At 62.4% G+C, this 100,993-nt stretch carries 77 protein-coding genes and 2 pseudogenes (1 of these 79 cut by a window edge); 47 read left to right on the forward strand and 32 right to left on the reverse strand.

The window, feature by feature from the left end; genetic code table 11:
- Window positions 1-282 carry the 5' portion of a DUF4192 domain-containing protein gene (locus ACP7AX_RS06125; protein WP_426225753.1) on the reverse strand. It extends 744 nt beyond the left edge of the window, so the window shows 282 of its 1,026 coding nt (coding positions 1-282); the start codon lies at window positions 280-282; its stop codon lies beyond the left edge, outside the window.
- Between the two features lie 434 nt (window positions 283-716).
- Between ACP7AX_RS06125 and ACP7AX_RS06130 the strand changes: the two genes are divergently transcribed.
- The 4 genes from ACP7AX_RS06130 to ACP7AX_RS06145 all read left to right on the forward strand — a co-directional run bounded on the left by ACP7AX_RS06130 (window position 717) and on the right by ACP7AX_RS06145 (window position 3,919).
- A complete protein-coding gene (locus ACP7AX_RS06130; protein ID WP_426225754.1) occupies window positions 717-1,259 on the forward strand; it encodes a hypothetical protein in 543 nt (180 codons plus the stop codon).
- The gene (locus ACP7AX_RS06135) at window positions 1,256-2,284 is read left to right on the forward strand and encodes a DUF6545 domain-containing protein (protein WP_426225755.1); all 1,029 of its coding nucleotides are present in this window, start codon (window positions 1,256-1,258) and stop codon (window positions 2,282-2,284) included. Before ACP7AX_RS06130 ends, ACP7AX_RS06135 begins: the two co-directional genes overlap by 4 nt.
- Before the next feature lie 170 nt (window positions 2,285-2,454).
- Entirely contained in the window at window positions 2,455-2,730 is a 276-nt protein-coding gene (locus ACP7AX_RS06140; protein ID WP_426225756.1) for a hypothetical protein, read from the forward strand.
- Entirely contained in the window at window positions 2,708-3,919 is a 1,212-nt protein-coding gene (locus ACP7AX_RS06145) for an alpha/beta hydrolase family protein (protein ID WP_426225757.1), read from the forward strand. The genes ACP7AX_RS06140 and ACP7AX_RS06145 overlap by 23 nt, the downstream gene beginning before the upstream one ends.
- 235 nt (window positions 3,920-4,154) lie before the next feature.
- Here the strand turns inward: ACP7AX_RS06145 and ACP7AX_RS06150 are convergent, their stop codons facing one another.
- On the reverse strand, window positions 4,155-4,640 hold the full coding sequence (locus tag ACP7AX_RS06150) for a LacI family DNA-binding transcriptional regulator (protein WP_426225758.1): 486 nt from the start codon (window positions 4,638-4,640) through the stop codon (window positions 4,155-4,157).
- Between the two features lie 189 nt (window positions 4,641-4,829).
- On the opposite strand from ACP7AX_RS06150, the gene ACP7AX_RS06155 reads away from it, so the two are divergent.
- Entirely contained in the window at window positions 4,830-9,605 is a 4,776-nt protein-coding gene (locus ACP7AX_RS06155; RefSeq protein ID WP_426225759.1) for a hypothetical protein, read from the forward strand.
- Window positions 9,606-9,707: 102 nt separating this feature from the next.
- Here ACP7AX_RS06155 and ACP7AX_RS06160 read toward each other — a convergent pair.
- The 7 genes and pseudogenes from ACP7AX_RS06160 to ACP7AX_RS06190 form a co-directional block, all read right to left on the reverse strand.
- A pseudogene (locus ACP7AX_RS06160) lies at window positions 9,708-10,394 on the reverse strand (IS3 family transposase); the annotation flags it as partial.
- 154 nt (window positions 10,395-10,548) lie between these two features.
- A complete protein-coding gene (locus ACP7AX_RS06165) occupies window positions 10,549-10,875 on the reverse strand; it encodes a helix-turn-helix domain-containing protein (RefSeq protein ID WP_426225760.1) in 327 nt (108 codons plus the stop codon).
- Window positions 10,876-11,509: 634 nt separating this feature from the next.
- On the reverse strand, window positions 11,510-12,331 hold the full coding sequence (locus tag ACP7AX_RS06170; RefSeq protein ID WP_426225761.1) for a carbohydrate ABC transporter permease: 822 nt from the start codon (window positions 12,329-12,331) through the stop codon (window positions 11,510-11,512).
- On the reverse strand, window positions 12,328-13,299 hold the full coding sequence (locus tag ACP7AX_RS06175) for a carbohydrate ABC transporter permease (protein WP_426225762.1): 972 nt from the start codon (window positions 13,297-13,299) through the stop codon (window positions 12,328-12,330). The genes ACP7AX_RS06170 and ACP7AX_RS06175 overlap by 4 nt, the downstream gene beginning before the upstream one ends.
- A gap of 239 nt (window positions 13,300-13,538) precedes the next feature.
- Window positions 13,539-14,618, reverse strand: a complete 1,080-nt coding sequence (locus ACP7AX_RS06180; RefSeq protein WP_426225763.1) for a LacI family DNA-binding transcriptional regulator — start codon at window positions 14,616-14,618, stop codon at window positions 13,539-13,541.
- A 134-nt stretch (window positions 14,619-14,752) separates the two neighbouring features.
- The gene (locus ACP7AX_RS06185; protein ID WP_426225764.1) at window positions 14,753-16,018 is read right to left on the reverse strand and encodes an ABC transporter substrate-binding protein; all 1,266 of its coding nucleotides are present in this window, start codon (window positions 16,016-16,018) and stop codon (window positions 14,753-14,755) included.
- Between the two features lie 34 nt (window positions 16,019-16,052).
- Window positions 16,053-16,925: an alpha/beta hydrolase gene (locus ACP7AX_RS06190; RefSeq protein ID WP_426225765.1), complete on the reverse strand. Its 873-nt coding sequence runs from the start codon at window positions 16,923-16,925 to the stop codon at window positions 16,053-16,055.
- 308 nt (window positions 16,926-17,233) lie between these two features.
- On the opposite strand from ACP7AX_RS06190, the gene ACP7AX_RS06195 reads away from it, so the two are divergent.
- The 3 genes from ACP7AX_RS06195 to ACP7AX_RS06205 are packed head-to-tail and all read left to right on the forward strand — an operon-like array spanning window position 17,234 to window position 20,764.
- Complete coding sequence (locus ACP7AX_RS06195) at window positions 17,234-18,511, forward strand: hypothetical protein (RefSeq protein WP_426225766.1); 1,278 nt, start codon at window positions 17,234-17,236, stop codon at window positions 18,509-18,511.
- A gap of 43 nt (window positions 18,512-18,554) precedes the next feature.
- Entirely contained in the window at window positions 18,555-19,130 is a 576-nt protein-coding gene (locus tag ACP7AX_RS06200; RefSeq protein WP_426225767.1) for an NAD(P)-dependent oxidoreductase, read from the forward strand.
- Window positions 19,127-20,764, forward strand: coding sequence for a family 43 glycosylhydrolase (locus ACP7AX_RS06205; RefSeq protein ID WP_426225768.1), 1,638 nt, complete (start codon window positions 19,127-19,129; stop codon window positions 20,762-20,764). The genes ACP7AX_RS06200 and ACP7AX_RS06205 overlap by 4 nt, the downstream gene beginning before the upstream one ends.
- 1,019 nt (window positions 20,765-21,783) lie before the next feature.
- Here the strand turns inward: ACP7AX_RS06205 and ACP7AX_RS06210 are convergent.
- The 4 genes from ACP7AX_RS06210 to ACP7AX_RS06225 all read right to left on the reverse strand — a co-directional run bounded on the left by ACP7AX_RS06210 (window position 21,784) and on the right by ACP7AX_RS06225 (window position 26,127).
- A complete protein-coding gene (locus ACP7AX_RS06210) occupies window positions 21,784-22,800 on the reverse strand; it encodes a LacI family DNA-binding transcriptional regulator (RefSeq protein ID WP_426225769.1) in 1,017 nt (338 codons plus the stop codon).
- A 19-nt stretch (window positions 22,801-22,819) separates the two neighbouring features.
- A complete protein-coding gene (locus ACP7AX_RS06215) occupies window positions 22,820-23,722 on the reverse strand; it encodes a carbohydrate ABC transporter permease (protein WP_426225770.1) in 903 nt (300 codons plus the stop codon).
- Between the two features lies 1 nt (window position 23,723).
- The gene (locus ACP7AX_RS06220; RefSeq protein ID WP_426225836.1) at window positions 23,724-24,689 is read right to left on the reverse strand and encodes a carbohydrate ABC transporter permease; all 966 of its coding nucleotides are present in this window, start codon (window positions 24,687-24,689) and stop codon (window positions 23,724-23,726) included.
- A gap of 115 nt (window positions 24,690-24,804) precedes the next feature.
- Window positions 24,805-26,127, reverse strand: coding sequence for an ABC transporter substrate-binding protein (locus ACP7AX_RS06225; protein WP_426225771.1), 1,323 nt, complete (start codon window positions 26,125-26,127; stop codon window positions 24,805-24,807).
- Window positions 26,128-26,317: 190 nt separating this feature from the next.
- On the opposite strand from ACP7AX_RS06225, the gene ACP7AX_RS06230 reads away from it, so the two are divergent.
- The 4 genes from ACP7AX_RS06230 (at window position 26,318) to galE (ending at window position 31,400) form a co-directional block, all read left to right on the forward strand.
- Complete coding sequence (locus tag ACP7AX_RS06230) at window positions 26,318-28,375, forward strand: beta-galactosidase (RefSeq protein ID WP_426225772.1); 2,058 nt, start codon at window positions 26,318-26,320, stop codon at window positions 28,373-28,375.
- A gap of 6 nt (window positions 28,376-28,381) precedes the next feature.
- On the forward strand, window positions 28,382-28,594 hold the full coding sequence (locus ACP7AX_RS06235) for a hypothetical protein (protein WP_426225773.1): 213 nt from the start codon (window positions 28,382-28,384) through the stop codon (window positions 28,592-28,594).
- A gap of 87 nt (window positions 28,595-28,681) precedes the next feature.
- Window positions 28,682-30,322 carry a glycoside hydrolase family 53 protein gene (locus ACP7AX_RS06240; protein ID WP_426225774.1) on the forward strand — a complete coding sequence of 547 codons (1,641 nt, stop codon included), beginning with the start codon at window positions 28,682-28,684 and terminating at the stop codon, window positions 30,320-30,322.
- Between the two features lie 94 nt (window positions 30,323-30,416).
- Entirely contained in the window at window positions 30,417-31,400 is a 984-nt protein-coding gene (gene galE, locus ACP7AX_RS06245; protein WP_426225775.1) for a UDP-glucose 4-epimerase GalE, read from the forward strand.
- Window positions 31,401-31,452: 52 nt separating this feature from the next.
- Here galE and ACP7AX_RS06250 read toward each other — a convergent pair whose 3' ends face one another.
- The 4 genes from ACP7AX_RS06250 to ACP7AX_RS06265 all read right to left on the reverse strand — a co-directional run bounded on the left by ACP7AX_RS06250 (window position 31,453) and on the right by ACP7AX_RS06265 (window position 36,299).
- Window positions 31,453-32,487 (reverse strand): Gfo/Idh/MocA family oxidoreductase, encoded by a 1,035-nt coding sequence (locus tag ACP7AX_RS06250; RefSeq protein ID WP_426225776.1) that lies wholly within the window; start codon window positions 32,485-32,487, stop codon window positions 31,453-31,455.
- Window positions 32,488-32,649: 162 nt separating this feature from the next.
- The gene (locus ACP7AX_RS06255) at window positions 32,650-33,669 is read right to left on the reverse strand and encodes a sugar phosphate isomerase/epimerase family protein (RefSeq protein WP_426225777.1); all 1,020 of its coding nucleotides are present in this window, start codon (window positions 33,667-33,669) and stop codon (window positions 32,650-32,652) included.
- Window positions 33,666-34,844: a Gfo/Idh/MocA family protein gene (locus ACP7AX_RS06260; RefSeq protein ID WP_426225778.1), complete on the reverse strand. Its 1,179-nt coding sequence runs from the start codon at window positions 34,842-34,844 to the stop codon at window positions 33,666-33,668. The genes ACP7AX_RS06255 and ACP7AX_RS06260 overlap by 4 nt, the downstream gene beginning before the upstream one ends.
- Window positions 34,845-35,246: 402 nt before the next feature.
- A complete protein-coding gene (locus ACP7AX_RS06265) occupies window positions 35,247-36,299 on the reverse strand; it encodes a LacI family DNA-binding transcriptional regulator (protein WP_426225779.1) in 1,053 nt (350 codons plus the stop codon).
- 134 nt (window positions 36,300-36,433) lie between these two features.
- Between ACP7AX_RS06265 and ACP7AX_RS06270 the strand changes: the two genes are divergently transcribed.
- From ACP7AX_RS06270 to ACP7AX_RS06315, 10 genes are all read left to right on the forward strand, one after another.
- On the forward strand, window positions 36,434-37,438 hold the full coding sequence (locus ACP7AX_RS06270; RefSeq protein WP_426225780.1) for a sugar ABC transporter substrate-binding protein: 1,005 nt from the start codon (window positions 36,434-36,436) through the stop codon (window positions 37,436-37,438).
- Complete coding sequence (locus tag ACP7AX_RS06275; protein ID WP_426225781.1) at window positions 37,428-38,972, forward strand: sugar ABC transporter ATP-binding protein; 1,545 nt, start codon at window positions 37,428-37,430, stop codon at window positions 38,970-38,972. Before ACP7AX_RS06270 ends, ACP7AX_RS06275 begins: the two co-directional genes overlap by 11 nt.
- Complete coding sequence (locus ACP7AX_RS06280; RefSeq protein WP_426225782.1) at window positions 38,969-39,976, forward strand: ABC transporter permease; 1,008 nt, start codon at window positions 38,969-38,971, stop codon at window positions 39,974-39,976. The genes ACP7AX_RS06275 and ACP7AX_RS06280 overlap by 4 nt, the downstream gene beginning before the upstream one ends.
- Before the next feature lie 192 nt (window positions 39,977-40,168).
- A complete protein-coding gene (locus ACP7AX_RS06285) occupies window positions 40,169-40,573 on the forward strand; it encodes a tautomerase family protein (RefSeq protein ID WP_426225783.1) in 405 nt (134 codons plus the stop codon).
- 167 nt (window positions 40,574-40,740) lie between these two features.
- Entirely contained in the window at window positions 40,741-41,742 is a 1,002-nt protein-coding gene (gene iolC, locus ACP7AX_RS06290) for a 5-dehydro-2-deoxygluconokinase (RefSeq protein WP_426225784.1), read from the forward strand.
- Window positions 41,739-42,674, forward strand: a complete 936-nt coding sequence (locus ACP7AX_RS06295; protein ID WP_426225785.1) for a Cgl0159 family (beta/alpha)8-fold protein — start codon at window positions 41,739-41,741, stop codon at window positions 42,672-42,674. The genes iolC and ACP7AX_RS06295 overlap by 4 nt, the downstream gene beginning before the upstream one ends.
- Window positions 42,675-42,696: 22 nt before the next feature.
- Window positions 42,697-44,625: a 3D-(3,5/4)-trihydroxycyclohexane-1,2-dione acylhydrolase (decyclizing) gene (gene iolD, locus ACP7AX_RS06300; RefSeq protein WP_426225837.1), complete on the forward strand. Its 1,929-nt coding sequence runs from the start codon at window positions 42,697-42,699 to the stop codon at window positions 44,623-44,625.
- A 62-nt stretch (window positions 44,626-44,687) separates the two neighbouring features.
- On the forward strand, window positions 44,688-46,217 hold the full coding sequence (locus ACP7AX_RS06305; RefSeq protein WP_426225786.1) for a CoA-acylating methylmalonate-semialdehyde dehydrogenase: 1,530 nt from the start codon (window positions 44,688-44,690) through the stop codon (window positions 46,215-46,217).
- Window positions 46,218-46,244: 27 nt separating this feature from the next.
- Window positions 46,245-47,258, forward strand: a complete 1,014-nt coding sequence (locus ACP7AX_RS06310) for a Gfo/Idh/MocA family protein (protein ID WP_426225787.1) — start codon at window positions 46,245-46,247, stop codon at window positions 47,256-47,258.
- Window positions 47,259-47,330: 72 nt separating this feature from the next.
- On the forward strand, window positions 47,331-48,206 hold the full coding sequence (locus ACP7AX_RS06315; protein WP_426225788.1) for a sugar phosphate isomerase/epimerase family protein: 876 nt from the start codon (window positions 47,331-47,333) through the stop codon (window positions 48,204-48,206).
- Between the two features lie 246 nt (window positions 48,207-48,452).
- On the opposite strand, the gene iolB is transcribed toward ACP7AX_RS06315, so the two are convergent.
- Window positions 48,453-49,346, reverse strand: coding sequence for a 5-deoxy-glucuronate isomerase (gene iolB / locus ACP7AX_RS06320; RefSeq protein ID WP_426225789.1), 894 nt, complete (start codon window positions 49,344-49,346; stop codon window positions 48,453-48,455).
- 17 nt (window positions 49,347-49,363) lie between these two features.
- A pseudogene (locus ACP7AX_RS06325) lies at window positions 49,364-49,803 on the reverse strand (GntR family transcriptional regulator).
- A gap of 456 nt (window positions 49,804-50,259) precedes the next feature.
- Here ACP7AX_RS06325 and ACP7AX_RS06330 point away from each other — a divergent pair.
- Both ACP7AX_RS06330 and ACP7AX_RS06335 read left to right on the forward strand, forming a co-directional pair.
- Window positions 50,260-51,681, forward strand: coding sequence for a sugar porter family MFS transporter (locus tag ACP7AX_RS06330; RefSeq protein ID WP_426225790.1), 1,422 nt, complete (start codon window positions 50,260-50,262; stop codon window positions 51,679-51,681).
- A gap of 179 nt (window positions 51,682-51,860) precedes the next feature.
- Window positions 51,861-52,073 carry a hypothetical protein gene (locus ACP7AX_RS06335; protein WP_426225791.1) on the forward strand — a complete coding sequence of 71 codons (213 nt, stop codon included), beginning with the start codon at window positions 51,861-51,863 and terminating at the stop codon, window positions 52,071-52,073.
- An 861-nt stretch (window positions 52,074-52,934) separates the two neighbouring features.
- Here ACP7AX_RS06335 and ACP7AX_RS06340 read toward each other — a convergent pair.
- Window positions 52,935-53,984, reverse strand: coding sequence for a LacI family DNA-binding transcriptional regulator (locus ACP7AX_RS06340; protein ID WP_426225792.1), 1,050 nt, complete (start codon window positions 53,982-53,984; stop codon window positions 52,935-52,937).
- A 39-nt stretch (window positions 53,985-54,023) separates the two neighbouring features.
- The gene (locus ACP7AX_RS06345; protein WP_426225793.1) at window positions 54,024-54,647 is read right to left on the reverse strand and encodes a DUF624 domain-containing protein; all 624 of its coding nucleotides are present in this window, start codon (window positions 54,645-54,647) and stop codon (window positions 54,024-54,026) included.
- Between the two features lie 155 nt (window positions 54,648-54,802).
- Between ACP7AX_RS06345 and ACP7AX_RS06350 the strand changes: the two genes are divergently transcribed.
- The 13 genes from ACP7AX_RS06350 (at window position 54,803) to ACP7AX_RS06410 (ending at window position 73,908) form a co-directional block, all read left to right on the forward strand.
- Entirely contained in the window at window positions 54,803-56,080 is a 1,278-nt protein-coding gene (locus ACP7AX_RS06350; protein ID WP_426225794.1) for an extracellular solute-binding protein, read from the forward strand.
- A complete protein-coding gene (locus ACP7AX_RS06355; RefSeq protein WP_426225795.1) occupies window positions 56,077-57,033 on the forward strand; it encodes a carbohydrate ABC transporter permease in 957 nt (318 codons plus the stop codon). Before ACP7AX_RS06350 ends, ACP7AX_RS06355 begins: the two co-directional genes overlap by 4 nt.
- A complete protein-coding gene (locus ACP7AX_RS06360; RefSeq protein WP_426225796.1) occupies window positions 57,026-57,895 on the forward strand; it encodes a carbohydrate ABC transporter permease in 870 nt (289 codons plus the stop codon). The genes ACP7AX_RS06355 and ACP7AX_RS06360 overlap by 8 nt, the downstream gene beginning before the upstream one ends.
- Before the next feature lie 25 nt (window positions 57,896-57,920).
- Window positions 57,921-58,769 (forward strand): sugar phosphate isomerase/epimerase family protein, encoded by an 849-nt coding sequence (locus ACP7AX_RS06365; protein WP_426225797.1) that lies wholly within the window; start codon window positions 57,921-57,923, stop codon window positions 58,767-58,769.
- Window positions 58,766-59,815, forward strand: a complete 1,050-nt coding sequence (locus ACP7AX_RS06370; RefSeq protein ID WP_426225798.1) for a hydroxyacid dehydrogenase — start codon at window positions 58,766-58,768, stop codon at window positions 59,813-59,815. The genes ACP7AX_RS06365 and ACP7AX_RS06370 overlap by 4 nt, the downstream gene beginning before the upstream one ends.
- Window positions 59,816-59,818: 3 nt before the next feature.
- Window positions 59,819-61,909 (forward strand): glycoside hydrolase family 36 protein, encoded by a 2,091-nt coding sequence (locus ACP7AX_RS06375; RefSeq protein ID WP_426225799.1) that lies wholly within the window; start codon window positions 59,819-59,821, stop codon window positions 61,907-61,909.
- Window positions 61,910-61,979: 70 nt separating this feature from the next.
- On the forward strand, window positions 61,980-63,245 hold the full coding sequence (manA, locus tag ACP7AX_RS06380; protein WP_426225800.1) for a mannose-6-phosphate isomerase, class I: 1,266 nt from the start codon (window positions 61,980-61,982) through the stop codon (window positions 63,243-63,245).
- Complete coding sequence (locus ACP7AX_RS06385; RefSeq protein WP_426225801.1) at window positions 63,242-64,138, forward strand: N-acetylglucosamine kinase; 897 nt, start codon at window positions 63,242-63,244, stop codon at window positions 64,136-64,138. Before manA ends, ACP7AX_RS06385 begins: the two co-directional genes overlap by 4 nt.
- Window positions 64,139-64,228: 90 nt before the next feature.
- Entirely contained in the window at window positions 64,229-66,148 is a 1,920-nt protein-coding gene (locus ACP7AX_RS06390; RefSeq protein ID WP_426225802.1) for a glycoside hydrolase family 127 protein, read from the forward strand.
- Between the two features lie 131 nt (window positions 66,149-66,279).
- Entirely contained in the window at window positions 66,280-67,302 is a 1,023-nt protein-coding gene (locus tag ACP7AX_RS06395) for an ABC transporter permease (RefSeq protein ID WP_426225803.1), read from the forward strand.
- Window positions 67,299-68,267 (forward strand): carbohydrate ABC transporter permease, encoded by a 969-nt coding sequence (locus ACP7AX_RS06400; protein ID WP_426225804.1) that lies wholly within the window; start codon window positions 67,299-67,301, stop codon window positions 68,265-68,267. The genes ACP7AX_RS06395 and ACP7AX_RS06400 overlap by 4 nt, the downstream gene beginning before the upstream one ends.
- Window positions 68,268-68,317: 50 nt before the next feature.
- Entirely contained in the window at window positions 68,318-69,946 is a 1,629-nt protein-coding gene (locus ACP7AX_RS06405; protein WP_426225805.1) for a hypothetical protein, read from the forward strand.
- A gap of 56 nt (window positions 69,947-70,002) precedes the next feature.
- Window positions 70,003-73,908 (forward strand): hypothetical protein, encoded by a 3,906-nt coding sequence (locus tag ACP7AX_RS06410; RefSeq protein ID WP_426225806.1) that lies wholly within the window; start codon window positions 70,003-70,005, stop codon window positions 73,906-73,908.
- Between the two features lie 157 nt (window positions 73,909-74,065).
- Here ACP7AX_RS06410 and ACP7AX_RS06415 read toward each other — a convergent pair whose 3' ends face one another.
- Window positions 74,066-77,773 (reverse strand): heparinase II/III domain-containing protein, encoded by a 3,708-nt coding sequence (locus ACP7AX_RS06415; RefSeq protein ID WP_426225807.1) that lies wholly within the window; start codon window positions 77,771-77,773, stop codon window positions 74,066-74,068.
- A gap of 829 nt (window positions 77,774-78,602) precedes the next feature.
- On the opposite strand from ACP7AX_RS06415, the gene ACP7AX_RS06420 reads away from it, so the two are divergent.
- The 9 genes from ACP7AX_RS06420 to ACP7AX_RS06460 all read left to right on the forward strand — a co-directional run bounded on the left by ACP7AX_RS06420 (window position 78,603) and on the right by ACP7AX_RS06460 (window position 87,394).
- Window positions 78,603-79,580, forward strand: coding sequence for a LacI family DNA-binding transcriptional regulator (locus tag ACP7AX_RS06420; RefSeq protein WP_426225808.1), 978 nt, complete (start codon window positions 78,603-78,605; stop codon window positions 79,578-79,580).
- A gap of 40 nt (window positions 79,581-79,620) precedes the next feature.
- Complete coding sequence (locus ACP7AX_RS06425) at window positions 79,621-80,502, forward strand: transporter substrate-binding domain-containing protein (protein ID WP_426225809.1); 882 nt, start codon at window positions 79,621-79,623, stop codon at window positions 80,500-80,502.
- A gap of 85 nt (window positions 80,503-80,587) precedes the next feature.
- Entirely contained in the window at window positions 80,588-81,235 is a 648-nt protein-coding gene (locus ACP7AX_RS06430) for an amino acid ABC transporter permease (RefSeq protein WP_426225810.1), read from the forward strand.
- Window positions 81,235-82,167, forward strand: a complete 933-nt coding sequence (locus ACP7AX_RS06435) for an amino acid ABC transporter permease (RefSeq protein ID WP_426225811.1) — start codon at window positions 81,235-81,237, stop codon at window positions 82,165-82,167. Before ACP7AX_RS06430 ends, ACP7AX_RS06435 begins: the two co-directional genes overlap by 1 nt.
- Entirely contained in the window at window positions 82,164-82,907 is a 744-nt protein-coding gene (locus tag ACP7AX_RS06440; protein WP_426225812.1) for an amino acid ABC transporter ATP-binding protein, read from the forward strand. The genes ACP7AX_RS06435 and ACP7AX_RS06440 overlap by 4 nt, the downstream gene beginning before the upstream one ends.
- A 104-nt stretch (window positions 82,908-83,011) precedes the next feature.
- Window positions 83,012-84,229, forward strand: a complete 1,218-nt coding sequence (manD, locus tag ACP7AX_RS06445) for a D-mannonate dehydratase ManD (protein ID WP_426225813.1) — start codon at window positions 83,012-83,014, stop codon at window positions 84,227-84,229.
- A gap of 3 nt (window positions 84,230-84,232) precedes the next feature.
- Entirely contained in the window at window positions 84,233-85,747 is a 1,515-nt protein-coding gene (locus tag ACP7AX_RS06450) for a mannitol dehydrogenase family protein (RefSeq protein WP_426225814.1), read from the forward strand.
- Window positions 85,748-85,763: 16 nt separating this feature from the next.
- Entirely contained in the window at window positions 85,764-86,438 is a 675-nt protein-coding gene (locus ACP7AX_RS06455) for a bifunctional 4-hydroxy-2-oxoglutarate aldolase/2-dehydro-3-deoxy-phosphogluconate aldolase (RefSeq protein ID WP_426225815.1), read from the forward strand.
- Window positions 86,435-87,394 (forward strand): sugar kinase, encoded by a 960-nt coding sequence (locus tag ACP7AX_RS06460; protein ID WP_426225816.1) that lies wholly within the window; start codon window positions 86,435-86,437, stop codon window positions 87,392-87,394. The genes ACP7AX_RS06455 and ACP7AX_RS06460 overlap by 4 nt, the downstream gene beginning before the upstream one ends.
- Window positions 87,395-87,560: 166 nt before the next feature.
- Here ACP7AX_RS06460 and ACP7AX_RS06465 read toward each other — a convergent pair whose 3' ends face one another.
- From ACP7AX_RS06465 to ACP7AX_RS06475, 3 genes are all read right to left on the reverse strand, one after another.
- Window positions 87,561-90,092, reverse strand: coding sequence for a family 78 glycoside hydrolase catalytic domain (locus ACP7AX_RS06465; RefSeq protein ID WP_426225817.1), 2,532 nt, complete (start codon window positions 90,090-90,092; stop codon window positions 87,561-87,563).
- The gene (locus tag ACP7AX_RS06470; protein WP_426225818.1) at window positions 90,089-91,399 is read right to left on the reverse strand and encodes an MFS transporter; all 1,311 of its coding nucleotides are present in this window, start codon (window positions 91,397-91,399) and stop codon (window positions 90,089-90,091) included. The genes ACP7AX_RS06465 and ACP7AX_RS06470 overlap by 4 nt, the downstream gene beginning before the upstream one ends.
- An 87-nt stretch (window positions 91,400-91,486) precedes the next feature.
- A complete protein-coding gene (locus ACP7AX_RS06475) occupies window positions 91,487-92,107 on the reverse strand; it encodes a TetR/AcrR family transcriptional regulator (protein ID WP_426225819.1) in 621 nt (206 codons plus the stop codon).
- Between the two features lie 656 nt (window positions 92,108-92,763).
- On the opposite strand from ACP7AX_RS06475, the gene ACP7AX_RS06480 reads away from it, so the two are divergent.
- Entirely contained in the window at window positions 92,764-94,299 is a 1,536-nt protein-coding gene (locus ACP7AX_RS06480) for a family 43 glycosylhydrolase (RefSeq protein WP_426225820.1), read from the forward strand.
- Here ACP7AX_RS06480 and ACP7AX_RS06485 read toward each other — a convergent pair.
- The 7 genes from ACP7AX_RS06485 to ACP7AX_RS06515 all read right to left on the reverse strand — a co-directional run.
- The gene (locus tag ACP7AX_RS06485; RefSeq protein WP_426225821.1) at window positions 94,257-95,483 is read right to left on the reverse strand and encodes a hypothetical protein; all 1,227 of its coding nucleotides are present in this window, start codon (window positions 95,481-95,483) and stop codon (window positions 94,257-94,259) included. The two genes, ACP7AX_RS06480 and ACP7AX_RS06485, sit on opposite strands and share 43 nt — an antisense overlap.
- Window positions 95,480-96,394 carry a LysR family transcriptional regulator gene (locus tag ACP7AX_RS06490; RefSeq protein WP_426225822.1) on the reverse strand — a complete coding sequence of 305 codons (915 nt, stop codon included), beginning with the start codon at window positions 96,392-96,394 and terminating at the stop codon, window positions 95,480-95,482. Before ACP7AX_RS06490 ends, ACP7AX_RS06485 begins: the two co-directional genes overlap by 4 nt.
- A gap of 103 nt (window positions 96,395-96,497) precedes the next feature.
- On the reverse strand, window positions 96,498-96,938 hold the full coding sequence (locus ACP7AX_RS06495) for a universal stress protein (RefSeq protein ID WP_426225823.1): 441 nt from the start codon (window positions 96,936-96,938) through the stop codon (window positions 96,498-96,500).
- 34 nt (window positions 96,939-96,972) lie between these two features.
- Window positions 96,973-97,806, reverse strand: a complete 834-nt coding sequence (locus ACP7AX_RS06500; RefSeq protein ID WP_426225824.1) for an NAD-dependent epimerase/dehydratase family protein — start codon at window positions 97,804-97,806, stop codon at window positions 96,973-96,975.
- A 47-nt stretch (window positions 97,807-97,853) separates the two neighbouring features.
- A complete protein-coding gene (locus ACP7AX_RS06505) occupies window positions 97,854-99,083 on the reverse strand; it encodes an enolase C-terminal domain-like protein (RefSeq protein ID WP_426225825.1) in 1,230 nt (409 codons plus the stop codon).
- A gap of 127 nt (window positions 99,084-99,210) precedes the next feature.
- The gene (locus ACP7AX_RS06510; RefSeq protein ID WP_426225826.1) at window positions 99,211-100,608 is read right to left on the reverse strand and encodes an enolase C-terminal domain-like protein; all 1,398 of its coding nucleotides are present in this window, start codon (window positions 100,606-100,608) and stop codon (window positions 99,211-99,213) included.
- Between the two features lie 82 nt (window positions 100,609-100,690).
- On the reverse strand, window positions 100,691-100,993 hold a 303-nt coding region (locus tag ACP7AX_RS06515), incomplete at its 5' end, for an ABC transporter permease subunit (protein ID WP_426225827.1).

The following is a 100,993-nucleotide window of genomic DNA, read 5'->3' on the forward strand; positions in this document are numbered from 1 at the left end:
AGCGATGGTTGCCTCGTGAGGCCTACTGTCACCGATCTGGGTCTCTGATGTGTAAACGGCGAAGAGCACGCTCGCCGCCTCGGCATCATGGGCCAAGTAGCCGGCAACCATACGGGCATAGCTGATTTCAGCGCCTGGCTTTGGCAGGTCTACGCGGAGTGTGGCCCCAACGCGGTTGTCAGCCAGAGTGATGCACACCAAGCTTTCCTGGGGCCAAAACCCCAGGGTGTGCCCGACGAAGCTGAGGACGTCGGCAGGGGTCTTGATGCTCAGCGGTTCCATTTTTTCTTCTCCTTTATCGCCCGGCCTGCACAGGGTGTGCCGATCGGATTCGTCCGTCTTCTGATCGATGATCAAGCGCTGGCAATGAGGACCGGGGTCAGGTTGGCGAACCGAGTAGGGTCCGCAGCTTGTGTGATACAGCGGCAGCGAAGCCGAATCGATTTTGGATCAGTATCGGCGCAACTGCTTAGTTGCTGGGCCCCGCCAGCGGTGGTGGGGATCGGAATGACAAAGAGCAAAGAATCTTCTGGTCATTCATGGGTAAATTCAGCCGGCACAGCGTGACCCGGGCGAAGTCATATCGTGCCGCGGAGGACTTTAGGCCTCGCCGATAGACGGGCGCAGACAGCTACTGATATGCCCGGAGCGGAGGATTTCTCCTGCTCTGGACATGTCCAGAGCAGGAGCGTTCAATGGAGTTCTGAGGGAATTAATTGGCAGCGTCGGTCGAAGGTTGGCGCAATTCATCCCAGACGGTGATGTTCATGGTGGATCGGTCATTCGTTACCGGATCAGCTTCCGCGGAACACGCCGCAGTCGCTTTCAAGGCGTTGCGGCTCCCGTCCCACCTGACTCTTGAGTGTTTAGTCCAGGTTGTGGAGGGCTTTCGAAACTGCCGCATCGAGATCGAAGTCTCGGGAGCGCTGAACGGTGGGTCCGTTTGCGGGCTATGGCTTTCGACAGCGACGACCGAAATCATCCTGCATGCTGCAACGCCTTCAGTGCTTCACCGTCAACAATTCGTCCTCCACGAGCTTGGTCACATGGTTCTGCGCCATGACGAGTTGGTCCTTCCGGCCGACTATGCCAGCGTCCTCTTTCCCAACCTTCCAGGTGAGTTGGTTTCCCGCGTGCTGTCCCGAAGCAGCTTTGTGGACCATATCGAGGCGGCGGCAGAAACCCTCGCCGATCTCTTTGCGTCTGCAATTCGGGACAGTGCCATCGAACCGCGTTCGTTCGAAAAGATATTCGGATGATCCAGTTCCTTGCTGCCACCCTAATGTGGGGCCTCGTGCTTTGCCTTCTGCCGGGCATACAGCGTCGGGCTGACCAAAGCATTGTCGTAGCAGCGGTTACGATCGCGGCAGCCCTCACTCTGAACGTTGACCGGGTCTACTCTGCAGGAGATGCGCTACTCGGTGGTCGAAATGTCTTGGATCTGGGCGCAAACATTCTCATGGTCGTTGGCATCTATTTCCTGTCCCGGGCTATTCTGCGGGCGGCGGATCCCGACGATATCCCGTCGGGGCACGACCGCTTGGGCATCGCCGTTTTGGGACTTGTAATTGCTGGCCTCATCGTCTGTTTCAGCCTGATCGAGGCGCCATATTCTTCGACGACATTCATGAAGGACTTTGGAGATCAGTGGTCGGCGGCCACATACTCCGCCCTTCAGTTTGTTTACATCGGAGCCGTGGTCAGTGTTACCGGCTACACATGTTTCAGATTCCGCGGCGATATGTCCAGACCCTACTTCCGCGTGGCTTTCACGCTCATCGGCGTAGGCTGCTCGTTAGCAGTGGTCCTAGTCTTGGCCGTTTTGGGAATGGATGTTCTCCACCTTCAGGGCGACTTGGCAGGGATGTATGCACTATCAGTGGTTTATGACGGGGCGTTCATCGGAGCAATGGCCTTTCTCTGTGTAGGACTGGCACTGCCACCAATGGCTCGTCGACTCCAGCGGATCAAGGATTCGAAGGCCGAAGCCAGCCTGGTCAGTGGCCTCACGGAGGTCTGGGAGAGGATGACCGAGTCAATGCCGGAAATTCGGCTCGTGTCCGCCGTGCCTGCCGATCGGCAGAAGTCAGCCAGATGGCGTCTCCACAGGATGCTGGTGGAAGTGCAGGATGCCCTTCTTATGGATCCGGGCCTTTCGAAGACACTGGATGAGGGGGACCGCCGGCTTCTCGAACGAGTCGAGCGGTACTTGGCAGCAGGTCCTGGGGGCAGGGCTGATCGAGCTGACCCTCGACCTACTCGAAAGGGGGAGCGCACCTCTTGAGAGATCCAGACGCAGACCTTCCGGAAACGCCTCAGGCGAGGCTCGCCAGAAAACTTAACCTCCTCCTTGACCTGTTCCAAGCTCAGGGAACGGAGACCCTTACCTATCGAGAAATCAGCCAGCACATGGAGCGCCGAGGAACACCTCTGTCCCGCTCTCGATGGGCTTACATGCGCAGCGGAGACAGCTCCCTGGCGACAGACGACGCCCTGCTAAGGAATCTGGCTGAATTCTTCGGTGTCGACTCGGAATACCTGTTGGATGACGCCGCCGAAGTTCCCGGCCTGGTTGATGCTCAACTGAAGCTGTTGCGTACTATGCGGGAGGCCCGGGTTCGGAACTTTGCGGCAAGGCAATTGCAGGATATATCCCCAGAAACCCTCGTGCGGCTTCGAAAGGCAATTGACGAACGTCAGGTGGGTGATGACGACGGCAACAGTTCGTAGGGTCACCCTGGCGCTTGCCACGACGGCGATTGCCGGGGGAGTAGCGGCTTTCGTTGCTGCCGCTTACTTTGCCCGGCAGGTGGTTGTTCCCAAGAGAACACGCAAGGAGGACCTCCCGATCCGAAGGGTCTTCCGAGACGCTGATGGTTCGTCGCTGATCGAGTTGCCCGCGTCGCCGCAAACGACGGCTCCGGGCCGCTACAGTCTCTGGTTCGCCGGTGGCGCTGGCCATGCCTGTATTGGTTCGGTGACAGCAGAGGATCCGGAGGCTGGCACGGTTACGCGGTTGGTCGAACGAGTCGACGCCGGTGATCTGACGGCTGCACGGGCTGGAATATGGAGCGGTTACGTATTCTCGAGCCCCGACCAGCTGGGGCTGCCGTACTCGGACGTTTCCATCCCAGTTGAGAATGGCGTCGCTCCGGCATGGAAATTTGAGTCTCCTCGTACGCAGAAGGCTTCAGACATCTGGGCCATCCATATCCACGGCATGGGAGGAACAAAAGCGGGCGCTCTCCGCGGTGTCCCAGTCGCCTGTCGGTTGGGCTTCACATCTCTCGTTGTCTCATTTCGGAACGATGGTGAGGCTCCTGCGTCTCCTGACGGGCGCTACATGCTGGGCCAAACCGAATGGCTGGACGTCGAGGCTGCGGTGAAGTTCGCCGTGGCGGAGGGGGCCCGTCGAATTGTTCTCTTCGGGTGGTCACTGGGCGGATCGATTGGTCTCCGCCTTGCCGATTTGTCGGACTACGCGGGCTCAATCTCGGGGCTCGTTCTCGATGCACCAGTCATTGACTGGACCAGGACACTTAGGTCAAACGCCAGGGCAAGCGGCCTGCCAAGCGCGATCGCATCGCTGGGGTTGCTATTCCTCCACCGCAAAGCATTCCTGTGGGTTACAGGACTTGCAGAACCGATCGACTATAAATCTCTGGACTGGGTGGGACGTGCTTCTGAACTCACGAAGCCGGTACTCTTGCTGCATGGAGAGGGGGACCGGTCCACACCGTTCGAGGTCTCGCAACTTGCTGCCAACCTTCGCCGCGACCTGATTCAGTTGGTCCCTTTCCATGTCGAGGGACACTCGCAGGAGTGGAACGTGGACACGGAGGCATGGGAGGCCGCAGTCGTGGAGTGGGTTCTGGGGCGCACACGATCAGGCCGTCATAGTGGTCCTGGATCGGGTTGACATACTCAACAAGATCAGAACACCCCCGCCCCATCAGAACCGGCCGGTGGATCGAATCTTAGGAAGAGTTCCCGCTGATGAGCGTTAGGGCCGAATCGCCTCGGTGACCTGAGACGCTCCTTTGGAGCGGGGCGGTCTCGTTCACTGCCGGATCGTCGGGCTACATGCCATTACGGCTGCCTGGCGGCGGCATTCGGTGCGGTGAGTTTCTTCCGTGAGGTGTACTCAGCCATACCTAGGTTGGAAGGGCAACGGAATAGCCCTCAGACAGGGCTAGGAGGATGCGGCCGCGACCATCATCGAACCGCACCCACATGGCTGAACCGTCCGTCAGGGAGCCGTCTGCAAGGCCACAGCCAACGTACCTGCCGCCCAGCGATACCTGGACATGCTGGCCAGGGTCTATCCGCTGCCATATGCACCGCGGTGCCGGCTCCTGGTCATCGATCGGCGGGCCGGGTGTGCTGACAACGGAGTCCGGGAGGGGAGCACTTGGCCTCGAGGAATGAGAGTCCGGAGTTCGACGGCGCGCAGCCGGCTTGCCCAGCCTCAGTGAGGCTGCCTGTTCATTGCGAACAAACCGAAGTTCGCCGATCGCGCCCAGCACACGTTCTCTCGTATGGGCGGCCACTGCGGCTGGGCGGTTCAGTACATTCGAGACGGTAGAGATCGACACACCTGCGGCGATTGCGACGTCCTGAATTGATGCGGGATTGCCCACGGCGGTGCCTCTCTGACGAACAGTTTGCAAGCGAATTACGACAAGCGTAGTCGTTTATGCGACACTATGGAACTAGTTTCAGAAATTTTCTAAATGCACTTGAGTGTGAGACCCAAGCCACACTAGGCTCGGTCCGAATCGCCTTCCGGAACTCACCGGAACGCCCTTAGTCACAAGGTGGTCTGCGCAATGTTGCGTTCTAGAGGATCTTCATACTCGCTGGAAAAACTAGTTTCGAAACGGAGGGCGGCCGGTGCCAGCGCACTGTCCCTGGCTGTCCTGGCCTCGGGCCTGTCGTTGGGGACCGCGGCTGCATTCGCCGTGGACCCGGTGGGCCCCGCCGTTGCTAGCCCGTACACCGACGCAGTAGATCTGGGCAACGCAGCATCGGAAGCTGCCCATGCCTTCACAGCCGGACCGTCCCAGGTCATCACCGGTGCCGGCGGTCAAGACGCCCGGGTCGCACTCCCGCAGTCTCCCCAAAAGAGCTTCACCGGTGAACTGACGTTCACGGTCAGGGTCCATCCCGCTAAACAGAACTACTTCACACTTAAGACCTGGGGCGAGGATGCATCCCCGTACAAGACCGTCCTTCTGATCAACGGCGAACAGGTCAGTTACAAGAATGGCGGTGATTGGGAGGCCAATAACGTCGGCGTCCTTGGCGGATTGAAAAACCGCTTCCAGTTCAATACTTCGATGCTTCCGCTGAACATGACCCATGGCCAGTCGTCTGTGCAGATCACCATACGGACGTACGCAGGCGTCACTGGACTGGCGGACAAGGCCTCCCGTCCCTATTACTCGGCCTACAGCCACACCTCACCCACTGTGGCATTGGCCGCTGAAGACGACACGAACTACACGCCCACTGCCAAGGCCGCGGCGGGAAGGACAGACGCCGAGGAACAGGCCTTCATCGACAAGTACCACAACAAACTGGTCGACACATTCAACGCCCAGACCGCAAGAGCAGACGCCAACCCGGCCGTCCCCATGTCCATTGAACGTTACAAGGAAGACCTGCGGTTCTACGCGGAGGCTCTGCATGAGAATTGGTCGCCTGCCCAGACGAAGGAACAAAAGAACGCTGCCTTAAAGCGGATCTTCAGTTCTATCGATGCCTTCGCCAAGGAATACTACGGCGACATCCGCAAGCTCTCCAGCGGTGGCCATCAGTCTGACTGGGGCGGCTACTACTCGATCATTGGAGAGATTCTCTACATCTCCGAGGACCTCATTAACGATCCTGAGATTCTCGGTTACGAGGCGTTCAGGGAGTATCTGTCCCAGCCCCTGCCGACGAACACCGTGGACGGCGAGTTCTCTATCTCTGGAGTTGACTCCGCTGGCGGCGAGCTCAGCCGCGGCGAAGCCTGGGAGCGGATGCTCAAGGCCAGTTTCGATTTCTCCCGCTCCCGGCTGTCCTACATTTACAACCAGGTGCTTTATACGTACCAGGGTGCCTGGCAATCGGCAGAAGGCCTGCGGGTTCTCGGCTCCGGACACTACGAGGGCAAGCAACGCGCACACCGGATCGCCTTGGAAGCACTTGGGGGCGCCCCGTTCCTCGGCGAGGAAGTCCTGACAGATGCCTCGGGCCGGGAACTGGACCTTTACCACTCCCTGTTCAACCACGACAACACCGCCGAATTCACCAAGGACGCATATGACGTCGTGTTCCGTGGCCTCGCCCAGAGCAAGACGGACGACGCCGGGGCGGTGGTCCGGCGCGAACCTTATGGTGAGCATTACACCGGCATCACGGCCGAGGGGCTGTCCCGCGAGAATGGCTACGTCTATGCCTACGGCGAGAGCGTGAACTACCTGCCCAATTGGTTCCGCCGCACGCTGGGCCACGAGGGCGATCAGGATCTCAACGACTCAATCCTCAAACTGACGCTGAAAACCATTGGGGCCCGCGCGAACATGCGATACAGCGAGGAAGACGCTGCCGGCAATCGCGCAATGTACGGCGAGCAGGTCATTGATGACCGGACCGCAGCGTTCCCGGGGCGGATGGCATACGCAGTCGAGGATGGAAAGGGCGTCTCCATGCTGTTCGCCAGCCTGGAGAAGCACATGGCCGCGAACGAAGCCCGCTATGCCGGCGATGAGTGGACTGCGAGCTGGGACAACGCCCGGAAAGCCGTCGGCGCGGTCCAGCAACAGGTAGCGGACAACCAGTACTTCCCCACCTTCGACGCCTCCGAAATGGCCAATTACAAATACGACCTCAAACTGCCCGAAACGTGGAAGTACGTCACCGCGGACCGTGGCAAAGTGTCGCGATTCGGCGCGACGCCCGCAGGCTACGTGTTGCCGCACACAGACCTGGACCGCTACACGGACGACGAACTGGCCGGTCTGGGCGTTTCCCGGGCCGGGCAGGACACGGAATTCGGTTGGGTCGATGTGGATAACGGTGTAGTTTCTGCGCGCGACGGCGACAAGCACTTCTTCTTCAACCTCACCAACCGCAACCGCGGGTTCGCCGGCTCCGGCAAGGTGCATGTTCGCACCGACGACTACGACCAGACTGCCCAGATCGCCACAGACGGCGTGCTGGATTACCAGCGCGCCACCTTCCGGGCTCCGGATGCAGAGGACCAGATCGTCTTTGACCGCTACCTCACCGCCGATGACAGGCCGCTGGCTATCTCCGGAGAGCTCCTGCCGGTCAGCTATCAGCCCGGCGTCGGCGAGGTCTCCCGTGACAACTTCAACGAGGACAACCCGTACGCGGGCTACCCCAAACTGATCACCTCCCAGTACGGTGAGTACCTCGTGGCTGTTAACACCACCCGCGACGAGTTCCAGAACAAACAGGACTACTCGGTCTCCGTTCCAGGGGCGGGCTCGTCGGTGTTGGATCTGGTCTCGGGCGAGCAACTGCCCGTCATCGGGGGCAAAGTAACAGTACGGGCGCAGTCCGGCGTCATGCTCAAGCTGGCCTCGTCCGAGCCTTCAGCGCTGATCGGTCTGGTCGACGCGGTAGTCGCCACGTCGTCGCACAACACCGTGGGCTTGGATTGGGACCTGGTGCGGGGCGCGGACAGCTACCGGGTCTCGCGTTCCACGAGCGAAAACGGAACGTATACCGAGGTAGGCAGCGCAATACAGGCCACGTCCTTCTTGGACTCTACGGCTGAACCGGCCAAGGAGTATTTCTACAGAGTGACTCCGGTAGGGGCAGATTCTGCTGGAACCGCATCCGCTGCCGTCAGGGCTGCGACGCTTAGCGCCGCCGCCTCGGAGAGGGGCAACACGGGCTGGCGTTCCGACCTGGTGGGCGCCAGCGCCACCGGAAACGTGTCGATCAGCGGAAACAAAGTGACGTTCACCGGGATCGCCACTGGGGGTTTCGCGAAAGCGAACGACAATGTCATCTACACCCGCTTCCAGCCCGACAGCCTGGCTTTGGGTACCAGGCTCATGGCAGGCGACACCGTCATTACCGCCAGGCTGGACGCCGCCAAACCGGGCAACGGTGCCATCATCCGGGACAGTACAAGTGCTCTGGGTCGCTACATCTACGTCGGGGTAGCTGGTGACGGTTCCTTGGAACTGAAGACCCGCACGTTGGACACGCGTTCCGACATTGGCCAAGGCAAAGCCGGCGACAACGCCGGCGGCGGATCGCAGCGCAGCCCGTTGGGCGCGAAGCTGGCCGCCACAAGCGCCGCGGACACTCCCTTCGTGAAAATCACCCGGGACGCCGAAACACACAGGTTTACCGCTTCGGTGTCAGCGGACGGCGAAAGTTGGACGCGGGTGGCCGAAGAGACCATACCGATGGCAGATGCTGCCTTCGCTGGCGTGGCAGCCACCGCCGACGCACAGGTCACCAAGGTGAAGGTCAAGGAGGGCCCCGACGGTGCCGTCCCGTCGTCGTCCAGGGTTGCCGACGTCGCCCAGATCCACTGGAACAAGCCCAAAGACGCCATCGCCTTCGATGTTTATAAGTCCGATAATCCGGAGCTCGCCGGGACGGATCCGCGTGAGACAACGGGCTGGGTCAAGGTCCTCGATAATAAGTACGCCGCCGGAATCGACGATAAGGTCCGAACCGACAACGTGCTTTACGCCGTCGTATCGAGGAAAGTGGACGGCTCGACCCAATTCTCCGGCACCTACGCTGCAGCTTTCGGCGAAACCCTGGACCAGGTGGTTTCCCGCGCCAAAGGGCTGGCTGAGGCGGACTATAACCGCGGAAGCTGGTTCGTCCTGCAGGAAGCCATCACCAACGCCGAGATTGGCGTCACCGAGGGCAGCACCGACCTGACTACACACCGAGCCGGGCTATATGCGGCCTTGGACGGGCTGACGGGGAAATCAGATTTGTCCAAAGTCCCTGTCCTTGAGCGGGCTGCTATCACCACCTCGCATGTGGGACACGCTGGCTCGGGCGCCCTGAACGAGATCGGCAAGAAGGTCTACGATGGGTCCATCCAAACCACAATTTCCCTTGCCAGCGGAAACGCACTGTGCTGGGTTGACGCTGATTTTGGCTCCAACCCGCTGCTGGCTGCCAGAATCCGTGCCTATCCGCAGACCGCACGGGCGGATACCATTGCACGGATGAACGGCGCCCAGCTGCAGGGGTCCAACGACAAGGCAAGCTGGGAGCCCGTCGGTACCTGGAACAACGTGACCAAGGCTGGCTGGTACGAAATCCCCGCAGCGCCCAAGTCTTACCGCTATTACCGGTACACCGGTGTCACTGCTTCGTCCTGCAGTGTCACTGAGATTGAACTTTACGAGGTCCTGCTGGACAAGTCCCTCGCAACCGTCCTGCTGGACCGCGTAGCCGCGCTGGACAGCTCGTTGTACACGCCTGCCACGTGGGCGGCGGTATCCGAAACAAAGGCGGTGACAGAAGCTGCCCTCAACGGCCAGCAGCCGGCACTTGATGAGGCCACTGCCAAATTGGCCAGCGCACTCAAGGCTCTAGCTCTGGCCTAAGCAGAGGTCTTTACGCGACAGTAATTGAGGCAGGAAGTAAAGGAAGGGCCCCGGTGTTCAGAGTGAACTGGTCCCCAGAAGTTGGACTGGCCAAATAAAATCCTAAGCCGCGAGGGCCTGGGCCCGGTATTGCACCGGGCTCAGGCCCTCAAGCTTTGTCGAGATTCTTTTGGTGTTGTACCAGCGGATGTACTCATGCAGTGCCGCTGCCAGTGCGTCGGTGTTGATGAACCGGACCCGATGGAAGAGTTCTTCCTTGAGGTGTCCGAAGAAGTTCTCTATCACGGCGTTGTCGTAGCAGTTGCCCTTGCGGGACATCGACTGGACCGCGCCGGCGCCCTGCAGCAGATTCCGCCATGAGACGTGCTGGTACTGGAATCCCTGGTCAGAATGCACGAGCGGCTGCTGGCCTTGCTCCAGACAGGCAAGGGCCTGGCGCAGCGAAGTGTTGGTGAGCTCCAGGTTCGGTGACATTCCAATGGAGAAAGAGATGACCTGCCGGTCGAAGAGGCCCACGATCGGCGAGAGGTAGAGCTTCCGGTCGCCAACGCTGAATTCAGTCACATCCGTTACCCACTTCCGGTTCGGGGCATCAGCCTCGAACTCCCGGTTGAGCACGTTCGGGGCAATCCGGCCCTGCCCGCCCTGGTAGGAGTTGTAACGCTTCTTCCGCCGGACTTTGCAGACGAGCCCCAGGGAACGCATCAGCTTCAGCACGGTCTTCTTCGCGACCGTCCACCCGTGCTTGACCATCTCGATGTGGATGCGCCGATGCCCGTACCGGCCATGATTCTTCTTGAAACCGCAGCCTTGATCGCCTCTTGGGGATCGGGAGCCTGGAGGCGGGCCTGGTGATAGAAGATTGTGGACCTGGCAAGACCTCCGGCCTGCAGCAGAACCGGAAGCGGGAAGTCAGCCTTGAGGACAATGAGGGCCTGGACCTTCACCGTCGTTCCTGCGCCCTCAAGGCCCGCAATTTTCCCAGGTAAGCGGCTTCCGCCCGCAACCGCTCGTTCTCCCGCCGCAATCGCTCCAGTTCGGGTATCTCCGCGGGCTGCGCGGCCGGTGGCGCCTGGGGCCTGCCTTTAGGCTTCGGGCCCAACCCGTCTGCGCCCTCGCGACGGTAGACAGGTGCCCACGTCTTCAGTAACCCGGGAGAGGACAAGCCCACCTCCGCCGCAAGATCAGGGGCAGTCTCACCCGCGATGAACCGTTCGACCAATGCGAGCTTGAATTCGAACGAGTACGCATGCTTTGTTGGCTTGGCCACCAGCGCTCCTCGACCATGGATCTTCCACCGCCGATAGAGAAGCTTTACCGGCGCGCGAGAGACGCCCAGCAAGCCGGCTGTCGCCGTATCTGCAATGCCCTTCTCGAACCACGCTACAGCGGCTCGTGCTGATCCTCTGACAACGAACTACGTGCATGGCTAAAACTGCTCCCCGGAAGTCGGAACTGAATTTCTCAGTCCAGCTTTCGGGGAGCAGTTCATGATCACCGGGGTCCTTCTTCTTGACCCTTCCAAGTGTGCTTCGTCCAAAGACGGTAGCGGCCGCGTCGGTTAGCACCTCAAATCGAACAAACATGCATGGTTCGTCCTGGCGCAACGTCGCATAAGCCATTGCCGCTCCTGCAGGGCATTGATGAGCTGGCCATTGGTAACCCTGCGGACCAGTTGTACCTTGTCCAACGCGGCGAGCAGTTGGAGGCTGAGAGCTTCGACCAAGCCTGGGATCGCTTGCATGTTGGTAGGGTCTGGACACCTCCGGCGCAGAAGGACCTAACGCTGGGCAGGGCATGACGTGTCCGGCCCGGGGGAGTTACCGGGACACAGCAGAACACCACGGTCAGGACCGGGGTGTTCCTATCCTTCAGCGGCGGCGGCGCCGCCGCGGCGTTTGGTCTTAGCCCTTCAGGCCGCCGGCAAAGCCCTGGATGATGTATTTCTGGAGGAGGAAGTAAATGACGAGAATTGGAGCCAGGCCAATGATCAGGCCAGCGAAAACAAGCTGCCAGCGTGACTCGTACTGGCCCAGGAAGCTGTATAGCGCTACCGGGATGGTCTGCTGCTTGCTGCCAGAGAGGTAGAGCAGCGGTGTAAGAAAGTCGTTCCAGATACCGATCGCGTTCAGGATGATCACGGTCCCGGTGACAGGCCGTGCGAGCGGGAAGACCACGGACCAGAAGGTACGGAACGGGCTGGCGCCGTCGATCCTTGCGGCCTCCTCAAAGTCGGTAGGCATGGTCCGCAGGAACGACGTGTAGAGAAACACGGAGAACGGCACAATGTGTCCCGTGTAGTAGATCACCAGCGCCCAGACACTGTTGAGGAGTCCTAGATCGCGCATGGTGGAGTACAACGGAAACAGTGCCAGCTGGACCGGCAGAAGCAGTCCGGCCATAAAAAGGACAAAGACCAGCTTGGACCAGGTCCTGGTGATGCGGGCCAGGGGATAGGCAGCCATGGCGGCCATGAAGACGATCAGCACCAGGGACAGCAAGGTGATGGTGGCAGTGTAGAACATTGCAGGGCCGAGTCCCGCCTCGGTCCAGGCAGCGGAAAAGTTCTCGAAGGTGGGGCTCGTAACGGGTTGCAGCGGTGAGCCCAGGTCGCCTTCTTTCTTCAGCGCCAGGTTGACGAGGATGTAGAGAGGGATCATGACTGTCAGTGCTACCAGGATCATGCCGGCTTCGCGGACGCCCGTGCGCCAGGTGTAGCGGTTCATCGGTTTTCCTGCCTTGCGAGAAGTTTGTATTGGATACCGGAGACGAATGCTACGGCTATGGTCAGGATGACGGCCATGGCGATGCTGTACGAGTATTGGCCGAACTCGGAACCCGTCTTGTAAATCTGACCGGAGAGCGTGACTGTGGCGTTGCCCGGGCCGCCGCCGGTCATGACCTGAATCTGGTCGAACAGCTTGAGGCCACCAATGATTGAGAGCATGAGGTTCACGGTGATGGCCGGTGCCAGAAGGGGGCGGGTGATGGCGAAGAACTGGCGCACGGAGCCGGCGCCGTCCACGGCAGAGGCTTCATAGATCTCCTCAGGAATGCCCTGCAATCCGGCGAGGAAGATCACCATGGAGTAACCGGAGAATTGCCAGACGATGGTCATCACGATTGCCCACGGTGCCAGAGCGGGATTCCCCAGCCAGTCCTGATGCAGCCACGCGATCCCGAGCGAATCGGCGGTGGAGTTGATTGGTCCATCCGGAGCGAACATAAATTTCCATACGTATGCGGTCACCACGGGTGTGAGTACGGCAGGTGTGAAGAGGATGACCCGCAGGATGTTCCGGGACTTGATCAGCCTGTGGACGCCCAAAGCCAGCAGCAGGCCGATGCCGTTCTGCAGTATCGTGACGGCCAGCGCGAAGAACAGCGTGTTGACCAAGCTGCTTGCTGCGGCTTCGTCAGCAAAGATCTTGGCGTAGTTATCGAAGCCAATGAATTTGAGGACAGGGCGGAGGCCGTTCCAGTCTGTGAAGGAGTATGCGAGCCCACGGGCCGATGGCACGAGGACGGCGAACGTGTAGAACGCCAGCGCCGGCAGGATGAACCACCACGGTGCCGCGGCTCCAGCTCTGGTCAGGCCATTCTTACGCTTCCGCAGCCGGCCGTTCCGGCGCCTGGTCGCTTTGTCTTTGACCGTGGGTTCGAGATCGGTGGCAGGCACCACTTGGAGCGTCATGGGGTCCCTCTTGGGCAGCGCGCCCGGGCGGGCAGATGGTCGGATGTGGTGGTGGTCATTGTGAGGAGTCTTCCGATCACTTCGTCGTGGTTGCTGTGATCGCCACGTCTCTTGGCGATGGTTACTTCTGGGCCCGGTTGAACGAATACCGGACGGGCAATGCGCTGCGCAAGCTGCAATAAACTAGTTTCATGAACCCTAAGGCTCAACAGCGCCGAATGCAACAGGCAATGGGGGAACTAGCTGATTCGTGCCTCTGCTGAGGATTCCCGGATCTGCAGTTCCACAGGGAGGACCTTGTGAAGGTCGCTGCCTGCGGCCACGGCCAGCTCACCGGCCAGTTTGCCGATCTGCCGGTAGGGTGCGCGGACGGTCGTGAGGGAAGGCGTGAGGTCCTCCATAAAGGGGACGTCGTCAAAACCGACGACTGAAACGTCGTCGGGGATGCTCACTCCGCGTTTGCGGAGGGCTCGGATAGCACCAACCGCAGCCTCATCTCGGACGCCGACGACGGCGCTGAACTTCGTCCCGGCGGCAAGGATGTTGTCCATCCTTTCTTGGGCCTCCCTGACGTTAAAGGCATCGGGGATGATGAGATCCTCGGCTACTTCGATTCCAGCCTCGTGCAGAGCGTCCCGGTATCCGCGCAGCCGGTCCTCAGCAGTCGTATGGTTTGTTGCGGCGCCGTGGAAGATAATCCTGCGGTGGCCCAGGTGGATCAGGTGACGAGTGGATGACAGGGTTCCGCCGTAGTTGTCGTAGTACACGCTGGCGACGTCCGGGAGCGCGGGGTCTTCCGGTCTGCCGCAAAGTACGAGCTGGGCACCAACCGACGCCAATAGTTCCGAATAGCGGTGAAGCCGGTCCGTGAAGGATGCGTCGGTGGGCGTTGCGCCCACCAGCAGAACCGCGGCGGCTCGCTGCTCGCACATTTGGATGAGGAGCTCCAGTTCTCTGTCCGGGTCACCATGAGTGGTGAGCATCGTGACGCGGTTCCCACTGGCCGACGTCGACTCTTCAACGCCCGTCGCGATTTCGGCGAAGGTAGGGCCCACCATGTTGTTCACCAGGAAAGCGATAGCGCGGCTTCCGCGCCCGGTCATCGAACGCGCCAGCCCGTTCACGACGTAGTTGAGTTCAGCCATGGAGGCAAGTACCCGTTCCCGGGTCTCGGGCCGGACACTGGGGTTCTCTGAGATCACCCGGGATACGGTGGCAGGCGAGACCCGGGCGTGCAAGGCCACATCGCGGAGGTTGGTGGTGCTGAAGCGTGCCGGCCCCCGTGTGCCTTCACGGTGCCCGGTGGTGCTATTGGTCATGATTGATCTTCTCCGCGGTGTTGGTTGGTCCTGAGCCGAGCATATCCCGACGCAGGCACGGGTATGCCCGGGCGGGCAGGAAGCTGTGGTCCCCGGCCGTGCCCGGATGGCATGGCTGGTGACCGGTGATGGACCTACTTGGTGTCGTAGGCCGCCTGCAGCGACTCAGCCAGCTCGGCCGCGGTCTTCGCTCCGCCAAAGACTTCCTGGATACCGGACAGAAAGTTGCTCTGGACCTTCGGGTTGGGCCACAGCACGTTCGGGAAGACCGAGGTTTTGTCCTCGTTCTGGAACTGCGTGATGCTGGTAATATCAGCACCGGCCGTTGCCGTAACTTGGCTGCCGTCCATGTGGAACGGTACGGAGCCGACTTTCTCCGCGTACAGGTCAGCGCTTGTATTGGTGGTCAGGTGGTCCAGGAACTTCTTGGCCATCTCGGGATTCTTCGCCTTGGAGTTGATGGCGTAGGTTCCTCCATATGCCACCGGCATCTGGGTGGCGCTGGCGGTGTCGGTTGCCGGCAGGGCCTTAAAGGTCAGCTTTGCATCCGGCGCGGATTTTTGGATGCCGTTGATCGCACTGTTGACCATGACCACTCCCAGGGCCTCGCCCTTGGCTACCTGCTGCAATGAAGAGTCATAGCTGGTGCCAACGGGGGAGGGGCTGAAGCAGCCGCGGTCCTGCATTTCCTTGGTCTTTTCGATGGCATCGACCCACGCGGTCTCCGCGAACTTTGAGGCACCGCTCTTGAGTTTCTCGTCAATGTCTGGAGTGGGTCCGTAGACCAGTGTGGAGGCGAGCGCGTAGGGAACCATCTGGCCCACGAACTTGTCTGCCATGCCCATGGCGTAGGCGAACTTGCCCTGTGCTTTGGCATCATCGCAGAACTGCAGTACTTCCGGGAAAGTGGTAGGGGCCACCAACTTTGTCGCCATCATGGTTGTGTCGTTATAGATGGCGCCAATGCCATTGACGAGGATCGCGGCCATGTAGCGCTTGCCGTCAACATCGTTGATCATGTTGGAGGATTCCGGCTGCTTGCCTGCCCAGGCTTCATTGCTGAGGTCGGTGAGGTAACCGTCCGGCGCGAGGGCACCGGTGGACAGAGCGCTCTGACCGGAAAACACATACAGCACATCAGCAGCGGTTCCGGCCGCGAGCTGCGTACGGACGATGGCTGCAGGGTCTTTGTCATAGTTGACGTTGACTTCCACCCCCGGATTGGCCTTCTTGAATTCGTCGATCACGGCATCCAGGCCGGACTTTTCGCTGGCGTTTCCGCTGATGACCAGAGTCTTGTTGTCCGACGCGTTGCTTCCGGAGTCTGTGCCGCAGGCGGTGAGTCCCATCGCGAGGGCCAACGTGGCGGATGCGAGGCTGAGGTAGTTCGTGCTCTTCATTTCTCTCCTTGTAACTGCACCGGAAATCCCTGTGCTAGTTGATGTTGACGACGACGGCTTTGATGCAGTCGGCGAAAAATTTCGACGCTGTCTTCCTGAACGCGTCAGGGGCGTCCCGCCTTACGAAGTGGGATGCACCACGAATGACTTCCACGGTTGCTCCGTGACCGAGGGCCAGGTGCTGATGGACTGGAGTGAAGCCGACGCGGTTTGTGCCGGTCACGATCAGCACGGGGATCCCGGAGCATTTGAGTCCGTCGAGTACCGCCGGCCAAGGTACTGACGGAATGACATTGCCGTTGCGAACCAACTGTTCGTCCGCTTCGGTTTGCGCCTGGCAACAGTCCTGGATCTCGGCGTCGTCCCAGTCGGGCCATTGAGCCTTCTTGCGGTCAATACGTTTCGCGTGGACGAGTGCTTTAGCCGCCACAAGGGTGGTGTAAGCAGCCTCAGCGACACTGCGGGCCTGGAGGCGCGTAACCGGCAAACGCCAGAACGGGTCCTCAAGGAGCACCCCCGCCACCTGCCACGCTCTTCCGTTTGCGGGTGGAGTGGCTTCGCCGTGCGTGACGAGGGCCGCCGCCGCGGCAGCGGCAATTCCACCTCCGGCGCTGTGGCCGTAAAGGAGCACTGGAAGGTGCCTGATTTGGCGGCGGACTTCAGCAAGATTCAGGACTGCCACCAAATCTGTCACCATCACGTCTCCGGGATGCTTAGTGAGTTGCTCCAGTGTCCAACGAGGCGATCCACCATGCCCCCGCAGGTCCACGGCCAGTACCGCTAAGCCCTGGGATGCCCACGCAGGGAACATGGTCCGAAGGCACGCTGCCGATTCCATGAGGCCGTGCACGGCAACGACAACCCCGGTGGGCACCCCGGCGGGCATTTCCAAACGGAACGACAACATTGTGGTCCTTCTGACTACGCTTCTTCGGCGGATGAACCCGGCGCGTGAAACCTGCCTTGGCGGTTCTCGACCGAGTTAGCCGTGACGCCCTCTAGTTGGGATAACTTGACGTGCGTCACTAATGGAACTAGTTTCATACATGTAAATCCAAATAGCAAGCCGCTAGTGAAACGAGTTTCACCGGTGCAGTCTTCCCGAAGATAGACCTCGGCAAGGCCGAACGACGGCCAGGGGAGGCTACCCAGGCACCTTGGCACCACCGCCACTGAAAAGCCCGCGATGAGGCGGGGTATAGACATTGAGGGACCATGACACAAACATCAGTTGCCCGGGAGCCCCTTGAGGCGTGCCTATGGCTGACGCCGAAGGTTTTCGACGATCTCACTTCTCCGCGATCGGGCGTAACCGCCTTCTTTGACCACCATAGGGACTGGCTCTCCGGGCGGGAGGTGACACTGGTGTTTTGTGCCGGGAACGGAGACCACATCTTGAACTACGCAGGGCTGAACTCTTGGGAAGAGACGTTCGACTGGGCACGCTACAACTGTTACGCGTCAGATCCGGGCGGCCCCGACGCTATCGCGCGTTCGCACAACCTTGACTGGCTTACCCGCGTCCGGGAAGGCGGTGAACGATCCTTTAATCCCTACTCGGCCGGTCCGATGATGATCCTGTCCGAGCAGAAGCTGGACTACACACTTTTGGCCGGCATTTACGCCGCCATCCGCGCTGAGGCAGCATCCCGCGGTATCAGTGTCCGGTTGCTGGAGTATCTGGAACCAGGCCCGGAATTCTGTCGCAGTGAGTGGAAAACGGGTCGTCATCCCGAGGTCTCGGCAGCTGCGGCAGATGCGGGCGGCCACATGATTTCCGGGGTCATTGACGTCACCCTCCCACTGCACGAGGACCCAGCCGCATACGCGGCGTATCCGGAAGGCATAACGTCAGGTCTGCCGGCAGGTGATTTCGTTGCCGCCCAGTCGGCAGCATTCGTAGCGGATTTCGGGCTCGACGGCGTAATGCTCGGCAACCAGTTCGGTCTCGTCGGCTTCTGGCATCCCGATAACGCGCCCGAACTGACTCCTGAGCGCGCAGCGGGCATCGATCGGTTTTTTGCGCGGATGCGCGCAGAACTTGGAACGAAACAGCTGTACTGGATGGATACCTACTGGTCTGTTGAGGTGGAGAAAGCCGCATGGGGCATGTCCGACGCCGCCTATGCCGCCCTGGACGCCATCATGGTCTCCACGTTCGCGGTTCTCGTCGAGCGTACCGAGATCATCCCGAACCTGCACTCCAAGTCGGCGCTTGGGGGACCCAGCGGCGGGCCAAGAATTCTAATGGGCGTTGACTTTGTGGACCCGTGGTATTGGTACCGCACACATCTGGATGACCGCCGCACCTATCTGTACCAGCGGGAAGTCATCTCCAAGGAGGGCAACTGCATTGACGGCATCTCCTTCTTCGCAAACGACACCTTCGGCCACTTCGTCCCACACGGCCCACTTAGCGAGACACTGGCCGCCGTCCGTGCTGTTGAAGCAAGCTCCACGATCCAAAATGCCCATTCGGGGACGGCGAAGTGACAGGACAGGCCACCTCCGACAAGTTTTCGGAAGATGTCCAGGCATGACAATCGTTCACGCTGGCCAAGGGACCTTGACGGCCCCGGGGGTCAGCACCGCCGGCCAGGGTCCGGCGTCGACTTTCCGCAGGCCCAAGGCGCTGCTGGCCATGTCGCCGCCGCAGCTCGCCGATATGGTGTTCGGTGAAGGTTGGCAGGGCCTTCGTGAGTGCGTGGAACTGGTGGAGGACACTGTGGTCACAGACCTGGAAATCGTCGACGCGGGGATCCTGGAAAGGCTGGAAGTCTTGGTTACGGGGTGGGGAAGCCCGGTTCTAAGCAAGCTGCCGGACGGGGCCACTGTGATCAACACTTCCCGAGGCGAGCTCATCGACCAAGAAGCGCTTCTCACGGAGCTCAGGACCGGCCGGATAAGGGCCATCCTGGACGTGACAGTGCCGGACTTGCTACCTACCGGCCATGAACTTTTCCACCTGCCCAACGTACTCTTGACCCCGCGCATAGCTGGATCCATGGGCGGAGAGCTGGCTCGTCTTGGCCAACATGTGCTCGCTGAACTTCTCCGCTACCGGCGCGACCGGAGCTTCGCGTATCCCGAGGCCAACCGCAGCACGTCATGAGCAATTACATCGTCAACCCCGTCCTCCCGGGATTCTTCCCGGATCCATCAATTGTCCGGGTAGGGGAGTGGTACTACATCGCCAACAGCTCCTTCGAGTGGTTTCCCGCAATCCCTATCCACCGCTCCCGCGATCTGATGACATGGCAGTTTGCAGGATCACTCCAGGGACCCGACGTCCGGTTCGACTTCAGCGGCATTCAGGATTCCGGAGGCATCTGGGCGCCGTCGCTAAGCTGGGATGAAGGCACGTTCTGGCTTACTTTCAGCGTGGTGCACTCTTTCGGCGGCAACCATAAAGACATGGATACCTTTGTCTCCCGGGCCGTTGACGTAGCCGGACCTTGGTCACGCCCGGCACGCGTTACGACTACAGGCTTTGACCCTTCAATTTTCCATCACGAAGGCAAACACTGGCTGTTGAACATGGAATGGGACCACCGCCCTGGGGTAACGAGCGGCTTTGCCGGGCTCACGCTCCAGGAATTGAACGCCGAGGGAACAGACACTATAGGTGCACCCCGGAACATTCTCCGCCCGGCAACGCTCACTGAAGGACCTAATGTCTATTACCGTGACTGCTGGTATTACCTCATGGTGGCCGAGGGCGGGACAGGCTTCAACCACGGGATTCTCATGTACCGGTCACGCGAGCTGAATGGCCCCTACGAAGCAGACCCTTCCGGTGCGCTCCTGACAAGCCGGGACGACCGAAGCCTATTCCTGCAGAAGTCCGGGCACGGCGAAATTGTCCTAACAGCCGAGGGAGAACCATACTTGGTGCACTTGGCCAGCCGGGTCCTTGAGAACGTGGAGGAAAGGCGCGCCGTGTTGGGCCGAGAAACGTGCCTCCAGCAGCTCACGTGGGAACCTGACCAATGGCCACGGCTTGCTCAGGGCGGACACCATCCTGCGCAGCAGATCATGTCACCGGCGCACGGCCTTGGCATTTTGCCTGAAGGCACAGACGCTGACTGCTACGAGGCATCCTCGTTGCCTGGGTCCCAGAAGAACCTGGCCTGGCCGTGGTCCACGCTCCGTGAATCCGGACCTAGCACGCATGAGCACGCCGAATGGTTCAGCACCACGGCACGGCCTGGATGGGTTCGGCTCCGCGGACGCCGCAGTACCGACTCTTTGCGGGACCAGAGTCTGATTGCCCAACGAATCATCAGCCCGTGTACTTCCGTCGAGGTTACCGTCGATGCGACCCCGGCGAACTATACCCAGTCCGCCGGGCTGATCATCTACTACAACACGTCGGCCTACTTTTACCTACGGCTCAGTGCGCGAAACACCGAGCACCCTGAACGCATCCTCGAGTTGTGGGAACGCGACAGGCTGCAGGGCTTAAGGATTCACGCCCTCGCGACAGTGCGTCCGGAAGGACCACTGGGCTTGAAGGTGCAGCTGGCCGATGGGAAGCTCCAATTCCAGTGGTGGCAGGGAAGGGCTCATCCTGTTGGAATGGGACCAGCGCTGGACTTCAGCCGCCTATCGGATGACTATGCAAACCAGTTGAACTTTACCGGCCCCTTTGTCGGTGTCTGCGCACAAGACCTAAGAGATCAATCCTTCCTCGCGGACTTTCGTGAGTTCGTCACATCGGCTTCGATGCGAGTGCCGTTTGATTAGCCTGAGATGACTGACTCCGTGGCTTGTCGGACGCCGGCGCGGCGTGGATTCCCTTCGAGCAGGAGTGGGCCGGCCGTGGAATCCGGGACACTATCCGAACCGGAAAGGCGTTGCTGCAGCAGGCCGAAGGCCCAGACTCCCGACTCTAACAAAGCGCGAAGGGCGGCCCCGGCCGGACCGTCGTCCGAGCAGAACACTCCCGTGATCTCGGGATCAGCTCCGATCCGGAGGCCCTGTTCATAGCCTGAGCGTGGCGCCCGGGGAGCTTCCAGTACGGGCGGGGGCGTGATGCCCGCGTCTGACAAGGCATCATGCCAGCCTTGATATCGGCCCGAAACTGTGTCAGCGGATAAAGGCCCAAATGATGAACGGTCCGGCGTCTGAGCCTCAGCAGGTGCTCTGCTGCCGCGCGCCCCGCAGCGTACTCGTCGATGACGGCGTAAGGAATCCCGGCTGCCGCGACCGAAGGGATGTAGCCTGCCGCACAACGCGTCAGCTACTACCGGGCAGGCAGCGCCGCGTCCCGTGTGTCCCCCGAAGACATAAACGAAGAGCTCACATGACGGCGGCGAGCCGCCGCGCCAGCTCTCCTTGTATTTCTCTTCATATCCGCCCCGGTCTCGCGCATGGCTTGATCGTCGTATCTAAGGATGCGTGGTGGATTCCGTCCCCACTCTGACTGATCTGTGCCTCGCCCCGCTAGAATGGCCAGCCTTGGCGTTGGCTGCATGACCGGTGTCGTGCCGCCTGTCGATGCCAGCAACAGCGCTTCATCCGGAACACCGCGGCCCCCAAAAATAGCCTCTGCTCACCCGGGAGGTGCGTCAAACTCAAACGGTCGTATCGTCGGCCGGAGGCATCGTCGTTTGCTCAGGACGCGGCAGGGGTACGGGCAGCGTCCTCTCAGGAAGCAGGGAACAATCGTGATGCGCACCCCCTGGCACCGATCCGGACCCTCGAAAATTTAAGGCCCCCACACGTGACCCGGCCCGATAACCGCCCTTGCAGGACAGCAGCCCTCAGGCGGATTGGCGGACCACTAGTTCGGTGGGGATGGTGATGGCTGCGGGACGCTTGCCATTGATGACGTCCAGGAGCAGCCGGACCATTTCTTCGCTGATGCGCTCGAAGGGCTGGCGCACCGTGGTCAGTGCGGGGGTGGCGACGGAGGATGCGCTGATGTCATCGAAGCCGACGACGGCGACGTCCTCGGGTGTTCGGCGGCCGGCATCCTGCAGTACCTCCAGGGCGCCGAGTGCCATGAGGTCGTTGGCGGCAAAAACAGCGTCGATATCGGGAACCCGGTTAAGGAGATCGCGCATCCCTTTAGCCCCGCTTTCCTTGCTGTAGTCGCCGTGGATTATGAGGGCTTGGTCGAGGTCTTTGCCTTGGTCGTCGCGGTAGGCTTCGAGCCGGCGAATGCCGCCTGAGGTGTCCTGGGGTCCGGTGATGGTGGCAATCCGTTTGCGTCCGGATTCACGCAGGTACCGCAGGACGTCCCGGGCGCCTTCATAGTCGTCGGCGGCGACGTAGCCCATTTTCTTTTCGAATCCCAGGGGGATGCCGCAGGAGATGGCGGGAATACCGGCGGAAATGATGTCCGAGATGATCCCTTTCCTGGTGGCGTGGGAGGAGACGAGCAGGACACCGTCCACGTGGCCAGCGGTCAGGAAGTCAGTGGCGCGGCGCTGTTCGTCGTCTGTGCCGGCCATGATCAGGACCAGTGGAATGTCGTGGACTGCCAGGGCATCCGCGGCCCCGCGCATGAGGACGGCGAAGTTGGGGTCCTCGAAGAGCCGGTCGTGTGTTTCGGTGAGCAGGAATGCGACGGAGTTGGCTCGGTTGGTGGCCAGGTTCCGGGCGTGGGGGTTGACGCGGTAGCCGGTTTTCTTGATGGCCGCGTTGACGGCTTCCAGAGCGGACGGGCTGACCCAGTGTCCGCCGTTAAGTACCCGGGAGACCGTTCCGCGTGAAACGCCGGCTTCTCTGGCCACGTCATCGATCTTGGGGCGCGGCCGGGAGGTGGGTTGAGTCATGGGTTTAGCCTATCGAGGACTATGCCTTGACCGCGCCGGCGGCGAGGTCGACGCGCCAGTAGCGCTGCAGCAGGAGGAACATGATGACCAGCGGGATGATCGAGAGCAGGGCGCCGGCCAGAACCAGGGTGTAGAGGGCGGGTGCGGATGCGCCCTGGTTGAGCAGGCCGTTGAGTCCGACGGTGATGGGAAACAGGTGGTCATCGCCGAGCATGATGTAGGGCAGCATGAAGTTGTTCCAGATGGCGACGAACTGGAACAGGAAGATGGTCACCAGCCCGGGCAGCATCATGGGGACGGCGATGCGGTTGAAGATGTACATTTCCTTGGCACCTTCGGTTCGGGCGGCCTCGATGACGTCTCCGGGTACGGAGGCCGCGGCGTAGATGCGGGCCAGGTAGATGCCGTAGGGGCTGATGATCTGGGGCAGGAGCACTGACCAGTAGGTGTTGGTGAGGCCTGCCTGGGCGAGCATCAGGTACTGGGGGATGGCGAGGATGACGCCGGGGACCAGGACGCCCATGAGCAGGACTTTGAAGATCCCGGTTTTGCCGGGGAAGTCGAACTTGGCCAGGACATAGCCGGAGAGCGCCGAGACCCAGGTGGAGAGGATGGCGCCGACGCCGGCGTAGAGCGCGGTGTTGAGCATCCAGCGCCAGAACAGGCCGTCCCGGTATTCGGTGAGGGCGATGATGTTGTCCCACAGGTGCGTGCTGGGTGCCAGGGTGAAGGTCGAGAACAGTTCGGTGCCGTCCTTGCTTGCGGCGGCCACCACCCAGATGACGGGGAACAGGCAGTACAGGGCGCCCAGGATCAGGATGCCGGTGGAAAGGTAGCTGGGCTTTTCCCGGACATATTCGGCCCGGGTGGAGGCGCGGGGCGACTTCTTCTGTGAAGCCGGGCTGGGGGCGAGGGTGGTCACGTCAGTTCTCCTGTCCGAAGGCCCGCTTCTGCACGATGCGCAGGAAGAGGAAGGAAATGATGAAGGTTGCGCCGGCGATCACGATGCTGGTGGCGGCGGCGGAGAACACGTCGTTTCGGGTGAACGCGTCGCGGTAGACCAGCATCAGCGGGGACCAGCTCGTGGACAGGCTGTTGGCCAGCGGGCGCAGAGTGGTGGGTTCGGCGAAGACCTGGAGGGTGGCGATCATGGAGAACAGTGCGGTCATGACCAAGGACGGGGCGATGATGGGGATTTTGATCCGGAGCGCGGTCTGGATTTCGGAGCAGCCGTCCAGTTTTGCGGCTTCGTAGATTTCGCTGGGGACCGCCTTGAGTGAGGTGTACATGACGATCATGTTGAACCCCACCCCGCCCCAGAGGGCGATGTTGCAGATGGCGAAGGTCACCAGGTTGGGGTCCAGCAGGGAGGGCAGTGCGACGCCGAACTGCCGGGCCAGGAAGTGGAAGGGGCTCACGCCGGGCAGGTACAGGAAGCCCCACAGCAGTGAGCTGATCACGGCGGGCACTGCGTAGGGCAAAAAGATGGCGGTGCGGGAAAAGCTGCCTGCCCTGGTGCGGCGGGAATCCAGCAGGAGCGCGAACAGCAGGGCGAAACCGAGCATCAGCGGGATCAGGATGAGGCCGTAGAGCAGGACGCGCAGGACGCTGCCGAGGAACTCGGGGTCCGTCAGTGCGCTGATGTAGTTCTCGAAGCCTGCGAACACCTGGCTCTGGGATCCCTTGCCGAGGCCCAGTCCGCTGACCTTCTTTTTCTGGAAGCTCAGCACCAGGGTGTAGATGATCGGCGCTGCCATGAAGACGAGGAACAGGATGATGCCGGGGGCGAGCATCGCATAGGGGACGAGTACCCGGGACTTGAAGTTTTTGGCCCGCCTGGTTGGTCCGGCTGCGGTTTCTGCCGCCGGACCGGGCTTGGTCACGGTCATTGCCACGGGTGCACTTCCTTGCCTGGAAAATTTCTTCTTGACTGATTGGGGGTGGTGCCGGTTCCGGGAGGGGCTTGGGGCGTCCCTCCCGGAACCGATTCTGTTTGGAGCGTTTCTATTTGACGGTGAAGCCGGTCTTCTTCAGGTCCTCGACGGTGACCTGCTGCATGGACTTCACGGCGTCCAGGAAAGCGCTCTTCTGCTTGGACTGCGCGGCCTTGGCGAACTGGTCGTTGTAGGCGTTGTAGGCGACGTTGACGTTCGGCCCGTAGGTGAAGGAGCCGACGTTCTGTGCGGCGTCGCCCACAACCTCGTAGAAGTCGGGCTGGTTGGAGAAGAACTCGGGGGCCTTGGTCAGGGCTGATTTGGCCCCTTCGTTGTCGGCCGGGTAGATACCTGCAACCTCAACCAGGGCCTTGACGGCCTCCGGATCGGTGTTCAGCCAGGTGGCGAACTTCGCGGCAGCGTCCACGTTCTTGGACTGGGAGGTCACAGCGGTGGAGGAACCGCCCCAGTTACCGGTGGAAGGCTTGGAGGCATCCCACTGCGGCATGGGGGCCACCTTCCACTGACCGGCGGTGGCGCCCGCGTTGCCGGCGAGCACGCCCGGGCCCCAGGCGGCGCTGAGCCAGCCGACCTGCTTGCCGGTGTTCAGGGCAGTGTTCCATTCGGGGGTGTACATCGGCTTGTTGTCGATGATGCCTTCTTCGACGAGGCCACCCCAGTACCCGGCGACCTTCTGCGTGGGGTCCTGGTCGATCTTGACGTTCCAGGCCTCACCGTCAATGCCCCACCAGGACGCTCCGGCCTGCTGCGTCATTCCGGTGAACCAGCCGGCGTCGTTGGAGGAGAAGGTGCCAAGGTAGGCCTCGGGATCGGCGGCGTGGACGGCTTTGGCGGCCTGCGCGTATTCGTCCCACGTGGTGGGAACGGAGAGGCCGAGCTTCTCGAAGACATCAGCGCGGTAGTAGAAGACCATGGGGCCGGTGTCCTGCGGAACCGAGTACAGGGCGTCGCCGCCGAGCGTCACGTCGTTCCAGACGCCTTCAGGGAAGTGGCTCTCGGTCCCGTTGGCTTCGGTCCCGGACAGGTCCGCCAGCGCATCCGCTGCCACGAGGGTGGGGATCTTCTGGTATTCGGCCTGGATCAGGTCCGGGGCGCCGGACCCGGCCTTGACGGCGGTCAGCAGCTTGGTGACGGCAGGATCGCCGCCGTCCTGCTTGTTCACGGTCACGTGGATATTGGGGTTCTTCTCGTTCCAGAGTTCCACCACCTTGTCCAGGTTCGGGGCCCAGGCCCAGTAGGTCAGTTCCACCTTCTGGTTGGGATCACTTGCTGCTCCGCTGGAACCTGAACCGGAATTCCCGGAACATCCTGCGGTGAGTATCGTGGCCGCTGCGAGCATGGCGACGGCGCCTGCACGAAATGACTTACGCATCTCGTCCTCCTTGTCGAAAAGCTGAATGGGTCCTGCTGAATTATCACCCTCATCCGAACCTGAGCCGCATGACTGTGAGCGGTTCCAGTAATCCACAGAAGTGTGATCTATGTCAATAGCGGGTTTGCTCTGGTGTTCAGACTTTTCCCTGTGATAGAACTGGGACCGCACACAGTCCTAAGGAGAAACCATGACAGACGTCCTTCACCGCACCGGGCCGCGGACCGTAGCAGAGCCCCGGCGCATCCCTGCGCCCTGGGTTCAGCGCCCGGCCGGTCTTTGCTACGGCGGGGACTACAACCCGGAGCAGTGGCCGCGGGAGGTCTGGGTTGAGGACATCGCGCTGATGCGGGAGGCCGGGATCAACCTGGTCAGCATCGGCATATTCTCCTGGGTGCTGCTTGAGCCGCGTGAAGGCGAGTACGACTTCGAATGGCTGGACCACCTGATGGAACTCCTGCATGACGCGGGGATCAGCGTGGACCTGGGCACCCCCACCGCAGCGCCGCCGGCCTGGTTCTGGAAGAAGTACCCGCAGGCCCTCCCCGTCACCCGTGAGGGCGTCACCCTGGGTGCCGGGTCCCGCGGGATGGCCAGTCCCAGCTCCCCCGAGTACCGCCGCGCCGCAGCCAACATCACTGAGCAGCTTGCCCGCCGCTACGCCGCACACCCCGCCCTGGTCCTCTGGCATGTCCACAACGAGTACGGCGCACCGGTCAGCGAATCCTACGATGACTCCTCCGTCGCCGCGTTCCGGACCTGGCTGCAGGCCCGGTACGGAACCCTGGAGGAGCTGAACAATGCCTGGGGCACCCTTTTCTGGGGCCAGAAGTACGGTGAGTGGGACGAAATCGACGCGCCGCGGCTTTCGGCCAGCGTCAGCAACCAGGCCCAGCGCCTGGACTTCCGCCGCTTCACCTCGGACGCCCTGCTGCAGTGCTACATCAACGAACGCGACGTGATCCGCCGGTACACACCAACGATTCCGGTGACCACCAATTTCATGGCCACCAACTGCCTGTCCGCGGACTATTGGGCCTGGAGCAAGGAAGTGGACATCGTGGCCAACGATCACTACCTCGTGGCCGAACGCACCGACAACCACATCCTGCTCTCCATGGACGCCGATCTGACCCGCTCACTGGCCGGGAACCGGCCATGGATGCTGATGGAACACTCCACCGGAGCGGTGAACTGGCAGGGCCGGAACATCGCCAAACGTCCCGGCGAGCTGGCACGGAACAGCCTCTCGCACCTGGCCCGCGGCGCGGACGCCGTGATGTTCTTCCAGTTCCGCGCGTCCCGGTTCGGGGCAGAGAAATTCCACTCCGCCATGCTTCCGCACGCCGGGACCGGCACCCGGATCTGGCGTGAAGTGCTGGACCTGGGCGATGACCTGAAGAAACTCGCAGCCGCCAAGGGCTCCACGGTGACATCCCGGGTAGCCATCCTCTGGGACGTCGAATCCTTCTGGGCCCAGGACCTTGAATGGCGCCCCAGCAGCGACCTCAACCATCGCGAACGCATCGAGGCCTACTACACCGCGCTCTGGCAGGCAGGCATCAGCACCGACTTCGCCCACCCCGAAGCGGACCTCACCGGCTACGACCTCATCCTCGCCCCTGCCCTTTACCTGGTCGGGGACAAGGCTGCCGCCAACCTCAAGGAGTACGTCCATGGCGGCGGCAACCTGCTGGTCTCCTACTTCTCGGGCATCGTCGACGCCAACGACACCGTCCCGGCCGGCGCCTTACCCGGCGCGCTCCGGGACGTGCTCGGCCTGGAGATCCACGAATTCCTGCCGTTGCGCGAGAACGAGACAGTCACCCTGAGCAACGGCGCCGCCGGCACCGCATGGTCCGAGGAAATCCACCCCGGTACCGCCACCGTCCTCAGCCTCTACCTCGACGGACCGGCCGCCTCCGGCCCGGCCATCACCCGCAACACCTTCGGCACCGGTACCGCCTGGTACGTCTCCACTAAAATCGACGGCGCCGACCTCACCGCCGTCGTGCTCGCCGCCGTCGAAACAGCCGGAATCAAGACGGCTCTGCGGCCGCCGGCAGGACTGGAAGTTGCCACCCGCGGCACCGGGGAGGACACCTTCACGTTCCTGATCAACCACGCAGAAACCGACGCCGAGTACCCGGCCACCGGACGCGACCTCCTCAGCGGCGAAACCGTCACCGGCACCGCCGTGGTTCCGGCCGGCACCGTGTGCGTCATCCACACCGTGAAAGGAAAGTGAAGCCGCATGAACACCGCAACCGTTGAACACCGGGAAATCCGGGTCGCCAGTGCGTGCCAGATCGAGGACCGGCTCAACTCCGCCGTAGAAGATCTGCAGGCGATAGCGACCCGCACCCGAACCCACGGAATCCTGGTCACCCGGCTCAACCCCGGCCATTACCGCGTCTCCCTCAGCGACCAGGTTCCATTCGGACTGACAAGGGAGCACACGCACTAACCACACCCCGCACCAGCCCCCAACCCCATCGGCCGGCACCCTACAGGAGCAGGCTTCCAGCAGCACGAGCGTCAAGGAGGACGAGATATGACCAACCCCGCACCGGATACGAATCCCGGCAAGAGGAAACCCATGCGCAGGGGTGTCCCGGCGGTCGCCGCTGCGATGGCACTGGCCGCCAGCGCGCTGCTGGTCCCGGGAACAGCACAGGCTGCAAGCACGGTCGCCAACCCCGGGTTCGAATCAGGCCTGACCGGCTGGTCCGTCTCCGGACCAGCCGGGTCAGCCAAGACCGAAGCCGGGGGATACCAGTCCACCAACCGGCTGACCCACTGGCTCTCCACCAGCACCACAGTGACAACCTCGCAGACCCTGACCGGGCTTGCCAGCGGCTGGTGGACCTTCCGCGCCAACATCAAATCCGGCGGGCCGGTGAACTCCTCCAAACTGGTCCTCAGCGGCTGCGGCACCGACGGCTCCACCGTCCTGCCCTCAACAGAGACCGATGACAAATGGCTCTCACTGGCCGTCAGCGCCAACGTCACCACTGGAACCTGCACCCTGAAACTCAGCACCACGGGCACCGGCGCTTGGGCCAGCATGGACGGCGTCACGTTCACCCAGGGCAAAATCGACCGCAAGGTACGCGGAGCAGACCTTTCCGGCGTGCCCAAGAACGAGGCAAACGGTGCCGCCTACGCCTGGAACGACGGCACCGCCGTGGACTCCGTGGCCGCGTTCGCCGAAACGGGAACCAACCTGGTCCGCCTCAAAGTCTGGGTCAACCCCGCCGACGGCTACAACATGAAAGCCCAAGTGGTCGCCATGGCCCAGCGCGCCCAGGCCAAGGGCATGAAGGTCCTGATCGACTTCCACTACTCCGACCGCTGGACCGATCCGGGTGCCCAGGGGATCCCAGCGGCCTGGCAGGGCCTCAACCCTGCAGGACTTGCCGACGCCGTCTACAACCACACCCGCGACGTCATGTCGGCCCTCAAAGCGGCGGGTATCACCCCCTACGGCGCCCAGATCGGCAACGAAATCAACCCCGGAATGCTCTGGCCCTACGGCCAGACCACGGACGTCAACCCCAACGACAACGTGGTGGGACCCCAGTGGGACAACCTCGCCTCCTTCCTCAAAGCCGGCGCCCGTGCCGTCACGGAAGTCAGCCCCACCACCAAAAAAGTCCTCCACCTGACCAACCTCGATAAAGGCGTCAGCGGCCTGAGTTGGTGGTTCGACGAAGTCACGGCCCGTGCGGTGCCGTTCGACATCATCGGCCTGTCCTACTACGGCTACTGGCACGGGACACTGGCCAACCTCCAGGGCGCAGTCACGTCGTTGTCCTCCCGCTTCAACAAGGACGTCATCGTCGTCGAGACCTCCTACCCGTTCACCCTTGCCGACAACCCCAACGCCCCGTGGGAAAACGTCATCACCAGTACCTCCCAGCTGGTCAAGAACTACCCGGCCACCCCGGCAGGGCAGGCAGCGAACTTCCGCGCCGTCCAGGACGTGGTTGCCTCCGCACCCGGTGGCCGCGGGCTCGGCGCTGTCTACTGGGAGCCGGCCTGGACCTCAGTCCCGGGCAACGGCTGGGACCCGGCCGACCCGTCGTCGGGCAACGCCTGGGAAAATCAGGCAGTCTTCGATTACAACAACAGGGCGCTTCCGGCCATCAACGAGTTCTGGCCCGACCCGGCATCAACCGTCAATCTTCCCTGAGCCTTTGCTCTAAAACACTCACTAAATCAATGGTCAAGGGCAGGGCCTCCACCCTGCCCTTGGCCATGCCAACACCAAGAGAAAGGCCCGGGAAATGACCTGGTTGGTAACAGGAGCAGCCGGATACATCGGCGCCCACGTGCTGGAGGCCTTCGCAGAGGCCGGCATCGATACCGTTGCCGTTGATTCATTGATCAGCGGTCACCGGGAGTTCATCCCGGAAGGTGTCCCGTTCATCCAGGCCAGCATCCTGGAGACGGAGAGAATCACCAACGCACTGGCAGAGCACAACGTGACGGGGGTGGTTCATCTCGCCGGGTACAAGTACGCCGGGAAATCCGTCCGGGAACCCCTTGTCGCCTACGAGCACAACGTCACCGGGACCGCCCTGCTGCTTCAGGCCATGGAGAACGCCGACGTCGACAAAATCGTGTTCTCATCCTCCGCCGCCGTCTATGGAACGCCGGCAGGAGAGGACGTCACCGAGGCGACGCCCACGTTCCCCGAATCGCCCTACGGCGAAACCAAGCTAATAGGGGAGTGGCTCATCCGGGACCAGGTCCGGGCGCAGGGCATCAAGGCAACATCCCTCCGCTACTTCAACGTGGTCGGCTCCGGCTCCCCCCGGCTCTACGATTCCAGCCCCCACAATCTCTTCCCCCTCGTGCTCTCCGCCCTCGCGGAGGGACGTCCCGCAAAAATCTTTGGTACCGACTACGACACCTCGGACGGGACCTGCGTCCGCGACTACGTCCACGTCAGCGACCTGGCCCTGGCCCACGTTGCCGCAGCCCGCGCCCTTGACGCAGACAGTCCCCTGGAACCGGTTTACAACCTGGGCTCAGGGACTGGGGTATCTGTCCGCGAAATCATGGAAACCATGGCTGCCGTCACCGGAACAGACTTTCCCGTCGAACTCTGTGACCGCCGCCCCGGCGATCCTGCCCGAATCGTCGCCAACGGCGACCTCGCCGCCCGCGATCTCGGCTGGAAAATGCGCCACACCCTTAAGGAGATGGCAGCCAGTGCACTCACCGCCGCGCATCCACCACTGGAACTGACGTTATCCACGTACTGAAGGGTGCTGATGAGGAGCCGCGATCTGAGGACCTGGTGCACCTGAGCAGTTGTCACAGAGGCTGAAGTTCTACGACCCGATTTTCTATCGCGCTTTGTCGGGCGGCATCCAGAACCTTAAGGGTTCTGATGCCTTCCGCTGCCGGAACTGGTTCTGGTGCCAGACCTTGAATTGCTTGTCCAAATTCGGTGTAGAAAGTGGCGTAGTTTCCTTGCGCCGACGGGACTTTCTCGCGGCCCGATGAAAGCGATAGTACGCCCCAGTTTTCCTCGGCTTCGATGCCCCACGTGTCGGGCTCTTCAGAGGGACGCCGGCCTGCAAACAGTGCTTCGGCCTGCACGTCGGAGCTGAATGCGGTGTATGTGCCTTCGCTGCCGTAGGCACGCAGTTGCCGGGTCGTGGAGTGGTTGAGTTTGCTGGCGGAGACAGTAGATGTTGTCCCCGTCGCATGAGTTAGCGTCACCACGAATCCGCAGTCCGTGGTTTCCCCGAAACGGTCTGTCCAATCGAGGGTGGCGTAGACGTGTGTGGCGGGACCGAGCAGCCACAGCATCTGGTCAACCAGATGGCTGCCGATGTCGCGGAGCAGGCCCCCTGTGGAGCCGACCTCCAGAGTGTTGGCCTGGTCCTGGTCCATGACGGAGTGGACTCTCCATATTTCGCCCAAGTCCCCTGATGCCAGGACGCTGGCCAGCGTGAGAATGTCCGCGTCGCGACGTCGGTTTTGGTAGACGTTCAGGAGCACGCCGGCGTGTTGGGCAGCTTCTGCCAGGTCCCGGGCCGCGGCAGCGTTTGGGGCAAAGGGTTTGTCGGCAACGACGTGAACGCCTGCGGCGATCGCTTCGAGAACCAGGTCCTGCCGTGTTTGCGGCGGCGTAGTGATGGTCACTGCATCCACACCTGCACCAAGCATCTGACCCAACGTTGAGAAGACCGGAAGCCCAGGATAATCCGCCGCTACTTGTGCGCGCTTCGATTCTGACCGCGCGACTACTCCGGCCAGCTGAACCCCCTCAGCTGCTGCGATGAACGGGGCATGGAAAAGGCGTCCGCCGACCCCGTACCCGACAAGACCGATCCGCTGCATGCAAGACCTCTTTCTGCCGTCGATTTTTCACGCTGACATCGCGCTTCGCAACTATTCCATGAGCGATGGCAGCGGTTGCGGTCTTAGTGACGGCCGCAACCGCTGCCCACCCCGGGTTGGTGTCGCGGCGAGCATGACTCAGGTTCCCGGGGTTTGGTTCAGCTAAGAGGTGACGTGAAGGGAGGATGTGAGTGCGGTGTCGGCGTCGCGCAGCACTTTGGCCGCAACCTGGAGGCCCTCAATCCGTCCAAGGGAGACGTCCTCGTGTTCGATGTTGACGAGCATATTGGGGTCCACTTCGTAGAGCGCACGCAGGAACTCGGTCCAGTAGTTGGTATCATGCCCGCGGCCCAGGGCCACGAAGTCCCACGCCGAGTTCTTGGGCCATTCGTTGGCCCACTCGTCGCCGCCGAGGTTAGTTCGGTTTTCCTCAGGTGCGAGCCGGCGGAAGCTGTTGTCCAGCACCCCATAGAGCGCCGCGTTCTCCGTGTTCACGCGGACGTCTTTCGCAGCTGCCTGAAAGACCAACGGACCGAGTTCGCGGACCACAGCGACAGGGTCCATTTGCTGCCAGAACAGATGTGAAGCATCGAGTTCAACCCCAACATTTGTGGCACCGGTGACTTCGATGAGCTTGTAGACGTCAGCGGTGTTGAAGACGACGTTCTGAGGGTGCAGTTCGAGGGCGACCTTGACACCGTGGTCAGCTGCCAGACGGTCGGTTTCCTTCCAAAAGTCAGCGGCGATACGCCATTGGTACTCGAGCACGTCCAGTGCGGCGGAGTTCCAGGCGTTGACTACCCAGTTGACCGTGGTGGCTCCCGGTTCTCCGCCTGGAAGGCCGGACATGGTTACGACGCGGTCCTGACCGAGCCGGTGCGCGAGACGGATGGAGCGCCGGACATCCTCGGCGTGCTTTTCGCCGACTTCCCGCTTCGGGTGCAGCGGGTTGCCGTTGCAGTTCAATCCTGCAATGGAGACGCCCGTCCCTTCGAAGATCGCGAGGTAGTCGTCCCGGGCGGCGTCGCTTTCCAGGATTTGGTCCATGTTCGGAACGTGGACTGCGGGCAGGAAGCCGCCCGTGTTGATCTCGATGCCGGTCAGGCCCAGGTCTGCGATGACCTTCAGTGCCTCGGGAAGCGGACGATCGTGCAGGATGGCGTTGTAGATGCCGAGTTTCATAGTGTGATTGTCTTTCCGTTATTGAGTGATGATTCGGTTACTGCACCAAGGAGTTCCATGTTGCGGACCCCTTCATCGAAGGTGGCGCAGCGGGGCAGGGATTCTTCTTCGCTAAGACCGGCAACCTCTTCGAGGAACGCCCGGGCTTGGTAGCCGAACGCGTCGTTCTGGCCGAAGCCGACCTCGGGGGCGTCCATGGCCAGGCCGCCGGCGATGTAGGGGTGGCCGGGGCCGAGAACGACCTGGCGGTATCCGTTCTCGTTGCCGGAGCCGTCGTTGAGGAACAGCTGAATCTCAGCTGGTCGGCGCTGGTCAAACTTGGCGGCGCCGTTCTCGCAGAACACTTCAAAGTGGAGGCTGTTGGCGTGGCCGGCGGCGACGCGGGAGACTTCAAAGCTGCCGGCCGCATTGTCGAACTCTGCCGAGAATGCGGCATAGTCGTCGTTCTCGACTGCCTCGAAGATATCGCTGACAGCGGCGTGGTCGTGCCCGATAACTGCCGTGAGTGGCAGGGGCCGCTTATCGATCACGGTGCTGAGCCGGCCACCGGTGATGGACTTGATGTCGCCGCAAAGGAACTCAGAGACATAAGCTAGGTGGCTTCCAACATCGGCGAGCGCGCCGGACCCGGGCCCTCCCTTGTAACGCCAACTCATGGGAGCGGAGGGGCTGAATCCGTAGTCGGTCCAGTAGCGGCCGCTGAAGTGAAGGACGTTGCCAAGCACGCCGGTGCCGATGAGTTCCCGAATGTAGGCGATGCCGGGTGTTCGGCGGAAGGTAAAGCCGATTCGAGCGGTCGATTGGGCCTGGCGGGCCGCGTCTGCCATGGCGCGGGCGTCTTCCAGGGAGTCGCTCAGGGGTTTTTCGCATAACACGTGTTTGCCGGCAGCCAGCAGGCCCTCGACGACTTCCCGGTGCAGCGAATTTGCGATAACGATGCTTACAACATCGATATCCTCGGCTTCGGCGATGGCCTGCCAGGACGTGTCGTGACGTTCGTAGCCGAAGCGCCTCGCCGTCAAGGCTCCGAACACGGGGTTCACGTCGCAGATCGATACCAGCCTGACGGGAGGGAGGCTCGGAGCGTACAGCGTCGAGGCCGTCCGATAAGCGGCGGCGTGCGCCTTCCCTGCCATTCCCGCCCCGATTACGGCAACGCCGATCCCTTGTGCCATGTATTTCTCCCTTGAAATGTTTAAGGCTTGAAGCGCTCGATTTAGAGCGCTCTATAACCGTAGGACCACTTTATTTGTCCTGTCAATAAGTTAAGACCTGGACCTTTGCCCTCACGGCATCTATGAGCAGGCGCATCCGTAGAGCGCGGCTGTATCGTTGAGGGCTGGAGGCTGGAAGATGGCGGCGCCGGTTTCGTCGAGGCGCAGCGTCAGCGGGGCTCATGCTCGCCTATGCTGCACCTGGCAAATTGCAGCTGCGGCTCGGCATGCCTGCGGATCAATATGCATCCGCACTGATCCCGCTGGCCTCAGCCTATGACCAGGGGTGGGCCGGGGGAGTCGCGTCGCCGCTGCGCCGGATTGCAGGTACCCGTTGATTTTCCGCCGAATTACAGGACTTAATTAGTGTCGGGGTGCCGCGGTCGTTTGTCGAACGACCAATAATGGGTCGACGTGGGTATTGATCGGCGGCGACTGGGTGTCTCCGCTCAGGCGGCGAAGAATGGCCGATGCCGCCAAGCGGCCGAGTTCTCTGGCGTGGTGATCAACGCTGGTGAGGCTGACCAGCTGGGATTCTGCGAGCTCGGTATTGTCGTAGCCCACGACGGAAACATCGTCGGGCACGGAGATGTTTCTGTTGGACAACGCGTCGAGGACACCAAGCGCGACCAGGTCGTTATCGGCGAAAATTGCCGTAGGAACAGCGGCTCCAGAGTCGAGGTAGCGATCGATGGCCTGCCTGCCGCCGCGCTCGGTCATGTCGGCTGTAATTATCACTGGAGCCAGCTGCTGGCTTTCCATGGCTTGGATGTAGCCGAGGCGACGCCCCGGGTAGGGCAGTCCCGGTGGCTTTGCTATGTGGACTATTTCCTTGTGCCCCAGGTGCTGCAGGTGTTCAACGGCGAGTTGGGCCCCCCGATGATCGCTGGCTGAGGCGGAGTCAATGCCGGGCACTTCAACCTCACGCGTTATGACAACGGCCGGGGTTCCGCCCAACATCAGTGCCAGGCTCTCGGGGCTTCCCGTATAGCCCGCGAGCAGGATTCCGTCCACACGCATGTCCAGCAGGCTTCGAACGGCCTCGGCCTCGCGGGCAAGATCGGTTGAACCAACGGCCACCATCAGGTGATTGCCACTGTGCTCCACACCTTCCAGGATCCCGTCATAGATATCAGCAAAAACCGGGTTGTGGAGGTCCAGAAGCAGGACCCCGAGGGTGCTTGTGCGACGGCTTGCCAGTCTGCTGGCCAGGCGGTTGGGGCTGTAACCCAACGCCAGGGCGGCTTCGCGGACCGCTGAACGTTTGTCAGCGGACACATGCGGTGAATCCCGCATGACCAGCGAGACCAGGGCTCTGGAGACCTGAGCGCGGCGTGCCACATCTTCCATGGTCACGGGCCGGGACAGGGAGGTCTTCTCGATCACACGTCCACTATCCCACGTAGTTCTGTTCATGCCCGCCTCCGTGACAGTCAAACAGCATGCCACCAAGTTTGACCGAATGTATTGACAAGGATGTTTATAGAGCGCTCTAATGGTGGCTTAGAGCGCGCTAAAGTGATGCGCCTTACAGTTCAAAGGAGAACGACGTGACTTCCATTCATCAAGGAATCCTTCTCAAGGCAGCGGCCCTGACCGCTGTTGCAGGGCTCGCAATGACCGGATGCTCGGCAGCCGAAAGCGCCGGGAGCGAGGGCAAAGAAAAAATAGGCATCGCGCTGCCGGCAGGAAACCAGACCTTCTGGACCAGTTGGCAGAACGGCGCCCGGGACGCGGCAGCCAAGCTGGGGGTCGAGGCGACCTTCTCCGATGCCAAGGGAGATGCCAACACCCAGAACGACCAGGTGAACAGCTTGCTCGTCGGTGGCGCCAAGGGCATCATCATTGCCTCAGTGGACCCGAAGGCCAACGCCTCAGTGGCGCAGGCCGCTGCCGACTCCGAGGCCATTCTCATCACTGGTAACCGGACGATCGAAGCCGCTTACGGCGGTTTGGATGGTGCGAATCCCCGCGTGCATGTGGGCTTCAACGATGTGGCGATCGGCAAGATGCAGGGCGAACTCGTTGTCGAGGCGTGCAAGGGCATTGACCCCTGCCAGGTTGTCCTGCAGGAAGGGACCTTGGGCGCTACACCTCAGATCCAGCGCACCGAAGGGCTGATGGCGGGCATTAAGTCCGCACCGAACGTGAAGATCATCGATAAGCAGTCCAATGACTTCGACCCCACAAAGGCTGTGGAGGTCACCCAGACCCTGTTGCAGAAGCACGCCAAGATCGACATCATGCTGGCCCAGACCGACCCCGAGGCGGTGGCCGCTGCACGTGTTGTCGCAGAACAGGGCAGGCAGGATGCCATCAAGGTGATCGGTATCGGCGGCAGCATGGACGGAACGGCGGCGGTGGAATCAGGCGCCCTCTACGGAACGGTATGGGTCTCAGCCAAGGCTGACGCAAGCGCCGCCGTCGAAACCCTGGTCAAAATCATGCGAAAAGAGTCTGTGGATGTAGCCACCATCGCGGATCGACCCACCGTTGAGGTTGCCGCGGTTAAGGTCACCAAGGCCAACGTTGCACAGTACCCCGGTGAGTGGTGAGACCGTGACGGTCGCTGAAGCAACGCCCCGCGTGTCGGCGAAGGGCATCCGCAAGCTCTTCGCCGGCGTACCGGCCCTCAAGGGCATCGACCTGGACCTGTACGCCGGTGAAGTTGTCGGACTGCTCGGCGAGAACGGCGCCGGCAAATCAACCCTGATCAAAGTCCTCTCCGGCGTCTACCGTCCCGAGGGCGGCACGATCGTCATCAACGGCGTGGACACACACTTTAAGGAGCCTTCCGAAGCCCTGGCTGCCGGGATCGCCACGGTCCACCAGCACTCGATGCTGGCCGACAATCTGACGGTCGCCGAAAACCTGGTGCTGGGCAAGGAGCCCGGGACCAAGGCAGCTAAATTCTGGATCCGCAAGCGAGAAACCCTCAGCCAGGCCCAGGAGCTTGTTGACCGCTCCGGTATCGAGCTTCCCCTCAAGACGTTGGCCGGTGACCTCACCGTCGCACAGCGCCAGCGGGTGGAAATCCTTAAAGCCTCAAGCGAGGCGGGAACACTCATCATCCTCGATGAGCCCACAGCGGCTCTGAACCCCGACGAGGTGGATGAACTGTTCGAGGTCATCAGGAAACTCAAAGCGCAGGGCATTCCTGTTCTCTACGTCAGCCACCGGCTCGATGAAATCCCCCGGATCTGCGACCGGGTAGTGGTACTGCGCGACGGCGCGTACGCCGGTGAGCTGGACAAGGAACACTCCGTTCCGGACGAAATCATTCCACTGTTGGTCGGGCGGCAAATCACCGACCTGTTCCCGGAGTTGCCCGAGGTCGGGGTAGACGCCGTCCTGGAAGTCTCCGGCGTGTCCGGGAAGCGGGCACGGGACGTCAGCTTCACAGTCCGCACAGGTGAAATTCTCGGTATCACCGGGGCAATCGGCGCCGGCCAACGGAACATTGCGCGGATCATCTTCGGAGCAGACATCGGCCGCGGAACCATGACCCTGAACGGCAGGCCGCTCCCGCACGGCCGACCCGACCTCGCCATGGCGGCGGGAATCGGGTACGTGTCCGGAGACCGGAAAACCGACGGACTGATACCTGCCCTGTCAGTCTGGCGAAATGCAACCCTGGTCAAATCCCACCGGCTCGGGCGCATGGGAGTGCTGAACCCCCGGACCGAGAAAAAGATCGGTCTGGAGCTTATCCGCAAATTCGACGTCCGCTCGGCCAGCCCCAACCAGGAAATCATCACCCTCAGTGGCGGCAACCAGCAGAAGGCATTACTGGCACGCTGGGCAGCGGTTTCCCCGAAATTGCTGATCCTGGACGAGCCCACACTCGGCGTCGACGTCGGTGCCCGGCGCGAAATTTACGACCAGATCGTGGAACTGACCGCAACAGGGATGGCCGTCATCATCGTCTCGGCCGATCAGGCCGAACTACAAGGCATGAGCCACCGTGTTCTCGTCTTTGACGATGGCCGCGTCGTGGCCGAAATGAGTGGCAAGGACGCCACAGAAGAAGCCGTTCTCCGGGCACGCACTGCTGCGGAAGAACACCTCAAGCAGGGAGTAATCCAATGACTATCCAATCCACGGCCACCCCGGCCACGCCGGGCGGCGTGCAGGCACCAAAAACTCCGCTCCAGACGAACTGGGCCCAACAGATCCGCCCGGTCCTTCGCCGCAACGGCCTCATCATCTTCTTCGGGGTCCTGCTGCTTGTCTTCGCTGCGGTCCGCCCGGAGTTCCTGTCCGAAGGAAACATCCGCAACATCCTCCTCAGCGCCTCAGTGATCGGCATCCTCGCCATCGGACAGACCGTCGTGATGCTTACCGGCGGATTCGACCTCGCCGTCGCCCGGACCGCCGTTGTCGCCGGCATGGTCGTTGGACTTCTCAGCCCCCTTGGGATGTTCCCGGCAATCTCTTTGGCGGTACTGTCCTCCATTATCGTTGGGCTGATCAGCGGCACGCTGATCTCCCGGGCCAAGGTAAACCCCTTCGTGGTGACGCTGGGTATGTACACCATCCTCACCTCTGTTGCGCTGCTGATAAACGACGGCGGCTCCGTCAGCAACCTGCCGGCATGGCTCACCGGTCTGACCTCCCTGAAGATCCTGGGCGTCTCCAGCATCGTGTTCTGGTTCATCGGCATCGCCATTGTCGCCCACATCGTCCTGGCCCACACCCGCTTCGGCCGCCATATCTACGCCATCGGCGGGAACTTCGAAGCCAGCCGTCTGGCAGGTATCAAGGTAAATAAGGTCCTCACCATCGCGTACATCGTCTGCGCGCTGTGTGCCGGCATCGCAGGGATCCTCCTGACCGCCCGGCTTCAGACAGCTTCCCCTGTTGCCCTGCCGGGAGCAGAGCTTGACGCCATTGCGGCCGTGATCATCGGCGGCACCAGGCTCAGCGGCGGCTTCGGATCCATCCCGCGCACCATCGTCGGAGTCCTCATCCTCGCTTCGCTCTCCAGCGGCCTTGTTCTCCTCGGAGTAGCCGCGTACTGGCAGGGACTGGTGAAGGGCGCCGTGATCATCCTGGCTGTTGCCGTGGACGTCATCTTCAACAAACGCAATTAGCCCACTTCTCCAAGGTGTAGCCGCCGGGACTAAGGGCACTCCCAAAGGCCCTTTGGAGGGCCGGCGGCTACACCTTCCTTGCCCACTCGGCGCGGTCGAGCCACCGGGTGGACGTGGACGGCACTCACGGTACTTTATTGTCCACCCGTCAATTATTTGTTAGTATGTCAGTACAAACTTAAGGAGAGGCTGATGCCGCTAGTAAGAATCGATGTCAACCTTGGCCGGAGCCCCGCAGAGCTGCAAAGCCTGAGCCAAGGGATCCACGATGCCATCCTGGCCGAATACGGCATCCCGGAGCGCGACTACTTCCACATCCTGACCGAACACCCGCTTGGCCAGATCTTTGCCCAGGACGCCGGGCTTGGCTTCGAGCGAACCAGTGACGTCGTAATGATCCAGATCTTCACCCAAGGTGGCCGGAGCCAGGAAGCCAAGCAGGCGCTGTTCGCCGCAGTTGCCGCACGCCTGGCTGAGAGGGGAGTCGGGGGAGAGAACGTCTTCATCGGCTACGTCGAAAACACCCCCGGCGATTGGTCCTTCGGGTTCGGACGCGCCCAGTACGTCACCGGTGAACTGGCAGTACCCAAAAAATAGTCAAGCGGGAAAGCCTCCCAACAGTGCGCTGACACGGATCCTTTCCCGCCGCTTCGGAGGCATGACTCCGGAGTTCCGCACCTCACCATCTTGCTCTTTGGCCATCACGGGTCACGAGCGTCTGCTCTGTAAACCACGGAGTTCAAAACCCAGAAAGGTTCACAACCGTGACCCACGAACTGCTAACGATCGGGCGAATCAGTGTTGATATCTACCCGAATGACATCGGGGTGGGGCTGGAGGACGTGACGTCCTTCGGCAAATACCTCGGCGGCTCCCCGTCCAACGTGGCCGTGGCCGCGGCCCGGCACGGCCGCCGGACCGCTGTCATCACCCGCACCGGCGATGACGCGTTCGGCAAATACCTGCACCGGGAACTGCACAAGTTCAACGTTGACGATTCCTTCGTTACCGCAGTACAGGAGTGGCCCACAGCGGTGACCTTCTGCGCGATCAAGCCCCCTGAAGACTTCCCGCTGTACTTCTACGGACGGTTCCCCACCGCTCCGGACCTGCAGATCAAAGCCAAGGACCTGGACCTGGACGCCGTGAAAAACGCCGGGATCTTCTGGTCCACGGTCACCGGCCTGTGTCAGGAGCCCAGCCGCCAAGCGCACATCAAGGCCCACGAAGCACGCACCCGCGACGAGCTGCGGATTGGTCAATACACCATCCTGGATTTGGACTACCGGCCCATGTTCTGGGCTTCGGAGGAAGAGGCCCGGGCCCAGGTCGCCAAGATCCTGCCGCACGTCACCGTCGCCATCGGCAACGACAAGGAATGCGCCGTGGCAGTGGGGGAGGGTACTCCCGATGAGCAAGCTGACCGGCTGCTGGCAGCTGGCGTCGAGATCGCCGTCGTCAAGCTCGGCCCGGAAGGCGTGATGGCCAAGACCCGCACCGAGCGCGTCGTCTCCGCCCCCGTCCCGGTCGAGACCGTCAACGGCCTGGGTGCCGGGGACTCCTTCGGCGGCGCTTTTTGCCACGGACTCCTCTCAGGTTGGCCACTGGCGCAGGTCCTGGACTATGCCAATGCCGCCGGCGCCATCGTCGCGTCCCGTCTGTCCTGCGCTGATGCGATGCCGACACCTGATGAGGTCACCTCGCTGCTCGCTGAGCGCGGACGCCCCGTACCCGGCACCTCCATCCCTCAAGGAGCAGCACTGTGACACTCGCCCCCCTCGCTTCGAACAACGTCCTGGACGATGACCCCCGCCGTTACGAACACCTCAGCACCATCAGATTGCAGGACCCCGGCGCGGTTGTCCGGACCGCCAAGGCCCGCCGCCGCCACCCTGGCCTTAAATACGGCAAGCAGAACTTCATCGTTGCCGCAGACCACCCGGCCCGCGGCGCCCTGGCCGTCGGGAATGATCCAGTGGCCATGGCGGACCGCCGCCAATTGCTGGACCGTTTGCAGATCGCGCTGGCCAACCCGCATGTCGACGGCGTCCTGGCATCCCCGGACATCATGGACGATCTGCTGCTGCTGGGAGCCCTGGAGGGCAAGCTCGTGTTCGGCTCCATGAACCGGGGCGGACTGTCCGGCCTGGTCAACGAGATTGATGACCGCTTCACCGGACACACTGCCGCGGCCCTGGAAACCCTCGGCGCTGACGGCGGCAAGATGCTTACCCGTATCTGCCTGGGAGATCCGGACACCGTGAGCACGCTGGAAGCCACAGCCAAGGCCATCGATTCCCTTGCCGAGCGTAAGCTGATCGCCATGGTGGAGCCCTTCCTCTCGGTCCGTGAAAACGGCAGGGTCCGCAACGACCTGTCCACCAACGCCGTGATCAAATCCATCGCGATCGCCGAAGGCCTGGGATCCACCAGCGCCTACACCTGGATGAAACTTCCGGTCGTGGCAGAGATGGAGCGCGTCATGGCCGCGACCACCATGCCCACCGTCCTGCTGGGCGGGGACCCGGAAGGCACCCAGGACGAAGTCTTCGCCAGCTGGCAGGCCGCCCTGGCCCTGCCCGGCGTCCAAGGCCTCACCGTAGGCCGGACCCTGCTGTATCCCAAGGACGGGGATGTAGCCGCAGCCGTGGCCACGGCCGCCTCCCTCCTCAACCGCAGTGCACAAGCTTCGGAGTAAGACAGACATGTCAACACGCAGAATGACGGTGGCGCAGGCCGTCGTCGAATACCTTTCCAAGCAGTACACCGTTGATTCGATCGGTGGTGTTCAGTACCGGGAGCGGCTCATCCCGGGCACTTTCGGTATCTTCGGGCACGGCAACGTTGCCGGTGTGGGCCAGGCACTGAAGCAGTACCAGCAGCTGGACCCTGCCATCATGCCCTACTACCAGGGCCGGAACGAGCAAGCACAGGTACACCAGGCGGTGGGGTACGCCCGGCACACCCGCCGCCGGCAGACCTTCGCGATCAGTACCTCGATCGGGCCGGGTTCCTCGAACCTGTTGACAGGTGCCGCACTGGCCACCACCAATCGGCTCCCCGTGTTGCTGCTGCCGTCGGATACGTTCGCTACCCGCGCTGCGGATCCCGTGCTGCAGCAGCTCGAGCAGCCCTACGCCTACGACATCACGGTCAATGACGCGTTCCGGCCGTTGTCCAAGTTCTTCGACCGGGTCAACCGGCCCGAGCAGCTGTTCTCCACGTTCCATCACGGCTTGCGCGTCCTGACTGACCCGGCCGAAACCGGTGCGGTGACCATCTCGCTGCCGCAGGATGTCCAGGCCGAGGCCTTTGATGTCCCGGAGGAGTTCCTGGCGGAGCGTGAGTGGCGGATCCGGCGCCCGGACGCCGACGACGACGATATCGCCCGCGCCGCGGCCGCGATCCGCGCGGCGAAGCGCCCGTTGATCATTGCCGGCGGCGGTGTCCTGTATGCCTTCGCGAACGATGAACTCGCCGCTTTCGCTGAGCTGACCGGGATCCCGGTGGGCAACACGCAGGCAGGCGTCGGTGTCCTGCCCTGGGACCACATGTTCTCCCTCGGCGCGATCGGGTCCACGGGCACGACGGCGGCGAATGCCATCGCTGCCGAGGCTGACCTGATCATCGGGATCGGCACCCGGTACGAGGACTTCACCACCGCCTCCCGGACCGCGTTCCAGAACCCGGACGTGAAGTTCATCAACATCAACGTCGCCGCCATCGATGCGTACAAGCACGGCACCTCGCTGCCGATCGTGGCCGACGCCCGCAAGGCCCTGCTTAAGCTCAACAAGGCCCTCGGCGGCTACCGAGTGGGCGCTGACCTGGAACAGCAGGTCGCGGCCGAGAAGAAGCGCTGGGACGCCACGGTGGATGAAGCGTTTGACACCCGGTTCACGCCGTTGCCGGCGCAGAACGAAATCATCGGCGCCACGTCCCGGGCCATGGACGCGGCCGACGTCGTGATCTGCGCCGCCGGTTCCCTGCCCGGGGACCTGCACAAGATGTGGCGGGTCCGGGACCCGTTCGGCTACCACGTGGAGTATGCCTACTCCTGCATGGGCTATGAGATCCCGGGCGGCCTCGGCGTCAAGCGCGCGGCACTGGCCGAGGCGGCAAGGGGCGGAACCCAGCGCGACGTCGTCGTGATGGTGGGGGACGGCTCCTACCTGATGATGCACACCGAACTGGTCACCGCCGTCGCCGAACGCATCAAGCTGATCGTGGTCCTGATCCAGAACCACGGCTACGCCTCCATTGGCTCGCTCTCGGAAATGCTCGGTTCGCAGCGGTTCGGGACCCAGTACCGGGCCCTGAACGAGGAGCAGCACAGCTTCGACGAGGGCGAGACCCTCCCGGTGGACCTGGCCCTGAACGCCGAGTCCCTGGGCGTGAAGGTCATCCGGATCGAACCGGGGGAGAAGGTCATTGCCGAACTCGAACAGGCCATCCGCGACGCCAAGGCCGCGCCGGAACGCGGGGGCCCCATCCTGATCCACGTCGAATCAGACCCGCTGCTGGACGCCCCGAGCTCCGAATCCTGGTGGGATGTTCCCGTCTCCGAGGTCTCCGAACTGGAGTCCACCAAGCAGGCCTTCCAGACCTACGTTGAACACAAGAACCGCCAGCGCACATTCCTCGGCTGAGAACCTCCACGCCGAACCACTTCATACAGACACTTCGTTCCACCTACTCAAGGAAGAGTCCCATGACTGCCACCACCACCCAGACCAATCCCACCCAGACCACCACCATCAACCACTTCATCAACGGCGCCGAAACCGCCGGCGAGGGCACCCGCACCCAGCCCGTCTACAACCCGGCGACCGGCAAGGTTTCCGGCGAGCTCCGCCTGGCCAACCGGGCGGACCTGGACGCCACGGTGGCCGCGGCCCGTAAGGCCGCGGACTCCTGGGGCGATATTTCCCTGGCCAAGCGCACTGCCGTCCTGTTCAAGTTCCGCGAACTGGTCGCCGCCCACGTGGACGACCTCGCGGCCCTGATCACCGCGGAGCACGGCAAGGTCCTTTCCGATGCGAAGGGCGAGATTGGCCGCGGCCTGGAAGTCATCGAATACGCCTGCGGCATCCCGTCCCTGGTCAAGGGCGACTACTCGGACCAGGTCTCCACCGGCATCGACGTGTTTTCCTTCCGCGAACCGCTCGGTGTGGTCGCCGGCATTACCCCGTTCAACTTCCCGGTCATGGTGCCGCTGTGGATGGCCCCGATGGCTATCGCCACCGGCAACGCCTTCATCCTCAAGCCCTCCGAACGCGATCCCTCCGCCTCCATGCTGCTGGCCAAGCTCTGGAAGCAGGCAGGCCTGCCCGACGGCGTGTTCCAGGTCCTGCACGGCGACAAGGAAACCGTCGAAGGCCTGCTGACCCACCCGGACGTGGACGGCATCTCCTTCGTCGGTTCCACCCCGATCGCCCAGTACGTCCACGAAACCGCCACCAAGCACGGCAAGCGCGTCCAGGCCCTGGGCGGGGCGAAGAACCACGCCATCGTGATGCCCGACGCCGACCTGGACAACGCCGCCGACCACCTCGCCGCCGCCGCATTCGGCTCCGCCGGGGAACGCTGCATGGCCATCTCCGTCGCCGTCGCCGTCGGGGACGCCGCGGACCTGATCGTCAAGAAGGTCGAAGAGCGCGCCCTCGCCGTGAAGGTCAACAACGGCACCGCCCCCGACGCCGAAATGGGCCCCGTCATCACCCCGGCCTCCAAGGAACGCATCGTCCGGATCGTCACCGAAGCCGAAACCGCAGGAGCAGCGATGGTGGTGGACGGCCGCGACCTCGTGGTCCCCGGCCACGAAGACGGCTTCTGGGTAGGCCCCACCGTCATCGACCACGTCAAAACCGGGATGACCGCCTACACCGAGGAAATCTTCGGCCCCGTCCTCGTCGTGGTCCGCGTCGACACCCTCGAAGACGGCATCAGCCTGATCAACGCCAACCCCTACGGCAACGGCACCGCCATCTTCACCTCCTCCGGCGCCGCAGCCCGTAAATTCCAGCGCTCCGTCACCGTCGGCATGATCGGCATCAACGTGCCCCTTCCCGTCCCGGTGGCCTACCACTCCTTCGGAGGCTGGAAGGCATCCCTCTTCGGCGACAAGCACATCTACGGCCCCGAAGGCGTCTCCTTCTACACCCGCGGCAAAGTCATCACCTCCCGCTGGCCCGAAACCCACCACGCCTCCGGCGCCTCCTACAACTTCCCCTCCAACTAGCCCAGGCCCGAACCTAAGGAAAGCAAAATGACTGAAACCCTTCGCGTAGCCGTCATCGGCGCCGGGCGCATGGGCGCTGACCACATCCAGCGGCTCCACACCCGTATCCACGGAGCCGAAGTAGCCGCCGTTGTGGACGTTGACCTGGCCCGTGCCCGGGCCGCCATCGATGGCATCCCGGGCGCCGTGGCACTGGCCGATGCCGACGAGGCGCTCAACAACGGCGATGTCAATGCGGTACTGATTGCTACCCCTGGATTCCTGCACGAGGACATCCTGCTCAAGGCGATTGCCTTGGACATTCCCGTCTTGTGCGAAAAGCCGCTGACCCCTGACGCGGAGTCCTCCTGGAGGATCGTGCAGGCAGAGGTTGAATTGGGCCACAAGCTCATCCAGGTCGGCTTCATGCGCCGTTTTGATGCAGAATACGCAGCGTTGAGCGAAATCATCCGAAGTGGTGGAATGGGTGAGCTGCTCATGCTGCACCATCAGCACCGTAATCCCAGTGTTCCGGACACCTTCACCAACGAGATGCTGATCAACGATTCGGTGGTGCACGAATTCGACGCCATCCGGTTCTTCACCGGCGAGGAAATCACATCTGTTCAGGTTCGCCTGGGCAAGGCAACCAGATACGCCCCGGCTGGACAGCACGACCCCCAGCACGTCCTGATCGAGACCGAGTCCGGTGTCCTGGCCGACGTTGAAATCTATGTCAACGCCAAGTTCGGCTATGAGGTGGCCACCCAGGCCTCGTTCGAAGAGGGCATCGTCAGCATCGGCGGAGACAAGGGCCCCTATACCCGCAGCGCGGGCCGCTGGGGTGGCAACGTCACTCCCGGCTTTGAAGAGCGTTTTGGTGCGGCGTACGACGTTGAAATCCAGGCCTGGGCAGACGCCGCACTCCGAGGCGAACTTGGCGGCCCCTCCGCCTGGGACGGCTACGCCACCGCCGCCTGCTGCGAAGCCGGCCTCGAAGCGCAGAAGAACGGCGAAAAGGTGGCCGTGAAGCTGGCCGCCAAGCCCGACCTCTACAAGTAGGACACGGGAAGGGGATCGAGTTATCCGTCCCCTTCCCTGTCTCCCTGACATAGCCACATTGGAGTGTTCCCCGTGAAAATCGCGCTTGATCCCACCCCGTTCCACCACTCGCACAGCCTGCTGGAGTTCCCCAAAGTGGTTGCAGACCTTGGCTACAAGTACATGCAGATGACCCCGCACGCGGACTTCATCCCCTTCTACAACCACCCCAAGGCCGACGATGAACTGGTGGGCCAGCTCAGCAAGGCCTGCCGGGACGCCGGCATTGAAATCGCCTCTGTCCTCCCGGTGCTCCGCTGGTCAGGCCCGGACGAGGACGCACGAGAGGCGGCCGTCCGCTACTGGAAGCGTGCCATCCAAATCGCCGTGGACCTCGGCGTCGGCACCATCAACACCGAGTTCAGCGGCCGGCCGGAGAAAGCAGAGGAATCCGAAAGGGCCTTCTACCGCTCGATGGAGGAGTTGCTGCCGATCATCGAACGTGAGGGCATCGACCTCCTGATCGACCCGCACCCGGACGACTTCGTGGAGGAAGGGCTCGCCGCCATCCGCGTGATACGCGGCCTGAACTCGAAGAACGTGGGCCTGGTCTACGTTGCCTCGCACAGCTTCCACATGCAGAACGAGCCGCTGGACATCATGCGCGCCGCAGGGGACAAGCTCCGCCTGGTCCACGTGGCAGACACCATGAACCACCACGCCTCACACGGGCTGCGCTACATCACCAACCCGCCAGGGAACCCGGTCCGCGTCCACCAGCATCTGAAGATCGGCGACGGCGACGTGAACTGGGACGAGTTCTTCGGCGGCCTGAAAGAAATCGGCTTCCTTGACCGGGACGATACCGTCATGGTCTCAAGCGTCTTCGCTGAAGACGAGAACGCGGAGGACATCTCCCGCTACCAGCTGGAGACCATGCAGCAGTATGTCCAGAAGGTCAATGCATGAGTCGCCCTGCCCACCGTGCCATCACGTCAAGACTCCGGCAAACCGCAAAAGGGCGCTCCGGACAGTCAGGTTGATCCCTGGCCCTGAGTTGTAAGAGACTCGGGGCTGCTTCCAGCAAGGCTCCGTGCGCGGTCATGTCGCTCCGAGGAGTTTGGCTCAAGACCGGACCGCTTGTGGCGTGTACCCTCAGTCAGCTGACAGCACTGCCACCTTGGAGGGCGGCAGTGCTGTCAAAGCCGCGACGGCCTATGAGGCGAACGGCAGCCGGGGGTCGATGTCCTGGCCGTCCCAGCCCTGTCGGACCCAGCCGTGATGCGGGTCATCGCTGATCAGCCACTCGCGGACCGGCCCCGGGCCGGCCATGACGTTCAGGTAGTACAGGTCGTAACCGGGTGCGGCCATGGCGGGCCCGTGCCAGCCGTAGGGCACCAGGACAACGTCGCCCGTGCGGACCTCGGCGGAGACATCGATGGGACGCTCGTCAGAGGCGTACACACGCTGGTAGCCGATGGCGTCGGCGTCGGCAGGCGCTGCGGAACCGGCTGCCACCCGAGTCTCGAAGTAATAGATTTCCTCGAGGTGGGTTTCGCCGTCCTTTTCCTCGTCGTGCTTGTGCGGGGGATAGGAGGACCAGTTGCCTGCCGGTGTGAGCACCTCGCACACGATGAACCGGTCCGCTTCAAGTGCTTCCGGCGTGCCGAAGTTGTGGACCTGGCGGGAGCAGTTGCCCGCCCCGCGCAGCTCCACAGGGGTTTCCGCCGCCGTCACCAGCCGGGTGGGGTACCACGCGCTGGCCGGAGCGGTGGCAACGGCCACCCGGCCGCCGTCGGAAGTACTGATGGTCACCGTCCTACCGGTTCCCGAGTACAAGACGTCGGTGGGACCGGAGAAAACCGAGGCGCGGCCGTTCAGCCCGTAGGACTCCCCGTCCACCGTCACCGTGAAAGATCCATTAAGGGGCACCACGATGCGCTCCTCACCGGCGGCGGGAAGCACGACGTCGGCCCCTGCTGCGAGGGTGGCCACCTTCAGTCCCGTGTATGCCCACCCATCCACAGCGAGGGCGGAATCGGACGTCCCGAGGGAAACGTCCCACTTGCCGTCAGTGGCGGTGCCGAGGGGATAGACCCAGTTGGTCATGGAGTTGGCTCCTTGCATTAGCGCTGTACGAGTGTCATTTCAAAGCTGCAGGAATCGGCGCGGTACACGTGGTGGCCGGATTTCACCCGGCGACCGGAGTCGTCCGTGGCCGTGCGCTCCATGTTGACCGGGGCCGAGCCAGCCGGGGCGTCGAGCAGGCTGGCCTGGTAGTCGTTGGCGATCATTGCGCCGATGCGCTGGTTGGCCAACCGGAAGTTGACGCCGCCGCGGCGCAGGATGGCGTAGAGGCCTTCGGCTGCGAGCATCCCTCATCCATGGCCTTGCGCATGGTGGGCCGGGAAAGGTTCAGCTGGGCCGCGAGGTCGATTTCATTATCGAGTCGGCTGCCGGGCTCCAGTACCCCGCTGAAGATTGCCGCCTCGATCCCCTGTACCACCTGGTGATAGAGCGGGACGGGGGAGGAGCCGTCGATGCTGAGACCAAGGGCGTTCGCCACGGTGCGTTCCTTTGTTCCTGGGACGAAGCACAGCCGAGCAGATGTCCGCGCCTGCTTGCTCCTATGTTTGCCCTGTTTGTTAGGACATATCCTGCGACCGACAGTAGCAGGAAAAGCATGTGTGGAACAGGGTGTATAGCGCGCTCCAATGCAGGGAGAGCGCTAAGGGGCCACGGGTTTTTGGCTAGCGGCCGCATAGGACGAACATCACCAGTGACATGACGGCCGCAGTCGTTACCGACAAGTTTGATCATATGTCTTGACATGAGCCCTGTAATTAGCCTCTAATAGTCAATAGAGCGCTCCAATGTGATCCATCCAACAGTTTGGACCAGGCTGCAGAACTGCTCCTGCCGTGAAGGTTGGCCGCGCTGGAAGTTGACTGGCCGTCCTAGCTGGGCGGCTTTCCGAATACGACCGTCTCTGGGCGGTTGTCCCACGATCAGAGAGGCAACGATGTCGTTGCATACTTCTTCGGGCGCCAAAGGCGGCTCCAAGCGCGGCGGGTATCTGGCCCGGCTGACAGTTATTTCCACCCTCGGCGGGCTATTGTTCGGATACGACACAGGCGTGATCTCCGGCGCCCTGCTGTACATGAACGACTCCCTGGACATGAACGCGGTGGAAGAAGCCACTGTGGTCAGTGCCCTCCTGTTCCCCGGTGCGGCAGTCGGCGCTTTGCTCGGCGGACGCCTCGCCGACTGGCTGGGCCGCCGCTCCACCCTGCTGGTTTGCGCGCTGCTCTTCTTCGTCGGTGCCATAGGCTGCGCGATCGCACCAACAGTCGAATTCATGGTGTTGGCCCGCGTCATCCTCGGCCTGGGCGTTGGTGCCGCAGCCGTTACCTGCCCGCTGTACCTGGCCGAAATGGCCCCATCCCACCTCCGCGGCCGGATGGTGACCATCAACGAGCTCATGATCGTCACCGGCCAGATGTTGGCCTTCGCCATCAATGCCCTTCTGGATGCCCTGATTCAGGACACGGAAGTCTGGCGCACTATGCTGGGCATCGCTTCGGTTCCCGCCCTCGCATTGCTAGCCGGAATGCTGTTGCTTCCCGAGTCCCCGCGCTGGTACGCCATCCGCGACCGCCTCAGCGACAGCCGCCGCATCCTGGACCTGAGCCGCACCCCGGAAGAGGCTGAGAAAGAGTTTAACGAAATTGTTGCGTCCGCCGGAACAGCCAAGAAAGAGCGCGGTCACGTATGGCGAGATCTAAAGGCCAATCCCTGGATGCGCAAGCTTCTCTGGATCGGCATCGGCCTGGCCACTGTGCAGCAAGCTACCGGCATCAACACTGTGAACTACTACGCCCCGACGATCCTGGAAAAGAGTGGGCTCGGGGTCAGCGCTTCCCTGGTGGCGACCATCGGCGTCGGCGTCACCTCCGTGCTGACCACCATCCTGGGCATCTGGCTACTGGGCTTTGTGGGCCGTCGCAAGATGCTCATCATCGGGTTCTCAGGCGTTGCCGGCTCCCAGGCCCTGCTGGCAATCGTCTTCCTCCTTCCGCAGTCTGATCTCGTCAGCTACACGATCCTCGGTGCGATGATGCTGTTCGTAGCCTTCGTCCAATGCTTCATCGGCACCTGCGTGTGGCTGCTCCTTTCGGAGATCTTCCCAATGGCCATCCGCGGCTTCGCGATGGGTATCGCCGTCTTCGTCCTTTGGACCGTCAACGCAGCCATTTCCTTCGCCTTCCCGATCGTCAACAGCACGCTCGGTTCCACTGGAACGTTCGCCCTGTTCGTCGCAGTCAACCTGATCTCTCTCGGCTTCGTGTGGAAGTTCGTTCCCGAAACAAAGGGCCGGTCCCTCGAAGAGCTCGAGTCCGACTTCCGCGTACACAACGAAGTCCCGGTTCGGGCCACTGCCTGACCAACGCCTGCAAGTCGCCGACGATGTTCCCGCCTGTCGCAAAAACCTCCCCGCGGGGCGCCTGCGTGCCCGGCACTGTTGCGGGCATGCACCCAACACCGCACAAATCCCAAGTCCGAGTCGAGAACATGAACCAGGCAACCGATAGGGAAGCACTGGCTAATACAGAAAGGGCAATCATGCCGACCGCAATAGTTACAGCCATCGATATCCACGCAACCAGCCGGAACGTCCTTGAGGAACAACTCGACGCTGCGGTGAAGGACCTCCAGGAAGCTGCAATGCTCACAGGAGCCCACGGGATCCTGGTTACCCGGCACAGTCCTGGAAGGTACACGGCCGCCCTGTCCGACAAGGTTCCCTTCGGTGTCACACGCGAGATTGTCCACTGACAAGGAGCCCGTCTCCCGGACAGCGTGCTTGACTAAGGCGCATCCAGGCCAGACGCTAAGGTCCCGACGCTCTCAGGCCTCGGGGCCTTTCCGTTTCACCAGCTGAAGTACAGCGTCTTCGCATGGTTCGTGTGAAGGTATCGGCAACCTGGACGGGGTGGGAGGCTTGCCTCCGGACCCATCGCCGGCCCAGGGTGTTTTCCCCGGGGTGCCATTTGCGGGAACGCGGTGGCGCCGGAATGCAGGGCAAGGAGTGGTAGCCCTGCATTTTAGATATGCGAGCAGGGCTGAAGCCACGCCGGCTGTGGGAGTTCCATCTTCAGGATTGCCGATGTTCAGAACCAGAAGATCAGGTCGGCGTGACCATTTGGCGGGTCCTCGCAGTGCTTCATCGGCGTCGTCGTGTATTGCGACATCGTGTCCCTCACCACGCAGCAGCGACCTGTGTGAACACGACGGGCGACAGAGTCTCGTGAAGATTCTCGCCGTCAACACAGTGCTTCCGGAGGGACCGCACGCTTGAAGGTGCATCTAGCAGTTCAAGCTCCGCTTCCAGTGGTCGCAGGAAGGTAATCATCCTGTTTGGTCTGAACCAGAGTTGGACTTCACCCGCCTCTCGGATGACTAAGGAAACCAATTGTACTTACCGGTCCTTGGTCGGCGTGTGCGCACAAGACCTAAGAGATTATCCTTCGCCACGCACTTGCACGACTTCATCTTATCGAGATCGTTTTGTGAGGGGGCCAAGGATTTTGAGTGCTGCCTGGATGACGAGGAGCACGACTGCGCAACCGGAAACAAAGGCTGATCTGATCGGTACGCCTGGAGATGCCTGCTGCGGCTGCATCGGTAGACCTTGCGTCAACCTGAGACCACGGAGTCCAGGCCTTGGCGGAGGGAAGCGGGGCCGGTGGATTCCCGTTCGAGTAAAACCGGGCCGGCGGTGGAGTCGGAAACAGTCTCCACCCCGGAGAGGCGCTGCTGTAGCAGGCCGAAGGCCCTGGTGCCCAGATCTTTGAAGTCCGGGGCGACCGTACTAAGGGAAGGCCAGGTGAACTCACTGAACGGCTGGTTGTCCCAGCCGATGATGGAGACTTCCTCCGGAACCCGGACTCCCTTCTCCAGCAAGGCTCTGAGGGCGGCGGCAGCCAGGCCGTCGTTCGAGCAGAAGACAGCCGTGATCTCGGGATCAGCTGCGATCCGGAGCCCCTGTTCATAGCCTGAGCGCGGGGCGCGGGAAGCTTCCAGTACAGGCGGGGGCGTGATGCCGGCTTGTGTCAGGGCATCATGCCACCCTTGATATCGGCCAGAAAACTGTGTCAGCGGATACAGGCCCAGATGATGGACGGTCCGGTGTCCAAGCCCGAGCAGATGCTCTGTTGCCGCGCGCCCGGCAGCGTACTCGTCGATGAAGGCGTAGGGGAAGCCCGGCTGCCCGGTCGGGAACCCGGACGCCGCGACCGTAGGAATGTTCTTGGGCAATTGCCTGAGGACCTCCGCGGCCGACGGGTCGAAGTCCAGGACGATGATCCCGGCCAGCTGCTGCTGCAGTGCAACCTCCAACGCCGCCGCCACGTCGGAAGCGGCCGGCGACTTCACAGCGGAGATGACAATGGAGAATCCTGCCGCTTGGGCGACCTCCTCGATTCCGGCCAGGGTGTACGCATATCCATACGCAGACGTGCTTGAGGCGAAGATGGCGATCATGGTCCGTTCGCCGCTTTTCAGGGCCCTGGCCAGTGAACTGGGACGGTAGTCAAGCTCTTCGATGGCTGCCAGGACGCGCTTCCGCTTTTCTTCGCTCACCGGAATGTTGCCTGTCAGGACCCGCGAGACTGTAGGCACCGAAACGCCGGCGAGGCGAGCGACGTCTGCGATGACGGGCTGGCGGGAATCCTTGGTAATTCTCATTGGAGGTCCTCGTGGTTCAGTTCATGTCTCCTGCGAACGTTATCGTGAAATACCGTTGTGGGCCGCTATTTGCTTCCGGACGAGAAGCCAGGCAAGGAATGCCGGGACGAGGCCGCTTCCGATGGGGATCACTGTCGGCAAACGGAATGTCAAGAGCAGCCATGTGCATAAGGCAATGACGGTACCGGCCAGGGGAAGGGCCCGCGTGAACACCAGAGTGCGCGCGTTCTCAAGCAGCCCCCGCCGGGTGATGGTTTCGTCTGCAGCCATGGCTGCTGCGAGCAGCGCCACATAGCCAGCGGCGACGGCACCACACAACGGGATTATCACGCACAGGGCAACGATGCCCACGCCCCCCGGAGATGCGAGCCAGAAGAGGATGGAAAAAACTGCAGCTGCCATGAAGACCGGGACAGAGATGCCTAACACCCCCACTCGCGTCCAGGCCCACCGGAACTCACTGAAGAACACCCGTGTCACACCCGGTCGATCCTCGATCACAGTCTTGCGAAGGGCGCGCTGCAGTGCAATGGCCGCGGGGACAAGGGTTAGCAGTGGCAGACTAACCAAAAGGAACAGTATCTGCAGCAGGAGCACGTCCCCCACGACTTCGAAGCCGGCCATCACGGCGGCGCCCCGCGATCGGCGCTTATGCTGTTCCATTGTCCATCCATTTCTTGCAGCGACATTGCGGACCTGAGCCACAGACCGTTCCATCCTAAAACCCGGGTGCGCTGTGACTTGCATCTCTGATATCGATATCATACAGTAGGTGCAGGCGCCTTCCAATGGTGGTTGGCCGATTCAGGAGGATTGATATGGCACGTCGTCGTGCAGGTTTTCTCGCGCTGGCCGTTGCTGGCACTCTGGCCGTTGGGGCCTGCGGCTCGGGCGGAACAGCCAGCGCCCCGGCTTCGGACCCTGCTGAGGTGACAGGCACCCTGCGGGTGCTGGTGCCCAGCTACCCGGCAAGCAACGAAGGTAAGGCCGAGCTGGAAAAGGTGGTTGCCTCCTTCAAGGCCAAGTATCCGAAGGTGACGGTCGAACCGGACTTCGCCACCTTTGACACCCTGAACCAGAAGATTTCAACCTCTATCGCCGGCGGCCAGGGCTATGACGTCCTGGTGACCGGTATCGGCTGGGTTCCGCCTTTCGCGGCGAAGAACGTTTTCGAAGACTTGTCCACATTCGGGGCGACAGCCGACTCGTTGGGTGAATCCACCAACCCGGCTCTTGTTCCGGCCGCTGTGTACAAGGACAAGGTCTATGGCGTTCCGCTGATCGCCGGTCCGAAGCCGCTGGCTTTGCGCAAATCGCTCTTCGAGAAGGCGGGACTTGATCCTGCCAAGCCTCCGACAACCATGGCTGAGATCAAGGAAGCCGCTGAGAAATTGACGGTCAAGGACGGCGCGGGCAACATCACGCAGGCCGGTTTCGACTTCTGGGCCGCACCTGGTGGTTACCGGCAGGACTTCGTTGCCCTGCTCGGCTCGCTCGGGAAGCCCCTTTACAGCACCGATGGAACCCCCGAATTCTCAGGGTCTGAAGGAGTGAAGACGCTGGAGTGGATGGCAAGCATGGTGAACAATGTCCAGAAGTATGGCGCGCAGAATGCCGCCAAGTCGCCTCTGGTCAACACCGGCGAGGCAGCCATGGGCTTCACCGGCGGTTACATTGACTGCTCGGACAAGGGCGTTGGCAAGGCCGTCTGTGATGACTTGGTCTACTTCAACCTCGAAGACAAAGAAGGCTCGATGTTCACCGGCGGGCAGCTTGCTTCCGTGGGAAAGAGCAGCAAGCTCAAGACTGCGGCATGGGACTTCATTCAGGAACTGAGCAAGCCCGAGGCTGAAGCCGGCATGGCCACGCTCAACTTCGCCGTTCCGGCAGGAAAAGACGCCGCGGACTCCGCGGTAGTCAAATCCAACCCCGCCAGCACATTCGTCGCCGCCAACCTCGGCGACGCAAAGTTCGAGGGTGGCGCCGCCAACTGGCTCGATCTGCGCGGAACTTTCGGCACGAGCCTCGACGACGCCCTGCTGGGTAAGAAGTCAGCACAAGAAACGCTGACCGCTCTGGAGCAGCAGTCAAAGTGAGCACACTAAAAGACACACCTGCGGTGCGCGCGGCAGGAGCGCGAAAAACCCGCGCCGTGCGCCCCGCAGGGCGGGACGGATCACGTCTGACCCGCCAGCAGTCCCGCGCCGGCTGGTGGCTTCTGGCCCCGGCCCTGTTGCACTCCACGTTCTTCCTCGCCGTCCCCGCGGTTGCAGCTGTCTTCCTCAGCTTCACCAACTATGACTTCTCCGGGGCATGGCAAATGATCGGCGCGGAAAACTACGTAGAGCTGGTTCAGGACACCCGGTTCCAAGCGGCATTGCGCAACACCATCGTCTACACCATCGTCGTTGTACCGCTCTCCATGGTGCTCGCCCTGCTCATCGCGCTGGGTCTTAACCAGAAGATTCGCGGGCTAGGCTTCTTCCGGACGGTCTACTACCTGCCCGTAGTCACTGCCACCGTGGCTGTGGCATCGGTTTGGCTCTGGATCTACCACCCCAGCGCCGGCCTGGCTAACGCCGTAGGAAGCCTCTTCGGACTGGCCCGCTCGGAATGGCTGAATGATCCGGCCACTGCCCTGCCAGCGCTCATGGCGGTAGGCATCTGGCAGGGTCTTGGTGCCAAGATGATCGTCTATCTGGCCGCCCTGCAGGGCGTGTCCAAAGAACTCCTGGAGGCAGCAAACCTGGACGGCGCGAACCGCTGGCAGGTTTTCCGCAACGTCGTCTGGCCCGCGCTTGGCCCAGCGCACTACTTCGTGCTGATCACCGCGATCGTCCAAACGTTCCAGGTCTTTGACCTTGTCTTCGTCATGACCAAGGGCGGGCCCGTCAACTCCACGACCGTTCTGACCTTTGACATCTACAACAACGCATTCGAAGGCCTCCGCTTGGGCTACGCCTCAGCCGAGACGGTCATCATGCTCGTACTTATCGCTGCCTTCATCTACCTTGGCGGTCGTTCACAAAGGAAGGACCAGGATGCGTAAGAAGCAGATCACCCTGGGGCGCGTGGTCCTCTACATTGTGCTCCTTCTGGGCAGCGTGCTGATGATCGGCCCGTTTATCTGGATGATCCTCACCGCGCTGAAATCGACCGGCGAAGTCAGTACCTTTTCATGGCTTCCCAGCGAGTTCCATTGGTCCAATTTTGCGGAAGCCATGAACGCTGCACCGTTCCTGCGCTACTTCTGGAACAGCCTGATCCTGACTGTCGGGGAAACCGCACTGACGTTGGTCTTCTGCACGATGGCCGGATATGCGTTGGCCAAGGCCCCCATCCGGGGCGCCAAGGGGATTCTGAACTATTTCATTGCCCTGATGATGGTCCCTTTCCAGATCATCCTCGTTCCCCTCTTCCTGCTCGTGAAGTCAATCCCGCTCTTCGGCGGAAACGACATCTTCGGCATGGGCGGCACCGGCTGGCTGAACACGTGGTGGGCACTGATCATTCCGCTGGCCATCGCGCCGCTGTACACGTTCCTTGCCCGTCAGTTCTACGTGACGCTCCCATCCGAACTCGCAGATGCTGCCAGGGTGGACGGGCTCGGTGAGTTCGGAATTTTTTTCCGGATCATGACTCCGTTAGTCAAACCCGCTCTGGTCACCATCGGGGTGTTCCAAATAGAAGCGGCGTGGAACAGCTTCCTCTGGCCGTTGATCGTCACAAACTCCGACGAGCTCCGTCCGCTTCAGGTCGGCCTGGCGATCTTCTCCCAGGACCCGCTCAACGTGCAATGGCCCTACCTGATGGCGGGTGCCACCCTCGCGACTTTGCCCATGATCATCCTGTTCATCTTTGCCCAGAAACGCTTTGTTGAAGGCATGGCCAGCGCAGGACTCAAGGGCTGACCCCCTTCACGACCCAAGGAATCAGATGATTACGCCTTCAGCCTCTACGCTGGGCGCACCCGGGATACCCCTCGCGGTCGTCCTGGGTTGGCTGCACCGGAACCGGATCCACGGCATTGAACTGCGGCTTGCTGCAAACGAAATCGCCGACCCCGCAATGAACCTGCCTGACAGGGAGGCACTCCGGAAGCGGATCGCCGCCGCAGGAGTGCGTGTGACCGGCATAGCCAGCTACGTCAAGGTGGCCGCGCCGGGCGACGACGACGCGGTCATCGCGGAGTTGATCCAAGCGCTCGACCTTGCCCGGGACCTCGGAGCACCCGCCGTCCGGGTCTTTCCCGGAGCCGAAACCGAACCCTGCGCCTTCACTCAAGCCCCGCGGATGGTGGAACGCCGGGAGGACGTCGACCGGCGTGCGGCCCGAAGACTCAGCGCAGTATCCCCTTACGCGGCAGCCCTGGGCGTCCTTCCGGTGTTGGAGACGCACGATTCACACCCGACAGGGAAGGACATCGCCGCCATTCTCCAGGACGTGGACGGACCTGTGGGCGCCGTATGGGACCTGATGCATCCGTGGCGCGTAGGCGAAGGGCTTCAAGAAACCTGGTCTGCGCTGGCCCCATGGCTGACAGCCGGCAACGGCAGCGTCCAGGTAAAAGATGCCGACATGCCGCGCAGCAGCGTTCCGGTACTGGTCGGAACCGGCTCACTGCCCACAGAGGAGTTCGCTCAACTGCTGGTCCGCAACGGCTACCAGGGCCCGGTCACCCTTGAGTGGGAAAAGGCATGGTATCCGCAGGTGGAAGACCTGGACGTAGCACTGGGCTCCGTCCGCACATGGCTCGATCGCCACTGGGAAAAGGACATAAATTGAGTGCAGCACTGCACAGCACGGCAGAGCCAAGGCCCCTGCGGTTCAGGCCCAAAGTGGCCCTCGCCATGCAGGATGCCGATCTGCGGGACTCGCTGTTCTCCAAGCGCCTGCGCAGCCGGCTGGAAGCCATCGCAGACTGCGATTTCAGCTTGGTGATCCAGGACTTTGAAGCCGTCGCCGACGACGCCCTGGCCGACACCGATGTCCTCCTTACGGGCTGGTTTTCACCCCGCATCGATGCAAGGATTCTGGAGCGCATGCCCCGGCTCAGGCTCATCGCCCACTCCGGTGGAAGCGTTAAAGGCCATGTCCTCCCCGAATGCTGGGAGCGCGGCGTCACCGTTACCACCGCGGCTGAGGCCAACGCGCTTCCGGTGGCGGAGTTTACGCTGGGTCTGATTCTTCTCGCTGGCAAGTCCGTTCTGGCAGCCAGCCATCTTTATACCCAGCGGCAAGCCAAAATCGACCGGGAAGCGGAGTTTCCCGACACCGGCAATTACGAACGGACGGTGGGAATCGTCGGCGCGTCAACCATCGGACGGCTGGTTATGGAGCGGCTGCAGCCATTCGATTTCGAGGTAGCACTTTATGACCCCACTGTCACCGATGCCGAGGCACGGCGCCTCGGAGCCCGCCGTGTGGAGCTGGACGAGCTCATGGCATCCAGCGACGTCGTGTCCCTGCACGCCCCGGTCCTTCCGGAGACCATCCGGATGATAGGGCCCGCCCAACTGGCAGCAATGAAAGACGGCTCCACCCTGATCAACACTGCCAGGGGCGAACTTGTTGACCACGAGGCCATGGTCCGGGAACTGGAAACAGGACGGATCAGTGCTTTCCTGGACGTCACGAGCCCGGAGCCGCTGCCCAAGGGTCATCGGCTGTACACCCTCCCCAACGTCCTGCTCACACCGCACATCGCCGGGTCCATGGGTACTGAGCTTCATCGGCTTGCGGCCTACGCCATCGACGAAATCGAACGCTTTGCGGCGGCAGCCCCGCCGCGGTTTCCCGTTAGTTTGAGTGACCTGGTAAGGATGGCATAGCAAATGCACACCGACGCTATCTCATGGTCCAACGGATGCCTCCATCTCACTCTGCAGGTTGGTCAGACAGGACCGGTCAGCATCGCCTACCTCCACCCCAGTGAAGCCACGTCGAAGCCGTTGCAATCCGGTCCGGCGTTAGTCGAGATCCTCAGCGTGCAGGAGGGGAGGGCCAGAACCAGCCAGCGGTATGCTGAGTCGGCTATTGGAGGCCGCCTCCGTTACGCCGGCCACCGGACGGGGCTGGACGGCATCTGGCACACCCTGACCGTGCTGCAGCGGGACGCCGATACAGGTCTGGAAGCGGAAGCCACCATCCGCGCGGCCCAGGGAACCAGCACCTTCCAGGCGGTGACCACGGTCCGGAACAACGGCAACGAACCCCTCCTGCTGCAGGCCGTCACCTCCCTGGCCCTGCCACTTCTGGCCGGCCACGAGCCGGCTGACGCCACTGGCCTGACATTGGCCTCCGCAACGTCCCAATGGCTGGGCGAAAACCAGTGGACGCTGGAACCGCTCAGAAACTCCCTTCCGGACCTGAACTTGGGCCTCCATGCCCAAGACCAGCGAGGACACGTGCTTCGAGCCTCCACGTCCTCCTGGTCAACCGGCGGACCGTTGCCCACTGCCGCCGTCGTCGACACGGACAGCAACCTGTGCTGGATGTGGCAGGTTGAACACAACGGCGGTTGGGCATGGGAACTAAGCGAGACCGGCAGCACCGTCAACCTTGCCCTTCTGGGACCCACCGACGACCAGCACCACTGGGTCCACCGGCTTGAGCCCGGCCAGGAATTCACCACCGTTCCAGCCGCCCTGGCAGTCAGCACCGGCGGCCTGTACGGCGGCCTTGCGGAAATGACAGCGCACCGCCGCGCCCTTCGCCCTGCCCCCGGGCCGGAGCGGCCGCCGGTGATCTACAACGACTTCATGAACACGCTTATGGGAGACCCGAGTACCGACAAACTCCTTCCGCTGGTGAAAGCCGCAGCCGATGTCGGTGCGGACGTTTTCTGCATCGACGCCGGCTGGTACGACGACACGAGTGACTGGTGGGATGCGGTGGGGGAGTGGCAACCCTCAGCGGGCCGATTCCCCCGGGGGTTGTCCGAGGTTACCGACACGATCCGCGCCCACGGAATGGGCGTCGGGCTGTGGCTCGAGCCCGAAGTTATCGGAGTACGCAGCCCCCTGGCCACCTCACTGCCAGACGGAGCCTTCCTCCAGCGGCACGGCGTCCGGTTAGTGGAACACGGCAGGTACCACTTGGACTTCCGCCATCCCGCCGCGACCTCGCACCTGGACAACACCGTGGACAGGCTCGTTGGGGAGTTCAACTGCGTCTACTTCAAGCTCGACTACAACATCACCGCTGGGTCAGGATCCGACGTCGTCGCAAGCTCCCCAGGTGCCGGACTGCTCGGGCACAACCGCGCCTACCTCGACTGGATTGACGGCGTGAAAACGCGCCATCCCCACCTGACGATCGAGAACTGCGCGTCCGGGGCAATGCGTCAGGACTATGCTCTGCTCTCCCGCCTGGACCTGCAGTCCACCTCCGACCAGCAGGACCCGCTGCTGTACCCTCCGATCGCCGCCAACGCCTTCTTCAGTGTCCTGCCCGAGCAGGCAGCGAACTGGGCCTATCCCCAGCCGGAGATGACCGACGAAGAGATCCGGTTCACCCTGTCAACCGCCATGCTGGGCCGGATGTGCCTGTCCGGTTATTTGGACAGGATGAGCGCGAGCCAATTGGTGTTGGTCAGTGAGGCGTTAGCTGCCCACAAGGAGATGCTTCCGGAAATCTGCACTTCAACCGCGTTCCACCCGTCCGGGATACCCAACTGGGACGCCGAATGGCTTTCGACCGGACTCCATGCTCCGCACCGGGATCTGGTTACTGTCTGGAAACGGGCCGGCACGGAAAGCCAGACAGTCCTGCACCTGCCGCGCTGGGCCGGGCAGGAGATCTCCCTTGAGTGGCTGGGGGCCACACCCTCCTTCACCACCAAGTGGGATGCCTCCGGGTACCTGATCCTCGACGCCCTCCCAGGGCAGGTACTGGCAGGCACATTCGCCGTAGCGGGGTCGTAAGGGGCGGCAGCCCCCAGCCAGTATCTCCGCAGCCGTACTGATTTCGGCCTACACCAGAGAGAAAGAAAAGATGTACAGACTGCAAAACACAGTCCGGGACTACGCCTGGGGATCGCACACACTCATGGCCCACTATCTAGGACGCTCCCCGTCCAAAACGCCGGAGGCGGAACTCTGGCTCGGCGCACACCCCGGAGCGCCCTCGATAGCTGAAAACGGTACCACCAAGATCCGACTCGACGAGTTGATTGCCGCTAACCCCGGACACGCCCTGGGCGATCGCAGCCGCGCCGCCTTCGGAGACAAGCTGCCCTTCTTGCTGAAGGTTCTCGCTGCCGGATCGCCCCTGTCACTGCAGGTGCACCCGACCCAGGACCAGGCAGCGTCAGGTTATGCTGCCGAAGAGGCGTCGGGTGTTCCCCGCAGTGCCCCCACACGGAATTACAAGGACTTCAACCACAAGCCCGAGATGATCCTGGCACTGACTGAGTTCGCTGCCCTGTGCGGCTTCCGCCCGGCTGCGCAGTCCTCGGCGGTGTTCGGATCCATCGTGTCGTCCTTCAAAGCGGCCGGTGCCAAAACCCCGGGCGTCTTGGATGAAGTGCGCTGCAATCTCTCGGGCAGTAACGAGTCAGCTGCTATCCGGACCGCCTTCTCCCGACTGATCCGCGGCGGCTCTGATGTTTCCCACACGGTTCATATTGTCGCCGAGCTGCTTCGCGAACGTATTCCGGAAGGCCCGCATGCCGTCGAGTTCGAAACCGCTCTGGCCCTGAACGATGCGTACCCCGGGGATCCAGGGGTCCTTATTTCGCTCATGCTCAACAAGGTCACACTGCATCCAGGTGAAGCCGTGTTCCTGCCCGCCGGAAACATCCACGCTTACCTGCATGGCCTCGGCATCGAGGTGATGGCATCATCGGACAACGTCCTGCGTGGGGGACTGACGTCAAAACACATCGATGTCGAAGAACTGATGAGCACGGTGGAATTCAAACCCCTGCCGGTTCCAAGGATCAACGCATCCGCACCGAGCCGCGGCCGACAGGTCTGGGAGCCACCGTTCGACGAGTTTCAGCTGCAGCGCCTTGAAACCCGGCCCGGCGAAGGGATCCAACTCCCCGCAGGGGCACCGGCAATAGTGTTGGCGGTGGCCGGCGCAGGAGTCCTTAGTTCGCGAAACACAGCCCTGGACCTGCTTCGCGGCGACAGTGCGTTCATATCCGCGGACGAAGGCCCGGCGATGCTTCAGGCCGTCGGGCCCGAAGCAGTCGTTGCCTTCGTCGCGACCATCGCCGCCAACCCGGCGTCACCGGTACGTTCGGGGCAGCCATGACCGAAACATTAATCGGCCTGGACATTGGTGGCACTAAGACCCACGGCGTACGGTTCGAAGACGGCATGCCCGTGCAGAACACGATCACCGGCAGCGCCAACGTCCAGAACGTCAGCCGGGAAGCCGCCAGCGCATACCTCGCAGAACTGTTTACCCACATCGGGTACGGAGATGTCAGGCAGGTGTACGTCGGCGCGGGCGGAATCGATACCGACGACGACGCGGCAGCCCTCACAGCGCTGATAGCCGCCTTCGCCCCCCGCGCCGACATCACCATCGTCCACGACTCCCGGCTGCTGCTGGCAGCCGGCAGGGTCAGCACCGGAGCCGCAGTCATCGCAGGGACTGGCTCAGCCGTATGGGGCCGCAACGCGCTCGGCGAGGAGTCCCGGGCAGGGGGCTGGGGGTATCTGCTAGGGGATGAAGGAAGCGGATACTGGCTCGGCCGCGAGGCGGTCCGTCATAGCCTGGCCAGGATGAACCAAGGCCATGAGCCCGACCTGCTGACCCGCGAACTCCTGGCAGCATGCGATGTGGACCATCCCAACCGGCTCATCGCCCTATTCCACTCCGCCGGCTCCGGCCGCCGGTATTGGGCGCATCATGCCCGAGTCGTCGTGGACGCCGCCGAAGCAGGCCACCACCCCAGCCAGATGATGCTGGACCAGGCGGGCCAAGACCTCGCCGGCATGACGGTGCAAACGCTGACACGGCTCGGCATTGCCGGGCCCGTGGTACTGGGCGGAGGACTCGGCACGCATGCCCGGCGTCTTCAAGCAGCCTTCCGCGAAGGACTCGCCAGGGAGGGGATCACGGACGTTCGCATCGTCGACCAAGACCCCGTCTTCGGCGTTATCCAGCTCGCGGCAGAACATCAGGCAGACCTGTCCTAGAAGACAGGCCGCCATTCCTATCCCTTACAACACCGGCCGCACAGACGCGGCTATTGGAGGCAAGTAATGCAGCCCGTCCACACACCAATCTTGAACACCTTCCCGGTCACGCCCTCGTCAGGGACGCTTTCCCCGCTGCCCCTGTCAGCGGTTTCCCTGGCAGGCGGCTTCTGGGGGGAGCGCCAGGAGCTCAACCGGTCCGCGATCATCCCGCACGCAGTCTCCTGGGTCACACGGCTCGACTGGTTGGGCAATTTGGAGAAGGCCGCCGATGGGGGCAAGTACGAGCACCGCGGCCGCGAGTTCGCCGATTCGGAGATCTACAAGCTCATCGAAGCCATGTCGTGGGAGCACGCCCGCTCCGGTGACACGGAACTCGATGAGGTCCTGGACGCGTTCATCGACAAACTGGCAGCGGCACAGGATCCCGACGGCTACCTGCACACGCTCTTTGGCAGGCCCTGGCAGCAACCTCGCTACTCCGACTTCAAATGGGGCCACGAACTGTACTGCTTCGGCCACCTGATTCAGGCAGCCGTTGCCAACCACCGCGCCACAGGATCAACGAGGCTGCTGGGCGTCGCCCGGAAACTCGCCGACCATGTCTGCACCATGTTCGGCCCCGACGGGCTGGACAAAGTGTGCGGCCACGCCGAGATCGAAGTGGGGCTCGTGGAGCTCTACCGTGTCACCGACGACCGCCGCTACCTGGACCAGGCGAGTGTCTTCATCGAACGCCGCGGCACCGGCACCTTGCCCCTGTTCGAGTTCGGCAAAGCATACTGGCAGGACGACATCCCCGTCCGCGCCGCAACCGTACTGCGCGGCCACGCCGTCCGGGCCCTCTACCTGGCGGCCGGAGCCGTGGACGTCGCCGTCGAAACCGGTGACACCGAACTGCTGGAGGCTTTGAAACTCCAATGGCAGAACACGGTTGCCCGACGGACCTACATCACCGGCGGCATGGGCTCCCACCACATGGACGAAGCCTACGGCGAGGACTTCGTCCTGCCGCCTGACCGTTCCTACTGTGAAACCTGCGCCGGTGTTGCATCTATGATGTTCAGTTGGCGCCTGCTGCTGGCGACCGGCGACGCCAAATACGCCGACCTCATGGAGCGCACCCTCTACAACATCGTCGCCACTTCCCCCTCCGCTGACGGGAAGTCGTTCTTCTACGCCAACACCCTCCACCAGCGCACCACCGCCGGGGAGGCCCCGCTCAATGAAGACGGCGTGTGCATCCGCGGCGGTTCCAGCGGCCGGGAATCATGGTTCGAAGTCTCCTGCTGCCCGCCCAACGTGGCAAGGACCCTGGCCAGCCTCGGTGCGTACGTCGCAACCACCGACGCCACCGGCGTTCAGATCCACCAGTACGCGACATCGCACATCCGGGCCGAGCTGGAGGCCGGTGTCTTGGCCCTTGAAGTGGAGACGGACTATCCGGCCAGCGGCCGGATCAAAATCACGGTGACGGACGCCCCGCCGGTACCGGCCGCCGTCTCGATCCGGGTGCCGGCATGGGCCCAAGGGGCGACGCTTGACTCCGGCCTAGGGCCACGGCCCGTCGAGCCAGGAACAGCCACTGCTGCCCAGACCTTCCAACCGGGCCAGCAGATCATCCTTGAACTGCCGATGGAACCTCGATTCTCATGGCCCGATAACCGGATTGACGCCGTCCGCGGCTGCGTAGCTGTAGAACGCGGCCCAGAGGTCCTCGCCCTGGAATCCATCGATCTTCCAGCAGGCTGGGACCTGGACGACGCCAGAATAGACACAGGGGCCGGCCTGACCGAACGGGACGGCGCCGCCACCGCAACGCTTAGGCAGTTGCAGCGCACCCCCACCGGACGGAACTGGCCCTTCACCCCCACAGCCAAGGACGCCGCCGCCGACGGCTCCCCGCACGCGGAAGTTTCCCTGGTGCCCTACCACTCCTGGGCAGAACGAGGCAGCTCCACCATGCGGATCTGGATCCCGGCCCTTACCCCCGCCACCGAACTCACTTAAACAGGCACCAATGTCTCTTGCATTACTTCAGTAAGCCTTTTAGGCTTCTGATATCGATTTCAGGCATTCTAAGCCTCCGAGACCCCTCAGGGCTCCAGCAAATCCAGCTCGTCTAAACAAAGGCGTTTACCATGTCCAACATCAATCTGAGCGCACCGCCGGATGCCAACCGCACCGGCCCTCCCGCCCAGCGTCCCGGCGACAGCACAGAGCAACGCAATGCCAGTTCATCTGTCAGGCCCAAGCGTTCGATCCGATCCCGGTTTCATACGGACTGGCCCCTGTTGCTCCTCGCGGCGCCGGGTATCGTCCTGATCCTGGCGTTCCACTACGTTCCCCTGCTCGGGAACGTCATCGCCTTCAAGGACTACCAGCCCTTTATCGGGATCTGGGAGAGCCCGTGGGTGGGGCTTGAGAACTTCAAGGTTCTGTTCAACGGGGACGCGGCGTTCATGCGGGCCCTCGGCAATACTCTCGTCATCCTGGTTCTCCAGGTGGTGCTTGTCTTTCCCGCTCCCATTGCGCTGGCACTGCTCCTTAACAGCCTGATGTCCAACGGGATCAAGCAATGGGTCCAGAGCATCCTCTACCTGCCGCATTTCATGTCCTGGGTCATTGTGGTGGCAATCTTCCAGCAGATGCTCGGCGGCGGAGGCCTGCTGAACGCGATGCTCCGCTCGGCTGACCTCGCCACGGTCTCCATCATCGGCAACCCAGACCTGTTCAAGGCCTTGATTACCTCGCAGGTGATCTGGAAGGACACGGGATGGGCCACCATCCTGTTCCTTGCGGCCCTGGCCGGAATTGACCAGTCACTGCACGAAGCTGCGGCCGTCGACGGGGCTTCGCCCTGGCGCCGGATCTGGCACGTTACCCTTCCAGGTCTGCGTGGCCTGATCATCCTGCTGCTGATCCTCCGGCTGGGCGATGCGCTGACGGTGGGCTTCGAACAGATCATCCTCCAGCAGCAGCATGCCGGACTGGAAGTCTCCGAAGTGCTGGACACGTACGTCTTCAATAACGGCGTGATCGGCGGGGCCTGGGGTGTCAGCACCGCCGTCGGGCTGGTCAAGGGCGTGGTTGGCCTGGCCCTGGTCCTGGGCGCCAACAAACTTGCCCACATGTTTGGAGAAAGGGGCGTGTACCAGTCATGACCAATTCCGTACTCAAGAAGTCCAACCGGCACAATGCAGTTCAGAGCCAACGGCGAAGCTCGCCCCGGGCACGACGCCTGGCAGGGAACGAACGTCCCCTGTGGATGGGCAGGCCGAGTCCGGCGGTCCAGACACTTAAGGCAGTTGTCCTGACGGTCGCCTGTGTCCTGGTGATCATGCCCTTCGTCGCAGTGATTTCAACGAGCCTCTCCGATGAGGAGACGGTGCGCCAGGCCGGCGGCTTCGTCCTGTGGACCACCGAACCTACGTTCGCCGCGTACCAGCAGATCTTCTCCGGCGGTGTGGTGACGCGCTCGGTGCTGGTCAGCACCGGTGTCACAGTGGTGGGTACGCTGATCAGCATTGTGACCACGGTTGCCCTGGCGTATGGCCTCGCCAGGCCCAAGACACTCGGTGCAAAGCCGCTGTTGATGACGGTCCTTTTCACCCTCCTGTTCGCGCCCGGACTGATTCCCTCCTACTTGATGGTGAAGGAACTGGGTCTGATTGATTCATACTGGGCGCTGATCCTCCCGGTCTGCGTCAACGCGTTCAACGTCATCGTGGTGCGGTCCTTCTTTATGGACATTCCGCAGGAACTCATCGACAGCGCACGGATCGACGGGGCCACGGAATTCACCATCCTTAACCGGATCATCCTTCCCCTGTCCCGGGCAGTGATCGCCGTCGTGGCGCTTTTCTACGCGGTCGGCTATTGGAATGCGTTCTTCAACGCGGTCCTCTACCTCAACGACAACGCGAAATGGCCGCTCCAGCTGGTCCTGCGAACGTTTGTGGTGCAGGGCCAGACTTACCAGCAATCCCTCGACGGTTCCATACCTCCGCCGCAGGCAGCGCTGCAGATGGCAATCCTGGTGGTTTCCATCGTGCCGATCCTGATTGTTTACCCGTTCCTGCAGAAACACTTCGCAAAGGGCATGCTCACCGGCGCCGTCAAGGGCTGAGCATCAGCAGCATCGCCTGGAAAAAACCGATTTTCAAAGGAGAAAAAGACATGACCGATTTCAAACCATCCCGCCGCGGATTCCTCAGCGCGGCCGTCCTGCTCGGCGGGGCAGCCGGAACCGGGCTTCTGTCCGGCTGCGGCGGTGGCGGCGCCACCAGCAGTTCCGGCGCCAACACCAAAGTCATCCTTCCGTCGTACATTCCCTCTTCGCTCGTCGAGGCGGACTTGCCCGGCAAAGGCGCGGCCATCCAGCCAGGCTTTTTCAATTACCCGCTCGGTGACCTGAAAAAGACCGTGGAGAAAGCGCCGGGCAACGGCAGCAGCCTGAGCTTCCTCACGCTGACGTTCGGGGCCGTGGGCACCCAGAAAGCGGAAAACAAGTACTGGCAGTTCATGAACAAAGAACTGAACGCCGACCTCGACGTGCAGACCACACTGGCGGATTCGTACCTCCAGAAGGTGCAGACCGTCATCGCAGGGGGCCAGGTGCCCAACATGGTCACGTTCGGCATCAACTATCCGATCCCGCAAACCCCTGCCCTCCTGAAGTCCAAATTCACCGACATCACCAGCCACGTGTCCGGCGACGCGATCAAGGACTACCCCAACCTGGCCAACATCCCTACCGAAGCGTGGCAGGCGACGGTCTTCAATGGCGGCATCTACGGTGTTCCCTGCCCGCGGCCCACCGGCGGGGCTCCCATCCTTGCCTACACTGACAGCTTCGATGCTGCCGGTATCACGTCCGAGCCTGGAAGTCTCGAGGAACTCCGCGAGGCCCTCAAAACGGTAACTGACCCCGGTAAGTCGCTCTGGGGCGTCTCGAATCCCTTCTCCGCGGCCTACTACGGTCGGCTTGGCAACGGATCGCCGAACAACTGGCGTGAAGACGGCGGCAAATTCACCCACGAAATCGAAACAGAGGAATTCGAGGCGGCGCTGGCGTGGGCCCAACAGGTCAAGCAGGACGGCTCTATTCACCCTGACGGCATCACCGTCGAAGACGGCAACCGGCTCTTCGCCGCCAGGAACGTGGCCACCACCCTCGGAAGCGCCACCGGCTGGCCGGGCGTGTACGCAGCCGCCGTGAAAGCAGGCGCCAAGATCGCACCCTGGGTGGCACCAGCTGCAGCAGGTAAGAAGGCAGTCCTCCATGCCGGCAGCCCTTACGGTTTCTTCACCGCTTTCGCCAAGACCGAGGACGCCGAGCGCATCAAGGAGATGCTCCGGATCGCCAATTACATTGCCGCACCCTTCGGCAGCCAGGAACACCTCAACGTCACCTACGGCGTCAAGGACCTCCACTGGGCAGACAAGAACGGTGTCATCACCCCCACCGATCTAGCCAAGACCGAAAAGGGCATCAGCTTCAGCTACCTCAGCAATGCACCCCTTCCCCAGTTCAACCCTGGCTTCGAGGACGGCACCAAGCTGATCCACGACTTCCAGGCCAAGACCGAGCCCATGCTGAGCAAGGATCCTACCCAAGTTCTGTTCTCCGACACCTGGAGCAACAAGAAAGCTCAGTTGAACACCCTGGTCACCACGGCGATCAACGATGTAGTGCTTGGCCGCAAGCCCGTTTCAGCCATTAAATCCGAAGTGGTTCCGGCCTGGAAGGCTGCCGGCGGAGACCAGGCGCGTAAGGAATTCGAAGATGCTTTAGCCGCCAGCTAAGCGCAGCAAGGAAATAATTCAAGAATCACACCATCCATCCTTCCCGAGAGGACCCCATGTCATCCGCTACTGGCCCGAGCACGGAAGCCCCGCGCCCGGACCGCGCCGACAGTAACTGGCTCGACTTTGTTGATTTCGGCGACGAAGTCTCCGAAGCTGGCCATGCATTCACCAGCGAAGCGAGCATCGTTATCACCAGCGGGAAAGAGGCAGGGTTCCGGGGGCTTCCTGACGGAGCGGACAACATAGTCGTCGGCAATCCAGGTGAGAGTGGCAGGATCACCCTGCCACTCTCACCGGCGGCTACCAGGCTCGCCGATCTGCGGTTCACCATGGCCGTGGACCCGCTCCTGCAGAACTATCTGACCGTGAAGTTCTGGGGCGGGGATTCGTCGCCGTACAAAACCCTGGTGCTGGTGAACGGGGAACAGGCAACGTACCGGAACGTCGGCGACTACGAACCGATCAACGTTGGGACGCGGGGTGGGCTGCCGGGCAGGTTCTTCCACTCAACCGCGGCGCTGCCCTTTTCATCAACCATGGGACAGCGCAATGTCGAAATCACGCTCAGGACCTACGTGCTGTCCTATCGGACCCTGGCAGGGCAAACCGGTTTCGAAAAGGCCACTGACGTGTCGCGCCGCTTTTTTTCCGCCGGTACGCATACATCGGCAGCGTTGCCGCCATCAACCCTGATGGCGCAAACGGCGCCCGCAGCAGAAGGCGCCGGGCTGTTGGCTGCCTCGAAACCGGAACGCGCGACTGCCGAGGAGGAGGCAGCGATGATCGCAGACTTCCGCCAATGGCAGGTGGACCATTTCAGGGCATTGGAATCCCGTGCTGATGCGGGGGAACCGATGCCAATCAGCAGATACGACGACGATCTGCGCTTTTACGCCGAATCGCTCCTGATGGACTGGTCGCCCGCCGCAACGACCGAGCACAAGCGCAACGGCCTCCGGCGTATCTTCGAAACCATCGATCACTACACGCGCGAGTACTACGGAAACGTGCTGCTCCTGGGCACCGGGGGACACCAGTCCGATTGGGGCGGCTACTACGCGGCCCTGGGCGAGGCACTGTACATCCTCGAAAACCTCATAGCCGACCAGGAAGTTTGCGGGCCGGATGAGTTTTCGTCCTTCCTGGACGAACCTTTCACCACAGGCAGCATGCAAAGCACAACATCGCTCGCGGATGCCGGCTGGGACGGCCGCCCGCTGACACGCAGGTCCGCCTGGGAACGGGTACTGAAAGCCAATTTCGATTTCGCCCGGTCCCGGCTCAGCTACATCTACAACCAGGTGATGTACACCTATGAGGGTGCCTGGAAGGCGCATGAGGGCCTGCGCGTCATCGGGTCCCCGTTTTATCAGGGACGGGGCCGCAGCCACCGGATCGTCCGGGAGTTCCTGGGCATCGAACCGTTCCTTGGCGAGGAGGTGCTCCTGGCCCCCGATGGCGCTGGGCTGGATGTCCATCATTCACTCTTCCACCATGATGGCAACGCCGAATACACGGACGACTATATCCAGGTGATCATGAAAGGCCTCGCGATCAGCAAGCTCGACGCCGATGGCAACCAGGTCCGCCGGATGCCCTACGGTCCGCACTACTACGGCCTGACGATCGCCGGTTTGGTCAGGGAAAACGGCTATGTCGGCGTGTACGGGGAAGCAACAAACTACTTTCCGTGCTGGTTCTTCCGCACGCTCGGCCACGTTGGTGATGAAGGACTAAATGACGACATCCTCAAAGTGGCCTTGAAAAACCTTCACGCCCGCGGCTTCACCCGCTACCAGGGCAGGACCGCGGACGGCCGCCGCACCATGTTCATGGAGCAGGTGGTTGATGACCGCAACAGCGATTATCCGGGCCGCCCGGCCTATGGAACCGACGAGGAGTCCGGCGCCGCTCTCCGGTACGCCTCGCTGGAAGAATTCATGGCCCGCAATCCCGAGCGCTACTCCGGCGACGATTGGGCGGACTACCGCGAATACGCGAGGGAAGCCACCGGCTACGCACAGCAGCAGCTGCTGGATGGGCAGTTCTTCGGCTCCTTCCACCGACGTTGGACCGACCGCAAGCTCAAATATGACCTGCGGATCCTGGAGACCTTTAACTATGTGACCGGCGGCAGGGCGGCAGTCCTCGGGGCCGCCGGTGCGGGCCGTGTCCTGCCCCACTCTCATCTGAGCATGCTGACGGCAGAAGAACAGCAAAAACTGGGCATGGCCCCGGGCTGGGACAACACCACCTTCGCCTGGGTGGACATCGACAACCTGCTGGTCTCAGCCCGCGACGGCGACACTCACGTTTTCGCGAACCTCCTCCAACGGAACACGGGCCTGTCCGGCGCCAGCCGTGCCCACATCCAGTACAACGGAACGGAACAGCTGCTCCAGTTCCAGGCCGACGCCGAAACACCCCACAGCTACGTGACCATCCGGGGCGCCACCCGGGAGGAATACCGGCAAAAAGCCTGCGACGAAGTCATCGAGGGCCGCCCCTTCGCGCTGACAGGAGAACTCCTGCCTGTCACCGCGCACCCGGGCGTCGGCGAAATCCAGCGCGACAACTTCATTGAAGACAATCCTTACTCTGCCTACCCGGAGCTCGTAACAGCGCACCTGGGTGAATACTTCATTGCCATCAACACCACCAGGACCGACTACGGAAACCGGCGCACCTTCACCGTCAACCTCCCGCCCCGAAACGGGGACGGCCCCGTCCTCGACCTGATCACTGGATTGTGGCTACCAACACCCGACCACCAGCTGACACTGCAGCCGCTGACCGCCGTCGTACTCAAAACGGGTGAAGAGCGAGGTGATCGTCCAGCGGCTCCCGGCCGCATCCCCGCCCTCATCGCCACCCCCGCGGCGGGGAAGATCGGCCTGAGCTGGAAACCCGTAGCTGGTGCCAACGGTTACACCGTTTACCGGAAAGTGGGAGCGAATGGGCCGGAGATTGTGGCCAACGACGTTGCGGGCACTGCCACGATTATCTGCGTAGGCCACGACGAGGCAGCCTACACAGTCGCCGCCACCAGTCCGCACGGATCGGGGCCCGCATCCCGGCCGGTGCGGGCAGCCACTCTGCCAGGCAGTGACGGACCGAGACTGGCGCCCGCTCTCATCGGGTCCGCAGCCGACGCCGCAGTATTCTCCTCAGCAGGCACCTACAGGTTCACAGAAGTCACGGCCGGAGGATTTGCCGGCGGCGATGATGCGAACCTTTACCTCCGCGGACAGCGCGACAGTCTCGCAGCAGCAACAGACCTGGCCGACGGGTCGGTCCAGCTCACGGCCCGTGTTGCAAGCGCCTCGGCCACGGCCGGAATCTTGTTGCGGGAGAACCTCACAGACCACGCGCGCTACATCTTCTTTGGATCAAACGACGAAGGCTGCCTGGTGCTGCGCACCCGAAGCCTGGACAGCCGGGAAGACTACGGTGCAGGAAATCCCGGCGATGACGCCGGGGGCGGAAGGACGCGGAGCCCCTCCGTCCGAAGCCTCGGAGACCTGCGGCTCGAGGCTTGGCCCTGGCTTCGACTGCAGCGGGACGCCGTAGGGCACCGCGTCACCGCACTGGTCTCCGCGGACGGCGAGCGGTGGCAACGAGCGGCCCAGGACATCCTTCCGATGCCGGAAGTAGTCCACGCCGGCGCCTGCACCACCAGCGATGCCCTGTTTGAAAACCTCGACGTCATAAGCCTCGAACCGGATATCCCTGTGCTCACCGCCGCATCTTCCGGGACAAGCGTGGAGCTTGCCTGGACAAAACCATCTGCGGTGACCTGCTTCGACTTATACGGCGTCAAGGGGGGGACAGCCTGTCTTCTCGCCCAAGACCTCTACCAGACGACGCATGTCCTGCCCGCGTCCCAATTCCAACGCTTCAAAGTTATCGGAAAGGGACCTGACGGCCCTTCTGTAACCAGCGGAGAGGTATCACTGTAGGACCCGTTTGGGCGGATCCGGGCTTGTCCGGATCTGGATAAACGGAAAGCCGGGGGGCTCTTATGCCACCCCCCGGCCTTTTGTTTGCTTTCATTTCGCTATAGGAGGCTGAGGCGACTGCTGCGTCGCCTCAGCCAACCTCTATACGTCTTCCATATCAGTGTGATTTCAGGAGGACCAGTGCCTGATGGGCGCTGACACTCACTGCGTTTCCGCTGGTTGAGCCGTTCTCCGACGGCGTGACGGCAGTCCACTGACCGGTAATGTTGAGCTCGGCTTGCGCGGCGGCGTCACCGCTGTTGAGGACGATCAGCGCACGGTCCCCGTTCTGAGCGACAAGCTCGAACGCTTTCAAGGTAGCCGAACCGGTGGCGTGTTCGATCGTTTCCAGTGGCTTTTCAGCATTGGCCCGCGGACGGAGAAGAACGGTGTGGTCCGTCCCGGCCGGCTGGCCAAGCTGCAGCCACTGCTGGTTCTCCTGAGGCCAGTCACCGGATACCCGACCCTTGTCGAGAGCGATTGAGGGCTGTGCCGCCCCAAGCAGGTGAACATCCAGGTCCACGCCCTGATATCCGTGGGCCGTGAGCAAACCAGGGGTCTGGTCGATCGAGGTGGTGAGGGTGTGGAGGTTGAACCGGCTCGGAGCGGCCGACTTGATACGGTCCCAGACAAGGTAAGCGCTGAACGCTCCCTTGAGTTGGATCATGTTGCGCTGGTAATCAGCGGCCCCGGGCGTTGCTCCACCGGTCTGGACCAGGTCCACTTTGTCCGAGTTGTAGCGGACAGGCGTATCAACCTTGGGTGCTGTTCCCTGCCACGTTCCGTTCGTTGCCTGGAACTGGACCACATTGTGCGCCGCGGCGCTGTTGAACCAGACGTTGTCACCGTTGAAGTAGCCACCGGTCCCGGCGTCCAGTGCGAGGGGGACTGACTTACCCCACAGGGAGAAGCCGGAACGGTCGTCGTGGTTATGACCCAGCGGCCGCGGCGTGTTGGACATGATCAGGTAGTTTTCGTCGGCTGTTCCCACCTTGTCGCGCAGGATGTCATAGCCCACGCTCGCTACTGCCGAAGATGTCAGGTGCGGGTCCTTGGATGGTAGGGCAGAATCCGTGTTCAGGAGCGGCGGGAGTGCCCACGGGTTGGCACCGGTATCGGCGATCGGCGAACCCGCCCGTTGCCAGGTCCACTGCATTTCGGCCGAGAGTTCGGGGTCAGAGTCCCGGTAGAGGGCTGCGTTCCATCCCAGAATCCGGTAGGGCTTTTCGTTGTAGTTGGCGTCTCCGATGGCCGGCATTAGAACCGTTCCAGGCGCCGTTGTGTTGGTCGAGTCCACGGGAGTCTGGATGTCCACCAGGAAGGAAAACATCTTCTTCAGCTTGGGATCGTTGACCAGGTCTGCGCCGCCGGCCCGCTTAAGCGCCTGGACAAAGGGGACCAACCTTACCAGCGGTGCTGCGTGGTATCGGACGGTCTCGGGAAAGGCGCCGTCATCGCCGACGACGGTATCGAGTGTCCAGTCAACCTCACCGTGAGCGTGCCCTCGGTAAGCCGTAGAGGATGTCAGGTTCGGCAGGGCCATGCTGACAAGCCCAACGCCGATTGCTCGGTCAAGGTTCCAGTTCGAAATGCGTCCGGCTTCGGTAGAGCGGTTGTAATACGTCTGGTTCATCTGGGTGTCCTGCATCCAGCCGAGCCGATCCGTGAGCCATGCGCGGTCGGTGACGCTGAGGGATTTAGATGCCATGACGAGGTCCAGGGCTTGGGCGAACCCTCCCATGGCGCGGCCGAAGTGCACTGCGCCGTAGCCGTCCTCGCCGTTAGGCCTGCCGCCGGCCGTCAGGGTGTAGGTCATTCCCCAGATGGACTCACCGATGAGGTACTTGAGCCCCAGGATGGCCTTCTGGGCTGCTTCTTCGTTGCCCGTGACGAGGTAAACGTTGGCGCTGGCCTGGGTGGCTTCGAAGAGGGGGGAATCCCAACGTGTATGCGTGTCCCAGTTGTAGGCGGGCGCCTTGTAAACTGCCCCGACCGGCGTGCCGGCGTCATCGGTATAGGAAACAGTCCATGTCAGGCCGCTGCCTTCGATGAGTCCCCGCTGGCTGATAGTGGCGCCCAGCGAATAGCGGGCGCCAGCCGTTGCCGGCAGGTCCTGGTTGAAAGTCACGGTGGCTTTGTCTGCAGGGGAGGCGCCCGTGTACTTAAGGGAAGCAGCACCTGCAGTGGCCCATTCCGTGGTCTTAGCGACTTGGGCGCCTGCTGTGCCTACGGTTGCTGTCCATGGGCTGGCGGTGGAGCCGAACCCTTCAAAGCTGTTATCTGCAATTGCCAGTGGCTGGCCGTTGGTCAGTGATGTGAGCGTGACTGCGTCCACCATGGTGGATCCCTTGCCGGCAATTTCGGCCGAGAGGCGCATCTTGGTGGCGCCCGCTGGGACGGTGTAGATATTGCTTTGTGACCTGTGCGGGTTCACAAGATAGGCGGGGTCGTTGAGCTGCTCCAGGGTCCACTTTTGTGAGAGGGCGGCCTGACGCTGGTATTCGTCGCCGACGACACCGTTTTTGACCCGCTCCCTCAGTGCCTGGATATCCGTCTTCCCAAGGAGGAGTGATGGACGGGCGATGCCGTTGGCATCGATCGTGGGGTCGATCACGGTGCTCCGGATGAGGGAGAGGTCGTCAAACCAGGCTTGGCCCTTGCCTGCGAGGCGGACGAAGGCCTTGGCCTCGGTTGCTGCCGGGGGAGGGAAGCCTTGTAGACCGCTGGCATGCCATCCGGTCACTCCGCTGGCGGGTTCGGTGAGCTCTTCACCGAGTATGCGTCCGTTGGCGTCGAGATATTTCAGTCCCGTAGTGGCAGCGCCGCCGGCCAGGTCGGTCTTCAATGCTGCCGAGAAGTTGTAACCGGCAAGCCGTTCAACCGGAATCGGATCGGACTCCAGAACCGATTGATCGCCGTCGGACTTGTTGGTAATGCTCAGGGAGTTTTGGCCGGTGTTAGCCGTGCCTGAGTCCGTTCCCGCCGCGTTGCCGGCGGAGACACCTGAAACCGTTTCTTGCCGTGCAATGGTGACGTCGTCGAACCAAGCCGTGCCGCCGTTGTAGAGCCGGTAGTCGATGCGGACCGAAACCGCAGCGGCCGGGGCTGTCAGCACTGACTCGACATAGGTCCAGTCAGAGGTGGTAACAGTGTTCTTGATGACCTGGTCCCCGCCGACCGTCTGGCCGCTGGCGTTACGGAAGATCACGAGGGGCCGGATGTCGCCCGCTGCAGCGTTTTGCCCTCTGACCCAGAACCCGAACTTGTAGATTCCCGGAGTCACCGGCACATAGTTGACTTGCTGCCAGTCGCCGATGCCTCCAGGGACACCGTCGATACGCAGGGATTTAGTGCCGGTATGTGCGACGGCAGTGTCCCAGACCATCGTGGCCTTGGCGTCCGCGTAATTGAACGTTTTCCAGTTCTCGGGCGACGTGGTTCCTGATTCGGCCGACGGGTTGGGAACAGCGACCTCATTCCACTGGACCGATGCCGGACTCCAACCTGCAAGCCCCGCAGGCCCCGACGGAGCCACCGTCTCGGCACCACCGTTCGGGATAAGTTCTCGCTGCTGGCGAACATCCGGGGAGACATCGTCAACGTCAACGGCACCAGCGCCCGCGACGTGTAGCGAGACCTGGACGCTTTTCGCATTTTCCGGGGTGACAGCGGACAGGCTCACTTCGGACCAGGCACCGGCCTTCAGGCCGGCCGGCGCAGAGACCTGCTTGCCCACTTCGGTGCCCTTGGCATCCGTGAAGCGGACCTGCAACTCGACCTTCGGAGAGCCCTGTACCTGCCGCACAATCCCCCGGTAATAGACCACATTTGTGGTCCTCTCCAGTTTCACCGCAGGCGACATGAGGGCAGTTGACTCCGTCTCAGAGGCCGAGGTGATTCTGGCGCCGGAGGCTCCAGTTCGTGCCGACGCCTTATCGGTCAGAACCGTTCCCGGCCCGGCCTTGGCCCAACCGGAGTGCAGTGCAGGCTGGGATGCATCCTCGAATGTGCCCCCTGGAATCTCGAAGCCACTGGAAGTATCAGTCGACGGCGCCTGGGGCACTGCCGCAAGTGCGCCCACCGCAGTAGATGGCGCAATGAGTAAGGACAGCACCAGTGCGGCGCCTACTGGGCGGCAAAAAGCTGGGTCTTTCAAAGGTGAACCCCTTCGTTCGAATATGTCTCGAGAAGTGCCCAGAGCCCAGAACAACCGGCCTGTCATCCGTTGGGCATGACGTGGATCACTGATATCGATATCACAGTAGGTTATGGCAAGCAACTTAGGCAAGGGGTTGTTTTTTCGGTGCCCTAACTGCTGTCACTGGTCGGCACCCAAACCCCTGGCTGGTTGTTCGCGTCCGAGGACCGGCGTCGGGCCCTTGACAGCCAGCCTCTGCGTGCGTCTGCTGAAGGGCTGGCACTTCGATGGCCGTGGTCCTAGCGGGCGGGAGCAAAGCTCGAGTCTCCGGACTCCGGCGAAAGGCTCCCGATCGCGAAAGAGGCCTTCCGGGGGGGGGGTCCACAAGCATCCAAAATGCCCGGAAGCTAGACCTTTGCATCGTTTGTGTGCAATCTAATGAAAATGCTTGACGAGATTGTGCAAATATTGCACACTTGTTGCAAGAGCGTTTCATGAACCACACCCGGAGGCCCCTATGACAGCGTCCCTCACTGACGTCGCCACCCTCGCCGGCGTCTCACTCGCCACTGCATCCCGAGCATTCAAGGAGCCCGGCCGGTTGGCATCTGAGACCCTCCAGCGCGTCATGGCCGCGGCTTCGGAACTCGGCTATGACGTTCCTGTGTCCAACGGGAGCCGCACGTTCGGTGTGGTGGTTCCTGATACGTCGAACGCTGTTTTTGCAGCCCTCATCAAGTCCATTCAGAACCAGGCCTGGTATGGCCGGCACCGGATGATGCTTGCCGACACGGATGAGGACACCGGTCGTGAACAGGAAATCCTGGCCCGGATGGCGCGGGAGGTGGACGGAATCGTCCTGTGCTCTCCGCGGCTGTCTCCCGAGCTGATCCGGCAGGCCGCGGGGTCGTCGCCGCTGGTGATCATTAATGGCGAGGCCGAGGACACCCCCCGAATCCTGATGGACGCCGACGAAGGCCTTCGTCAGGCAGTGGAGCATCTGCACGCCTTGGGGCACAGAAAAGTCGCATACGTCCCGGGGCCGGTGTCGTCCTGGGCCAATCTCCGGCGGAGTGACCTTATCTCACGTTTCTGTGCCGAGCGCGGCATTGAATTGGTGGCCGTGGGGAACCAATCGGCCACAGTCCTCGGGGGCCTGGCCGCGGCAGCTTCCGTTGTCTCCAGCGGAGCAACCGCAGTCGTCGCTTACAACGACCTTGTGGCGCTGGGCGTCCAGTCCGGAGCACGAGCCCTCGGGAAGCACTGCCCGGAGGATCTGAGCGTCATCGGCATCGATGATCTCGATGTCGCCGCCGCTGCCGAACCGGGTCTGACATCGGTCCGGGTCGACATCGCTCGAAGCGGTTCCCTCGGCCTGGAGATGCTCCTTGAGCAAATCATCGGCAAGCCACAGACGAACGAGACCATCCACCTCAGATCCCAACTGGTGGTCCGACACTCCACATCCCTGGCCCCCGTCGCCGCCAAAGTATAAGTCTTTTCCCACACATCGAAGTAGTCTCAACGAAGAGAAAGTGAGCTCTCTCATGCTCAAAAACCTGAAGATCACCGCCGTTGCCGGTGCCGCCGTTATCGCGCTTCTTGCCTCCGGCTGTGCAGGCGGCGGCGCAACGGCCCAACCGAGCAGCTTCCCGGCCGGCTCCACCATGGCGAAGATCGCAGAGGCCGGCAAGATCAAGATTGGCGCCTCGCCGAACCAGCCCGGCCTGAGCGAACTCAACCTGCAAAAAAAATGGCAGGGCTTCAACATCGATCTGGCCGAGTACCTGGTGGAACCGATGGGTATCGGTAAGGATGACATCGAATGGGTTGACACCACGGCCGCAAACCGCATCCCGTTCATTGAGCAGGGCAAGATCGACATCTTCGCCACCGCCTTGGCCATCACCCCGGAACGGGCAAAGACCATCGCCCTCGCCGGGCCCTACCTTGAAACCAAGCCCCAGCTGATCCTGCAGAAGGGCAAGGCCGCGGGCCTGAAGACCTTGGAGGACATCCCCAAGGGCACCAAGATCTGCGTACTCCAGGGCAGCCAGGGACAGCCGCGCGTCAGCGCGTCAATTCCCCAGGCTGAGATTTCCGAGTTCAACGTGCTCACCAACTGCATCCGGGCACTTGAGCAGGGCTCCGTGGACGCCGTCGATTCCACAGCCCCGCTCTTGGCAGGCTTCGTGCAGGAAAAGCCGGACGTCTTCGAGTTCGCACCCATGACGTACGGCGACGGTGAACGCTGGGGCATCGGAATGGCCAAGGATCGCACGGATATGTGCACATTCTTCAACGAACGTCTGGCACAGGCCTTCGCCGACGGCACGGTCACCAAGTTCTGGGAAGCCCGCATGGGTAAGTCCGGGCTGGCCGCTCCGACCGCCCCCAAGGAAATGTCCACCTGCTGAGTATGCGTCATGACTCATACCCAGAAACCCATGAGGCCGGCACGGCCAACACCACAAATCTCGACGCGAAAGGAGGCGCACACGAATGAACGCCATTGTTGAAAACCTGGACGTCTTCTGGAACGGCTTCCTGGCCACCCTCGGCTTGGTCGCACTGGCGGGAATCATGTCAGCGGCCGCAGGCGTGCTCCTGGCTTCATTCTCGATTTCGCCGGTTCCACTCCTGAGGCGTATTAGCAGCGTCTATGTGGCGCTCATGCGGAACATTCCGGCCGCCGCCCACCTGTTCTTTACCATCTTCATCCTGCCGCTGCTGGGGCTGAAGTTCGATTTTTTCACTCTGGCCCTCATAGGCATCACCATCTATTTCGCGGCCTACTACTGCGAGGCGATCCGGGCCGGCATCAATGCAATCGGTGCCGGCCAGTTTGAAGCCGCCCGTGCCATGGGCCTCAAGAAGGCCCAGACCTTTCGGCTGATCGTGCTGCCCCAGGGCATGCGCAACTCCGTACCGCCACTGATTAACACGACCATCGCGCTGGTCAAGGTCACCGCGATCGCTGGCGTGTACGGCGTGACCGAACTCTTCGGCGCCATGCTCCAACTGATCAACACCAACGACTCCGCGGTCATAGTCCTCATGCTGTTCACCGCCGTCCTCTACTCAGCAATCACAATTCCGGCTGCGCTGGCCGCCGCCGCACTAGAGCGAAGGGTGGTGTTCAGTTCCTGATGGCTGTCACAATTTACGATGCTCCCGGTCCGCTCGAACAGCGACGGATCCGCATCTGGACAATCGGATTGTCCATCCCTGTTCTCGGCCTCGTTGTCCTGGCCCTGACTACACTCGGCGGCCAAGGCCTCCTGGACGGTAACCACTGGGCCATACTCGGCGAGCCCGATCTGCTGCTGGCACTGATGACGGGTGTGGGAGCCACCCTGCAGGTCGCAGTCGTATCCGTGGCCCTGTCACTGATATTTGGCCTGCTCCTGGCGCTGGGCCGCATGTCCGCACGGCGCTGGATCAGCGTTCCTTCCCGCATCTGGATCGAAGCCCTCCGGGGTCTTCCCGAACTGCTCCTCGTCTTCTTCATCTACCTGGGCGTCCCGGCCATAACGGGCGCCAGCATCAGCACCTTCTGGGCGCTGGTGATCGGCTTGGTCCTTTACGAGAGCGCGTCAATGGCAGAGGCCTTCCGCGCAGGCTTCCTCGCGCTGCCCCGGGGACAGTCGGAAGCAGCCCACGCGCTGGGCCTCAGGGGCTTCCAGACGTTGCGTTTCGTCCTGCTCCCGCAGGTAATCCGGCAAATCCTGCCGACACTGATCAGCGAAATGGTCCGCGTCACCAAGGCCTCCTCGCTCGGTTTCGTGGTCGGCTACACCGACCTGCTGCTGACCGGCGAGCAAGCGATCGAATTCCTTGGCGGAGAGTACGCCGTGCCGATCTTCACGGCCATGGCAGCCCTCTACGTCATCATCTGCCTTCTGCTCACCAAGCTCTCGCACGTCCTGAGCGCCCGCCTGACGCCTACACGGACGCCTGGCGGCGGGGGCAAGGGGCCCAGGGCGCCCATCCCAGTATCGACGATGGTGGCCGGTCCGGCCAAGCCCACCAGCACCGGACATATCGCCACCGATCCCACCCTAGACCTACGTGAGGTATGACTTTGCGAAACGAAACCATGATCTCCATCCGCGATGTCCAGAAGTGGTTTGGCAGCTATCAGGCCCTCCGCGACATCACCCTTGACGTCAAGACCGGTGAAGTGGTGGTGATCCTCGGGCCCTCCGGTTCCGGCAAATCCACACTCTGCCGCACCATCAACCGGCTCGAAACCATCGACGAAGGCACCATCAGGATCGACGGCCAGGAACTGCCCAACGAAAGCGGTCCCCTTGCACAGCTTCGCTCCGAAGTGGGCATGGTCTTCCAGCAGTTCAACCTCTTCGCCCACATGACGGTTCTGGAAAACGTCATGCTCGCACCCGTTCAGGTACGCAAGCAAAAGCCGGAAGCCGCAAAGAAGCGCGCCATGGAACTCCTCGAGCGGGTCGGCGTCGAAGCACAGGCGCACAAACGTCCCGCGCAGCTCTCCGGCGGACAGCAGCAGCGCGTCGCCATTGCCCGGGCACTGGCCATGGACCCGAAAGTCCTGCTGTTCGACGAACCGACATCCGCACTGGACCCCGAGATGATCAAGGAAGTCCTCGACGTCATCGTCGAACTCACCAAGGGCGGCATGACCATGGTGGTCGTCACCCACGAAATGGGCTTCGCCCAAACCGCTGCCGACAGGATTATCTTCATGGCCGAAGGCCGCATCGTCGAGGAGAACACCCCCGAGCAGTTCTTCACCGAAGCCAAGTCCGAACGCGCCCGGGACTTCCTCAGCAAGGTCCTGTAACCGACCCCTCTGCACACCCGCCACCAACTTCCCGCACCAGCGGTACCCCTGCACCCGTGGGGGCCATCCGACCATGCCCTCCTGCCACAGAACGATGTGAACCCATGACCCGAAAAATAGTCGACGTCGACGTCCTGGTGACCAGCCCCAGCCGCAACTTCGTCACCCTCAAGATCACGACCGACGACGGTATTGTCGGCTGGGGCGACGCTACGCTGAACGGCCGGGAACTGTCCGTAGCCAGCTACCTGCGTGACCACCTTGCCCCGGCACTCCTGGGCCGGGACGCGGACCGGATCGAAGACACCTGGAACTACTTCTACCGCGGCGCCTACTGGCGGCGCGGGCCGGTGACCATGGCTGCGATCGGCGCCATTGACCTCGCCCTGTGGGACATCAAGGGCAAGGCCCTGGGTGTTCCGGTCTACCAGCTGCTCGGCGGCGCGGCCCGGGACAGGATCCTGACATACACTCACGCCACCGGCTGGGACCTTCCCGAACTGCTGGATTCCGTGGACCAACGCCGCGACCAGGGATTCCGGGCCGTCCGCGCCCAATCAGGGGTCCCGGGCCTGGACAAGGTCTACGGCGTCACCAAGGGTGCGGCCAGCTACGAACCGGCAGGCCGCGGCGCCGGGCCAGTGGAGGAAGACTGGGACACCTCGGCCTACCTGCGCCACGCCCCGAAGATCCTCTCCGCGGTGCGTGAGCACGTGGGGCCCGAACTGAAGCTCCTGCACGACGTCCATCACCGGCTCAACCCCACCGAGGCCGCCCGCTTGGCGCGATCCCTGGAAGACGTGGACTTGTTCTGGCTCGAGGATGTGACCCCGGCCGAAAACCAGAGGCTTCTGCGCACCCTGCGCCAGCACACCACCGTCCCGCTGGCCATCGGCGAAGTCTTCAACACCATCTGGGACTGCGAGCAGCTCATCACCGAACGGCTCATCGACTTCATCCGGACCGCCGTCGTGCACGCCGGAGGCATCTCCCACGTCCGCAAGATCCTGGCCCTGGCCGAGGTCTACCAGATCAAGGGTGCGCCGCACGGCCCCTCGGACGTCTCACCGATCAACCTCTCAGCCTCGCTTCATCTGGGCCTCGCCACATCGAACTTCGCCATCCAGGAATACATGGGCTACGACCCGCTCGTGTCCGAAGTGTTCCAGTCCAGCTTCAGCTTCGACGACGGATACCTCCACCCCGGCCAGGAACCGGGCCTCGGAGTCCACGTGGACGAAGAAGCCGCGGCACGCTTCCCTTACAAGCAGGCCTACCTGCCCATCGCCCGGGAGCTCGACGGTTCCATGAAGGACTGGTAAACCATGACTTCATCGCTCCCACCGCTTTCCGCCAAGACACCGGGCATCCTGCGCCGCGCGGAAGCCCCTTCCCCGGGCATCGTGCACCTGGGACTGGGCAATTTCCACCGCGCCCATCAGGCCGTCTACACCGACGCGGCGGTCGAGGCCCAAGGAGGCGACTGGGGCATTATCGGTGTTTCCAGCCGTTCATCGCAGGTCACCGACGCTATGCACGCACAGGACATGCTTTACACCGTGGTGGAAATCTCCCCTGAAGGATCCAAGTTCTCGATACCCCGCGTCCACACCGACGCGTTCACCGCAGCCGCGAACCCGGAGCGCGTTCCAGCTGTCATAGCCGACGCCGCCACACGCATCGTTTCGCTGACGGTGACCGAACACGGCTACAACTACTCACCGGCGACCGGTTCCTTGAACGCCCTGGACCCGGCAATCCAGCACGACCTCGCCCACGCCGCCGCACCCCGCACTCCGATCGGACAGATCGTCCGCGGGCTCCAGCAGCGTGCCCGCACACACGGCGAAGCCGTGACGATCCTCAGCTGCGACAACCTCGCCGACAACGGCCACCACACCCAGCGGCTCGTCCGTGAGTTCGCCGCCCTGCTTCCCGGAACGGAAGCGGCCGAGACCTTGGAGTGGATCGCTAAAAACACCAGCTTCCCATCCTCCATGGTTGACAGGATTGTTCCGGCCACCACGGACCACTACCGCGAGCTCGTTTCACAGCACAGGGGCTACACGGATGCCATCCCCGTCCCGGCAGAGCCGTTCACCATGTGGATCGTGGAGGACAACTTCATCGCCGGCCGTCCGGCCTGGGAAGCCGGCGGCGCTGTCTTCTCCAACGAAGTCGCCGGCTACGAGCAGCTGAAGGTCCGCCTGCTCAACGGGACGCATTCGCTCATTGCCTACCTCGGCGCCCTGTCCGGAGCCGCCACCATCCCCGACTCCGTGACCCAACCCAGCATCGAACAAGCCGCGCGCTCGGTCCTTCGGAATGAATATCTGCCCAGCGTGTCCGTTCCAGCGGGCGTGGACGTGGAGGCCTACGAAGAACAGCTATTCTCCCGTTGGCGGAACACCGCGCTGGGACACCGCACCAGCCAAGTGGGTTCCGACGGATCCGTCAAGCTACGCCAACGCATACCCCTTCCGGCACTGCGAATACTCGACAACGGCCGGATGCCGCATCTGCTTGCACTGACCGCTGCCGCCTACCTCACCTGCATCGCACCGCTGCGCGGCTACGACCCCGGAGTCCACGCGAAAGCCATGGAGGATCCGGCCCGGGGACTCCTCTCAGGACTCGCTTCACGCTCCGGCTCCGGCCAAGAGCTTGCGCAAAAGGTCCTGGCCGACCACCACCTCCTCGGTGATGAACTAGCCCATCGTACGGACTTCATCGAACGTACAGGGGAACTCATCGATACCCTGCACACCCGCGGCCCGCTGGCTGCCATAAGCGAGGCGACCGGCCTCGCCGCCAGCCACGCCCAGAGCAAGCATCCCTGATCCCATGGAGGAAACCATGCCCCAAGCCAGTCCCGCCGCGGATATCGCCCGCCACGTGCCATCCGCCGTCCTCCTGGAGACGCGGGTGATAGCGGTTCTGCGCGCCGCACATGCCCGCGACTACGCCCCCGTCATCGAAGCCTTGTTGGCCGGTGGGGTGCGGAGCATCGAATTGACCCTGAGTACACCCGGGGTCCTCGAACAGCTGCCTCAGCTTACTAGACGCTTCGGCGATGCCGCTGAAGTCGGCGTCGGAACCGTAACCGACGTCGGCCAGGTGGATAGGCTCGTCGACGCCGGAGCCTCCTACATCGTCACGCCCCATACGGACCCCGCCATCATCCAAGCAGGCATTAGCCGCGGAGTCCCGGTCTACCCCGGAGGACTGACACCCACGGAGCTTCTGGCCGGATGGCGCGCGGGCGCAACAGCAGTAAAGGTCTTCCCGGCATCAACAGTTGGTCCCGGCTACCTTGCCCAACTCCGAGGACCATTCCCGGACATGGCGTACATCCCCTCCGGAGGCATCGGCATTGACGATGCGGCAGCATGGATCCGCGCAGGCGCCCTGGCCGTGAGCCTCGGCGGACCGCTCATCGGCGACGCCTTCAAAGGCGGCGACCTTCAGGACCTGCGACGGCGGGCAGCCACGGTCCGCACGAACGTGGACGAAGCACGGAACTCGCTGTGAAAGCCATCGGGCAACCCTACGCGCTGACCATCGGCGAGACGATGGCACTCATGAGCTCCTCCGTTACCGGCCCATTGGCGCACGCCGCCTCGCTGTCCCTGGGCATTGGCGGTTCCGAATCCAACGTGGCGATCGGTCTTCAACGGCTGGGCGCCCAAGCGGTGTGGTGCAGCAGACTGGGAGACGACTCCCTAGGGCAACTGGTCGAACGCGAGATCCGCGCCGAAGGCGTCGACGTTCGAGTCAGGATTGATCCCCACGCTCCCACCGGGCTCATGATTAAGGAACGGCGCACCGCTACCGCACAACGGGTCACCTACTACCGGGCAGGCAGCGCCGCGTCACATATGTCCCCGGACGACATCGACGACGAGCTTATTGCGAACGCTGCCGTGGTACACCTCAGCGGCATTACCCCAGCGCTGTCGGCACAAGCTGCGGACACCGTCCGCAAGCTCGTCGCAGACGCCAACGCCGCCGGCGTCCCTATATCCTTCGATCTGAACTACCGCGCCAATCTCTGGTCGATCAACGACGCCGCGTCGTTCTACCGTGAAATTCTTCCGAAAGTCGACATCGTCTTTGCCGGCGAAGACGAGGCCGCGATCGCTATCGGTCCCGCAACGGACCCCGCAGAGCTGGCAAGCCGGCTGACTGCGCTGGGACCCCGCGAAACGGTCATCAAGCTGGGATCAGAGGGCGCCCTGGCCATCATCGACGGCGAGCTGTTCCAACACGAAGCCATTCCCGTGGACGTCGTTGACACCGTCGGGGCGGGGGATGCTTTCGTCGCCGGCTACCTTGCTGAACGGCTTCAGGGATGCTCGCCGCAGGAGCGACTCCTGACCGCGGTCACCACCGGGGCCTTCGCCTGCCTTGTCCCTGGAGACTGGGAAGGCCTTCCCCGCCGTGCCGACTTTGGATTGTTACAGGCGAAGGAACCAGTTGCGCGCTGAGAAACACGTCAGGCAGTAGTGCCGGCGGGCAGGAAATGGATGCCGACGACCATGAGGATGCCTTCCCATGGCCGGAAGGACGCCGAAGGGGCGGCAATATGCCGCCCCTTCGGCGTTCCTGTGTTGCGGGTGTAGGGCGACTGGCCTTCGCCGTATCCCGACGAACTCAGATTGCCACTGATGGCCGAACGAATGGAACGGTATGCTGCCCGGCAGGGAGCCGGGCGGGGCCGCCGTCGTGCTCGAGATCAAGGATCACGGGCACGGGCGAATCAATGCGGATTTGTCCGCATTCGATCTCCACCGTGATGGGTCCATAGGGTGTTGGTGATACCCCCCGCACCCTGTTCAGGGAACCGATCCTGGGGGCGATGCGCGCGGCTTCGAAGCCGGGCGTGGCGGGGGTTACGCCGAGAACATATTGGATCAGGTCCCGGGTCGGTGTCGCACTCCAGCCGTGAACGGGCGTTCCCCAACCCCAGCACTCGCCGAAGGTGTCATACCCGTCGTGGAGGAACTTCGTCCAGGAACGCATGACGGTCAGCAGCAGCTCTTCGCGTCCGGCCAGGGCTATGGCGTCATGCACAACGTAGCTGAAGAAGGGTTCGGCGCGTACCACCTGTTCGTTGGGATCCCAGTCGACCCGCTGGATGCCGCGTGCCTGCTCCTGCATTTTCTCGATGTCGTAGCCGCCGTCAGCTCCGCCGATCCAGGACCGGACAACAAGCCGCTGTTCGTCGGTGATGGCGTCGACGATGCGGTTCCATCGATCCCGAGGGGCGAGGCCGGAGACAATCGCTGCGGCGCCTGCGGCCTGGGAGGCGGCAGGCTGAACAACGCCGTCAAGGATGTGGTCGACGTAGGTTCCCCGTTCCTCCGCCCAAAACGCCTCGAAGCCGGCTCGAGCGTTCTCCCAAAGCCCGTGGGCCCAGTCCGCCGATGCAGTATTGCCCAGCAACCTGCACATCTCCTCGTATTCCCGCAGGCCCCGCGCCCACAGCGCCGTGAGAATGCTGCTGCGACCTGTACTGAAGACGCTGGACCAGTCGACCAGATTCCATTCGGCCACATCACTGAGAGTGCCGCACTCATCAATGTAATCCGCGTACCAGCGCAGGATCCGCTCCGCCGTGGGGAGAGCGCCAAGGATGAAGTCGGTCTCTGCCGTGTACCGGAACATGTTGTGCACGCCGTGGAGCCAGTGCAAAGACCAATCGGGGATGGTGAAGGCTCCGCTGGACTCGATCTCGCCCACCACGCTCATCGGGAGAATTCCGTCAGGGCGGGGTGAGTTGCCCAGCGTGACGTAGTTGCGGGCAAGGCGCCAATCGCTGTTGGTGGTCAGGTGAACCATTTGATGGACCACGCCGTCGCCGACCCAAGACCGCTGTTCACGGGTAGGACAGTCAGTGAACGCATCGAACGAATTAAGTTGCACCGTGCGTCTGCCTGCGTGGTAAAGGGCGTCAATCTCGGGATCATCGGACGCGAAGTCGGCGACGCCTTCCCACACATAGGTGCTCTCGCGGACCGTGACAGCATTGATCCGGATCTGGGCCTCCTGCTCCGAGCGGACAATGATGTGGACATAGCGCAGTCCGTGCAGCTCCAGGGCCTCGTACGTGTCATCGTGTCCGCGGGCAATATACCGCATGCCCCCGCCGGGGGCCGTGGCGACCTCGTCGACGCCCGGATCGTGCGGGAGCTCGCGGTAGTGAAGGTCGATAACTGTACCATGTGGTGCCGTGATGTCGATTTGAAGATATCCGGCGACGACCCGACCGAAGTCCAGGACAACGTGCTGCCACACGAACTGGTTCAGTGCGGCCGTGTGCGGCAGGGAAGCCGGCTGGGCGGCGTGAGTGCCGCCGGCCAGTGCATGGAGAACGACGGCGGTCGGCCGGTCCATATGCGTGCCTGTCAGGCCCGGAACGGTCTGCGCTGATATAGAGGCCGGGGCGATGACTTGGCCACCGAGAGCTCCGATCGGGCGTGGAAGCAGGGGTCCGTAGGGGTCGGTGGGCGGCTGGGATCGTGCGAAGCCACCAATGTGCTCGGTGTGGAAGATTTTTGCGTGTGGCCAGGCGGTGTCATCAAAGCCCGACAGCTGCCACCCCTGAGGAATGAGGGCGGCGTCCACGCAGTCCACAGGTACACCGTCCAGGTGGTTGCGGGGGAACACTGTCCACGCATTTGGCCGGAGCGCCCGCCAGCGCTCATCGGAGACATGGACGTCGTCTCCGATCTGGGCTTCGAAGACAAAGACAGCGTCAGTGCCCAACGAGCCTGTCGCGGCGGCCGGCTGCCAGAAGGCATTTGCGTCACCGTAGTAGGTCACGATCGCGCTGATGACGTTTGTTCCCTCGCGAAGGTAAGGGGCCAGATCGTAGGTGTCGTAGCGCATACGGCGCGGCTGGGAGCGCACAGGACCGCGGCCCACCTCCACTCCGTTGACGAAAAGAACATAGCGGGAGTCGGCGGCAAGACGCGCCGGCGCACTTTCCGGCAGGGAGTCGACGGTGATGGTTGACCGGAGCAGGGTACGCGAGAACGCGAGCGGCGCCGTCGTCGTACCGAGGGCGTTGGCGCCCTCGGTAGCCTGAGGACGTGCCACCCCGATCCAGTGACCCTGCCAGGCCCCATGAACCGAGGATTTTAGGGCAGCGGAGCCGGCGGGGAAGTCTAGGGTAATGCTCATGCGTTGTTCTCCTGACCGATGGCAGCGGGGACGAGGCCCTCGGCTTGGGAGGCGCTGTTCTCGTTCTCCGACGTGGATGCTTTGGGCAGCCGTGGTATCCAGAAGATCCCGATCAGCCCGGACACGACCGAGCTTGCAATGAGGATGCCGAAGAGTGCGGTGACGTTGGTGGACGCAATGATCGGGGTGAAGAGGGCGAATGCCGCCGCCACATAACGTGTGAAAGCAATTGTGGCGCCCTGCGCCGTCGAACGGACAAGTGTCGGGAACAGTTCCTGCGTCCAGACCTTGTAAATGGTTTCACCAGCCAAGCCGATCCCGAAGCCACTTACAATGCCCATGGTGGCCAGGGTCGCCACAGAGACGCCCAGAACGAGCGGAACGGCGAAACCGATGGTCGAGAAGGCGACACCTGCTGTGAACCAGACCTGACGGGAGGGTCGGTCAACAATACGCATAAAGACCAGGCCACTGACCAGACCGATGGGAATGCCAAGCAGGCCGATCGCCGATGCCGTGGGTACGTCACTGCCGGCTACGTTCACATACAGGTAGGTCGAGAACTGCCCGATGGTATTTGCGCCGAGATTCCAGACCGCGTAAAACAGGCCTGTGGCGAGGAGCGGCGCCAGCAGCGGCGGTGCAAGAAGCCGGCGAAGGGAGCCGAGGTCTACGCGTTCGGAAGCCGGCGCCTGGACCGCCGCAGTACGTGCCGCAGTCCACTCCGTGGATTCCTTCATCCTGCTGCGAAGGACCAGGACAACCAGGGAAACGATCAGCAACTGCGCATACAGCAACCGGGCGCCAAATTCCCCATAGGCGCCGACAATGATGCTCAGGACAACGACGACTCCGATGCCGACCATCCACAGGACGCCGGAGAGGGCGACCATACGTCCTTTGGCGCCCTGTGGGGCTTCCTCTGCAGCCAGGGCAAGTGACACGGGAAGGTCCGCCCCAATGGCGAGGCCGACAATAACGACGCCAACATAGAGCATGGGGGCGGAGACAGCGAACGTCAGGACCGCGATACCAGCCGCGAACAGGAGGAGCGTCGACGTGAACACGCGCCGCCGTCCAAACCTGTCGCCAAGCCTGCCGCCGAACAGGGCGCCGGTCGCGAAACACAAGGTGAGCAGTGCCGACAGGGCACCGAAGTCCCACTCATTCAGGCCCAATGCCGGGGCGTACAGAACAAGCGCGGTAGAGGTCGTAACGATTGCCCCGGCGTCCAGATAGGAGGCCATGCCGGCAAGAAGTGCGGTCCGCCACGGACGGAGCCCGGGCTTTGAAACAGGGTGTGACATGAAGTGCCCTCCTCGTTGAAAGCGGGAAATGAATCGTTTCATAATTCCCTTGAGTGCTATCATAGAGGAAAACGCGCCGACTACCAACTAGTTAGTAGGTAGAACGCCAGATGGTTGTATCAGGCCGCTTACGAGCACTTTGCAGAAGGCCCTAAGCGCGCCGCGGGCATCGAACCCGTCGGGGGAGACGAGCCATTGATTTTCGATGCCCTCGATCACTCCGAGTAGTGCGCTCGCCAGCGCGGCGGGGTCAACGGGGGAGGCAAGCTCACCCACCTCGTGGGAATTCTCGATTGCCTTGCTGAGACTCTGACGCAGCAAGGTGTGCCTGCGGACTACCCACGGGCGGGCGGGATGATCGGCCGATGCGGCTTCTGCAGTCAGGACATGCGCCAGTTGGACAAGCTCCCGGTCCTCAAGAATTGCTGCGAACAAATCATCGAGCCCACTGAGCACTTCTCCCAATGTCCAATGCCCAGTGTCCGGGAGCAGTAGCTGCAGCCCTTGGTCCCGCTCCTCAAGCAGGGCCAGCAGGACAGCCTGTTTGCTGGGATAGTGATGCAAAACGCCGGGACGCGTCATCTTCGCCCCTCCCGCGATATCGGTCAGTGATCCGCCATTGAATCCCCGCGCTGCAAACACCGACGATGCAGAGGAGAGAATCCGGCTCTGGGGAGACCTCGCCGGCGGGTCATTCGTAGTGCCCATCAGCTAAGTCTAGAAGGGCCCGACTGTGCGGCACGACCTACGGCAGGTTTTGGCCTTATTCGCCGGGTAGCTGAGCAGCAGTGACGCCTTAGCTGTCCCTACCGGAGCGTCTCGGGGTTCCTCGCGAACTGAGGGCCGTGATCAGGCTTAGCAGGGTCAACAAAACCCCAATCGACGCAATGCATAGGCCGAGGGAGTCGATGCCTCCGTCGCCCTTTCCGAGGCTTAGGCAGAGGGAAACGGCAACGGTGGCCAGGGTCGCACCGATGTACTGGGATGTCCGGTAGAGCCCGCTGGCCCCCCGGCCGAGTCCTCTGGGGCGCTGGCCTGGAGGATGTACTGGTTTCCCAGATTGTTGAACCCTGTGGGAACGCCCAGAGCGGCCCACAGCAACAGCATCAGCCAGTACGGCGTTTCGGTGTCCAGCAATAAAGTAATGGCCAAGCCGGCAACTACCAGCGATATCGTGCCGATCAGAAATAGCGCCTGGGTGTCACGCGGCGGCCCGAAAACGGACGCCGACGATTGGCATGGGTGGCGCACCCTGGCGGCTCTTCGAGTCAGGAATCGTTTTCTCGTCTAATATGGGCAGTGTTAGCGCTCAAACGAAGCAATGCCTGAGAGCAGCCCGTACGACAGCACTCCACAGGAGAATGATGCCCACCCTGCCGAAGCCTGGAATGTACCGGAACCCAATTCTGAACACCGACTGGCCGGACCTTGATGCCGTCCGGGTTGGTGACGATTACTACATGGTGGCCTCCAGCATTAACCGAGTACCGGGGCTTCCGATTTTGCACTCCCGCGATCTTGTTAGCTGGTCCATTGTGGGCCACGCCGCCCTCAAAATTGAACCGGCCGGGCACTATTCCTTGCCACGCCACGGCGCTGGCGTCTGGGCGCCGGCCATCAGGCATCACCAGGGTACGTTCTATCTCTTCGCTCCGGACCCGGACTACGGTATTTCGGTAATTACAGCGAAGGATTCGGCAGGCCCGTGGTCGGCCCCGCACCTACTCCTCTCAGGGCTGGGTGTTATTGATCCTTGCCCCTTGTGGGATGACGACGGCCGAGCCTGGATGGTCTTCGGGTGGGCCAAGAGCAGGAGCGGCATTTCCAACCGTCTCAGTGTCGTAGAGATCAGTCCCGACGCCGGCCAGTTGCTGGGGTCTCCGGTGACAGTAATCGACGGCGACGCCGTGCCGGGCTGCTCCACCTTGGAAGGGCCAAAGTTTTACAAACGCGACGGTTGGTACTGGATATTTGCACCGGCCGGTGGCGTCACGAAGGGGTGGCAGATGGTGTTCCGTTCAAGGTCAGTTCATGGCCCCTATGAGGGTCGAACCGTTCTGCAAACGGGCTCCACTTCCGTCAATGGTCCGCATCAGGGTGCGTGGGTGGACACGCCGGGTGGCCAGGACTGGTTTTTGCATTTTCAGGACAGGGGGGTTTTTGGGCGGGTGACGCACCTGCAGCCGCTGCGCTGGGACACGGACGGATGGCCCGTCATCGGAGTTGACGGCGAACCCGTTAGCGAGCACTCACTTCCTCTGCCGGACGTGATCCCCAACCATGATGGCACCCCACGGAATGAAGACTGGTCCGGCACGGTTCCCGGGCTGCAGTGGCACTGGCAGGCAAACCCGCAGGAAAATTGGCTGGCGCTTGAGGGATCGGGACACGCCCGGGTACGGGCTGTGTCTAACGATCTCGGGTCTCTGCGTGGAGTGCCACAGGTCCTGGGGCAGCAACTTCCGGGCACGCCCTGTACCTTCAGCACCACGTTGCGCCTTGTCGATGTTGCAAAGGGGAACGCGGTTCAGCAAGGACGTGCCGGAGTCGTTGTCCTCGGCCGGACCTATGCGTGGCTGGGACTCGTGTGGGGGCCCAATGCGCAGATTGTGCTCCGCGGAGGAACCTTCAGTGGCGAGGGCGACGAATCCGTGGCAGATCTCGCAAACCTTGACCCTGCCGACGAGATCTCCCTCCGGATCCGAACTGATATCAGGGGCGTCTGCCAGCTTGAATACCGGCTGGACGGAGGCGATTGGATCGGGGGAGTGTCAGATTTTCACGCGTCCGCCGGCCAGTGGATCTCTGCCGAGTTGGGACTTTTTGCCTGCTCGGCTCCTGGTGCTGAGGGGAACGCCTATGGGCTGTTCGGTCCGGTAGTTGTTGATTCGGACGCTTGATGTTTGAGAGCAGCGACGGCGTGGCTGACGGCGGATAGACGGCGACTGGACAGGAGCCCGAAGTGGTAGATGCAGAGCTCGTCGAAACCCCGGTCCCGGAGCTGTCGCCAGTCGGCTTCCAAGGCAGCGGCGTTGTGGGGAGGCAGGGCGCTGACGTAGGCGCCCAGCGCCCCGGCGTGTGCAGCCGATGCCAGAGTCGAGATCTCTTCGGGGGGCATTTGGAGCGCCGCGTGCCCAGGGAGGATAAAGGTAGCTGCGGACACGGCGCCCGTGAGGCCCCGGCCGGGCCGTGTCATGGCCATGGACGCGAATGGACCCACGGCCCAAGGATCGGGCTGTGCGTGGAACCCCAGCCGCTGAATTCCCGCCTCCCGGGCCGATGCAAGTACCCGGGCCGCCAGCTCAGCGGTGGTCCCCTCTCTGAAGTAGCGGAGTACGTCCGCATCTGTCCCCAGTGCCTTGTCGACTGACTCAGTCCCGCCGCCAACAGATGCACGGACGACGGCTGCCAGTGCGCCGTCGTCGAGCCCCGCCTCCAGCATCCCAGCGGAACAACCTGCGCAGAAGCACAGGGAGAGCAGGGCCTCATCGGTGGCTGTCCACTCCGCCCCCACCGTTTTGTCGTGGTGACCCAAATGGCTTACGCCAAGAGGGCCGCAGGCTTCCACCATGAGTCCTGTGGCTCCGCTGGACCCGGCAAGTTCCGCCACCTCGGTGACGAGGGTGGCGGCGTACTCAATCACTTCACTGTTTCCAGGACAGAGCGCATAGGTATAGACGTCGCCGAAGGCGTTGCGCACACAAAGGTCTGGGTTGGCCTCGCCAAGAACCGTTGAGTGGAGTAGCACAACCCAGGCATCGACCCTCAAGCCCGCCGCCAGAGCTGTCCGGGCGGCCTGGCCGAATGGATCCGCGGCCACATGCATCCCGCCGGATTCCCAGTTCCGGGCAGCTTGCGGTACCAGCCTGCGTGTGGACCACGCGGGTGGCCGGACGGGAACGTAGAAAGCCGCCGTCTTCGCATCAACGAGCCGGTGCGCAGGGTGAAGCGGCGTGGCGGCGCGTACGGAGTGGTAGGCCGCCGCAATGGCCACCCGATCGGCACCTGTTTTAGCCAGGCGCTGGCCGGCGGCCGGGTCGCCGATCAAGTCCCACGGATAGGCGCAGATGCTTACCTCTGTCACTCGGTTTGCCTTTCCGGGGCATCTGTCGCCCGGGTTTTGTATTCCAAGGACCGGACGACACGAATCAGGGCTGGGTTGATGTTGCTTCGGTTCCAGATGGCGTGCAGCTCAACAGGCTCCGGGTCGCTGGATGCGAAGGGCAGAAATTCCACCCCTTGAAGGCCGAGGAGCATCGCGGACTGGGGAACGAAGGCAAGGCCGCGTTTGGCTGCCACGAGAGAAACCATGGTGACTGTCTGGCCGACAGTGTGGCTGATGTTCCTGTTAATGGTTGGCAGCATCCTCGCCACGATGTCGTAGAAGTAGCGTGATTTCGCGAACGAGTACATGATCAGCGGTTCGCCCGCGATGTCTTTGGCCGCGACGTCCCGCGTCAGACCCGTTAGCGGATGGCCCGTGGGAACAGCCACCATCATCGCTTCACGGTAGAGCAGGCGCGAATCAAAGATTTCGGGTTCATATAGTGGCCGCGCGATCCCTAAGTCCAGTTCGCCCGTCCGGAGCCCGTCAAGCTGTTCGATGGAGAGTAATTCCTGCAGGTCGATGTCCACGTCGGGCAAGGCCGCGGATATTTGCTCAAGCATCGGACCGAGGATACTGAATCCGCTGGTTGCGGTGAAGCCGATTCTGAGCAGCCCGGAACTGCCGGCGGCGATCTGCTTAGCCGTCACGGGAACGCGGTCGGCTAAGGTCACAAGGCGGCGCGCTTCGCCCAGGACCATGGTGCCTGCCGCCGTAAGTTCGACCTTACGGCTGCCCCGGTTGAGGAGTTCTGCACCCACCGTCTTTTCCAGTTTCTGGATCTGCCGGCTCAGGGAAGGCTGCGTAATATGGAGGCGCTCTGCAGCCCTGCCGAAGTGCAGTTCCTCAGCGACCGCGATGAAGCTGTCCAGCTGATCGAAGGTGAACAATTTGCCTTCCAAAGTATCGCCCGTGGAACGGTGCCCTGGGCAGCGTCACGGGGTAGCGGAGTGTGACCAGTGAACCGAATTCTTAATGTCGGCCATGGACGCGTCAGGGATCCTGAACCCGTCGCTGCTTTACGGAGGACAGCGGACTCTGGGCCGATTTAACCGCCAGAACGGGACGGTCAGCTTGAAGCAAAATCCGGAGGGAGTGGTTGCTCAGGATGAAATTCCCGACGTCAATTCGTTGCCGCATCCCGACGACAATCAGCGAGGCGTCAATTTCGCGGGCGAGATGGAGAAATTCGGTAACCAGGTCCCGCCGAGGATCGGGCTGGAGCACTGATGCCGACACGCCGGCGTCGGATGCGAGCCGGCTGGCCTGTTCGAGGACTTCCTCCCTCCGGTCATTATCCGTCGAGGCGCCATCACGGCTAAAGTAGACGATCATCAGGTCCTCGGCCCGGCTGCTGGCTTCCTCGATGGCGGCGGTCAGGGATGCTTCCCCGGCGGGAGTGAAGTTGTGATCGATGCAGACCGCTACCGTCATGTTTCTCCTTGTTGTGGTGGGATCAGGATAGTTCTTAAGACTCGCCGGATTGGCTATTCAGAGTTCGGCCCAGAGGGTTGGTACAGAAGGGACCGCCCAGCCAGTCTGTATCCGCTTCCGCTATGGAATCGGCACCGTACCGCTCCAGCAGTTCAGGCAGGAACAGTTCGGAATCGTCGACGGGTTTGTATCCCATTTCCTCCAGCGGAATGGTTGACAGCACTCCGCGCGTGTTCGCGGATACTCCCCAAGCAGTCCGGAACGTGGTGCCCGGCGAGTTCAGCCAGGCGAGGACGAGGCCGGTCATGTCCCGCGGGGATAGCCATATGGCCAGGGAACGCGGAGCAGTGGGCCGGGGGAAGCAGGAACCGATGCGCAGCGCGAGTACATCCATGCCGAAACGGTGATGGTAAAGCGCACCCAAGGCCTCGATGGTGGCTTTTGCCACTCCGTAGTAACTGTCGGGCCTCGGTTGCGCGTCGCCGGGGAGTACTGCGGTTTTGTCGTAGAAGCCGGCCACGTGGTGACTTGATGCAAGCAGAACCTTCCGGACACCGGCCGCGGCACACTCCCGCAGCAGGAACTCGGTACTGGCGATGGTTTCGGCCACGGTCGCCTCCCATGTGTCTTCGTTGGGGATTGCGGCCAGATGGACAACAGCATCCCCTCCGAGCAGCGCGGCCCGGAGGGGCCCTGACTCATCCAGCGGGCCAACGTATTGCGTTGCGCCTGCAGGAGGGTCCGGATGCGGTACAAGGTCCAGGAGCCGGACGGCGTATCCCTGCGCGGCCAGGTCCTTGCTCAACGGCCCGCCCATCCTTCCGGAGGATCCCGTGAGGAGCACAGTGGACACTCCGATGGTGCTCATAGCGGGTGTTTCCGGACTTGCATGGGCCCGCGGACTGGCTCCCGTCCTTACCACCGCGGGGCGACATATTCATAGTCCGGGTCGATGGTCTTCATGTAGCCGGTGTCATTGCGGGTCCTTATTGTGGAGGCAAGGTAGGTTTCGTGCATCCTCGCCATGGCCGGGGCGTCGAGTTCTACGCCGAGGCCCGGACGGTCCGGTACGGTAATTGCCCCGTGATGGAAATTTAGGTGCGAAGTTTCGACAACGTCTTCCGACGGATCTTTCCACGGCCAGTGCGTGTCCAGCGCGTAGGACAGGTTCTCCACCGCGGCCCCCAAATGCACCATGCCCGCGAGACTAATACCCAGGTGACTGTTCGAGTGCATGGATACTCCGATGCCGAAGACCTGACACAGCGATGCCAGGCGCAGTGAGGGCAGGAACCCGCCCCAGTAGTGCTGGTCTATGAGGATTACCTGGACGGAGTTTCGACGGACGGCTTCGGGGAGATGGCCGTTCTCCACGACGCACATGTTGGTGGCCAGAGGGGTGGCACTTCGACGCGCCACTTCTGACATGCCTGTCAGACCCATGGTGGGGTCCTCGTAGTATTCGAGGGTGCTGCCCAGCCGGTCGCCGATGCGGACCGACGTTTCAACCGACCATGCACCGTTGGGGTCGATTCTCAGCGGAAGATCGGGAAAGGCAACCCGCAGAGCCTCGACTGCAGCGGCTTCCTGCTCGGGATCGAAGACGCCGCCTTTGAGTTTGAGGGATTTGAAGCCGAACTCGCCAACCATCTTCCGGGCCTGCCGCACTATCCCGGCAGGGTCCACGGCTTCGCCCCAGGAGTCGGGCTTGGCTTCGGGGTGGGCGGCCCATTTGTAAAAGAGGTAGCCGCTGAAATCGACCGTGTCGCGGTGTTTACCGCCCAGAATGGCCCAGACGGGCTCGCGGTTGATCTGGCCCTGCAGGTCGTAGAGTGCTGAATCGAACGGTGCCACGACGCTTCCGATGACCTTCCCCGAGGTAACAGGCCCGAAGCTGCTCAGGTTCGCGCCATGTCCTCTGGCGAGCGTAGATCTGACGACTCCCCAGAGCCGGCCGACGTCGAATGGCGAGGCGCCGATGACGGCCACGGCGGCTTGGGACAGCAATTGAAGATGTCCGGCGTCGCCGTAGGTCTCACCGAGCCCGACCAAACCCGACGCGGTGTGGACTTCCAAGATCGCACGGAGCGCCAACGGCTCATGGACTCCCACGGAATTCAGGAGGGGCGGGTCAGAGAAAGCCACGGGCGTGATCTGAATGTGTACTATTTCGTGCGAACGCATTCGGTCAGAGTCCAATCGTGGTTTTGGTGTGGGGGCTGAGTGAAGGAGAATCGCAGTTTGTGGTTCCGGTTTGTCCTCTCACCTGAGACTAGGCCAACGGTTGATGCCTGTCTAAGGCCGGTATTGAATGAACTGATGTCCGAAGGGACATCGATGCCGGCGCGAAGTTGGGACTGATCCGTTGGGCGTAGGCAGCATCATTCCGGTGCTCCCGGCCCAGTGTGAGATAGACCTTGTGCAGGCGGACGACGACGGCCTGATCGAGTTCCACGCCGAGGCCTGGCCCCTCCGGGATAGCCACCCGGCCCCGGTTGAAGCGGAGGACGCCGGGCTGAACGATGTCGTCATTGGCACCCCAGGGGTAGTGCGTGTCGCAGGCGTGCGAGATCCTGGTTGCCGCGGCCGCGTGGGTCATGGCTGCCAGGCTGATGCCCAGGTGGGAGTTCGAGTGCATGGACATCCCGAGACCGACGGCCCTGCAAACCGCATCGAGGGCGACGGTGCCGCGAATCCCGTCCCAGTAGTGGTGGTCCGCCAGGACGATGGAAACAGACTTTTGCTCAAGGGCAGGCCGGAGATGCTCGGTTGCCGTCACGCACATGTTGGTTGCCAATGGAATCGATGTTCTGGCGGCCACTTCGCTCATCTGTTGCAGGCCAAGGACAGGGTCTTCCAGATAGTCCAGAACGCCGGTTAGCCGGGTGGACGCCGCCACGGCAGCCTCCACAGACCACGCGCCATTCGGATCCAGCCTCAGCGGATGATCCGGAAACGCCCGGCGCAGTGCCAAGATGGCGGCAACTTCCGCGTCCGGTTCCAACACGCCGCCTTTGAGCTTGATCGACTGAAACCCGTACTGGTCGATCATTTTTGTGGCCTGTGCAACGATCCCGTCCGGATCGAGGGCCGCCCCCCAAACGTCCTTGATCGCGGCCCTGCCGGCAGCGCCCGGATGTTCCTCAAGCTTGTAAAAAAGGTACGCCGAGTACGGAACGGATTCCTGCAGCCGGCCGCCCAGGAGGTCAACGACGGGGACTCCCAGCAGTTTCCCCTGGACATCCAGGCATGCCACTTCGATGGCGGAGTAGACACGACGGCGGTCAAAGTCCGACGCCGGAGTCGGTGCAGGGCCGCGGGAGTCGCCGCTGTCGGACCTATCCGCCCAACGGCGCCAAGGGGCGGATTCACAGGTGTCCACGGCACCGTGTCCGCCGAGGAGCTCGTCCACGAGCCGCCGAATGTGGTTTGTGTCGAAAACGCTGACGCCCTCCAGGTTTGTTGCGAGGAGCTCGAGCCAGTCGAGCTGCCATGAGTGGCCCGCGCACTCACTCAACCCCACGACGGTCCCGCCGCGGCCATCTTCGACTGTCAGTTCGAGGACGGCCCGCAACACGTGCGGTTCATGAATGCCTCCTGCGTTCAACAGAGGGGGATCCGAGAAAGCGATGGGCGTGATGCGAAGGTTGGAGATGCGCCGGAAGTTCATAAAACCGTTCTTTGTAGGAAATCGCGAGGGCTTTGCCGAGCGCCGAGCTGTCGATTGTGGGTTTATTCGTTGTTTGTAGGATCTATTTGATGCCGGTGGTGGCGATGCCCTTGATGAGGAACCGCTGGCCGAAGAGGAAGACCAGGAATACCGGGAGCAGGGAGACGATGGACATGGCGAACAGGGATCCCCAGCTGGTGGCTGATTGGGAGTCCACGAACGCGCGCAGGGCCACGGGAACGGTGAACATGTCCGGGTCCGTGAGGTAGATCAGGGCGCCGAAGAAGTCGTTCCAGGTCCAGATGAAGGTGAAGATGGTGGTGGTGGCCAGGGCCGGGACCATCAGGGGCAGGATCACTCGGAGGAAGATCCGGGGGTGGCCGGC

Source organism: Pseudarthrobacter sp. DSP2-3-2b1 (assembly GCF_049895945.1).
GTDB lineage: Bacteria > Actinomycetota > Actinomycetes > Actinomycetales > Micrococcaceae > Arthrobacter.

Excerpts from the sequence above, each read along its gene's own strand:
- ACP7AX_RS06135 (WP_426225755.1), top strand. The coding sequence starts at position 1,256 with ATGATCCAGTTCCTTGCTGCCACCCTAATGTGGGGCCTCGTGCTTTGC.
- ACP7AX_RS06140 (WP_426225756.1), top strand. The coding sequence starts at position 2,455 with ATGCGCAGCGGAGACAGCTCCCTGGCGACAGACGACGCCCTGCTAAGG.
- ACP7AX_RS06145 (WP_426225757.1), top strand. The coding sequence starts at position 2,708 with ATGACGACGGCAACAGTTCGTAGGGTCACCCTGGCGCTTGCCACGACG.
- ACP7AX_RS06155 (WP_426225759.1), top strand. The coding sequence starts at position 4,830 with ATGTTGCGTTCTAGAGGATCTTCATACTCGCTGGAAAAACTAGTTTCG.
- ACP7AX_RS06170 (WP_426225761.1), bottom strand. The coding sequence starts at position 12,331 with ATGAACCGCTACACCTGGCGCACGGGCGTCCGCGAAGCCGGCATGATC.
- ACP7AX_RS06175 (WP_426225762.1), bottom strand. The coding sequence starts at position 13,299 with ATGACGCTCCAAGTGGTGCCTGCCACCGATCTCGAACCCACGGTCAAA.
- ACP7AX_RS06180 (WP_426225763.1), bottom strand. The coding sequence starts at position 14,618 with ATGACCAATAGCACCACCGGGCACCGTGAAGGCACACGGGGGCCGGCA.
- ACP7AX_RS06185 (WP_426225764.1), bottom strand. The coding sequence starts at position 16,018 with ATGAAGAGCACGAACTACCTCAGCCTCGCATCCGCCACGTTGGCCCTC.
- ACP7AX_RS06190 (WP_426225765.1), bottom strand. The coding sequence starts at position 16,925 with ATGTTGTCGTTCCGTTTGGAAATGCCCGCCGGGGTGCCCACCGGGGTT.
- ACP7AX_RS06195 (WP_426225766.1), top strand. The coding sequence starts at position 17,234 with ATGACACAAACATCAGTTGCCCGGGAGCCCCTTGAGGCGTGCCTATGG.
- ACP7AX_RS06200 (WP_426225767.1), top strand. The coding sequence starts at position 18,555 with ATGACAATCGTTCACGCTGGCCAAGGGACCTTGACGGCCCCGGGGGTC.
- ACP7AX_RS06205 (WP_426225768.1), top strand. The coding sequence starts at position 19,127 with ATGAGCAATTACATCGTCAACCCCGTCCTCCCGGGATTCTTCCCGGAT.
- ACP7AX_RS06210 (WP_426225769.1), bottom strand. The coding sequence starts at position 22,800 with ATGACTCAACCCACCTCCCGGCCGCGCCCCAAGATCGATGACGTGGCC.
- ACP7AX_RS06220 (WP_426225836.1), bottom strand. The coding sequence starts at position 24,689 with ATGACCGTGACCAAGCCCGGTCCGGCGGCAGAAACCGCAGCCGGACCA.
- ACP7AX_RS06225 (WP_426225771.1), bottom strand. The coding sequence starts at position 26,127 with ATGCGTAAGTCATTTCGTGCAGGCGCCGTCGCCATGCTCGCAGCGGCC.
- ACP7AX_RS06230 (WP_426225772.1), top strand. The coding sequence starts at position 26,318 with ATGACAGACGTCCTTCACCGCACCGGGCCGCGGACCGTAGCAGAGCCC.
- ACP7AX_RS06235 (WP_426225773.1), top strand. The coding sequence starts at position 28,382 with ATGAACACCGCAACCGTTGAACACCGGGAAATCCGGGTCGCCAGTGCG.
- ACP7AX_RS06240 (WP_426225774.1), top strand. The coding sequence starts at position 28,682 with ATGACCAACCCCGCACCGGATACGAATCCCGGCAAGAGGAAACCCATG.
- galE (WP_426225775.1), top strand. The coding sequence starts at position 30,417 with ATGACCTGGTTGGTAACAGGAGCAGCCGGATACATCGGCGCCCACGTG.
- ACP7AX_RS06250 (WP_426225776.1), bottom strand. The coding sequence starts at position 32,487 with ATGCAGCGGATCGGTCTTGTCGGGTACGGGGTCGGCGGACGCCTTTTC.
- ACP7AX_RS06255 (WP_426225777.1), bottom strand. The coding sequence starts at position 33,669 with ATGAAACTCGGCATCTACAACGCCATCCTGCACGATCGTCCGCTTCCC.
- ACP7AX_RS06260 (WP_426225778.1), bottom strand. The coding sequence starts at position 34,844 with ATGGCACAAGGGATCGGCGTTGCCGTAATCGGGGCGGGAATGGCAGGG.
- ACP7AX_RS06265 (WP_426225779.1), bottom strand. The coding sequence starts at position 36,299 with ATGAACAGAACTACGTGGGATAGTGGACGTGTGATCGAGAAGACCTCC.
- ACP7AX_RS06280 (WP_426225782.1), top strand. The coding sequence starts at position 38,969 with ATGACTATCCAATCCACGGCCACCCCGGCCACGCCGGGCGGCGTGCAG.
- ACP7AX_RS06285 (WP_426225783.1), top strand. The coding sequence starts at position 40,169 with ATGCCGCTAGTAAGAATCGATGTCAACCTTGGCCGGAGCCCCGCAGAG.
- iolD (WP_426225837.1), top strand. The coding sequence starts at position 42,697 with ATGACGGTGGCGCAGGCCGTCGTCGAATACCTTTCCAAGCAGTACACC.
- ACP7AX_RS06305 (WP_426225786.1), top strand. The coding sequence starts at position 44,688 with ATGACTGCCACCACCACCCAGACCAATCCCACCCAGACCACCACCATC.
- ACP7AX_RS06310 (WP_426225787.1), top strand. The coding sequence starts at position 46,245 with ATGACTGAAACCCTTCGCGTAGCCGTCATCGGCGCCGGGCGCATGGGC.
- iolB (WP_426225789.1), bottom strand. The coding sequence starts at position 49,346 with ATGACCAACTGGGTCTATCCCCTCGGCACCGCCACTGACGGCAAGTGG.
- ACP7AX_RS06330 (WP_426225790.1), top strand. The coding sequence starts at position 50,260 with ATGTCGTTGCATACTTCTTCGGGCGCCAAAGGCGGCTCCAAGCGCGGC.
- ACP7AX_RS06335 (WP_426225791.1), top strand. The coding sequence starts at position 51,861 with ATGCCGACCGCAATAGTTACAGCCATCGATATCCACGCAACCAGCCGG.
- ACP7AX_RS06340 (WP_426225792.1), bottom strand. The coding sequence starts at position 53,984 with ATGAGAATTACCAAGGATTCCCGCCAGCCCGTCATCGCAGACGTCGCT.
- ACP7AX_RS06345 (WP_426225793.1), bottom strand. The coding sequence starts at position 54,647 with ATGGAACAGCATAAGCGCCGATCGCGGGGCGCCGCCGTGATGGCCGGC.
- ACP7AX_RS06350 (WP_426225794.1), top strand. The coding sequence starts at position 54,803 with ATGGCACGTCGTCGTGCAGGTTTTCTCGCGCTGGCCGTTGCTGGCACT.
- ACP7AX_RS06360 (WP_426225796.1), top strand. The coding sequence starts at position 57,026 with ATGCGTAAGAAGCAGATCACCCTGGGGCGCGTGGTCCTCTACATTGTG.
- ACP7AX_RS06365 (WP_426225797.1), top strand. The coding sequence starts at position 57,921 with ATGATTACGCCTTCAGCCTCTACGCTGGGCGCACCCGGGATACCCCTC.
- ACP7AX_RS06375 (WP_426225799.1), top strand. The coding sequence starts at position 59,819 with ATGCACACCGACGCTATCTCATGGTCCAACGGATGCCTCCATCTCACT.
- manA (WP_426225800.1), top strand. The coding sequence starts at position 61,980 with ATGTACAGACTGCAAAACACAGTCCGGGACTACGCCTGGGGATCGCAC.
- ACP7AX_RS06385 (WP_426225801.1), top strand. The coding sequence starts at position 63,242 with ATGACCGAAACATTAATCGGCCTGGACATTGGTGGCACTAAGACCCAC.
- ACP7AX_RS06395 (WP_426225803.1), top strand. The coding sequence starts at position 66,280 with ATGTCCAACATCAATCTGAGCGCACCGCCGGATGCCAACCGCACCGGC.
- ACP7AX_RS06400 (WP_426225804.1), top strand. The coding sequence starts at position 67,299 with ATGACCAATTCCGTACTCAAGAAGTCCAACCGGCACAATGCAGTTCAG.
- ACP7AX_RS06405 (WP_426225805.1), top strand. The coding sequence starts at position 68,318 with ATGACCGATTTCAAACCATCCCGCCGCGGATTCCTCAGCGCGGCCGTC.
- ACP7AX_RS06410 (WP_426225806.1), top strand. The coding sequence starts at position 70,003 with ATGTCATCCGCTACTGGCCCGAGCACGGAAGCCCCGCGCCCGGACCGC.
- ACP7AX_RS06420 (WP_426225808.1), top strand. The coding sequence starts at position 78,603 with ATGACAGCGTCCCTCACTGACGTCGCCACCCTCGCCGGCGTCTCACTC.
- ACP7AX_RS06430 (WP_426225810.1), top strand. The coding sequence starts at position 80,588 with ATGAACGCCATTGTTGAAAACCTGGACGTCTTCTGGAACGGCTTCCTG.
- ACP7AX_RS06435 (WP_426225811.1), top strand. The coding sequence starts at position 81,235 with ATGGCTGTCACAATTTACGATGCTCCCGGTCCGCTCGAACAGCGACGG.
- ACP7AX_RS06440 (WP_426225812.1), top strand. The coding sequence starts at position 82,164 with ATGACTTTGCGAAACGAAACCATGATCTCCATCCGCGATGTCCAGAAG.
- manD (WP_426225813.1), top strand. The coding sequence starts at position 83,012 with ATGACCCGAAAAATAGTCGACGTCGACGTCCTGGTGACCAGCCCCAGC.
- ACP7AX_RS06450 (WP_426225814.1), top strand. The coding sequence starts at position 84,233 with ATGACTTCATCGCTCCCACCGCTTTCCGCCAAGACACCGGGCATCCTG.
- ACP7AX_RS06455 (WP_426225815.1), top strand. The coding sequence starts at position 85,764 with ATGCCCCAAGCCAGTCCCGCCGCGGATATCGCCCGCCACGTGCCATCC.
- ACP7AX_RS06465 (WP_426225817.1), bottom strand. The coding sequence starts at position 90,092 with ATGAGCATTACCCTAGACTTCCCCGCCGGCTCCGCTGCCCTAAAATCC.
- ACP7AX_RS06470 (WP_426225818.1), bottom strand. The coding sequence starts at position 91,399 with ATGTCACACCCTGTTTCAAAGCCCGGGCTCCGTCCGTGGCGGACCGCA.
- ACP7AX_RS06475 (WP_426225819.1), bottom strand. The coding sequence starts at position 92,107 with ATGGGCACTACGAATGACCCGCCGGCGAGGTCTCCCCAGAGCCGGATT.
- ACP7AX_RS06480 (WP_426225820.1), top strand. The coding sequence starts at position 92,764 with ATGCCCACCCTGCCGAAGCCTGGAATGTACCGGAACCCAATTCTGAAC.
- ACP7AX_RS06495 (WP_426225823.1), bottom strand. The coding sequence starts at position 96,938 with ATGACGGTAGCGGTCTGCATCGATCACAACTTCACTCCCGCCGGGGAA.
- ACP7AX_RS06500 (WP_426225824.1), bottom strand. The coding sequence starts at position 97,806 with ATGAGCACCATCGGAGTGTCCACTGTGCTCCTCACGGGATCCTCCGGA.
- ACP7AX_RS06510 (WP_426225826.1), bottom strand. The coding sequence starts at position 100,608 with ATGAACTTCCGGCGCATCTCCAACCTTCGCATCACGCCCATCGCTTTC.